The following is an 85243-nucleotide window of genomic DNA, read 5'->3' on the forward strand; positions in this document are numbered from 1 at the left end:
TCGCCGTCGCGGCGACCTGGCCCTGCTGCAGAAGATGGGCACCGAGCTGGGCTTCAGTGCTGGCGAAATCGAAGCAGTCGACCTGCATGGCGAGCGCATCTCCAGCACCCGCATCCGCCAGCTGCTGCAGGAGGGCGACTTCGCCCGCGCCGGTGACCTGCTCGGTCGTCCGTACGCGATCAGCGGCCGGGTGGTGCGCGGGCGCCAGCTCGGCCGCACGCTGGGCTTCCCCACCGCCAACCTGCGTTTCCCGAAGACCCCGGCGCTGTCGGGCATCTATGCGACCTGGGTGCACGGCGTGTTCGACCAGCCGTGGCCGTCGGTCTCCAGCTTCGGCACGCGGCCGACGGTGGAGGGCGTGGAGCCGCTGCTGGAAGCCCACCTGTTCGACTTCCAGGGCGATCTGTACGGCCGCCACATCGACGTGGAGTTCGTCGCCAAGCTGCGCGACGAAGAGAAATTCAACGATCTGGCGGCGCTGACCGACCAGATGCACCGCGACGCCGAACAGGCGCGCGCCATCCTTTCCGAACATAGATTGCGAGCCACTGCGTGAGCCAGGACTACAAGACCACCCTGAACCTGCCAGCCACCGAATTCCCGATGCGCGGCGACCTGCCCAAGCGCGAACCGGGCATTCTGGCGCAGTGGGAAGCGCAGGGGCTCTACCAGCAGCTGCGCGACAACGCCGCCGGCCGCCCGCTGTTCGTGCTGCATGACGGCCCGCCGTACGCCAACGGCCGCATCCACCTCGGCCACGCGGTCAACAAGATCCTGAAGGACATCATCGTCAAGTCGCGCTACCTGGCCGGCTTCGATGCGCCCTACGTGCCGGGCTGGGACTGCCATGGCCTGCCGATCGAGATCGCAGTCGAGAAGAAGTGGGGCAAGGTCGGCACCAAGCTCGATGCCGTTGAATTCCGGCAGAAGTGCCGCGAGTTCGCCGAAGAGCAGATCAACATCCAGCGCGTGGACTTCAAGCGCCTGGGCGTGACCGGCGACTGGGACAACCCGTACAAGACCCTCAGCTTCGATTTCGAGGCCAACGAGATCCGTGCGCTGGCCAAGGTTGTGGCGAACGGCCACCTGGTGCGTGGCGCCAAGCCGGTGTACTGGTGCTTCGACTGTGGCTCGGCGCTGGCCGAAGCCGAGATCGAGTACCAGGAAAAGGAATCGCCGGCGATCGACGTGGCCTACGCCGCGCGCGATGCGCAGGCCATCGGCCTGGCGTTCGGCGTGAGCGTGCCGGCCGACGTGGAAGTGGCGGTGCCGATCTGGACCACCACGCCGTGGACGCTGCCGGCCTCGCTGGCGGTGTCGCTGGGTGCGGAAATCAACTACGTGCTGGCCGAAGGCCCGGCGCACAACGGCAAGCGCCGTTGGCTGGTGCTGGCCGCCGCGCTGGCCGAGCGCGCACTGCAGCGCTATGGCGTTGAGAGCGTCGTGCTGCACGGTGAAACCACCGGCGCCGCGTTGGAAAACCAGCTGCTGGCGCACCCGTTCTACCCCGAGCGCGAGATCCTGGTGCTCAACGGCGACCACGTCTCCGACGAAGACGGTACTGGTGCGGTGCACACCGCCCCCGGCCACGGCCAGGAAGACTTCGTGGTCAGCCAGAAGTACGGCCTGCTGGACAAGTACAACGCCGGTCAGGTCACGCCGATCGACGGCCGCGGCGTGTACCTGGAATCGACCCCGCCGGCCGGTGACGTGGTGCTGGCAGGCCAGCACCTGTGGAAGGCGCAGGAGGCCATCGTCGGCGTGCTGCGCGACAACGGTGCGCTGCTGGCCTTCCATCCGATCCGCCACAGCTACCCGCATTGCTGGCGCCACAAGACGCCGGTGGTGTTCCGCGCCACCCCGCAGTGGTTCATCTCGATGGACAAGGCCCACCTGCGCCGCGATGCGCTGGCCGCCATCGACACCGTCGGCTGGTTCCCGAGCTGGGGCAAGGCGCGCATCCAGAGCATGGTCGACGGTCGCCCGGACTGGACCATCTCGCGCCAGCGCACCTGGGGCGTGCCGATCGCCCTGTTCACCCATCGCCAGACCGGCGAGATCCACCCGCGTTCGATGGAGCTGATGCAGCAGGTCGCCGACCGCGTCGAAGCCGAGGGCATCGACGTGTGGTACTCGCTGGATGCCGCCGAACTGCTGGGCGCCGAAGCGGCCGACTACGAGAAGGTCACCGACATCCTCGACGTCTGGTTCGATTCGGGCGTCACCCATGAAGGCGTGCTCGCTGCGCGTGGCTTCGGCAAGCCGGCCGACCTGTACCTGGAAGGCTCCGACCAGCATCGCGGCTGGTTCCAGTCCTCGCTGCTGACCGGCGTGGCGATCGACAAGCGCGCCCCGTACAAGCAGTGCCTCACCCACGGTTTCACCGTGGACGAGCACGGCCGCAAGATGTCCAAGTCGCTGGGCAACGGCATCGAGCCGCAGGACATCATGAACAAGCTGGGCGCGGACATCCTGCGCCTGTGGATCGCCTCGGCCGACTACAGCAACGAAATGTCGCTGTCGCAGGAAATCCTCAAGCGCAACGCCGATGCCTACCGCCGCCTGCGCAACACCGCACGCTTCCTGCTCGGCAACCTGGACGGCTTCGATCCGGCCCAGCACCTGCAGCCTCTCGACCAGATGGTCGCGCTGGACCGCTGGATCGTGCACCGCGCGTGGGAGCTGCAGGAGAAGATCAAGGCGGCCTACGACGGCTACAACATGGCCGAGATCGTGCAGCTGCTGCTGAACTTCTGCAGCGTGGACCTGGGCTCGCTGTACCTGGACGTGACCAAGGACCGCCTGTACACGATGCCGACCGATTCGCACGGTCGCCGTTCGGCACAGAGCGCGATGTACCACATCGCCGAAGCGTTCACCCGCTGGGTCGCGCCCATCCTCACTTTCACCGCCGACGAGCTGTGGGGCTACCTGCCGGGCGAACGCGCCGGGCACGTGCTGTTCACCACCTGGTACGACGGCCTGGCGCCGCTGCCGGCCGATGCCCAGCTCAACGCCACCGACTTCGACCAGCTGCTGGCCGTGCGCGAGCAGGTGGCCAAGGTGCTCGAGCCGATGCGTGCCAACGGCGCCATCGGTGCCGCACTGGAGGCGGAGATCACCATCGCCGCCAGCGAAGAGCAGGCCGCGCGCTGGCAGCCGCTGGCCGATGAACTGCGCTTCCTGTTCATCAGCGGTGACGTGCAGGTGCGCCCGGCGACCACCGACGAGGTGTTCGTCAGCGCCCAGCCGACCACCAAGGCCAAGTGCGTGCGCTGCTGGCACCACCGCGCCGACGTCGGCAGCAACGCCGACCATCCGGAACTGTGCGGCCGCTGCGTGAGCAACATCACCGGTGCCGGTGAAGTGCGGAGCTGGTTCTGATGGCCGCCCCCCGTCCGCATCCGAACGCCCTGGTCTGGCTGCTGCTGTCGGCGGCCATCATCGGCCTGGACCAGTGGTCCAAGGCCTGGGTGCTGTCGAGCCTGCCGGAGTTCCAGCCGGTGGTGGTCATCGACGGCTTCTGGAACTGGTACCGCACCTACAACACCGGTGCGGCGTTCAGTTTCCTGAGCGACGCTGGTGGCTGGCAGAAGCACTTCTTCACCGTGCTGGCGATCGTCATCAGCGGCCTGATGGCCTGGTGGCTGCGTGGCACCGCCCGCGGCAACTGGAAGGCCGCCGTGCCGTATGCGCTGATCATCGGCGGCGCGATCGGCAACGTGATCGACCGCCAGGTGCATGGTCATGTGGTCGATTTCATCCAGTGGTACGTGGGCAGCTATACCTGGCCCTCGTTCAACATCGCCGATTCGGCCATCGTGGTGGGTGCCATCGGCATCGCCCTGTTTGGCCTGTTCGACGGCAAGTCCGCCAAAAAGGCGGATAATGCCAATCCGAAACCGTAAGCCGGCCGCTGCCGGGAGATTGAACTGATGGATGTGCTGCTCGCCAACCCGCGTGGTTTCTGTGCCGGTGTCGATCGTGCGATCGAGATCGTCAAGCGCGCGATCGAAACGCTGGGCGCGCCCATCTACGTCCGCCATGAAGTGGTGCACAACCGCTTCGTGGTGGACGACCTGAAGCAGCGCGGTGCGATCTTCGTCGAGGAACTCGATGAAGTGCCGGACAACAACACGGTCATTTTCAGCGCTCACGGCGTGTCCCAGGCCGTGCGCCAGGAAGCCGAGCGCCGTGGCCTGAAGGTGTTCGACGCCACCTGCCCGCTGGTGACCAAGGTCCACTTCGAAGTTGCCCGCCACTGCCGTGCCGGCCGTGACGTGGTGCTGATCGGCCACGCCGGTCACCCGGAAGTGGAAGGCACCATGGGCCAGTGGAACCGCGAAGCGGGCACCGGCCAGATCTACCTGGTGGAGGATGTGGAGCAGGTTGCAACGCTGCACATCAATCAACCGGAAAACTTCGCCTACACCACCCAGACCACGCTGTCGGTGGACGACACGCGCGGCATCATCGATGCATTGCGCGAGCGCTTCCCCGCGATGCAGGGCCCGAAGAACGACGACATCTGCTACGCCACGCAGAACCGCCAGGACGCCGTACGCGACTTGGCAAAACGCTGCGACCTGGTGCTGGTGGTCGGCTCGCCGAACAGTTCCAACTCCAATCGCTTGAGCGAGCTGGCCCGTCGTGAGGGCGTTGAGTCGTACCTGATCGACGGCGCGCACGAGATCGACCCGCGCTGGGTGGAAGGCAAGCAGCACATCGGCGTCACCGCCGGCGCTTCCGCACCGCAGGTGCTGGTCGATGGCGTGCTGGCGCGCCTGGCCGAGCTGGGTGCGACTGGCGTTGGCGAGCTGGACGGGGAACCGGAATCGATGGTGTTCGCGCTGCCGAAGGAACTGCGCCTGCGCCTGGTCGACTGACCGGACCTGACTCTGGTGGGTGCGAACCTGCACAAGGTGGGTGCGAACCTTGGTTCGCACGCCTTTGGCGTGCGCGGATGAGCGCTCGCCCCATGACCTTTGGCCATGGGGCAGGGCACTCTACAGGCCTAGCATCGGAGGACTCTCCGTTGTTGGAACCTGCCCGATGAAGACCCGAGCCCTGGCGATGTCATTGCTGTTTGCGCTGGCGGCCACGCCTGCATTTGCGCAGACCTCGCCACAGGCCAACGCGGCGGCTCCCGGCCTGCTGCGTATCGACGTGGATGCACGCGACCTCGCGCGCCGCATCTTCAAGGTCACCGCCACGGTGCCGGCCAAGCCCGGCCCGATGACCCTGCTTTACCCGCAATGGATTCCCGGCAACCATTCGCCCACCGGCCCGATCGACAAACTGGCCGGCCTGCGCGTGACCGCCAACGGCAAGCCGCTGGCCTGGCAGCGCGACCAGTACAACGTCTATGCGTTCAAGGTGGACGTGCCCGAGGGCGTGAGCGAGATCGTCGCCCACTTCGATTTCCTGTCCTCGCAGGGCGGCAGCCAGGGTCGGGTCGTGATGACCCCGGAAATGCTCAACCTGCAGTGGAACGCCAATTCGCTGTATCCGGCCGGCGTCGATGCGCGCAACCTGCAGGCGCAGGCCAGCGTGACCCTGCCCAAGGGCTGGTCGTTCGCCACTGCGCTGGAGACCGCGCGCCGCGACGGTGACACTGTGGTGTTCAAGCCGATCTCGTATGACCATCTGGTCGATTCGCCGTTGTTCGCCGGCGAGCATTACCAGCGCATCGATCTCGATCCGGGCGCGAAGGTGCCGGTGCACCTCAACGTGTTCGCCGACGAAGCCAAATCGCTGAAGCCGAGCGAGGCGCAGATCACGATGCACCGCGCGCTGGTGCAGCAGGCCGACAAGCTCTACGGTGCGCGTCACTACAACCACTATGAATTCCTGCTGGCGTTGACCGACCGCCTCGGCGGCATCGGCCTGGAGCACCACCGTTCCAGTGAGAACAGTGCCGACCCGGGTTACTTCACCGAGTGGGACAGCAACGCGTGGATGCGCGATCTGCTGCCGCACGAATACACCCATTCCTGGAACGGCAAGTACCGTCGCGGCGCCGATCTGGCCACCGCCAATTTCAACGTGCCGATGGGCGACAGCCTGCTGTGGGTGTACGAGGGCCAGACCCAGTTCTGGGGCCAGGTGCTGGCGGCGCGTTCGGGGCTGTGGTCGGCCGCGCAGGCGCGTGACATGCTGGCCAATGTGGCCGCGACCTATGACCGTGGCCGGCCGGGCCTGGCCTGGCGCCCACTGCAGGACACCACCAACGACCCCACCATCGCCCAGCGCCGCACCTTGCCGTACCGCAACTACCAGATGAGCGAGGACTACTACTCCGGCGGCCAGATGCTGTGGCTGGAGGTGGAAGGCAAGCTGCGCGAATTGAGCGGCAACCGCCGCAGCCTGGATGACTTCGCGCGGGCGTTCTTCGGCGTCGGCAATGGCGACTGGGACGTCAACCCGTACACCTTCGACGATGTGGTGGCGACCTTGAACGGTATTGCGCCGTATGACTGGGCGGCGTTCCTGCGCGGCCGTCTCGACGGGCACGGATCGCTGACCGGCGGCCTGGAGCTGGCCGGCTGGAAGCTGGTCTACCGCGATACCCCGAACGATGCCTACAAGGCGCAGGAAAAGCGCGCCAAGGCGGCATTGCTGGCCTACTCGCTGGGTGCGACCGTGCTCGACAGCGGCGTGGTCGGTGATGTGATCTGGGACAGCCCGGCATTCAACGCAGGGCTGGCGCCGGGCATGAAGGTGATCGCCGTGGGTGGCCGCGAATACAGCAGCCAGCGGCTGAAGGATGCGGTAGCCGCTGCGGCCAAAGACAAAGCGCCCATCGTGCTGCTGGTGAAGCAGTTCGACCGCATCGAAACGATGAACATCGACTACCACGGTGGTCTGCAGTACCCGGTGCTGGAACGCATCGCCGGCAAGCCCGACCGTCTTGCCGACCTGTGGAAGGCACGATGACGCCGCGCATCCGCGATGCCGTGATCCTGGTGACGGCGATGCTCGCCATCGTCGGCGCGTACCTGCACGGCGACGGGCGCTGGCTGCACTGGCTGGCCAAGCCCGCCACCACGCTGCTGATCGCCGCCATCTCCTGGCACGTGCGTGATCCTGCGCAGCCGTTCTACCGGCGCGCGGTGCTGGCCGGCATGCTGCTGTCGAGCGTGGGTGATATCGCGCTGATGCTGCCGATCGACGCGTTCGTGCCGGGGCTGGTCGCGTTCCTGTTGGCGCACCTCTGCTACATCGTCGCCTTCCGCGATGGCCTGCGTGCCGGGCGTGGGCTGCTTGCCGCCAGCGTCCTGCTCGGCGCGTTCGCTGTACTCAATGTATTTGGCCTGTGGCCGCACCTGCCCGCACCAATGCGCATTCCGGTGCTGGCGTACGTGGTGGTACTGGCCTCGATGGCGGTGCTGGCCCTGGCACGTCAGTGGCGCCGGCCACAGCCTGATGCCGTGGAAGCCCGAAGCGCCCGCTGGGCCGCGGCAGGTGCATTGCTGTTCGTCGCCAGCGATTCACTGCTGGCCTGGGACCGCTTCGCCGGTGGCCTGCCGCTGGCCAGCCTGCTGGTGTTGTCCACCTACTACGGCGCGCAGTACGCCATCGCGCGCTCGGTTGTGCCTGGCCATCGGTAACCTGGCCTCGTTATGATTTTCTGATGGATAGGGAAATCAACGCGCTGGCTGCAGCTATCGATGCCATCCGGGCGGAGTGGTCAGGGCCCCGGGTCGCCATGCATCAGCATGGGGAGTGTCCTTTCCTGCTTCGATCTTCCTTTGTACAACGCAGTGCTGCGGTACCAGCAGACCGACGATTTCAGGGCTGTTCAGCGCAGTTGCTCGCATTCTGGGACAGGTACGCTTCGGCGGAATTGTTCAAGGACGAGCAATTCGGTCAATGGGGCATGGAGATGCTCAGCGTCGAGGATGCACACGTTCAGACGGCCATTCTGGCTGGTTCGCGTCCGTTGGATTTCCGGAGCGGCGATGTCGTATTTGGTCGCTTCTACGGCGACTCAGATCTACTGGTGCTGAACGCCTTTGGCACGGTGCTGGTCTGCCTGCCTTTGGACGAGCGAAAAGATTGGCCTGAAGCATCGGACTCGCTTGCAGGCTTCCTATCCCGGCTGCATGAAGCCCAAGGTTCCAAGTACTGGGAGTTGTGATCCATCGAGGGTATCCGCATTGGCTGCCCGCTGGTTCAAGTCTTCTCGTCACAGAACAAATGGCCTTGCTCTACCTGCTGGAGTAACGGCTGCCAGAGCTGGATGGGCCGCGTTGCCTACTGGCGACTTACGCCGCGGGCGTTGCCCTGTGCGTCGAACTGCAGGCGCACCGATTCGCGATCACCGGCCACTTCGTCCGGCAGCCATACCAGTTTGCCGGCTTTGCGCACGATCACGTAGACATGGCCGACTTCGGATGCGGGGTTCTGCAGCGCATTGCGCTGTTCCTGCAGCGCTCTGGCCACGCGTGGCACGGCATCGAAATCGATGCTGGCCAGAGGCGTGCTGCTGCGTTGCAGGCTGATGGTGGGAGCGAACTGTTGTGGGTTCACTGGATTGCCCTTGCGCCATTGGCCACGCTCGAAGTGGTAGCTGTCGACGTGGGTTGGCTGCTGTGGATCGACCAGATCCAGGTTGATGCGACCATCATCGTAGAAGTGAATGCTGTGGAAGACCGTCAACCGCTGTCCGGCCAGTCCCGGCAGCTGCTCCAGTGCCTGGCGCGCGGCCTGCAGATAGTCCGCATCGAACAGATGGTTGTTGCGTTCGGGAATGGGAGCCGGCCGCGGATCGGGAATCGGTGCAAGCGATGCGGGTTTCTCGCGCGACGGCTGCGTACCGATGGGTGCTGGCAACCGGTCGCGTTGCACCGAGTGGCCCAGCGTTTCGCCGATGGTCTGCATGGCGCCGCCAGCAACGGCCACGCCGGCCAGCACCAGCAGTACCAGCGAGAACAGCAGCCGCGTGGAGGGCGGCTGTTTCATCCTCCCTCCAGGCGCACGTTGCTGCGGTCATCCGGGTCGTACAGCAGCGTCACGTGCTCGCGCGGGATGTTGGCCAGTTCAATCAGCGGGATGAAACGGCGCACGCGGGCCTGCTGCACGTTGCCTTCGCGGTCGATGTATTCCAGCTGGAACTCCACCTGCGGTTGTTCGTTGAGGTAGGTGCCGGTCTGACGCACCTTCACCACCCTGGCCTCCACGCCGATGCCGCGATACTTCAGCGCATCGCCGCGGGCATCGGCGTGCAGCAGGCGGCCGAGCAGGCGCAGGCCCAGCGCATAGCCACACAGCACCAGCGGGCACACCAGCAGCGGGTGACCGAACGACAGGAAGGTCCAGCCCAGCCCCTCGCTCTGCAGCCGGTAGGCCCCCACATAGGCAGCTGCAACGGTGGCGATGCCGAGTGCTGCACCGATGCCCCGCCGCCACAGGCCGGCGACATCCAGTTCAGGCTGGGCACCGTCCAGCACGATATTGGGGAATGCCCCGGGCGTCCGGCCCAGGCGCGCATCGATGTGCCTGCCCACCTCGAAGCGATGCAGCTGGGGTTTGCTGTCGACCACCAGCATCTGTTCGCGGATCGGCGTGCCGGACAGGTTCTTGAAGGACAACTGCAGTTTCCATTGCGCGAAGCCGCGCACCTGCACGCCGGTCTGTTCGGCCTGCTCGATCAGCGCACTGCGCGGTTCACCGTCGACCAGGATCGACTGCACCCGGTGCAGTGCGCGCGGCGGCCCCAGCAACAGGTAGTGCAGGAAGGCGAGCAGCAGAGTCAGCCACAGCGCCAGCGACAACGCGAGCAGCAACAGTGCCTGCCACGGTGCACTGCGGTCGACCAGCGCCACCGGCCACGAGGTACCGAGATAGAGGATGCAGGGGAAGGGCAACGCGAAGAACAGCAGGAACGCGCCCCAGAACCAGAGATAGGCTTTCATGGGGGAAGGGGACCGCGGTGGAACAGGGCGCGTAGATTACTACGCTTCAGCGGAACTGCAGGGTAAGCAGGTAATAGCGACCGAGCGGATCGTCCAGCCCTGGCATCTGCCCGCCGTTGCCGACCAGGAAGTTCACCGGTTGTGCATCGAGCACATTGTGCACGTCCAGCGCCGCGACGATGCGTGGGCCGAGGCGGCGTGCCAGGTGCAGGTTCCAGCGCAGCTGGCGTGGATTCATGCAGTGGTTCTGTTCGACCTGATCCTGCGGGCACTCGGCCCCGGGCAACCAGGCACGGGTGCGACCGACCTGATTACCGCGCAGGGCGATGTCCCAGTTGCTGTTCTGCCATTGCACGTTCAACACCGCAGCCAGCTCGGGTGTCACGTGGCCGCGCAGGTCCACGGCGGCCTCGTGGTCACGGCGGCGACGCAGCTCCTGCTGTTTCAGTGCATCGAGCGACAACAACCACTGGCCGTTGCTGCCGCTGTCGATGCGGTACTCGCCACGCAGCACCCAGTTGCGGGACGTGGTGCGGCCGATGTTGTCGAATGACAGGTGCAGGCTGCTCAGGTGGCCGTCTTCATCCAGTTCCCAGGTGCTGCGATTCCACACCGCGTCGCTCGGCTGCAAGGCGAGGATCTCGTTGCGCAGTTCCACGATGTTGTGGGTCAGCGACAGCGAGAACGTGTCGTTGGGCGTCCACGTGGCCGCCAGCGAATGGCTGCGCGATCGTTCGGCCTTCAGTGCATCGTTCTCAACCACGTTGGCCGTGACGCTGCAGCCGCCACCGCGTGTAGCGATTGCACATTCCGGAAGCGCACTGGACACCGGAAGCGTGATCGAGCCGAAGTAGCCGGGAGGCCGCCGTTGCTCGAACAGGCTCGGCGCACGGTAGCCGCGCCCGCTGGCCAGCAGGAACGACCAGTGGGGTGTCGGGCTCCAGCGCAGCCCGGCACGTGGCGAGAATGCCATGAAGCCGCCATCGCGGTCCCAGCGTGCAGCCAGGTCCGCGCGCAGCGTGGGTGCCAGCGGCAGGCCCAGCTCGGTGTAGACGCCACTGCTTTGTCGTGACAGTTGGCGTTGCTGCTGCGGCAGGCCCAACGCAAGGTCGCCCTGGCTCAGCAGCGCGTCCGGACGCGAGACCCAGCGTTCATGGCGCAGGTCGATGCCGGTGGCCAGCTGCGCATTGCCCCCGGGCATCGCCATCAGCTCACGCTGCACGCCCCACCAGCCCTGCCATTGTGCGGTGCTGCCGCGGTTGCGGATGGATGGAAACAGCGCGTCCACATCTGCTGCCGGCGGCGCGTCGAAACCCGGAGTGAACCTGCGTGCCTGTGTTGCTTCAAGCAGGCGCGTCGTGCGCACGGTACCCGCAGTGGACAAGGTGACTTCGCTGCGCTGCGCGCTGATGCCCGCCTCCCAGCTGCGTCGGCCCTGGTCACGGCCGATGCCGAAGGTGATGTCCGCATCGGTGGCGCGGACGCTGGGGCGCACGTTGCCGGCCTCGCGCAGCACACTGTTGAAGGTGATTCCCCGCGAGACCACCGCAACGGCAGTCGGGCCCAGGTCGAAGCGCTGGCGGTTGTGACTGGCCCGTGCCTCGACATAGGCATAGCGCCCCTCACCACGTTCATGCCGGTAGCGCAGGTAGGCCGATGCAGTATCCGAGGCGGGCTGCAACGAGCGCGGCCGCGCGCTGTCAAACCAGCAGCCATCCTCGCGCCGCTTCAGGGGCGGCTCGCAGCGCCGCGCGGGCACGTACCAGTTGCCGAAGATCGCGCCGATCGGATACAGCGAGGTTTCCGCATGCCAGTCACGCTGGTCTCCGGCGACGTGCTCGACACGGTGCAGATCGAGGCCGGCGAACCAGCGGTCCCCGTTGCCGCGCGCGCCGCCGGTGGCGGCCTGCAGGCGGTACTGGCCGGCATCACCGCGGCTGCTCAGGCCGGTCTGCAGCATGGCTTCGGGCCCATCGGCCTGGTCGCGCAGGATGATGTTGACCACGCCGGACATGGCATCGGCCCCATAGATGGCCGAGGCACCGCCGCGCACCAGTTCGATGCGGTCGACGAAGCTCAGCGGAATGCCGCCGAGGTCGGTGAGCCCGCCTTGTTCCAGCGATACCATCGGATAGCGGGGCAGGCGCCGGCCGTTGACCAGGAACAGGGTGGCACGCGGTCCCATGCCGTCGAAGCTGGTGGTGGCTGCAGCACCGACCGGCAGGTACTGCGAATCACCGCTGCGTGCGCTGCTCATTGCGGGCAGGCCATTCATGCCGGGCAGATGCCGCAGCAGGTCGAACAGACTGCCGTAGCCACTGCGCAGGATGTCGGAGCGGTCGATCGTGGTGACCGGCAGCGTGGTCTGTACCGAGGTGCGTGGCAGGCGGCTGCCTGTGACGTGGATCGGCGCCAGTTCCACCTGGCGCGGCGATTCGGGGAGGCTGTGCAGAGGTGCCGGCGCCGCCACCGGGGCGGGTGCTGCAGCGATGGGCGCGGTGCGGACACGGCGAACCACGAAACCACCAGACGGCGTGCGCAGGATGGTCACCGGCATGCCGGCAACCAGCTGTTTCAGGGCGCTGGCCGGATCGGTCTGGCCATGCGCGCCGTCGGTGCGAAGCCCTGACAGCTCACGGCCATCAAACATCAGGGCGATACCGCTCTGCCGTGCCCATTGCTGCAATGCCGATGGCAAGGGGCCGGCGCCGATGCGGTAATCGTGGGCGGCAGCGGACTCACCGGCCATGGCCGCAGGCACTGCCGCCAGCAGCAGCGCCACGCACAGCAGCGGCCGGAGCAGCCTCCACTGCAGCGCGCCCGGTCCTGCCATCACCGCAGACCTCCTCAGTACGTGCGGCGCAGTTCCAGCGCGCCATCCGGGCGCGTCTGGCCAGCGACGGACCAGCCCAGTTCCAGCGCGGACAGCAACTCCTGTGCATCGCCTGCGCGGAACGTGCCACTGACCGCCAGATCGGTGATCTCCGGATCAGCGATCACCAGCGGTGTACGGCCATAGCGGTTCATGCGTTCGACCACGATCGACAGCGGCGTGGCATCGAATACCAGTTGCCCATGCAGCCAGCCCTCGGCCGACGCCGTAGACGACAGCGCCGGGCCGGGCTGGATGCGCCCGGACGGCAGTACCTGCAGTTGCTGGCCGGGTGCCAGCGTGTGCTGGGCCACACCGCTGCTGACCTCCACCGCACCTTCCAGCAGCGCGACTTCGACCAGACCATCCTGCAGGCGTTCGACCTGGAAGGTTGTGCCGATATCGCGGATCGTGCTGCTGCCGGCACGCAGCTGCAGCGCCTTGCGCGACGGCGCGACCTGCAGCTGCAGGCGGCCGCGTTCGAGGTCCAGCTCGCGATGGCGCCAGCCGAAGCGGGCACGCAGCGCGGTGCCGGCATCGAGCGTGACCACGCTGCCATCGGCCAGCGTCAGCTGTTGCGGCAGATGGCCGTCATTGGCATAGCGCTGGGGGGCGGGATTGCCATCCACGGCCACCATCCAGCCCACGCCGATGGCGAGGCAGACGCCGGCGGCGGTGGCGAGCGCAGGCAGCCAGCGGCGTCGGGGCGGTCGCGCCGCGCGTGCCGCTGCGGTGCGCAGCCAGGGATCAGCGGCCAGTCCCTTGCCCTGCTGGAACAGGTTCTCGGCCTGCACCCAGGCTTTGACATGGGCAGGATCTTCAGCCAACCAGTCTTCGAACGACTCGCGCTCGGCCGACGTGCAGTCCGGGGCTTCCAGCCGCGCCACCCAGGTGCTGGCACGCTCGAACAGCGAGGCGTCTTCCCTGTGCCGGTGGCTGTTCATTCCGCATCCCTGTCGTTGTGCAGTGGGTCCGGTCCCAACTCCTGGCGCAGGCCCTGCAGGGCACGGGCGATGTGTTTTTCCACGGTCTTGGCTGTAATTCCACAGTGCCGCGCGATCTGTGTATAGCTCATGCCGGTGATCCGGTTGAGCAGGTACACCTCGCGCGCGCGCTCGGGCAGTTTGAAAAGGGCCTGCCGCAGCAGGGAGAGCATCTGCCCGGACTCGGCCTGGCGCAATGGATCCGGTGACGAGCTGGTGGGCTCGTCACTGCCATCGTGCTCGGCCAGTGACAGATGCGGTCGCGATTGCGGCGAGCGGCCGCGATCCGCCAGGCGGTTGCGGGCGATACGATACAGCAGCAGGCGCAGTTCGTCGGGGCCGTGCGCACGATAACGGATCAGCCGTTCCATGCAGTCCTGGGCGATGTCCTCTGCATCCTCCGGCCCGACGCCCCGCGTGCGCAGGAACGCGCACAACGGTGCCCGTTCTTCGCGCACGAACGCGATGAAAGCGTCCGCAGGCACGGGCGGCTCCGGCACGTGATGGATCAGGGGGGACGGGGCGGACAGGGCTAGCCTCGACAGACATTGGCGGATGCGTCATCGAGTTTTACGCGACGATGACCGGATGGGGAAGAGTGTGTAGTACTGCGCGTTTCATTGTGAATGCGTTCATGTTTATTGGCCGGGCAGGCTGGGGGAGTTTGCGGTACTCCGACGTTTGACTCTTTACCCGCGTGTTGCGGGTGGAGAGAGAGAACGTATGAAGCATTCGAAGTTGAGCCTGGCCCTGGCCGGGCTGATCGGCGTTGGCGCCATCGCGGCAGCTGATGACGTCATGGCAATGAGTTATCACGTGCAGGACGATCGCGTTTTCCTCAGCGGCGGTGTCACCGTCGCCGATGTGGTGGCGCTGCCCGCACTGCTGGCCAAGGCGCAGGCTGAAGGCCGTCCGATCCGCGAAGTCGTGCTGCGAACGTCCAACGGTGGCGCGCTGATCGCCGGCGAGTGGCTGCAGGCGGTGATCCGTACCCAGGGCCTGGACACCATCGTGTCAGGCCACTGCATTTCGTCCTGCTCGATCATGCAGTCCGGTGGCGTCAACCGTTACCTCGGCGGCGATCTGCCGCTGGTCGACTCGGTGCAGATCCATGCCGCCAGCAGTGGCGGCAAGATCACCTATGCGCCGTCGGCACGCATGACCCAGATCTACACAGGCAACTACGGTGGCGGCATGGATGCGGGCCTGTTGCACAAGGCCATGTACGAAGTGGTGCAGCCCAATGGCCTGCTGGTATTCCGCGACCCGGCGCGCACCACGGGTACCTCGGTCACCTTCGATCCGGATGGCAGTGGCAGCAAGCTGGAGTCATTCCCGGGCCAGGACATCCGCAGCAACAAGATCATCACCGCGAACGGTTACCGCGATCCGGGTGACACCCTCAACGTCACGGCCAACGTGAGCGGCGACATCAACCCCGGTTACCTGCGCACCGGTCGCCAGCTGCAGACCTTCGTCGACGACGATTTCGCGCGCTGGAACACCGACTGGGCCAGCACCTACATCAACTATGCGGTGAGCCTGTACAACTTCTCCACGCGGGGGGCGAACGGTATCGGCGCACAGTCGTTGCAGCAGCTGCTCGCGGACCCCGACCTCCAGGATGAACTACGCGGCCAGCTGCGGCTGGCCGATCTGGATGCTTCGACCCTGGCCAACTCCGCCGGCGTGATCCGTGTCAGCAATGGCGCCACCTGGCGCACCGCCGAAACCACCGGTGCCGATTTCATTCTGGTGGACAACGGCACCATCGCACTGGAGGGGGGGGCGCTGCGCGCCCCCGAGCTGCGGGTGATGCCGGGCAGCATCGTGGTCGGCCACGGTGATATCGCATCGGTCGGCACCGACAGCGATGCGCTGCTGAATGGCACCGGCCCGTCCTACCGCGAAGATGGCTTCAACCGCCTGCGCGTGTTCGGCGCGCTGATGCCGCGCGGCGGTGATCTGGTCACCCACGGCTACGTCAACATCATGCCGGGCGGCCAAGTGCTGTTCGATGTTACCGAAGCCGGTGGTACCGGCAGTGGTCGCCTGCGCGTCGGCAGCTTCTACGATGGCGGCACCGAGGAGGGTGCGCTGGTGATCGCGCAGGGCGCACATCTTGCGTTGAATGTGGCCCAGGGCTTCTATGCCGGTGCCTACCGCCGCGATCTGGTGGAAGGGCCGATCTACCAGGAGGGCTTCCAGGATGTCGTGCGGCTGGGCGATGCCGGCTACAGTGCCAGCATCACTGCCGGTGAAGTGTTCCGTCCGCGCCACAATTCGCTGCTCAGCTTCAACGTCAACCAGACGGCCGACGGCCTGTGGCTGACCGCCAACCCGGGCTTCGACCAGCTGGGGCTGTTTGCCAACGGTACCTCCGGCGACGGGCTGGGGCGCGCGCTGGCAGCAGCTTCGGACCGCCAGGACAGCGGCCTGAAGTCGCTGCTCGGCGCGCTACAGTTCGCCGACCGTGATGTGATCGCGCAGCAGGCCGGTGTCCTGCGTGGTGACGCGCACGCCAGCCTGCGACTGGCCGACAATGCACTGATCGGCAGCATCGGCAACGTCGTGCAACAGCACCAGGCGGCGATGCGCAGTGGCGGTGATGCAGACGGGCTGGCTTCGCAGGCTGCGCAGTCGGTCTCGTCGCAGCCGGGCATGCGCCATGGCAGCCTGTTCAACCAGCTGGCCATGCATCTGGTCGAGCCGGCCGGCGGCAGTGCTGGCGGCAACGAGGCCGGGCACAGCCGTGGGCTGTGGGCGCGCGGTTTTGCCAGCCATGGCCGCATCGATGCTGACGGCGGCGTGGCCGGCCTGAGCCACAATGTCGGTGGCATCGTGATCGGTGCCGACACCCGCGTGGCCGATGACCGCGTCACCCTGGGTGTCAGCGTGGCGGCGGCCGATATGTCGACCAAGGCCAGCGACGGCTCCGGCTTCAGTGGTGACGTGCGCGCGCTGGACGTGGGCGGGTACCTGGATGCGACCTATTCGCGTGGCTACCTGTCGGCGGCCGTGCGCTATACCGATCTGCGCCATGACACCCGCCGCAGTGTCAGCGGCATCGATGGCCTGCAGCAGCCATTGCGTGCGAAGTACAGCAACGATGCGATCTCCGCGCGTGTGGAACACGCGTTTTCGTTCACCACCGGCAAGGGGCTGGTGATCCAGCCGTTGCTGCCGGTGGTGGACTACGCGCGTACCTCAGCCACCCGCTTCAACGAAGGGCAGGGCGCGGGTGCGCTGGTGGGCCGCAGCGGCAGCCTGGAGAGCATCCGCGTGGGTGCGGGTCTGCAGCTGTTCAAGACCTTCGAAGGCAACAACGGCGAGCGCATCACCCCGCGCGCGCGGGTGGTCTGGCAGAAGGAACTGGGCGATTCGCAGGCCCGCTACAGCACCGGCTTCGCCGCGGCACCGGATCTGGTGTTCGGCGCCAGCAGCCAGGCGGTGGGCGAGCAGGTGCTGGCCTGGAACCTGGGCGTGACCAGCCGTGCCAGCGAGCGCCTGTCGATCATGGCCGACTACGTGGGCGAGCGCCGCAGCGGACAGATCCAGAACGGCGTGATGCTGGGTCTGGGCTACAGGTTCTAAGCGGCACGTGGCACCGGCGATGCCTGCATCGCCGGTGCCATCCCCAGAGGGTGCGTTGCTGCGGTATGGTCGGCGTGGCATTCCACCCAGGCCCGTCCATGCAGATCGCCGTCTTCAGCGCCCGCCCCTATGATCGTCGTTTCCTTGAGGAGGCCAACCAGCGCGATGCCGCTGGAAAGGGCTTTGCGTTCGTCTATTTCGATGCCGCGCTGGATGTGCATACGGCCGCGCTGGCGCAGGATTGCGCCGCGGTCTGCGTGTTCGTCAACGACCGGCTTGATGCGCAGGTGCTGCGCGCGCTGCACGCGGTGGGTGTGCGGGCCGTGCTGCTGCGCTGTGCGGGCTTCAACAATGTGGATCTGGGGGAGGCGAAAGCGCTGGGCCTGTTCGTCGCGCGTGTGCCGGCCTATTCCCCCGAAGCGGTGGCCGAACATGCACTGGCGCTGGTGATGACGCTCAACCGGCAGACCCATCGTGCCTACAACCGCGTGCGCGAGGGCAACTTCATGCTGGATGGCCTGCTCGGGCGCACCTTGCATGGCCGCACGGTCGGCATTGTGGGTACCGGCAAGATCGGGCTGGCCACCGCGCGCATCTTCAACGGCATGGGCTGCACCGTGCTGGGGCACGATCCTTATCCGTCGGCTGCGTTCGGCGGTATCGGCGATAGGGCCGGACTGGATGAACTGCTGGCGCGTGCCGACATCGTGTCGCTGCATTGCCCGCTGACGCCTGAGACCCACCACGTGATCAATGATGCGTCGCTGGCGCGGATGAAGCCGGGCGCGATGCTGGTCAATACCTCGCGCGGCGCACTGGTCGATACCCATGCGGTGATCCGCGCGCTGAAGTCGCGCCGCCTCGGTCATCTGGCCATCGACGTGTATGAGCAGGAAAGCGCGCTGTTCTTCCAGGACCTGTCCGGTGAGATCATTGACGATGAGGCCTTCCAGCGCCTGATGACCTTCCCCAATGTGCTGGTAACCGGCCACCAGGGCTTCTTCACGGTGGAGGCGCTGCAGGAGATCTCGGCCATCACGCTGGGGAATCTGCGGGATTTCGTGGCCGGGCGCGCGTGCGGGAACCGGGTGGAGGCGGGCTGAGCCGGGTGGATTGACCGCCGGGGCGCCCAGCCCGTAAAATCGCGGGCTCCGCCGGAATAGCTCAGTTGGTAGAGCGGCGCATTCGTAATGACAAGACGCCCCGTTTTGTTCACCATCGATTCAGTAAAACGCGACCTAAGTCCTTGATTTGTCGTTCCGGTGACCATTCCTGGGACGGGGCAAAGCAGCAAAAAACGGCAAAGATTGTCCCAGCTTTGTCCCAGCCCTCCCGGCGCACGTTCTAGTGGACCGCTCTCTGTGATTCGCTTTTAATCTCCTCACCGCAATCAATTCCGGTTGCGCAAAACGAGGAGACTTATGAACAAAGCGAATTACGCAAATGCAATCGAAACCACCACCACCTGGTTGACCCCGAAACGCATCATTGAAGCCCTAGGGCCTTTCGATCTCGATCCCTGCACTCCCGTAGAAGGGATGCCTTGGGCGACGGCAGAAGAGATGTGGACGCCGTTAGAAGATGGGTTGGAAACGCCCTGGTCGAAGAAGAAGTTTGTTTGGCACAACCCGCCTTACGGAAGGGGTCAGGAAGCCTGGATGGAAAAGGCTTCCACCCATGGCAACAACATCACGCTGGTCTTTGCTCGCACCGACACCCAATGGATGCATCGATTTGTCTTCAATCATGAAGAAGCCCGCGCTGTTCTGTTTACCGAAGGCCGTTTGAAGTTCTGCAATTCCAAAGGCATTGAAGGACAAGCCTCTCCCGCTGGATCTATCTTTATTGCTTATGGCATGCAGGCGGAGAAGCGATTGAAAAAGGCCTGGCTCAATGGCGACATTGATGGGCATTTCTTGTCACTCAATCGAATGAGTCAGATGCGGCTTGATCTGGATCTCTAACGCTTCACTGAAAACAAGGAATTGGCGATGAGCCAGTTGAACTAAAAAGGCCCCAGCAACGGGGCCTTTTTCTTTTCCGATGTTACACGTTTATAGGGCAAAGCCGCGTTTGAACTCTTGCTTTCTTTGAGGGCTCCCCGATTCAAGAGTTGGCGCTTTGAGATATTCTTTGAAGTGATTTTTCAAGTCAAGATGCTCGATCATTTGTTTCGCATTGGAATATTCGTTCTGCCACTTGTTGATATCCGCACCGAATTGAATCATTTTTTCGGCAATTGCAATGTTTTTCACTGCTGCTATCGGATCATGATCATCTCGATTGCGCTCAACTCTCTTGAACACTTCCGTCAGCGGAGGGGCGCTGAATCTGTCGTCTGTTTGATCGAAGTCGAAACCTGAATTTCCAAGCAATTCGACCATTTCCACGCTATTGCACCAAAAAGCCATGCCCCGGTCGTGATATTTCGGACTCGGATCGATGCTCGCCCCTTTCTCGATCAAGTATTGAACTTTTGAGAGATCATTGTGAGCAACTGCATGCGTGAGCGGGGACTCTTCGTCTGTAAAGTCCAGGTCAGTCACGTGTTTTTCAATGAAATGCTCGAAAACATCCCGATCTCTGATGTCGTGAACAATTGGATATCTTCGTTCGCGCTCCAATCTCTCATAGTCTTTCTTATGGATGTTGTCGTAATCATCCTTCTTGCAATGATATTTGCCGTTGACATCCGCGCCTTTGCGAATCAATGAATCGATAAGCTCTACGTCGTAGTTAGCCGCTTTCCCGCTGTCGCTCAAATCATTGACTTCTTTGATATGAGTGTTGAGTCGATATGTCAGATGATCAAGATCTAAACGTTCGGCTTTATCCGCGTCAGCTCCCAAATCGATCAACAATCGTTTGGCTTCGGGATTGACTTGCTCATCGCGGAGATAGTCGTTGTTTCTATGCCCGTTCGGACTGCATCTATCCACGAAAACCATGTGAGAAATGAATTCTTCATCAATGTCTTCCGCTTTGATTTGTTGTTCAAATACTATTTCATGCAGCCTCTGTATTTCATACGGGGAATCGGAGTGGTGAAAGGAAAGAGGATCTCCGGATTTCTCGTGTTGTTGTCTGAGATGCCTCTCTAACACTCCTAAATTTTCAAGTTTGTCGTAAAGGCTTATCTCGCCACTTGTTGAATTCAATTTTAAGTTATCCAGGGCCACGGCGCGTTCTTTCGCTGACGCCGAATTCTCTTCATCGTTAAAGAAGCTTTCTATACTTTTACTCATCGTTTGTTCTCCGTTTCAAAAAAGGCGGATTGCCTCCTTTTCACATTGAACGCGAATCCGTTTTTGTCAATGGCTTTTCTGCCGCCCATAAAAAAGCCCCCGGAAAAAGGGGGCGGCTGTGGTTCAACTGGACGGGAAAAGGTTTAATTCGTCATAGACGAGCGAACAGCTTCACTGAAATTACGCAGATTTTCCTTGTCATGCCAGAAAGATTGGCGTTGACCGACTTTGGCTAAAACATCATCTAAACGTTTGCCGGAAGCGACTTGTTCGTCAACGTAACGACCGGTCAGCGCTAAACCCATTTCTATTTCTTTGATGTTCATATTCATTCTCCTTTTCCAAAAAGGCGGATTGCCTACTTTTAGGATGAATGCAATTCGGTTTTTGTCAACAGGTCTCCTGTTGCCCAAAAGAAAGCCCCCTTTCGGGGGCAGTTGTGGTTCCTCTTTAAAACCACATCCCCACTCGTGGGGCGAAGTGTCAACGGGAAAATAGGAGATAAAAAACCGCTGACTCTGTGAGACTAGATCGGATTCGTCGTTTGTCAACCTCTTCTATTCTTTGTCGGCGTGCGGATAAATGCATGTGAATAATTTATGCTCTGCCCCTCTAGCTTAGCTCGGAGTCGGGAGGGGCGTTGTTGGTAGGAAAATTCCTAATGAAATGCCTTTCTTGTTCAAAGTGATATTCGGCGCTCGGTGTTGAACTGGATTTCGTCAGCCTGGATGGACAATCCGTGTCCACATCTCTGATGTATGAGGTTACAATCGACTTCTGCCGCCGTTGCTGACGCAGTTCCTGGATTGGAGCGGATGAGCCCTGGTGGGTCGCAATGATGCAGCTAACTCGATTTTGTGCGTTTGACCGCAACGAACTGAAAGACTAAGAAGGGCATAAATAATGAATGCAGCCGCTAGCCTTGCGCTGTGCCAATTCGCCGAATCAATTAAGCAGAAATTTGCTACGCACATTTCCGGCGAACCAGAGGACCAAATTCGGGCTCCCTTCGAGCAGCTTCTGGGTGACATGGCTAGAGCACTAGGAATTGCCGGGATCATCCCTGTGGGTGAAACGCGGCTCAGCAACGGAATCGGTCGCCCTGATTACAGTGTCGCTAGAGACAAGCTGACTTGCGGTTACGTAGAACTTAAGGCCCCTGGGAAGGGGGCAGATGTAAGCCAATTCAGCGGGCACGATAAAAAGCAATGGGTGCGCTTCAGCAACCTTCCTAACATCATCTATAGCGACGGGCACCACTTCAGCCTCTATCGCACAGGGGAACTGATTCATCGATGCTCTCTGGCTCAAGATCCTCGCCAAGCCGGACAAATCGCTGTTGATGAGGATAGTTGTGAGCAACTGCTCAAGCTATTGCGCGATTTCTTCGAATGGGAACCGATAGTTCCTAGTAATGCGAAGCAGTTGGCAAACTATCTGGCACCACTATGCCGCACACTTCGTGACGACGCGCTGGACACGCTTAAGAACAACGTTCCTGCGGTCGTGTCTGCGGCGAGGGACTGGAGAAATTATCTATTTCCAGGTGCTAACGACGCTCAATTCGCGGACGCGTATGCGCAGACAGTGACGTTCTCCCTCTTGCTCGCTCGCTCGAATGGCAGTGACACGCTCTTTATTGATGATGCTGTCGCATCGCTTACGCACGCCAGTAGCTTGCTGTCACGCGCGCTGCAAGTGTTGACTGATCCTCTGGTTAAAGAGCACCTAGGAGCAACCCTCGACATGTTGATGCGTGTCATCAACAAGGTTCCAACCGGAACTATGAGTGGTGGTCGGCGTGATCCATGGCTCAATTTCTACGAAGATTTCCTTGCTGAGTATGATCCCAAGTTAAGGCGGGATGCTGGTGCGTATTACACCCCTGTCGAGGTGGTGAAAGCTCAAGTATGTATCGTCGATGACCTTTTGAAAAAACGGTTCGGAAAAAAATTTGGCTTCGCTACGGGCGGAGTCAATGTATTAGATCCAGCTGTGGGGACTGGGACATACCTCCTGGGTGTGATCGAGCACACTTTGGACGATGTGGAAAAGAATGAGGGTCCAGGAGCGGTAGCTGCTCGCGCTGACGTGCTTGGCGGCAGTCTGTACGGGTTTGAAATAATGGTTGGTCCGTATGCTGTGGCATCCCTTCGTCTGACCCGAATGTTGCAACAGTATGGCGGTCATCTGCCGGGTGATGGCACCCAAATCATGCTGAACAATACTTTGGAGTCGCCGCACGAAAAGATTCCGGAACTTCCGTCTTTCTATCTTCCTATTGGTCTTGAGCACAAGCGTGCTAAGCGAGTGAAAGAAGCCGTTCCAGTCTTGGTGTGTCTGGGTAATCCGCCCTACGACAGGCACGAGGCGTCTACCCTTGAAAACCAAGCAATGACCGGAGCATGGGTGCGCTGGGGGGAGAGTAAGAACGGGCAGGATGCAATTCTTAAAGACTTTATTAGTCCAGTAATAAGGGCAGGGAAGGGCGGTAGTCTCAAGAATATTTACAATCTCTATGTCTATTTCTGGCGCTGGGCGCTTTGGAAGACGTTTGAGCACGATCTGGCGACCGGGCCTGGCATTGTGAGCTTCATCACCGCGAACTCATTCATCGATGGAGATGCATTTCTTGGAATGCGTCGCCACATGAGGATGCTCTGTGACGAGATATGGATCATCGACTTGGGAGGGGAGGGTCGTGGCAGCAGGCAAGATGAGAATGTGTTTTCGATTAAGACCCCTGTTGCCATCACGGTTGCGGTCCGATACGGGAAGTCAGACCCCGGAGTTCCCGCAGTCGTCCGCTATTCACGAGTGGAGGGTGGCCGGGCTTCTAAGCTTCATAAGCTTGAGTCTATGAAATCGCTTGCAGAATTGGAGTCGAAAGAAGCGTCATCTGACTGGGATGCACCATTTAGACCTGCCGGTAGTGGTGAATACTTTAATTGGCCGCTGCTGACAGATCTCATGCCATGGCAGCAATCGGGAGTGAAATGTGGACGGACTTGGGTTGTCGCCGCTGACCGGGCGACACTGGAGAAGCGCGTAGCGTGCCTGCAGACTTCTGAAAAGGCCGAGCGCTCGCTGCTATTCAAAGACTCTCCGACAGGCAGGAAATCAGGTGACAATGTAGGAGCTATTTATCCGGCTCCATCTGAAAAGGTCCGGATTTGCGATCTTACCGCTACGTCAACTCTGCCGGTAATTGAGCGCTATTCGTTTAGGGCTTTTGACAGGCAATATGTAGTCGCCGATGGCCGATTTTTGGATAGAGCGAGCCCGATGCTGTGGACGACTGCCTCTGAAAAGCAAATCTATCTCGCAAGTCAGTTCACAAGCGTCCTGGGCTCAGGATCTGCTATGGTGGCGAGTGCAGAGATACCAGATTTGCATTTCTTTGCCGGGAGAGGCGCAAAAGACATTATCCCGCTATACCGAGATTCCAAAGCCACGCAGCCAAACATACATCCAGAGCTTCTGCCCACTCTGGAAGAAATGTATCAGGTCCCGGTTAGTCCTGAAGATTTTGCTTCCTACGCCTATGCACTGCTAGCTCATCCGAATTTTTCCGACAGATTTAAGACTGAGCTTGAAAATCGCGAGGTGCGACTGCCTTTAACTTTAGATGCAGATCTCTTCAAGAGAGTCGCTAGAGTGGGGCGTGAGCTGATATATCTTCATACTTATGGTGAGCGGTTCAGTAAAGAGTATTCATGGCCTGCCTCAAGCGCAAAGTATTTGACCGGAGTTGATTCAAGGGCGATGCCTGAGGATTGCATCTTCGATGCAAAGACAAAGACCATTAGGATTGGTGATGGTGAGTTTGGACCTGTGAGCAATGATGTTTGGGCGTATGAGGTGTCTGGACTAAAAGTCGTCCAGTCGTGGATTGCATATCGACTAGCCAATAGAAAAGGTAAGAAGTCCTCCGCCTTGGATGAGATAACTCCCGCCGGATGGTCCAGCGAGTTGTCAACCGAATTCATCGACTTGCTAACGATCTTGGAGCGCACTGTAGAGCTGCAGTTGCTGCAGGAAGAGTTGCTCGATGAGGTGGTTTCTGGATCACTCGCCACCAAGGATTTCAGCCTAGTGCCTGAGGTGTATCGCAATCCGCCCCGTGCCAGTGCCTCAGGTAATCACGATTTGGAGCTGTAGTAGGCATGTGTTCACCCCTCTGACTTGATAGCCCTAGATCAGCGCTGCCGTTAGCGGCGCTAGGCTTCACAGGGTCGAACTGCCCCTCCTTACCGTCCAACACAGCAGTCATTGTGGTCCGGAGGAGCGGCGACCCGATTGCGATCAAAGCGACAGGCGCTTGCAGGGACGCCCACCTTCCGTTACACTGCACCGCTCAGCCGGATTGCCCGAGTGGTTGAAGGGGCTACATTCGTAATGTAGATGCGCAAGCACGTCGCAGGTTCGAATCCTGTGTCCGGCACCAAATTTGAAGCCCCCGGCGAAAGCCAGGGGCTTTTTTTTGGCCGATGCCAGCCGATAAAGAGTGTTTGAAGCTAAGGAGCAGCGCTGTGACCCGTATCAAAGACTACATTCGTGAAGTGATGAAGCAGAACGAGGCAAGGAAGATTGCTCTTACTGCTCCCGATGAGGCGTTTACCAACGCAGATCACGAGGTGGACAACGATTGGTTGGCCTCTCTCCAAGCGACTGAGTTGCATATCAAGGACGCTATGCGGCGTTGGTTCTTAGCTCGGTTCTGTCATCCTGCACAAGCAGGATACGATTACAGCGATCAGACCGGTTATTTGTTTCTTGACGGTGGTCCGTTCAACGCCCAGGATGAGATTTTTAACCGTTTTCAAGGTTATGTAGATGACTCACTGATAGCCGAGGTCTGCGAAGAGCTTGTGCAAGAGTCAGGCGAATACTGGGCACCCACAGCTCTCATGCAGTATCGACAAGACGAGGACGTTGATGTTGATGAGCGCAGCGACGTTATGCAGCGCTTGGATTTCAGAATCAGTCGCTTGCATGACATTATGCAGCTCGAAGGCGATTTCGTGGCGGAGACGGCTGCAAGGAACCTCATCTATGCAGCTGTTTTCTCCGCACTCGAAACCTTCTTGTGGGAGACACTCGTTTACTGGATTGAAGTAGATGAACGGGTGATGCGGAATCTTCTTTCCAAGCATCCTGTTTTCAAAGCAAAAACGTTCAGCTATGACGATATCTTGGATTCCAAAGACCCGGTTGGTGACGCCAAACTGGCCATCCGCACGCACCTGCAAAATGTTGTTTGGCATCGGTGGGAGCGAGTTTCTAAACTTTATTCAGTTGCGTTCAGAATGGAGTTCCCCGACCCATTTGAATTAGAGGGACCTTTGGAAATTCGGCATGACATTGTTCACCGTAGCGGTGTATCTGCTGAGGCGGGTCAGGAACGAATCGTGTCATGGCAAGAGGTCCAAGACTTGTGCCGCGTCGTCATGAACTTTGCGAACCTGCTTGAAAAAAATATCGCAGAGGCCTTTGTTAATTTGGACAAGCCACAGCAAATGAATAAAGGTCAAAAGCGATGAACTTCCACATCCTCGCTCTCTCCACCGCTGAAATCGTCCAAACCACCTTTCCTGGTCGTGTCACCTTGACCCCCGCAGAAGTGGCCCTGGTGCTCTTCGGCATCGGTGACAAAAGTGGCGCACAGCGCGTCAGAGAGCGTTTGGATAAAGGCAGTCTGTTGCCGGGGTTGAAGAAGAGCGGAGGGCGCTGGCTTATCCCCGTGGCTTCTCTTGTCGCGAGCCTTGAAGCCCTGGAAAAGCCGGTGCCAGCAATGATGGAAGAGAGCAGGGGCAACCAAGGGCCGGTCTACATCCCCATGCGCTCGGGGACTCATTTGAAGCAAGGACGTTCGAAGAGCCGTATTGGACACCGCCCCGGCATTCTTGCGATGCAGTCCACGGAAGCCTGGACCAGCGTTTGGAAGAAGTATGATGCGTTGGAGATGATTCGCGATCAGGCCGAACGCCGGATACTTCAAGAGGATCTTCGGAAAAACGTCCGCGCTACTTCCGGTGCTAACAACGGAATTCAAGAAGAACGATTTTAGGCGAAATTAATTTTTTCAGTCTCAGCCAGTGAGACGCCGATTCGATATGCTTCTTTCTGCCCCGATTGGCGGGCGTTGAAAGGAATGTTATGAGTCTAAATGCAAATTCGCTGTTGAATCTTCATATCAACAAGGCAGTGGTAAGTGCGTTCTTTGAGAATGACTTCCAGCAGATGATCGAAAGACTGAAATCTCAGCCGCTAGACGGTAGACGTGAGTATGATGTGATGACGCACCATCTCGGATTGTTTTTTGGCATGCACAGCGAAAGATACAGTCTTGATGAGTTTATGGTTCACTGGGAGCAAGATGATATCTCCACCAAAGTTTGCACCGGAACGAATTTGGTCGCAGTGAGTTGCAAAGGCATCGTCTTTGATGAATTTAATTTGAGTGAAGAAGCCTTTGTTATTCTAGTTGAGTTCGAGAGGCTTCGGAAATACTTCCTCAATTCATGAGAGTCCTAATGAAAACCGTTCCCTAAAAGCCCCTTCACCGGGGCTTTTTTGTTGCCCTTTCATTGACAAAAGCCGGATGTGGCATAGGTTTAAAGAGTGGAATATCCCACTTGTTTAATAATTGGAGGTTGTGTGTCAATGAAATCAGTCAGCGCACTATTCTTAGCCCTTGCTTTAACCGCCCCAGGCCTCTCCCAGGCTTCGGAAACCTCAGCTCGCGTCTACGGAAAGCAACAAGCGCTTTCCCAGCAGAACGTGAAGCTGGGGGAAGTGCTCTATGTTCAAGAAGTCCGTATTCAAGACCAGAGCTACCGCCTCAACACGGGCTCAGCAGTCGGAGCATCAACCGGCTACTTGCTCAGCAAAAACCGCAGTGGCACCGAAAGGACGATTGCGGGGCTGGCTGGGGGAGCTATTGGCACTGCCGTGCAGCGACAGGTGACGAAGCGTAGAGCGGTCGAAATCTACATCCGTTTGGAGGGCAAGAGCGATATCTTCTCAGTCGTTCAAGACGATGACCAAGTGATTCGCCCTGGGGATCACGTCTTTGTCAGCGGAAGAGGTAATCAGATGCGTGTCACGCCATTGAGGTAATGACAAATGTGTTGCAGAAAGAACAAAGCCCCCAATCGGGGGCTTTTTTATTGGCTGACAGTCCTTGCGCACCAATTTCTCTAAGTTGTCTCTGCGTTGTCTACAAGCTCTATTTTTGAACGTGTAGAAGTCGAATCCATTGCGGCACTAGGCTTTAGAAGGTTTTTCTACATGTTCTACATGTTTCCAGGTAATTGTTTTAAACGTAAAGATCAGATCATGCTTTCAAGAGTGATCACCAATCAATCAATTTTCCGTATGGATAATTCTCAAGCCATCTTATAGAAACTTGTAGAAAGCGTTGAATCCTTTGTGCCCCAATGCTTTCCGTTTCTCTATGTTGAAAAAGCAAACCCAGAGGTAACCCGGAGACAACTTAGAGAATCTTTAACTGCCACATTAAAAAACGAGAAGTACTGACCAAATCTATCAATTGGGTTTCATTTTGTTAGTTTATTGTTTTGACAAATATTTTATTCGTCGTAACGTAGCTACAAGGATTTCATAAAAAGGTATGACTATGAAGAGAGAAACGGAAATGAAAAGCAAAGAGAAGGTCTTTCGATTTCGAGTGTCTGACGAAAACTTGCGTCGATTTAATCAGATGGCGGAGCAAGAAAAAGTGACGCTATCTGAGTTGACTCGGCGTTTGCTTGAAGAGCATGCCGCTCAGTTTCAGGCATAAAAAAACCCCTCCTGGCAGAGGGGTGTGAATAAACAACAATTACAAAGGGTGAAAAATATGCAATTACAAGAAAATAATAGCGCGCATGCGGGATTTGTCAATGGTTCTGAGCAAATTGATATCGACTCTTTTGATTTATCTGACGCTGAATTCAAAGAAAAATACGGAGAAAAAAATCACGGTCTAGGAGCTGGAATCATTGTTGATAAGACCAAGAAAGCGGTCACTAAAAAGAGTGGTTTAAGCGATGTTGCACTCAAAGCTAAGGGCGATGCACTTTTGGCCGAAGGTCAGGTCAAAACACTTCTTCCAAAGGCTCCGCGTCAAGGCGCCAAAGACGATCACGTTTCAACTCAGTTCGTTGAATCCGTCATGTTCACACGCCCGGATTTGAGCGCTTATCGTCTCGATGACGAAACAATGATCCATCGCTGGACCGGAAATCACTATCAGTCCCTAAGCACCAAAGATGGGGTGAGTGAAGCGTTGGCATGGCTGCGGAAATACCGTCGAAAAGATGCAACAGAATCGAAGGCGAGTGAAGCATGGCGCTCGCTTGAAAGCACACTTCGATCAGAGCGTTCGTTCACTGACTATGCGTTCGGTAATGAAAAGGTGATTCCTTGCCTGGACGGCTATCTGCATCTTGATAAACAGGGCGATATCTCTTTTCACAACCCTGATCGCAAATTCGGATTCCGGCACCTCATTCAAGTCCGATGCGGATTGGAAGAAGGGGGTCGGTTAGAGCCGAAGTCGCTTCGTCCTGAATCTCTGTTTGCTCAATTCCTCAATCATGCTTTCCCAGAAAAAGAAGTTCAAGCGTTCGTGCAAGAACAGTGTGCTATGACCTTCTTGCCCATCAACTACCAAATGTCAGCATGGTGGTATGGAAAAGCAAAAACGGGGAAATCAACGCTGAAAGACCTAATGGCGCTGTTCCATCCGCGCCGAAGCGTGGTTCAAATGAAACTTAACGAGATCGATGTTCCCTTCAATACTCAAAGACTTTTAGGTGCGAGCTTGATCACGACAGACGAAGTGAAAATGGAAGGAAAGTGGCATGAAGAGTCTTGGAAATCGATTGTTTCGCAAGCGCCAATGACTATCGCCAGAAAGCATAAAGAGTCTATCAATAACTATGAAATTAAGGCGAAATGGATCGTCTGTTCGAACCAATCCCCCAAGATTTCTGACGATAGTGAGGGAGTGTGGCGTCGGCTGAGTATTGTCGAATTCAAGAACGTTATTGAAGGTCCGAACGTTGACGATTACCACAAAGTCATGTTTGAAAAGGAAGGTTTTGAAATCTTGCAATGGATTTTGCAAGGGGCACAACGACTGATTCGGCGCGGCCATTTCCTTCCTGAGAATCAGTGGCCGGAAGCGTGCAGAAGAACAAAGGGCGCGGCGAGAACGGAAGCGAATACAGTGACGCATTGGTGTGAAGAAGACGCTGTATCGACTTGCGGAACGTTTACGGATAAAGCGCAAATCTACGAGCGTTACTGGAAGTTCTGCAACGCAGTTCAAGTTGATCCCATGGCTCCCAACATTTTTTGGCGATACGTCCGCGCTCGGTTCACTGACTACCAAGAAAAGAAACTGAAAATTAAGGATTCCAGCGGACGATACGTCCAGCCGTATGTTGCCAACATTGCTTGGTGCGGAGACGTGGACAGAGAGCTTGAAGTCTTGAATGAAAGCGTGGATATCCCCTTCGGACTGTGAGAAGTCAGCGATGAGCAGCCAATAAAAAAGCCCCTCTCAACCAGGGGCTTTTTTCATGCCTGCTTGCCAAATCCTGTTCTTCTGTTAGTTGTTAAGCACTGTCCGCATTTGTATTGAGGTGCTTTATGTTGAACGAAAAGAACGGCGCGTTCGAAGAGCGCGCAATGACGCTGGAAGGCGCGTTGGAATCATTGGAGGTTGGAACGTCCTACATCGCAAAGATGGAGAGCGACGGGGTTCACTTCCTTAATGGCGATTTCTCGCATTTTTGGAACGAAGAGCAGATGGTTGCCGAGCTGGAAGAGCAGGAGTTCATTAAACTTTTGCTGTCTCATCTCCGAAACGGCCAGCAAATCATCCTCCTCAGAGAAGGAGACATTCGATGAGCCAGATGACCGATCACACTGAAAGAGTCGCCCAGCTCTTCATCGAGCTGATGCAGAAAGACCTAGCGCCTTTCCAACGCCCCTGGTCGCCGGGGCAACCGCGTCACACCGCCAACCTCGCGCCCGTGAACGGGCTCTCTGGACGCAACTATCACGGCGTCAACGCGCTCTACTTGCACATGCAGCAGCTCTACCAGGCCTACGAGTCCAATGCATGGATGACGTTCAAGCAAGCCTCTGACCTTGGAGGAAAGGTCAATAAAGGGCAGAAAGCCACCCAGGTAGAGTTTTGGGACTGGCCGGACAAGAAAGACGCCCAGGAGGGGGATGCGGAGGAGGAAGCCGTCCAGGGCCGCAAAGGCCCACGAGTGTTCTACGCGAACGTGTTCAACGCTTCTCAGATCTCCGGTCTTCCAGAGCGCTTCTATGCGCCTCCTACCGTGATGCCCGAGGAGTGGAGGCACGAAGAAGCCGAGCGCGTGCTGCGCGAATCCGGGGCCTCGATAAAGCACGATGGAGGGAACCAGGCGTTCTATCGCCCGATGACCGACTCCATCCACCTCCCTCAAATTCAGCAGTTCAAGAGCGCAGATCTCTACTACGCCACCGCGCTACACGAATTGGGGCACTGGACCGGACACCCGTCCAGGCTCAATCGAACCTTCGGCACGTTCGGTGATGAGCGATACGCGCAAGAGGAATTGAGAGCGGAGATCTTTTCCTACATGTCCAGCCAGCGGCTTGACCTTCCGCACGAACCAGAGCGGCACGCCGGATACGTGAAGTCCTGGATCAAAGTGGTTCAAGACGACCCGCGAGCCATCTTTAAAGCCTGTGCGGATGCGGAGCGCATCTGCAAATTCTTGGGCGTTGAGCAAGCCTTAGCAAAACGGGAAGCGTTCCAGGTTGAGGAAAAGAGCAACGTGATTGAGTTCCCTGCGCCGAAAGCGGTGAAGCGGAAGAGTAGGGGGATGGCGATGTAGTTGAACAGAGACAGAGTTGCTTGTCTCTGTTCAACCCTCTACCTATTGAGACTTCAAGCCCAGCTGGAAGGCCTTGTGCTCCAACTCTTTGGCAGACTTCGCAGTGTTGACCGCGATATCCATGTCAAATCCAGCGCCGGACGGTGCGGCGGGCCCGAACCCCAGCGCGCTGGACTGCTTCTGAGCAGCATCGCGACGCTGCGCCGAAGCCAAGCTTGCTTCCAACTGTTTGGCATTCTTCGCTATGAATGCGCCCATTGCCCACGCGCAACGTTCTTGCGTCGTCATTCTTGAAAAGCCGGTGTTCACTGTCGCAGCGTATTGAGCAATGAGCGGTGCCGAAGATTTTTGAAGCTCGCTCTGCGATATCGATGCAGTCAGCTGTCTCTGATACGCGCGAATCAGCTTTTTCTGTGCTTCATCAACGTGCCCGCCTTGGCTATCCCTTAGCAGCTTTTCTTGTTGTTGAGTGGAACGTGCTGCCACGCCTTGCGCGTTCCTCTTCAAGCCCTCCAATCGCGCCATGTGTGCGGAGAACTCAGGAAGCGCTTCGAGATCATCCTCCTGGCCAAAAACGTAGACGCTAACCATGGCGACTGCCCCAGCCGGAGCCCCGCAAAGAACGTCGTCCGGACTAGCCGTGTAGACAGGAGTGCTGCCTATCGTTGTCTGTTTTGAAAGAAGCAGGGCGTAGTTTGCCGGAAGGGACTTCAATCCGTTTCGTTCTGCGTAATGATGAACCTGATTGCTGATATCGCTATCGGCCTTCATCATCGTCGTCCAGAACATCAACGCTGGCAGACGGACTGGGGCAGGTTGTGCAGTGGCATGAGTCGCTGCGGTGGTCAAGACGCACGTCAGAATCGACGCATGAATGGCGGCTCGGCTGATTTTTAGGCTCACGCTAGTTCCATAGCAGTAATAGGCCGGTTGTCGGCCATCCTGGTTGAATGGTAGCACGCCCCTAAATGGGAGTTGGCCTGCGTTATCGTCCCGAAAAAGTTTAATGAGCGCCTGGGTTGCGCGATTGCACTTCCGATCTATATTTAGAGTTCAACCTTTAAATATACGGAGGCATTTATGAGTAGTGCGACTACCCCAAAAGAACATCGAAAGACCGCTCCACCCCTGTTGGACAAATCCCGAATCTCGGAATTCAAAACGAAATCCGCTGCGATCAGAGCCTGGGACTTGATAGAGAAAGAGGACCGTCTGCCATCCATTCGTGCAGCCGTGTTGTTCGAAGCAAGACAAAAGCCCGACACCTACCTTGATGACCGCCCTAAGGGCGAGATCAACGAGGTAGGTGTCTGGATTCCAGACCCGGCAGAAATGAGTGAAGAAGAACGACTGTCGCTGACCGCTCCAACGGTCGATACACCACAGGCCTACTTCTATTCTTGTCTTTCTATCCATCACTGCGCACTGCGCTACCAAAGCTCAGTCATTGATGTGCGAGCGATTCAGCTCATTGCCTCACTGTTGAACGTTTCGTTGGAGCAAAGCGCTTCGCGAGTTCATCAAGAGATTTCCAAGCTCACCCGCGTTCTTTAAAGCGGAATAATTTCACACTTTTACAGAAAGACGGGTTGACGCCCGTCCTTTCTGTTTTAAGTTCAAAGAAGGAAGCTAGTTTTCCGCTTCCTTCCTCCATTACACAAACAAGGAGTCACTCATGTTCAGTTTAATTCGCGCAGCCGCGTGCTGTGCCACTCTTCTCTTCGTTCTCTATCATCCCAAGCTCGCGTTCAAAGATCGAGCCTTCCAGGCACTCGACACGATAGCGATCAGCATCGCTGAGATCACTGGTCAACAAGTCAGGTCGCCAACTTCCTACAAAAGAGTCACGGCTGCTGCCGATGCGGGCGAGGACTTCTACGAAGCCATGATTTCGGGCAGAGCTTACGAGAATCAATAAAAAAGGGGCCGAAGCCCCCTCTCGCGTCAGAACGATTCCGCTCCGCTCAGCTTCTTGTCACGCTCACGCATCTGAACGTTTGATGCATCAGACCGGAAGATGATCAGACCTTGTTCGTGATTGAGCATACCCACGTATTGGATCGAGATGCCTTCCAATGCCCAAAAAGCCTCTACGCTGTCGTAGCGAGCGCCGAACCCGTTTTGAAGCTTCTCGACGTTCGTAGACGTGGGTTGGCCCCACTTCGCAGCCAACAGTTCATAGATCTCTTGCTGACGGTCAACGCCCTGCGTTTCAAGCGTCACGTCTTCGATCTTGCCAGCTATCGTTGTGACTTTGCCAACGAAGTAGATGCCATCCGGAATGGCTTTCCGACCGAAATTGACCTCAACCGACGTGTTTTGCGGCATCTCGCCAAGTTCCAGCTTCAACTTGCCGCCCTGGTCGAAGATGCTGGCTTGCCAGCACGGGGTGTTTGCGGGCTCATACTTGTATCGAATCGAGCCGTAGGCGCGCTCTTTCTCGCACTCTTGGAGGTTCGCAGCTTGTCCAAGCTCGATGCCGCCAATTTGCTTGGACGGAAGCTCTTTGACCGGAGTAGGTTGGGACTGTGGAGAAGCGTCAGAGGTCTTTTCGCTCTGCTGATTGCACGCAGAAAGAGCGATGAGAAGGAAAAGTGGGGAGAGTCTTTTCACTGTGTAGTCCGTTACGATGCCGGTAGATAGAACGCATTTCACACCAGGGGCTTCGCGATAGCAAGCCACAAAAAAGGGAGCCGAAGCTCCCTTTGGATGATGCATTTTCATGTCGTTCTCTTAGTCAAGAATGATGCTCATGCCGACGCCACCCATGGGTTTCGTACCGTTGCCGCCGAAACTAAGACCCGCTGAGAAGCTCACCTTTTCGCTTGTGCGAACGCGGTAGCCCACAGCCATGGCTGACGCTCCACCGTTGAAGCCAACACCCGCCTGAATCGCGACTTTTCCAACTGGCAAGCCTGCACCAGAAGCAGCCATCATCGACATCGCTGCGGTTTGAGCCCCCAAGCCATTGAGACGCTTTTCAATGCCATCGAAGCGACGATTTGTGGCTTCCCACTTGTCGTTCAGTTCGTTTCGCAAGTCGTAGATTTGTCCGCCGTTGACCGCATCAGTTGAGCCTTGTTCGATGCGGGCATCAGCAACCTGCGACACTCGGCGTCCGCCAACTGCAACCTGGTTGTCTTCCGTCGTTCTGGTCTGATTTCCTAACGCTACTGAGTTCTCGTGCGTTGCTTCTGCCACATTGCCAACTGCTGTTGAACCCTTAGCACTGGCACTCGCACCCGTTCCGACCGCTGTTGCTCCCTCTTGCAATGCCCGAGAATTGCCTCCAACGGCTGTTGTCGCTTCACCGTTTGCTACTGAGCCACCCCCGTTCGCCGTGGCGAACTTTCCTGCGGCTGTCGCCTCTGCACCAGAAGCAGACGCATGAGCGCCGCTTGCGGTTGCGCCAGATCCAACTGCTGTCGCTCCGCTGGTGCCTGATGTCGCAACTGCACCATTTCCGACTGCAATCGCGTTGTCCCCAAATGTGACAGCGGGTGTGTTGTAGCCGTTGGTCGTGTCATCCGAGATCGCGATGTAGGGGTTCTCCTTTGCACCCTCGCCACCGCTCAGGCCGTCTTGACCGTCGCGCCCCGGTTGGCCGTTTTCACCAGCGGCACCAGCAACTCCAGGATCTCCCTTGTCACCCTTGTCACCCTTGTCTCCTTTGAGACTCGCAAGCCACTCGCGTTCTGTGCCTTCGTAGCCGTATTGCTGAGCCAATTCATACGCTGAGTAGCCGTCTTGTCCAGCACCACCGTTGCCTGCTCTCTCTATTCGTTCGTCCAGATTGTCCAGTGCACTGCTGATCGTTGTGTGTGTGCTGTTGTCTCTGAAATACCAAGCAGGGCTCACGAGGTTGCCGTTTTCAAAGCGAGTGCCGCCACCGATGATTCGCGCCACACCTGCAAGCTGCCCCATCGCCGCCGCATCCGTGTCTCTCACACCATTGGCGATGTTCGTCAAACGATTGTCGCCAAATGCGGTCGTTTTGGACTCAACACACATTGCTCCCGCGCCTACGGCTGTGCAGTCGTCAGCAAGCGCGCTTGCGCCTGCACCCAACGCAAGAGTGCGGCTTCCTTGAACACCCGCGTTCTTGCCGAACGCTGCGGCGTCCGTGATTTTTCCACTGGCGCTGTTCGCGTAGATATTGCTTCCGACGAACACAGAATCAGTCACAACCACACCGCTGGCATCCAAGAGATTGCTGTTTCCTACAATGGCGTTGTTGCTGCCCTTTATGCTGTTGTCATTGCCGAACACCGCGCTTGAAACGCTGCTCGCTGCTGCGTTGTCGTCAGTCCTGATGACGTTCCGGTTCCCGTGAATGTTCGGGTCGTCCATGACGCTGTTGAGCATGATGGTCTTGTTGTCGTTACCGACAATATTGCCTCGAACATCTCTGTTTCGATTGCCGAAAATATTCGCGGACGTTGCGTTGTTCTCATTTCCAAACAAGTTGACGTAATCGCCTGCACCCACGGATTGCGTTCCGATGATGTTTCCGTTGCTGCCGTAGCTTTGGCCCGAATCAGTGCCGATCACAACGCCGCTATTCGACTTGACGTTTTTGCCGATTCCTACGCCCCCGTTGTTCGCACAGATGATGTCGCTCTTCGCATTGACGCCAATAGCCACCCCGTCCGGACAGGCTCTCACTTCCTCTCCGATTTGCACCGGTTCTGCGGCGTTTGCGGCAGACATAGATAAAAGAATCGCCAGGGCGATAGTTGATAACGCAAATTTGTTTTTCATTGAATGCTCCAGTTTTTTTGTTGGACATTCTTTATTTCTAACACTGAATTCCAATTTGACAAGAGCACTCAAAGCCGGTTTTGCAGCAGATGACGCAAGAGAGGTTTGGCGTGCTGCGCACAAGTCAGCGAACCCGGTAAAGAAGGCGAATTCCGCCATTGATCACAGTGCCGTCTGAGGTTCCGAAGGTTCGGAAATCGATGTCCACCAGTTTTCCATTAAAGTTCAGCGTGCGGATCTCCGAGTAGTTGATAGAGTTACCAGGGCTGGGCGTATTCCCGTTTGCCGATTGATAGAAGCCTTGCGTAGAACCGTTAAAAGTAAAACTCACGTTTGCCCACGCCCGGACCGGCCCGTAGCTCTGCGGCCAGTCGCTCGATACGCTGGCAAGGGTGGTCCAGTCCGAACTTTGAGCAAGAACCAAGCCTTCTTGGATGGTTCGAGTCGTGTTTGTGTTCGAGATGAAGAGCTTGCCGCTCGCAACCGTCAGGCCCTCTGTTTTGCACGCGCTCTCATCTTTCGAGAACACCTCACCTGTCTCCGCCCAGGCCCACTCGGTGTAGGAGGGGGAGGGGAGAGTGGTCTGGCCCGCAGGGCACGAATAAGAGACGTTACGTGTTCCTTTAAGCCGCGTCTGATACGTCATTGAGCCCGTCATGCCAGAAGGGCAGGAGCCGCTTCTGTTCACCGTTTGATACGTCTCCTCTTGCGCGCTTCCGGGACAACTCTGACAGCTGCTTCTGTCCGTTTCCCAGTTCGTCCATACAGGTTGCCCCCACGCTTCGGGACACGTCTTTTGACGCGTAGAAGTTGCATTCCCATAGCTGCCAGCAAGGCAGACCGCTGGCTGAGACTCAAACGAAGCGCTGCAAAGCGCTGGGGCGGTGGGAGGAACAGCGGGAAGAGGGATGGGCTCGGGGAGTGCCGGCACAATCGGAGCCGGGGTTGGATCTGCAGGAAGAGCGCAAGAGCCAATCAGAGACCAGCACTGGGGAAAGGTCGTCGCTTCCCACACTTGGTTGCTGATGCCAGGGCAAGAAGGGAGTGCGGGCTTGGGACCACACTGCGGCACGTAGGGGTGAACGGGTGTGGCTTCCTTTCCACCCGCCGCCGCTTCTGGATTGGTTAGGCCTGGGCCCTGAGGCGGGTTCTTCTCCGTCTGATCTCGCTGAGGAAGGTTTAAAGGCGTGGCAATGAACTGCCCAATTTTCTCGTTGTAATAGACAAAGCTGACAACGCGAGCGCTTGCGCATGCTTTCGTCAACGCGGCAACGTCCAATCGATCGTTGTTGTTCTTGAAGATGCTTATTCCATCAATCACGACATCGTAAGTATTGGGCGCATTTGCAGAGACGAAATCTGAGCAACTTGCAGAGCTGACGTTCGTGTAATCCAGGGTAAATGCATCCCCAAAGTGCCGGATGCCAAAAGGCTGTGCATCAATGACGCCGCCCCATTCGTTTCGTATCTTTCCGTTTTGGAATTGCCCCGGCTTGATGAAGCGCTCTTCAATCAGGCGCTCACTGCTGACGCCTTCATAGCTGCCTACGATTCCAAAAGCTTGGTGGATCTCCGTCGCCAAGTCGTTGAGCCTTTCGCTCTCCGCGCGCGTCTGCGCGCGCGCTTTAACCGGCTGGTAGAGCACGAATGCGACAGCGCCGACCACGCTAACGATGCCAGCTGCAATGAGTAGTTCGGTCAATGAATACCCGGTTTGTCTTTTCATTCGCGTGCTCCTTTTCTCTCCTGTCTTTCCTTATTGAAAGCGATTGAGGCAAGAGCGCAAGGAGAATGTTTTGACTAAATAGAAAAATTGAGAAATATCTCTCGTTTTTCAACCTGGACAGTTTTCAGTCGTCTGTTTAACTGAATTTATGGGTAGTGCGACTACTCATAAACAAATATGAAAACAGGAGACGATTTATGAAATTAGAACATTTATATAGAAACGAAGCCGCATTCTCGCTCGAAGACAACGCTTTTGCGTTCTTCAAACAATCGCAGAAGTCGAAGCGCGATGAACGCAGAAGCTTGAAGCAGCGTTATGACCGAAAAGCGCCCAGGGAAAACCCGTTGGATGCAGTAGTGCAGGGGGTGTGGGAATGAACTACTCATACCTGCTACTGCCAGCTGTGCAGACCAAACGACTCGACGTAGTGAAAGCAGCCGTTGGAACAGCTGTCTTGCACCGGCCTCAGCACGACTTCATCAACGACGCCGATTCCAGGGGATTTGCCGCATTGGCACTTGCCAGCGTTTTGTGGACCCAAGAGCAAGACGCAAGAGCACGAGAAGAACTGGATGCGATTGTGGCGTTTCTGCTCGACTTCAAAGCCAACCCATTCCAAGAGGTTGGTGTAACCCTAGTGAAGCGTTATCACGCATGGAGCGGTCGAAAAGAGTTCGAGAGACGACCCGGTAAGACCATTGCAGAGATCTGCGGAGGCCGAATCCCGCCAGCATTAAAAGCCTATATCAAAGCCGATGCAGAGCGCGTCCCGGTGCCTGGAAAACGCATTGAAGAGCAAAAGGAGGCCGCGTAATGTTCACCATCCTCCTCATCCTAACTGTTGTCTTCGCTTTGATCATGGGTTCGATTCAACCGAATAGAGGTGACTCATGACCGTCCGCCTATGTCTGCTTTCCGCGAAAGGCGGGGTAGGGCGCACTACCCACAGTCTTGCTCTCGCTAGTTACTTCGCTGAGGTGGAAAAGAAACGCGTTCTCCTGATCGACCAAGATCCTCAGGGCAGCGCTCTCGCATGGTCAGCTTTGGCTGATGAAACGCCTTTCGTCGTGGCTCGCTCTCGAAGCAAAGGCTTCCATGTGGAAATCCTCGATACGCCTCCGCGCCTCAACGACAACGAAGTCCTTCCGGACGCTGATCTCTACATCGTCCCCACCGCCTTGGATGCCGTTTCATATGTTGTGTTCTTGCGCACGATTGACCTCTTAAAGCGGAAAAAGAAGCGCTTCATCGTCGTTGCGAATAGGGTCAACAAAGCGAGAGCAGAGCATAGGGAACGGCTGTCAAGCACCGAGTTGAAAGGCGCTGTTGTCATCCCGGACAGAGCCGGGTTTTCCCGCGCGTATGCGGAGGGGACAACCATCTACCAAATCAAGGGGAGAGGGGTTCGACACGTCCAGTTCGACACGCTCTCCATCGTCAAAAAAATCAAATCAGAGGTGAACGTATGAAAAAAATGAAAGACCTGTCTGCTGCACTCACTGTCGTGCATCAGAGCAGACACGACGCAGTGATGCATGAGCGCCTGGAAGACGTGTTGCCAGGGGATAAGGTGGCAGCAGGGGACGAGCCAGCGCGGAAGACCTATTTCCAGTTCGAAGAAGGCACTGTATCCCGCAGAAATGCGCACACCGGGAAGCGAATCCACTTGGTTCTAGGAACACCAGGAGATCTGGTTTCGAAGCCTTCTCTTCATGACTACCGGACGGACGAAGGCAAGCGGGCGAATCGAATGATGATGACCGTTCCGCCGAAGCTTCGGGAGCAGCTCCGAAAGCTGACCGGCGCTGAGTTCGACTACGAGGTCCCTATTGCGACTTCGATCATTGCTTTGGCGTCATATGTCGCCCAGAAGCTTGTTGATGAACGCAAGTGCTTGACAGTAAAGGCATGGGAGGATGAAAGGAAAACCCAGCGGCAGCTTTACAGGCGAGTCGTGAAGAAGCGAAATGGGCGCAATTAAAGAAAGACCGACTTCTTTTGAAAAAGGGCTTGCTAAAGTTTGGCGAGCCCTTTTATGATCCATTTCGTAGCTCGTTCCCACAACTTTGGAATTAGAAGAGATGGCAAACAAGAACCCGTCGCACACTCCGACTCCCTCGACCACGCCGAACAAAGAGAACGCGGGAAAGCCGGAACAGACTCCGGTGCCTACGCCTCATCCGACTGCGACTCCCACCCAGTCGAGCAAGGCAAACGAAGACAGTCGCACTTTGGAGCAGTTGGAACAAGAGGCGCAGGAATTGCGCGCGAAGATCGCCGCAATCGAAGAAGTGAAGAAGGGGAAGCTGGCTGCTGAGGCGGAAAAAGCTTTTAACGACGTTCTTGCATCGATTCGTCAGTTCGCTGAACACTTCAATGCAGACCAGGTTGATGAGATCGTTGAGGAGATCTACGAGCGCAGCGCATCTCAGAGTGCGAGTGTTACGAAGAAGACCACCAAAAAGACGGTGCGGAAGTCTGCTGCTAAGAAGATCGCTCGCAACGTGAAAAACTATCAGCTGCCGACCGGTGAGACCTACGGCGGCAAGGGGCCTACGCCGCAAGCATTCAAGGATTGGGCTGAAAGTGCCGCAGGCAAGAAGTGGCGTGACCAGAATCCGGGTCAGAAATGGCCGTCTGCCTGATTCAGCCAGAAATTCTTGCCTAGACTAAGCCCACCGAAAGGTGGGCTTTTTTGCCTTAAAAGAAGCGCTAAGAGCAAAAGCCTGGACCGCTGGTGCGGTTGCGCCTAGGGCGCGGCTCCGCCCTGAATTGTGGGTAGTCTGCCTACTCATGATGGAACTTTTTCACAAATTTTTGTTTTAGTCGAAAAGCGCGTCTTGCGTGTTTTTCTCCGTGTCTTAGGGTCTAAGTATGGAATGAATTTTCATCTCTACCCCTTAAAAACCGGAGAACAATATGAACACCACTACTTTCGCACTCAACGTTGCCGACAGCTTCTGGCCCCATTTTGGAGACGGGCTCATGTTCGCATTCATTGCGATCTCAGCTGTAATGCTCTTTGTCATCCTCTACAAAGACACGTCATCGAAGAAACTCGCACAAGGCTTCTTGAAGGCTCGCGAAGTGTCTTCCATGATTCGTCCAGGTCAGCGTTACGAAGGCACTGATCACAGCGTGCACTACATCGCTACCGACCGCCGCAGGCCGTTTTTGGTTGTGACTAAGCACGCTGAGTTCCTCTGCGACTTTGACCGTTTAGCGCGGTTTTACGCGGGCGAGAGGTTCTTCTTATGAAGCATTCCGGTTCGGCATCCCTAGTTACCAAACCTCTGATTGCGTTCCATCGCCTTGAATTACCGTGGTGGTCATAGACACTGAGAGGTGAGGTGCCCCTCCCAGGGACGGAGGCGACTGAGTATCGTGCATCGGGAAGAGGTTCGATATGTCCCGATATACAGCGTCGATCAACTTGTATAGAGCATCGAACCCCATCGTAAGACCTCGAAGCCTCATTCCGTCGCCATTGTCAGACAGCGCCACGAGGATTGGACCATCGCCGGTTTGTCCTGCGGCGATTTGAGAGTGCATATGTTCCTGCTGCCTGCGAAAAGCATTCAGGGACTGCTGCTCGCTATCTAGTGCCAGGACGAATGCGGATGTCATTTCCCCTTTTTTTGACAAAGCGCGGATACAGGCTATCGCCTTTTCAAGCGACGTGATGCAGTCTTCCATTGCGAACGCATAGTCGAAAATGGGCAAATATCGGCCCTTTGCCATCTCGGCAGAGGACCTTTGGCCCTCACTTACCTGGTCAAGTATCAACGACCTCGCTTCGTTGTAATGACGGGCCATTTTCACAAGGCAATGCACCAGCCAGGAACGCCACTTCCTTTTTTCGGTTGACACCTCTGGTTCTGGAATAAATATGTTCATCATCAGAGCATGTGCGCGAAGGCCTTCAATGTTTAGATGAAGCGGTGGCATGCCGCAATGTGTCGGTATGGTCACTCGGCGTCTCCAATATTGTGAAATATTACCGGTTTTGCGTTTTAGTCTAATCTGGTTCGCCAATCGCTATTGCCAAATCTCCGTTCCGGTTTACATTGATTTTAAGGAAGTCATTTTAACGCTTCCTCCTTCAATCTCATAGAAAAACACGGAGCAGAACTCATGAACGCGATTGCACAACAAGAATCATCAAAGCACTACATCAGCGAAAGAAAAATCATCAGCGATTTGCACGTCCTATTTAATGCGTCAGCGGCAGGAGGCGCACGCGTGTCAGACAAAGCGGTGGTATACAGCGCAGAAGCGTTCGCCGACTTCTTCGACTACCAAAGCTTTGGAGATATGCATCAAGCGATTTACAGCAAAGAGCTTGAAGAGGTGCAGATCTTTAAAGGCTTGCAAATGGGCAGATACCGCTTCTTCTACGTCTCCAAAGACAGCAGTGCGGTTTACGGCTTCTACTCAGCTCACGACAAGTTCTTTCAAGAATTGATGCGAGAAGAGAGAGCGCTGAACAACCACTACTTTTTAGAAGAGTGTGTCGTATGAGACCGCTCTTCGAAGAGATGCCGATTCAAAGGCTTTCTTGCTTGCTTCCTAGCGTTCGTCTGCATGCAAGCCTGGACGCCGATCTGAGAGCACTGGCGGCGCTTCAACAGAAGTCGCTGGTGCAAGTCATGCGCAACATTCTTTATCACTACTTGCAGATCGAAGAAGAACTGATGCGGCTGGAAATCGAAGATGCTCCCATTCGACGTTCTGCGAAACAGGAACAAGTGATGAGCCAGAAGGTGAGTGTCACCGAAGAAGTCAAAGACGCTTTTGTTCAACGTGCCCAGGTTCTCTATCTTCCGCAAACAACAATGCTACGAATGATCTATGAAGCCGGGGTTGAGCGGTGGAAGCGAACCCTGTGAAATCAACCGCGCACCTAGATTAAGGGCTCCACTAGATATGGGGCCTTTTTTATGTCCCAAATTTGTGAGATATGCCCAGTTTTTCAAATTGATTCTTTTATTTTGCATTAATGCTATTGCCAGATTCGATTTCTCGTTTACCTTTTAATTAAGAGGCTCATTTGACTCTGTCCCCACTAAAAACAAAAGGTGAACACTATGACGTTAGAAATTACAGATATCGCAGAAGCACGAATCTTTTTGAAGCAATACAATGCTTATGCAAAACTCACAGATTCCGAAAAAGAGGCTGCTTACAACGGGGCCATGAAATACAGAAGAAGACAAGAGCGCACTGAGCACCCGACCGGACATTTCGACAAAGCTAAACGGTTCTATCCTGATGCGGCTGAAAGCCCAGGAGGCATCATTCAACGGACCATTAGAGAACCTAGCCGCGCATGGCCGTTCAGCTACATGGTTGCTTGTCGCTCTCTTACGCACTGCTGCTATCTAGAAAGCGCTGACGTAAAGCACGCTCGATTGGTTATGAAACTTCATGATATTGCAGTAGACGAGACTGCTGAGTCGTATGCGGAATTCATCTCACAAATCGAAGAGGCATCCGTCGATGCCCTGGCGCTTACAAAGCCACCGAAAAAGGCCTAATCCAATGCTAGCGTCACCCTCTATAAAGCCTCCTTCACCGGAGGCTTTTTTTATGCCTAATCAAGCATCACCAAGTCTTCGATACGCGTCTTTCAGCAAAGTGAGTTCAACATCAGCCCGCCCCAACGTTGTCAGCTGGTCCGTGTCTCTGAGCATCATCATCTCTTGCCTTTGCCGCTTGCTAATTCCCCGGACTGGCGTCTTCTTCTTAGCGCGCTTCAACTCGCCCAAGGTGCCACTTGTGGGTAGTCCGACTACCCAGCAGTTGAGCGCAGCCAGCACGCTCTTTGCTCTTTCGAGATGTTGGGCTGGAACACGCACACTTACTTCGCTCGCTCGCTCTTCAACCACTGCCGCAAGCTGGCTTCGCAGGACTGCCAGCGCGGCTCCGCGTCCATGCTGCTCACGATCAAAGACCAGGATGTCCCCATCTAGGGCGACTCTCACTCGCGGACTCTTCCAGCGCTCTTCCAGTGCTTTCCTGAGCGTCTTTCGATTGACTGAGTAAGCGACAGGCAGTTCGTGGTTCTGCGCCTGCTCAGCCGCTTCTGCGCGCTTCACCAGCAAGCCTGGAACGTTCTTTGGCAACACGCGGTGGAAAGGCATAGCAAGCCACCCAGCAAGATCTGACTGGCTCTTGCTTCCCAGGCACTCATTGCACGCGAGAACAATGCCTGCGTCCTTCGAACCACCAACCTGCACAGGGATGAGTAGAGAGCTTTTCGCTCTTCCGGGAAGCGGCGCATCGCAATACGCGCACAAGCCTTTCTGTTGCTCTCTCAAACTTCGTCTGATCCACGTCTTTGCCATAGCGCTTCTCCAATTAAAAAATTCATAATTAATTGGTAGCACGTAAGTCGATTCTGACAAGAGCAAAAGCCAGAAAAAGCGGCTAAATGCAAAAGCCTGGGAGCTGTCGCTCTATTGCGCCCATGGCGCGGCTTCGCGCTTTTACGGGCTTATTAAACTTTTTCAGTCCAATCCCTTTCTATCTTCAACTCCATGTTCCTTACACCCCGTCACTTCCAAAAACGTGAACTTATACCGCTTTCAATATTTGACCTCACTTCGCTATTGCCAAATTCGATTTCCGTTCTAGTCTTGAATTAAGCGATTCATTTGAGTCTCTTCCATTCACAACGAAAAAAGGAAATGCACATGAGAAAAATTGTAGAGAATGAAATCAGTTACACATTTATTGAAGAAGTGCTGTTCTTGACGCTGCGTGGGGACCGCAAGAAATTGAAGCGAGAGTATCGAATCGCCAAAGAGTTGGCTTGCACCATCATTAAAGAAGTTGAGCCCGGAGGAAACTTGGCATGCGTGTCTTGGTTTGAAGACGAGGAACTTCGCGGTCTGCCTTTTGACACGTTCCTTGTCGGGAAGAAGCGTCAGGGAGACAAAAACAAGCTCTTTGTCCAAGCCGATGGGAAAAAAATATGGGCAGAAGGAGCGGAGGAAATCGTTCTCTTCATTCTCTTTCAAAAATGTAAGGGGTCACCCAGCTTTTCGCCATACGAAAGAACGATCCGAAATGTGATGTTCGCGAAAACCAACTCGAAAAACCCCGGTTTTTCAGTTATCGCAGAGTGGTTGAAATGAAAGCCTCAGTCGAACAAGCCCTCGCTAAGAGGGCTTGTTTATGGGCGTTGGGGTTGGAAAAGTTTAATAAGCGCCTGGAACCAAAAGCGTGAACTATTCCCGCTTTTGAATTTTCGTGCTGGTTCTGCTCTTGCCAACTCTCAAATCCGATCTACTCTCAAAAGACAGGACTCATTTGAGCCACAATCCAACAAACAAGGAGAGCTATGAAAAGAAATCTACAACCGAAAGACGAGCAATTAAACCGTGTTGCCCCCAACCCCCGCGTCAGCTTTCAACTCAATGAAGATCTTCGTGATTGGAGCGCAGAAGCCGAGTGCCGAAAAGCAAAGCTGCAGCGTCAAATCATTCAGCACTATTTGAACAACTTTGATGACGAAGAGCTGCGGCTTGAATTGCATCTAGCCGAGACCGAAGAGTCATATGAGGATAACCAGAATCAGGCTGGCACCTGGTTGCAAATGACGCGGATCTCGAAAGAAGACCAAGCTGCAATTCGCTTGCGCGCTGACGCACTCGACCTTTCGAGAACAAATATGGTTCGGCTGATGATGCAAGCTGCTGTGAGGCGTTGGAAAAAAGCAAAGCGAATACAACTCAATTCTTTAATCAAAGGAGATCGGCATGAGAGATATTAGTAAAAGACCCAAAGCCCCGATTCTGACAGAAGTGAAACGCCGCCTTTCGGTTTGTCTTCCGCTCGCCCTAGTTCGCATCTTGAACGAAGAACAGAACCGGGTCGAGATAGCCGTCAAGGACGCGCTCAAACAACTCGATTCAAACCGTAGGCTCGAATCGGTTCAGTTGGATAGCTCTGAACGCTTCGCAGTCAAGCAAGAGCCTATCGTCATCACCAAAGAAGGCGAAGACCGCTACCTCGTTCGCGATGCGTGCTCTGTCTATGCTGACAAGACGCGCGTGTCTTGCGTTGAAGACATTGTTCTTTACCTGATGTTTTCCAAGCTCAGGCTATACGCGCCAGACCTCGCAGCTGACATTCGGATGTTTGAGCGGAAAAGGCTGACGAAGCAAGAGTATACAGTGCTCGAAAAACGCCAAAGACAACTGGAAACCGAATTGCGCTATATCCGCCAACGCTTGGCGTAAATTCAGTTAAAAAACGAGAGATATTTCTCAAATTTTCATATTGACTGTAAGGGGTCGATTGACGAATTCGGAATTTGAATTACGCTTTAATTAAGAGGCAATTTTGTCTTGAACTCCAAAGGAAAACAATCATGAAAACATTAATCACATCAAAGCAAATCGCTGACAACCAATTCGTCTTCGTCGCTGAACTCGCTTCAAAAGGTGGTGGCAAGTTCAAACACCCAGGTGTGCTGCGACTGATGAAGACGGACAAGAAGGGGTTGGAAACGTTCAACCAGCATTCGCGCATCATGAACAACAAAGGCTACGAGCAAATCGACTACGAGAATGTGGATTTGAGATGCAAAGGGTCACGCTCTGGTTACGCTAAAAAGCTGTTGGCGTTGGTTGAGCAGATGAATGCAATCCACTGAGAAGGAGGAGGCATGAAATGCCTGGACTGAGAAGCCCCCGATGACGGGGGCTTTTTTATTGGGTGAAGAAAAAAAGACGCTTATTAAACTTTTTCTGGTTCTGGAATTGAAAATTGGGAAGTTCTTCTCGTTTTTAACAAATGGCCTGGATTCAATGATTGACAATTGGTGGGCGTGTAATATCTTTTAATTAAGAGACTCAATTGAATCTCTTCAATTAATTAAACTTGGAGAAATATATGAATATTGAAATTGAAAAGTATGATGAACTCATTTCGGTCATCGCCCCCTACAACGCTGCTTTCATCGCCCAGGCGAAGAGGATCGGAGGGAAGTGGGACGGTGGTGACAAGTCGTGGAACTTTGACATCAAGCTAGAAGAGAAGGTAAGAGCGCTCTGCTTGCAGTTTTATGGGACTGATGGCCTGAAAGTTGACCTTTGCCTCATCGAGGTCGATTTAGAAGCGAATAAAGAACAGTGGCAAGGCCCCTTAACCCTTGCGGGCCGGGTGCTCGCCTCAGCTAGGGGACGGGATACGGGAGCAGTTCTAGGCAATGGCGTCAGCGTTTTGAAGGGATGCTTTACCTCAGGAGGCTCTCGACAAAACTGGACGACTGCCGTTGGACCTAACGGGGTCACCGCTTTGATTCGAGACTTCCCTAGGGCCGCAGCAGAAGCGCTGATCGCCAGAGGGGAGATTCCGGTTCGCATCGTCGAAGACGCTCAGAACGACAGAAACAACCTGATAAGCGAGAAGGAGCGACTGCTGGCACGTCTTGCCGAAATCGAGGAGTTGCTGCAAGAGGAAGAGGTTGCATAACAGGGAGAAAGGCAATGCTTGCCTGGAACTAAAAAGCCCTCGTTACTGGGGGTTTTTTTATTGGATAGAGGAAACGAGGTGCTTATTAAACTTTTCCGCACCCGTTCTCTATTTGATTTGAGTGCAAATAAATGATACGTACTTCTCAGTTCCAACAATTAATGCGTAAAAACAATTGAAATTAATTCAATAAATATATTATATTTACTTCAAGCCGCAATAACGCCGCTTCATAAAAAAACAAACGGAGGAAACTATGAATAAATCAATTGGAGATGAGTCTGAGAAAATCACGTGTCGTGAAGCGACCTATGAAAGTGTCCGGAATACTGGTTGCCCTTATTTCCCATGCTTTGGTGAAAGCAAACACCAATTTACGGAAGCAGCCTCCTCGCTCTTACGAGAGCTGTGTGACGAGTATCGAGTCGGGAGCTGGTCATGCATGGAGCTGTCAAACGGAGCCTGGTATGTGTATCCGCTGGACTGCGAAACCATGTGCTTAAAAGACGGCGATGGCGGACTGCATCTGATGAGCGCAGACGGAGCAGGACTGGCTGTGACAGCGTATCTGGTCAATCAACTGAGCTGGATGTATCACGAAGACGGACAGGCTGAGGAAAGCATGGTGGCGTCCGATCACTTCCATAACTTGCGGGAGTTCTATTTCGAACATCCCGATGCAGCTGCAATTTTTAATGTCGTTGACTAAGAAGCAATACGCTGCATGCAGTTAGCGAACTGGGAGAACAAGCGATGCTCGCTTCAAACGGAAAAGCCTCCATAGCATGGGGGCTTTTTTTATGGGTAAAGCAAGGGGGGATTAAAAAAGTTTAATAAGCACCTGTTCAGTCAAATCTGTGAACTTTGCCCGGTTCTCGATTTTAGTCTTTCTTTCTTATCTTTGTGAGCTTGTCAAAAGTGCATCTCCGTATAACTTGAATCTATGGGTAGTTCGCCTACCCACAATTCTATAAAAACAGGAGAGTAACTTATGAAAAAACATTCACTCAGCATCATCAAGGAGCTAGTCATCGCTCACCCCGATTTTTCAGCTCAGACCTTTGTTCTCAGCTACCTTCCCCGCCAAGGCGTGGTCTTCAAAGAATATGAGAGCGTGACAGAAGCCATTCAAGAGCTGGTCTATGAAGAGACAAAGCGTGTCATTGCGAAGGGAGAGTCAAAAGTAGCAGTCTTGGTCGAGCGGAACACGGGTGACCACCTGGTAACCGACCACGAGCTTCTGGAAGCGTTTGAGGCTTTCTCTGATTACAGCCAAAAATTTGGTCGGAAAGAGATAGAGACGGTGGTCAATTTTGCTTTCCAAATTATGAACGGGGATTACAAAAGCGTATGGAACTACTGAAAGCTATCGCCCACAAAAAAGCCTCCTTAGTTGGAGGCTTTTTTCGAGAGGAAGGAGCTGTTAACTACGTCCTACTCTTCCAGGAGGCTTTTAAGCATGGCTATCGCAGCGTCGGCTTGACCAACGCCGTTCTTTAAAGCTCTTTCATGCCACATCAATGCTGCTTTCATGTTCGCAACGTCTTGTCGAGACCACTGTTCAGCATCTGTGTTGATTCGCCGCATATAGATGAGCCCTAGATTGTATTGGGCTTGGGGATTGTCAGATTCAGCGGACAATTTGGTGAAAGTGTATTGCTCTTCCAGCAGCTGTTCGCTCGCGTTCCCATCGTCAATCAACATTGACGTGACCTGAGACATCGTTTCCTGACAGAACGCGTTTCCGTTTAGAGCTTGATTTCTCATCTCAAGCGTTGCCTGCGTTTTCCCGATCTTACCCGCTAGGCGCTCAAAATCCTCAGGGCTTTCAATCGGAGCAGACAAAGAGGGAGTGGTGACTTCCATCTGCTCAATCAAATTGGTAACGATCTGCAGTCGGAAGCGAACCATGAGATCTTCGTTGTCGAAGAGCTGCATGCAGATTTTCAAAAGGAGCTGCTGAGGGCCGTCAGGCCCGTCAACAGCAGGGTTGGAGCGGTTCAACGCTCCCTTGTAGTCTGCTTCCGAGACGCGGCTTTCCTCAACGAAAGAGCGTGCCAAAGCGTTCCCTTGGGAGGCCGCATCCAGCTCTTCCATGTAGAACTGATGCAGGACGCTAACGGTTGGGATCTTGGAGGCAACCATGGCCGCGTAGTGATGGCTCGCTTCATCGAACCCCATGCTTTCAATTGCTTGCAGAACTTCCGTTTTTTGATTGGCCGAACCGAACATGTCTACCCCCTGTGGATGATGGGACATCGTAGCAGGCAGACCGGGTAGGGTTTTTCTGACATGTGACTGGGTTCACACTGCGCTTACAATGTGAGCAGTCTTCAGTGGAACAGGGGAAGTTCGTGCGCTCTACCATTTTTCTGAGCCTGAGGCTCGGCCTAGCCCTTGCAGGCTTTTCAGGGGGAGAGGCGTCTCCCGCCTTCGGCCCAGATGCTCAAGGGTTGACCCGATGATCCTGGGTATCTTGGTTCTTCTCGTGCTCGGCTTCTTCTTCCCTCCGCTCTGGCTGGTTCTGATCGGCTACCTCATCTACATCTATGCCTCCCGGCACACTAGGAAGGAGCGAGCTGTGGAGAGCCGCATCCGTGCAATGATTTCTGCCAGGAGGGACATGGCGACGTTCTCTGAACTCTACTACGAAGCTGCCAGGTCATATGCCGTCTCGAAAGGCTGCACTGTCTCAGACCACGAGGCGGCATCGGCTTCTGTGATGATTGACGGGAAAGCTTATTACGCCGTCTTTTTAAGAGAGCGCGATGGTGGCACGACGATTACGCTTCAAGATCATGCAGCAGTGGAGAAGTGGATTCAGGACGATATAGATAGCGTCATCGCTGCTGGGAAGGCCGTTGAGCAAGCCCCCGATTTCGGTTTGATGGACACAAGCACGCTCGCTCGGCAGAGAACTGACGAAGCCTTCCAAATACTCTTGGGTCGAGCTGATGATGGGGAAGCAGAAGCGCAGAACGAAATTGGATTCTGTTACGGGAAGGGTGTGCACGTCGCCAAAAATTACAAATTAGCCCATCACTGGTATGGGAAGTCCGCAGAGCAAGGGTTCGCGAACGCGCAGTTCAACTTGGGCGTTCTCCACTACCAAGGACTAGGTTGCAAACGGGATATTGGGCAGGCTGAGGAGTGGTTCAAGCGTGCAGCGGCCCAAGGTCACCAAAATGCGCAGCAGAATTTGCGACGTATCGAATTGGAGAAGCCTCTCGTGTTGGAGCTCTATGCTGTGAACCAGCAGCTTGGAAAGCAGAAAGCTCCCGGCTTGGTCGATTTCAAGCTCGCCCACCTCTATCTTGACGAACTCAAATCGCTGGTGGAGGACGAAGAGGTGCGTCAGGGCTTCGTTCTGGCCGCGACCAGCGGACAGATTTCGTTGGCGAAGGCGGCAAAGATTCAGGACGCCGTAACTTGGGCGTGGAACTTGTCGTCAGCCACTCCGCTGACGTATCACCAGATCATCAATGCGGTCTCGAACGACGATTGGTCTGTTTTCAACGGAATGCCGGAAACCGGCTCAGGGACCTGAGGGCGACACATGGGATTGTTCAGCGGCATCAAAGACAACTTTAAGAAGAGCGAAGCAGCGGTCTGTGTCCAGAACCTGTTGGAACAACAGCAGCGCATCGGCTACTTCACTGGCAATCCGGCCAATTTTGCGAACGTCATCGTCCAAGCAGCCTGGGACGACCGCCCCGATATTTTTAGCGGGAAGTTTGGTCAACGACCGCACAAAATTGCAGTCACCGCCGTGGCGCTGTCCAGGGCACTCTCTGTGAGCAGAGAGGGAGATGTCAACCGAGTTGCACTGCTCGCGTGCCTTGGAGCCGCATTGTCAGAGGCTCATAAGAATGCAGGCTTCTACCCCTTTAACAACCTCGATATGACTCTTATTGAAGCGGCTGGCGAAGTGTTCATTGAGAAGGGCAATGAAATGGGCGTTCCGATGTGACACGCATGCCAATCGGCTCTTAGTTCTACCGAAGTGTCAGAAAAATTCAACAGGGGGTTTGCAATGAAAAAGAAGACAATGGGAAGCGTGCTCGCAGCGCTGATGGCTCCTGCACTCGCACACGGGGCAGATTTCATGGGCATCGAGCTGGGGGCAAAGTTCGACTTGCCTGAGTGCCAGTTCACCGGGGAGGGATATCTCGCCCGCTACACCTTCGTCTTCGATCAGCCGGTTCGGCCATGCTGGAAACGCAGCATCCTTAAAGGCAAGCCGGGCGAGACGCTGGACAAGGAGAGCAGCTTCAAGATCGACTTCGTGACCAGCGATGGCAAGACGCCTCTCGGTGTTGGCACGGACTCCACGCTCATCGTTGTTGATGGCGTAGTGGAAGGTGTGCAAGCCACCACAAACGGATATGAGCACCAGGACAGCATTCTTCGTGCGCTTCAAACGAAGTTCGGTAAGCCCACGTCTCTCAAAGAAGAGGCCATGGAAAACCGCATGGGTGCGTCCTTCCGATCTCATGAAGCGGTCTGGAAGACACCGGCGCTTGAAGTCAAGTTCTCTGGCATGGTTTCCAGGATTGATTTCGGCTACATCTCCGTGTTTACGCCGAAGGCCACCGTCTTTGTCGAAGAGGAATACGAGCGTAAGCAGAAAGCTGCACCGTCGTTCTAAACCACTAAGGAGAGGGCTATGCCGCAGGGCAAGGTGTCAAGACGCAGCCGACTGTTGAACGCACTGGCGCTTCTGTTCGTCGGGCCGCTGGCCTCTTGGCTGGCCTACGGCCTCTTCGTAAAGTTTCAAGAGTCGCTAGGCTCCCTGTCGTCTTTACCGATGACCTGGGCCTACTGGCTCGGCATCACGGCGATACCTATGATTTTGAGTCTGGTGCTCGTTAGCTTTGTGCGGCCAATCTATGCGTGGGTGGTGTATGCCGCTGGCAGCGCGTTCATGCTATATGGACAAGCAACTCTTAATAGCTTGAACGCGACCAATGGCTGACCGCACCTTCCGCTTCCCAGTTGGGCCGGGTCATGGTCGATGCAATATATGTGGGCAGCAACGAGACTTGACGGAGAACCATGTTCCGCCCAAGTCTTGGAGTCCAGGTAGAGCGGTTCGGATTTGGAGTATTTTGGATTCGGTTGCACAAGACGGGCCTGGGGAGTTCGAAAAGCGTTCCTATGGGGTTCCTTTTCGAACGCTGTGTGCCGATTGCAACGGAAATATTCTTCAACCTTACGACAGAGAGCTTGCTTCTCTGACCAATCAGCTTGCTAAGGCAATTGGTCAGAAAAGAGAGGGGATTCCGTTTTATGGTTCGGCACTCGTAAGGCCTAGGCGTGTTGCGCTTGGAGTTCTCGCTCATCTGTGTTCGGTGGGTCTTGATAGATATAGTGAGCACCTATCCAGCTATGTTCTAGGTATCAATCAGTCATTGTTGGATGACGTAAAGATATACTACTGGCCTTATCTCCATTCTCCAATGACCATCGTCCGTGACTATCGGGTGTTCGATTTCTTCTCAAAGAATCTCTCCAACATTTTCATCCTGAAAGCCTATCCTGTTGCATTCGCAATAGCTATTGGTGGTGGAAAATCATTTTTGGACGATGCGGATGTTCGCAATTTTGATGAGTATTCAAGCCTGGGCGTCGATGACGAAGCGCTGATGCATTTTCAGTTGTTCAGAATGCCATCGCAACGATGGCCTGAGTGCGGCGACGAAAACAGCATGCTAGCCCTTGACTCTGCATCAGCCTTCAACGTCACAGGTAAACGCACAAACAGCAATGACATAGTGACCATCTGGCACCAGCCCCAGTAAAGACATTGGCCGACAGTAAGCCTCCTTCAATGGAGTTTTGTTTGTGCTCGGAATCCATCAAGTTCTTGTTACACTTTTTCAATCCCCACGCAGCATCCTCTTCATGATTTGACTCAACACCATATTGCTATCGGAAAAATCCACCGCTCCGGCTACCCATTTGCCCAGTTACACTCTTCAATGTCGCCTCACTAATCATTTAACTAGAAGCGGAAAAGGGGGGCGTTTGACTCAGCTGATGGTGGATGCAAGGAGAAAGGGGCGTCGTAGTAGGCAGGATAAGTAGGGTTTTTCTGACGTGTGACTGGCTTCACACAACGCTTACAATGTGAGCAGTCATCAGTGAACAGGGGAAGTTCGTGCGCTCTACCATTTTTCTGGCCATCGGGCTGGCACTAGCGCTCGCTGGGTGTCAGAGCCAAGAAGCGTCTCCGGCTTCCGGCCCAGATGCAGCAGCTCCTGCTGAGCAAGCTCCGGCCCGTCTGCCCTGGGTTTGGCGTCCCTGGCCGTTCGACGCTCACAGCGCTCACGTCCAACTTGATCCGGCCTCTGGCAAGGTCCAACTGACCTCTCCGCGCATGTTTGCGGAGTGGTTCGACAAGAAGCTCCCCGAGCTTCGAAAGGGCGAGTTCGAGACGACCGCTGACTACAAGAAGCGGGTCCAGGACGTGGACACAGCCTTAGCGCCTATGGCGAGCGGTGATGTCTACCTGTTCCCGCCAAGCTCCCCGTATGCAACTTATGACGCCGACAAGCAGGTCTTCCGTCTTGGCACGATGCGCTGCTACGACTGGGGCGATACCGGTAGCCAAGTGTGCCAGCTGGCCCAGTTGCCAGCTCCGCCTGGGGAACGATTCGGCACTCAGCTCCACGCGGTGATCCCGACCAAATCGGTTCGGCGCTGGGTAAAGGACAACGGATTAGAGATCGACTTCGCTTGCCCTGTTCCGGCTGCTGATGCTCCGGGTCTGAAAAATCGGGTCCAGTTTGCTTACGGTTTCCGCTTCACTTCTGGCGAACCTCTCAGTCCAGATGCGCCGATGACGTTGGATGATAGAACCTACTTCCATCATTACGGCCTACGAGCAGATCTTGTTCTAGCGCTGTGCTACGACACACGGGATGGAAGAGTCATTAGCAGAACGATGTTCTAAATGCGCAGTGGCGGGATATGTTAACGGAGATGTCTTGATGCCAGAGTTATCACTCACATTCATTGCAGATGTTCTAACGGTCGCTGGTTTCATCGCCACACTCTGGGTGTTGTGTTTGACCTTGACACTTTCGAGCAAGTTCCTCCGACGTGCTCGATTACCTCAGATTAAGAAAGAGCTAGAAGGCATGAGTAGCGAACTGCTCATATCCATGACCAACGATGACTCTATCGGAATCGGAGGAGTGTTGGCTCGATTGGATGCATCTCTTGAAGGTGTTAGCGGAAAGCTTCCATATCGGAAAAGAAAATCAATCCGGAGTCTGCGAAAACGGATTCAATTCCTGACGGAGAAGAATATGCTCGATATCGATTCGACGAAAAGCGTCTACACTGAACTGCTCGGCGTGATTCAGTTTCTCAAAGGGCTGGCAGACGACAACGTAATTGGAGTGGATTAATGAACCTGCACGACATGGCAATGCGTTTGGTTGAGAAGGTCACTTGGGAAACGGTCCAAGGAAAACTCAAATGGCGGTTCGGTAGTGCGCCGAAACAACTGACAGACGGCAAGGACGATAAGATTGAGATTTATGTCCAGGCCAAGTTCAAAGGGCAGACGCTAGCACTGTTCGAACGGCGGTATAAATACTATGCGGACGTTGATGACTGGTCATGGACATTCCAAAAAGTTTTCGCAATCATCGATGGTTTTGGGCGAGTTATCTACGAATCGAGCGATTCTAGTTTGGAGATCAACAACCTTTACGACTTGGCGTTCAATAACGCTGGCGATGTTGAGAACGTCATGAACATGCTCCTGTCCGACGACTAAGGATGTGTGATGATGTTCTGTAAGCACATTGTTCTGATTATCCTTTCCTGCGGTTCCTTTCCCGCTTGGGCCGACTCGTTCGAACCGCTGTCATGCGGAGCAGTAGCAGCGGGTGCCAGTGAGAGTGATGAGGGGAACATCGAGAGATTTGCGACTGAGGTTCCGAAGACTGCTGCTAAGTTCCTCGCTGACAACATTCGAAAAGAGTTGAAGGCGCAAGGTGCGGATGATTTCAATGCACTGAGCGTGTCTCTTGATTACTACGCTGAGACCGCTCTACCTATCGCTCAGGAAGTGACTGCTCAATTCGCTCTGATTGCCCGCCAAGAAGGTTCCTATGTCAACGGCATCAAGCGGTATTGCAAAGAAAAAACCAGCTCCGTCGGTAATTTCTTTCATCTGGCATTCGATGCAGCTTTGGACGATAAGTTAAAGGAAGCTGCGAAGTCAGTGAATTAAAAATATACGTCCTCTCGCTTCGTCATTGAAAAAGCCTCCTTCACCGGGGGCTTTTTTATGTCCTCAATTTGCTAAGTGCTTATTAAACTTTTTCAATCCCGTGCCAACATGCCTCATTCTAATTAGACTAAAACCCTCATCGCTTTTGAAAAATCCACCGCCCCAGCCATCCATTTCCGTCAAACACTACCGTCATTATTGAATCGCCAATCAGTTGACTAAAAGCCACATCTGGTTCGTTCCTCTTCCAAGTTGCGTTTGACTAAAAGCGGAAAAGAGGAGGGCGGGTGAGTCAGGTGATGGTGGGCGAAAGGGTGGAAGAGGGAAGGTGTCCTGGTGAAGTTGAGTCGGTTGAAGGCGGTAAGAGAGGGAAGGGGAGACGAAGGGTTCGGGGATGAAAAACCAGATGGTGGGAAGTGAGAGCGGGATTGAAAAAGTTTAATGAGCGAGTGGTGACTTGGAAGGTGGGTGGGGAGAAAAGCGAGAGGGGGGGGGGTAAGGGAAGGAGGACGGTGCGACGAAGAGCGGAGAGCAACAACGAAAAGCGGAAAGGCAATAGCGGTAGAGCGAAGAGCAAAAAAACGAAAAGCGTCGAAGCGAAAATCAAAATCCAAACTTCCTCACTCCGACTGAAAAACATAGCTCGGAGGTTAGCGGCTGGCGATGGCTAGCGGCGACTTTTTTCAAAAGTCTTGCGCCATCGCTTGCAGCCTTCATGGGAAAAACCTGATTGGCGTCCCCTTGATGGATCTAAGGGGTTCAACATATACACAAGACGCACCATGGTGTTTTCGTCTTGCGTCCAACTTTGCGTGAGTATTACCGCAAAACTCTTAGAGCCGTAAGCGTTATCCGCTGAATCCAAAGCATTGCACTCAATCTGACGCTGAAAAGCAGCCAGAGCCTTGTCGTGCTTGAAAGAAAAGCTGAGTGCAATGGTATTGACGAATTTGAAATCCGATCTATATCTAAATCATGACGTTTGGAAAAGAAAAAGGAGAGAGCGTTGAAGAAGAGAAAAACATACAACATCGAAGCTACAACGCTCAGTCGAATGAGCGAAAGAGCAAAGCAATTGCGAATTCCGGAAAACGCATTGGCGCGCCTCTTTTTTGAACGAGGCCTTTCCTCAACTGACGATCAGACAAAAAAAGAATTGACGGATCTCTCAAAGAAGATTGAGCGCGATTCGATTGAGAGCCAAATCAAAATCTACGACGCGGTTCAACTGATGCGACGTTCGCATGACGAATCGATTGCGTCGATGAAAGAACAGATGAGTCATTTCATCGACGCGATGAGCGAGATCCTCCTGGCATCTCCTCAAATCCAAAAACAGCCGACTCAAAGAACTCAGGCGGGTAAGAGTTTGGCTGATCAATAACCCGTCAAATCACATCGTTCACAACACAGGAGAATCATCCATGAAATCAAAATTATTAGTCACATCTATCATTACTGCCTTGGCTTTAAGTGCGTGCGCAACGGTTCCAGGCGGCTTCCAAGCCGACAAGGGCCGCGTCGCAAAAGCTTCAATAGCCGGCTGCGCAGGAGGTGCTCTGTTAGCCAAATTCACAGGCAACAGTGACAACGCTCTCAGAGCTTGCGCAGGGGGCGCAGTCGTTGCGGGTGTCGCGTCCTATTCGGCCCAGGTCAAGGAAGCAAAAGCTGTTGAAGAAGCAGCAAAACGCGCGGGCTTGCAAGCGCAAGTCAAGACAGAAGAAGTGGGGCAGGGCGCTGAACGCAAGAGCGAGCTGAAAGAGCTGCGCTTGCAATACGACCCTAATGATCTTCGCAACCCATCGGCTGAGACCAATGCAGTCTTCGACAAGCTTGCGAGCTTGATTAAGAACAAGAAACCCAACTCGAAATTGGAAGTTGAGTTGAGAGGATCGGACAAAGCGATGTGCTTGAAGCCCGCTGAGCTTTTGAGAATCAGAGGTGTCGCATTGTTAGACGTTGGCGCTTACTCAACGCCGCCAAAAGCGACAGTCCCACAGGCGGTTGTTGGTGACGCACAGATGCCTCATGCCACGGTCTCAGCCAACTGCACAGGAGTGCACGAGATTGTCATCAGTCCCATCACCAGCTTGTAAGAAAACCAAAGGAGCGGTTAGCCATGCGCTGATCGCTCCTCCTATAAAAGGAGAAATGAAATGAAGAAATCATCAATAGCCACTGTCCTCCTGCTTTTTTCATCGGCGGTTGTGCATGCCGAGCAAATCAAGAACGAGGCTGTTGCGGTGTCATCAACTGCGAAGTGCCAAGCTGTTGTAGGACCGAAGAATGCAACAACCACTTCTGAGTCTGACTATCGATATAGCAGMCTGCCGTTWTGCGATACGAACGCTACTCACGATCAAGAACCAGGCAGCGATGGTGTAGTGATTGCAATATCGTCAACTGCGAAGTGTCAAWTTGTTGTTGGACCGAAGAATGCAACAACCACTCCTGAGTCTGACTATCGATATGGCAGTCTGCCGTTCTGCGATATTGAACGACCAAAGGAAGAGATTAACGACGGGTTTTTTATCAAGAAAATTGCGAATGATGGTTCGGTGATCTTATGAACAAAGAAACGAGAGAAGAACGCATCAAGCGACTAATGGAAGAGCGAGAAGAAGGAACGCTGACTGAGAAGCCCGCATCAGCTCGTATGGAAGAAAAGCCGGTTGAGCCGGAACCGGAACAGGATTGGGAAGAAGAGTCTCGCATCATCTCCGCAAGGAATAGGGAGCGCATCAAGAAAAATGCCGACTTGGCTGCTGCGCAAGCAAAAGCAGCAACTCAATTCGCGGAAAAAGGTGCGAGGAGTGCATTCAAATCCTTACAGGTGTTCAAGGAAAAGACGGAAGCCAAAATTCAAGCAGAGAAAGAGAAGCGCCGACTGAAACGCGAAGAGCAAGACACGATTAAGAGCGTTGACATGGAAGTCCTGGAAAGCAAAAGCGGTCGAGAGCCATCAGCGGGAAGCAGCAGTGCGCAGCGACAGACACGAATGAAGTTTTGGATGCTGTGCAGTATTCCAGTGGCACTCAGCGTTGCATTGACCGCAGCCTGGTTGTTCAAAATCAGTGGCACCGATAAAGAAGGCGTCGAGCCCGCAACGGTGAAGCAGGTAAAGACTGACCAGCCCGCAACAATGCAAGTGCTCAAACCTGTTGAGGCGGTCGTTCCGACGATAGAAGCCCCACCGAAGGCATTGCCGCCACTTCCCCAGGGAAGGCAGGAACCACGTGCAGAACAGTCGGTATTGGAAGCGCCAACCACCGTTGCTCCAAAGGGACCAGTGCCCGCACATCCAACCCTAAAAAAAGAACGAGTTGCGAAAGCGACCGAGAAGAAAGAAGAGCCTTCCAAAGAATCTGCGAAGAGTCAGTGGCAAAAAGACGCGGCTCAAAAGCTGGAAGAATATCAATTTTAGTCTTGAATTTTCGTGGGTAGGGGTTGCCACCCACGAAAATCGTTGTATATCTAAATAATGATTCAATTGAAAAGGAGAAATCGATGTTTGAGAAATCACAAAAGAAAATTCATTTTGGCTCGAAGTTCCTAACCCTCCACGGTCGTTTGCTTATTGCAAGCTCAACCGAGTTCTTAGGGAAACGAAAAGACATGGAAGGGACAGTAGCACAGTCGTTCTACTACCTGGAACAAGACAGATACCTTCCTGCCGACAAAAAGAAATCCGAAGTATGGGAACAGGATCAGCTTCTAGCGACACAAGTCGTTGAAGAGTTCAGAAAGCCTCTCGCGCTCCGTGCAGTGCTTCTAGTGTTTTTCGCTGCCCTGGCTCTTGGAGCCATCGGCGGAACACTGAGCAAATTCAAAGAGCATCAACCAGGCGCTTTTGGCAACGTCAAGAACACGGTTATCAATGCGATTAATTCCGCAAACCAGCCGGAGCCGCAGCGCTACCAAGATCCATCAACTCAGATTTATCAATAAAAATAGGAGGTAAGCATGTTAGTTGGAAAAATTACAAGAGACAGAGACATAAGGATTTTACAAAGAGCAGTGGATCGATATGAAGAAGTGACTATCGACCCTAATACAATTTCTGTCGTTGAGTCGCGCTTTTTAGATGTGCCTCTCGATCAAGAAGAGGACGCTATCCGTGCTGGCGCGAATTACGATTCTGATATCCGATGTTTCGTTGTGCCAGAAACGGTTGATCTGCAACCGTTTAAGCAATGGTTCCCTAGGGTAGAAGCTGATCTGCTTCAACCCAAGGACACAAAAAACTATCTCACAAAAAGCGGAAGGCCGCTGGAATCGTATCGACTAAAAAAGGATTCGGTGATCGGTGTGGCATCTTTGGCTATGCCTTTGATGTATGCAGCACTTCCGCTTGTCGCGGCCCTGGCGTTTTTCGTATTCCAAATCACCGGATCAATTTTCCTGAGTCTTCCAGCATTGCTTCTGAGTGCTCCGTATTTAATCACCATCTATCAAAAAGCCTGGGCTTCGCAAAGTGAAGTCATGAAAGCCGCTGTTCTTCTGCTCATCTTCCCGTATGCGATTGCGACGTGTGCGTCAATTGGAGGCATTGCATCATTGTTAATGCTTGGGACACTAACCATTATCCTTCCAGCTTGGGTTCTGTTTTTCGGAATTCTTCCCTTCGCCTTTGGAAAAGGTTTGCATTTCGAAAAGTCGCGAAAACTTTGGATGACAATCAACGTTAGTGCAATCTTGATCAGCGTGACTCTGTTTGCAGCAGTCTGCTTCACCGTTAACCACGGGTTCGGCTCGCTTGCGTCATCCCTGATTTTCGCTAGTGCAGCCCTCTACGCGCTGCACTACTCTTCGAAAGAGTCTCGAATTAGAGCCGCAGAACTCGCGGATTTCAGTAGCGTCAACTCTATGAGTCGGCACGGGTCTGAGCGAGAAGCATTGCAGATTCAAAAAGCACGACAAGCCAAAGCGTCTGTCGAAGATCAGTCACTGCGTTTCCAAGTTGGTCAAAGCAAAGGAATTTTGTCGAGAAAGGGCTACGCGCTTTCGCCAGCGTCCGGAGCCAATATGAATTTCAGCGCTAACGACGCTGGACGAGGAACGGTCGTTCTGGGTTCGACCGGCTCCGGGAAAACGATCTTCTTAAACAATATCGTGGCGGGAGTGCTCACAAACAACATCGTCTTCGATCTAACGCATCAAGAAAAAAATTCAACTAAAAACGGAGGTGACAAATGAGTTTATTGGCAAATACAAGTTACAAGGAAATGGGTTCTATTGATGTCGATGATGATACGTTAAGGCGGTTCAATCATGCGCTCAAATTCGGACTCACAAATAAAAAGAACGAGAGTCTAAGAAAGACTGTGGTAAGCCAACTTTTACAGACGAAATCGGGAAGGCAGAAGCTCGGCATTCTTGTGTTATGCGGGAAGGGTGCGTTGGGAGCGGAGTATGCCAAGGCTTTCGATCAGGTCTTAAAGACCGGCATCCGGTTCGGCATGTTCGAAGGGTTAGATATCGAGCAGATCGAAGCCGGACTGTTTGACGTGGGTGATTCAGAGGTCGATTCCAGGTCTCGGATTTGGGATGACGGTTCGAGAACCCTTTGCCGCTATGCGATACACATTTGGTCCGCAGCCGCGCGGGACATGGAATCAAAAATGCGAAACTATTACTGCGACAAGCTGATTGAACACGACGAAGAGATGGCGTTCCTGCAGCTTAAATCTCATCAAGATTACTTGAATGGAAGAGAGAGCATATACGACAAGCGCATTGTTGATCTTCAGGGGAAAGTGCAGCTGATCACCGAACTTTTGCTGAGTGAGCCTTATCGCGATTCAGCGCAAGGTCTAATCTCCATCTATCAGGTTCTGAGATCCGGAGTTCATCTCACCAAAGGGGATGAGGGCACGAAAACTCACTACTCGAAGGACCTCATTAAGCTCTTCGATTTCATTGGCTATCAAGACGAGAACTTCTCGATTTCCGATTACGAAGAACGGGAAGCGGGTGGCCTCATCCACCCCGAATTGGCACGTCCTGGCTCTCTTTTGACTCGTGCAATTGGGCACTACACGAACGAGTTCCAGAAGTTAGGCCCAGAACAGCAGTCGAGCTTCACTATTTCACTGCAAAACAAGTTCGACCAATTAGCGCAGGGCACCAAATTGGTTTGCTCAGAAGGTGTCCCATGGATGCTTCACGAAAAAGGAGATTTCCACCCCGAGGAAGTCATCAGAGGGGAGAGCGTCACCATCGACCTTAACGAAGCGGTTCATGGAGCTGCATCGACCATCGTTAATTCGCTTGTGAAGCAGCGTGTTTTCCGTCTCATCAAGTCCAGAGGAGAAAGACCTCAATGGTCGAAGACAGAGACCAAAGTGGTCTGCATCATCGATGAGGTCCATTTGATTTGCGGCCTTAAAGACGCTGAATTCTTCTCGATTTGCAGAAGTTTAGGAATGATGGTGTTCACAGGAACTCAGGGCATTGAGTCGCTCAGAAAAGCCCTGGGCAGCAACAACGCTGCTGATCTGTTCTTGCTGCAAATGACAAGCGACGTCGTGTTCACCGTCTCTGCTGAGACTTTGGAATACATCCAGAAAAAATACGGAAAAGCGAAGCTCACGTCTTCTGTTCACCGAGTTCAAGGTGTTGACTACTCTTCGAGCTACGATGACGTGTCGAACTCAATCATGAACGACGTGAACCATCCGAACTATGCCAATCTGCGCGAACTGCGCAAATACGAAGTGTTGATGAGTCAGAGTTCATCCGCTGATCCGCTCGATAAAAACCCTGAAAAGATCAACTTTGAGCGAGTTGCTTTGATGAAAAAGGAATCGGCTCGCGTTGAACACAAAGAGCAAGAAATCGTCAAACAAGATCAATTCGCGGCGCATGTCGGCGTTGGCGAACCATTTGTTGGCCTCTATCGCTCTGGTGTCAAATCCATCGACTACATCACTACTGATCTCGTGCAATCGAAAGACATTGACGACTTGTCAAAACCGGAAACTGTGCAATATTTAAAAGACTGTTTAAATGAATTTGGAGGTATTTAATGAACGACATTGAAAGACAACAAGACGGTTTAGACAGAGCAAACGCTCTTGCAGAGGCCGCAGGTAGGCGCAGACAACTTCTCGAACAAGAAGTGAATCTGTTACGCGAGAAGCCGTCAGTGATTCCAAGCGAGCGGTCGAAACAAGAGGAGGCTTTGAAGTCAGTGCATGCGAAGCAAGTCGAAAGCCAACGGAGGTATGAAAAAGAGGTGTCTTCATTTCAGAACCCGCAGGACGTTGAGCACGCGATCAAATCTCAATTCGGTCGCACTGAACCTCGCAAAATCGATCTCGTAGAGACCGATGTTCTGCAAAAGTTGAAAGAACGTCGCATTCGCAAAGGGATTGCAATCGATGAAAGAGCACCCAAGCAAGTCACCACTAATCGTTGGTCGGCTTTCCAGGAAGCTGAGATTGAGCGTTATGAAGAGCGTCAGAAAGAACAGAAGGCACTGGACAAGAAATACGACGGCCCAGAGAGCGGCGATAAAGGTCCATCGTTCTCCTAAAATTGAAAAGCGGTTTGACTAAAAGGGTCGATTGAAAAATCGGCCCTTTTTCACATTTCTGCGTTTTAGTCGTTCGCTAGCGCTTGCCCGATTTCGGTTCTCTGTTTCAATTAATTTATGAGTAGTCTGACTACCCATAAACACTATTGAAATAAGGAGAACACGACAATGAAAAAGACGGTATTACTAACTTCCCTCGCTCTTCTGCCGATTCCCGGCAACGCTTCTGTGCTCACAACGAACCTGGATGCGCCAGCCCGCAGGGCTCTCGAAGCAATTCAGTGTGCAGGCTTAACTCCCAGGCTGCTGCTCATTGCAGATATGACAAAACCCAAAGACTCGCCGCGTCTCCGCGTCCTAGATTTGGATACAGGAAAGACCATCTTGACGGACTACGTGGCTCACGGCGTCGGCAGCGGCACAGACGTGCCCCGGCGCTTCTCGAACGTTGAAGGCAGCCTTGCAACCTCCCTTGGGCTCTACCGCATTTCTGAGCGCTATCAAGGTGTCTCGGGCTGGTCCAGGCGTTTGGACGGCCTGACGCCGGGATGGAACACGAACGCACGGCAGAGAGCGGTAGTGATGCACCCAGCCACCTATGTTCGCCCTGGGCGGGTGGGGCGCTCCGAGGGCTGTCCGGCTGTCCGGAACGAGGTGTTAGTCAGCTTGGAGAAGCAAGGCCTCACGGATGCCGTCCTTTGGATTGACGGCGGCAAGGCGGTCGAGACGTGCTCCACAGGGAACCGACTACCTTTAATTTGGAATCGACGCGTCAAAGAAAACAGGTGCTTGGTCAATAACCTGAAATGGCCTTCGTCTTCTGAGCAGCAGAAGTGGTTTGCAAACAATTGACGAATGTCGAATCTGAAATACCCTTTTTCTAGTGCATTAGAAAAGGGGTATTTTTATGGCAAGAAATAAAAGAAGAGTCTACCAGCATTTTTTCGGTTCGGTTCCAGGCACAGTTGAACCCTCGACGCCGGTTCGCTACTGGAATGAAGGCCTCTTGGTCTTCCTCCTCATCCTTTGCGCTGCCTACCCTTTATCGCTGTTCGCGACTCAGTTCATCCCAAACCCTAGTCCGCTTCCTTTTGGAATGCTTCTTCCTGGAAGTCTCCTGACCGCATTCGACGTGTTTGCTTTGGGCGGCTACCAAAACCCTACATTGTTTGAATTTTTGCGAGTAGTCAGAACCGAGACGGTCTATCCCGCCCTCATCTACTTCCAAATCGGTTTGGCATGGGTAGTAGCGCTTTCTTTAAGCTGGTTTGCGTCTCGCTCTGCGTTCAAGCCTCGCAATAATGAGCGCGACATTTCAGGTCCCAGGCTGCTGAAAGACAAAGAGGCGGTCAGCGAGATGCACTATCGCTCGCTGTCAGTCAAAGAGCAGCAGACAGACCCGCACTCTGTGCTGATTCACCCTGAGCTGGTCATCTCAAAGAAGCAAGCCAGCAGGCACGTGCTGGTGGTTGGAAGCCCTGGCTCAGGGAAGTCAGTCATCATGAGTCAGACGATTCGACACGCGATCAAGAAGAACCAGAAGTGCTTTATTTACGATGTAAAAGGCACTTACACGTCTATCTTTCGGCAACCCATCATCGTCTGTCCGTTCGATGCAAGGTCATACGTATGGGACGTGGCGAAAGACGTGGATACCCCGATCAAAGCCGAGGTCTTTGCAGCGTCGATCATCAACGACCCTGGCAATGACAAAGGGAATTTCTGGATTCTCGCCGCGCGCTCGTTGCTCGTTGGAGCCATTAAAGAACTGCAAGCCACCAAGCCTTTGCAGTGGGGCTTTGCAGACCTTGCTGGGTCCATCAATCGGAGCCAAGAAGAGTGGGTGGTGACGATGATGACGTGGCACAAGCAAGCCACGAATCTGGTTGCCGGAGGCGGGGAGACCGTCCAATCGATCCAAGCCACCCTAGCGGGGCTCAGCCGCATGATCAACGACCTAGCCACCGCTTGGCCAACCGTGGGCAAGCGCCGTTTTGCGATGTCCGAATGGGTCAAAGACGGCTATGAGGGCCGCAAGCAAGTCATTGTGCAAGCAGGCCCCGACACGGGGCTTACGGCAGCGTATATCGGCGCGCTCATCAACTGCGCAGTCCCCGAAATCCTCTCTCCAAGCCTCCCTGACAATGAAGAGGGCCGCTTCCTAGGCTTCTTCTTCGATGAGCTGACTTCCATTGCGCGTCTCAACATCGACGGGCTTTTCGAAATGGGACGGTCAAAAGGGGTGGTCGCATACATCGGCTTCCAAGACTTCATGCAGGTTCAAAGAGTCTACGGCGACAAAGAAGCAGCGACCTTGCAGTCAATGATCGGAACGCACATCGCTTGCCAAATCCAACCTTCGGAAACGCGCGACTTGATCTCGCAACGCTTTGGGAAGAAGAAGGTCTCCTGGTTCAGTCACCAAGACAAAGCCGTCGTGCACGAAGAGAGCCGTAACGTCGTGTCTCCGCATGAATTGACCGCAGAACTCGGGCCGGTCAGGAACAAGAAGATTAAGCCGGATGGCTTTGGGGTCAAAGCCATCGTCTCAATCTCCGGTTGGGACCCGATGCTGCTTCTGTTTCCAGGTCGAAAATACCCGAAACGTAGAGAAGGGCAAGTCGAAGCAAAATGGATGCGAGAAGTCGCCAAGCCCAACGTTCCAGCGCCCAAGATCGAAGTGATAGCCGGTGACAACGGCGAAGGGTATAGCGTCGAGACCATCAAAGAAGCAGACACCCCGCCGCAAGAAGGGGCTTCGTTCTCAGTGGCTTCTATTCTTGAAAAGCACTTGAAGCGCAATGGTGCCAGAGACGTTGTGCGAGTCAAAATCGATAAACCGCCCGTAGGGGATGAGAATCCATTCGGGTTCGATTGATTGCGTTTTTTCCAACTCGTGCTACTTCTATTTGATGTGCAAATAAAAAAATAGGAGTGACAAATGCAAAACATCAATGTCTTAAAAATGACGGCAAACGGCGCTCAGGATCTCATCAACTATTTGATGCAAGAGAACAGCCAGGTTTCCGCTGCGGTCAACTATTACCACGACGGACAGATGCAAATCCTGGATGGCTTGAAACTCTCTCGTTGGGGCGGAAATCTGATGAAAGACGAGATGATGCAGCTCAAAGACAAAGAGGTTACCGCCGAAGCGCTGACGGCACTCGCGGAGGGGTACTCTCCGGCCACAGGTGATGCGTTGTGCATGAATGCCGGAAAAAAGCCCAGGCAGGAGATCAAAAAGGATTCGGCAGGAAACCCAATTCTCGACAAAAACGGAAAGCAAATTGACATCGCGGTTGGCGGTCACGTGATGGGAACCGAGATCACGATGTCTATTCCAAAAGATGTGACGTTAGCAATGGTCATGGCTCGAACCCTGGAAGAGCGGCGGCGAATCATTGAAATTATGAACGAAGCATGCGACGAGACGATGCAACACTGCTACGAGCCTTTTATCGAGACTCGACGCGGAGATGCAGGCATCGATGTCATTGAAACCCAAGGATGTGTCTACGCTTCATTTACTCACTTCACTTCCCGTCCTGTTGAGAAAATTCTGCCGTCCGGCGAAAAAATCATGTGGATCGATCCTAACGGCCACAACCACATCTTTATCCCTAGCGTCACCAAGGGATCTGATGGCAAGTGGAGCACCTGGGACAACAACAATCTGTTCGCAATGGCGCGAACCGCAGACGAATTCTACAAAGCAACGATCTACGAAAAGATGCAGGCTGAGGGTTATGCGCTCGAACGCATAGAAGAGGTCAATGGTCTTGGGAAGACCGGAAAGGTCATCACGCGCATTGCGGGGATTGAACAAGATCTCATTGATGAAAGCAGCGAGAGGCGTAAGCAAATACTGGCGTATCAGAAAGAAAACGGAGTAACCGCACAAGAGGCCAATTTCGCGACTCGAAATAAGAAAGAAGAACCCAGCATTGGAGAGCTGTTTGATCGCTGGGAAAAGTGGATCGACAACAGAGAAGGGTCAATGTTGCGAACGGCGACTGAACTCAAAGCAATGCCGCAACAGGAAATGGTTCAAGCGAAAAGCTTTGAAGAAATTGTAGAGCGGCTGCACCAAAGCACATCGGTCTTTACTCGAAAGGACGTGGAACGGGAAGTCTTTATGGAGTATTGCGGGTTGAAATCTGTCGCTGAAATGAAAAGCGAGGTTTCTCGTTTCCTGTCGAACCCAGAAATCTTGGACGTAGGGGCAAAGCGATTAGCGAAAGCGGATAGAGGAAATTTGTTGTCAATTCGTTACAAAGAGACTCGTTATACGTCCAAATCAATGGCCGCCGATGAAGTGAAAGTTCTGGAAGGGGCTCAACGTCGCGCGAAAGAAACGCATCACGCCGCATCGCTCACCAATATTCGGCTGGCAGAAGAGGAATTTGAAGAAAAACGCGGTTTTAAACCGTCAGAGGAGCAACGCGCAGCTGTTCGTCACATGCTCAACGAAAAGGGTATGGCGCTGCTAGAAGGTCTAGCAGGGACCGGAAAGACCACGACAACTCAAATCATCCGAGACGTGCTAGATCGTGAGGGTAAGCAGTTGTTCGGTGTCGCATTCTCTAATAAAGCAGCAAAAAAGCTCGGTGACGAGTGCGGCATCAAGTGCACGTCAATCACCAAACTGATCTATGACTATGAAAAAGGAACCGTCGAGTTCACTGACAAAGACGTGATCCTGGTCGATGAAGCGGGCATGGTGGGCACACGAGATATGCTCAAACTGATGCAGATTGCTGAGACAAGCGGTGCCAAGCTGCTTGCACAAGGAGATTCAGAGCAAATCCAACCCATTGCATCTGGTTCCGGTATGCAACTCATGAGAGAGGTGATCGGGTCTCGCAAGTTGACTGAAATTCGGCGGCAGAAACATAAGAAGGACCGCGAAATCGCTTACTCGTTCTACGAAGATGGCGGAAAGCAACGATTGGAAATCGGCATGCGGTCCAATGCTGAAACACGAAGAAAAGGAGCTGAAATCTTCGACAGTCTGTTGTCGAGAAATTGTTTCGAGATCTACGAGACGGCTGAACAATGCATCGATGCGATGACCAAAGACTACGCAAAAAGCAAGACCGCTGCGGATGAGAAATTGATGCTTGCCAGCAAGCGAGATGTTATCCAGTCGCTCAACGAAGGAGCCAGGGAGCATCTGACGGAAGAAGGCGTAATCAAGAGCAAAGGACGAACCGTTGAAATCGTGAGCAACGGACGAGTCGAAGAGCGCATCTTTGCAATCGGTGACCGCATCATGTTCAAGAAGAACAACAAGAAGATGGGGGTCAGCAATGGAACCGAGGGCGTGATTGAGAAGATGTCCGAGTCCAGGACTGATGGAAGCATTCAGTTTAAAGTGAGAACAGAAGACGGCGAAGTGCTCAACTTCAACCAGAAGTTCTACCGAGATATTGACCACTCTTACGCAGTCACTGTGCATAAGAGCCAGGGCATGGGAAAGCAGGAAATCTATCAGCGAGCCGACGTTGGGATGTTCGACAATCACAGCACGCTTGTCTCTTTCACGCGAATGACTTCCGGAACCTACAAGATCTACGTGACTGCAAACGAATTGTCATCGCTGTCTCAGCGATTCGCGAACGAACGCTTGAAGGAAAACGTATTTGAGACAGGGTTGCTTCGACCGGAAAGTGAGCAAGCAAAGGCCATGTCGCCTTTCTTCGAGCTGAAAGAAAAGGCTCGATTGATGCGTGAAAAAGCGAGAGAGGAAGCGAAAGCCGGATTGGAGGACGAGAGAGATCAACCTCAGCTAGCCCGCAGGGGTCAAACCCAAGCGCGGTCATTCAGCCGCTAAGGATGAGCGCCATGGTCCACGGAAGGACCGTCGTGAAGAACAGCAGCACCCCAATACCCATTCCCAATCCCTTCCAAGGAAACTTAGACGGAGCAGCTGGCGTCATCCCCGTCTTCCATTGAAGCTTCCTGGCTTCCCAGCGCTTCCACAGGCCCGCTCTTCTGTATGGGTTGATGACGATGCCGGGAGGCAGGCCATAGACCCGCCAGCCCTGGCTGTGCGCTTTACAGCGCCACAATTCTTCCATGCGTTCGGCTTCGTGCTGAGTCATCTCATATGAAGCCAGTTCAACCGGTCGAAAGGGCCGGTTCCATTTCCCTGCGGCTGAACGGTGCTGTTGCCAGCGCTTCTTTAAATCGACGGATTGGCCGATGTAAACCGCTCTTTCGGTGTCGAAGAAGAGCGCGTATAGGTGACGGGTTCTCTTGTGATATTTCTGGCTGCGGCCCCATTTCTTCTGCATTGATGTTCTCCTTAAAAAGTTTAATAAGCCTCTTTTAAGAAGTAACCCAGAATGCGAATTGCGCAAGATCGTCAGGCATAAAAAAAGCCCCGCCGGAGAAGCGGGGCAATGAATGACATCGAGGTGATGATGCAAAGCTAGAAGGATTTACCAATCATGCAACAAGAGCATTTGAGGGATGCCCAGCAGGAAGATGTAAAAGACCACGAACAGAATCGCAGACCAAATGCCCACGGTCTTCCACTGCTGCTTTCGGAAAAACTTGGCATGCGGCGGAACTTCACGCATGTGGCGCGGGTTCGAGAAGAAGAAGTAGACGAACAGGATTGAGAGCGAAATCATCGCTCCCACAATCGGGAGGATGGAGAAGCAAACAAGAGCCGTCAGCATCGTCATTGCGAACGACTTCGGCTTTGCGATGTAATACATGTCGCACCCCCCTTTTCGTGTGGATATTTTTGGATCGTTGATCGACTTTCAGTCGTTGTCAAGATCGTCAGAGAGCATTTGCAGAGCCAATTTCTTCCGCTCTTTGGGTGAAAGCGATTTCAGCTGCACTTCCAGGGAATCAGGAGCCTCAGCCTTGGGGCCACCGAGCTTCTGGCGTTGTCTGTCGGCGGCGGAAATCTGCTTCGCGACTTCGCTCGACACGTGCGTGTAGCGCATAAAGGTTCGCGGGTCAGAATGACCGGTCACCGCCATCGCCTGGGCGGGCTGAATGGACTTGGAGAGTTCAGTGGTGCGGGTGTGACGCAAGTCGTGCAGACGAGCATGAGGCACTCCGGCGCGGTTCACCGCTCTGACAAATGCTTGGTAGACCGAATCGCGAGAGATGCTTTTTATGGGATCAGAAGGCGATTGGAAGACCAATCCCTTTTCCGGCTTCGCTCCCGTGAAAAGGCTCCGCAGCGCATCTTCCGCACCCTCGGGGAGTGGGATACGACGTTCGCGATATGCCCCGCGCCTGGGCGTCTTGGTTCCGACAAAAAGGACTTCCCCCAGTTCGCCTGGGCGGGATGGCAAGAACACGTGCTGCCATTCCAGCTTTTTCATTTCACCGGCACGCGCCGCCGTCCAGCGCAAGAAGTGGATAGCAGCAAGGGTAGTCGGGTGAAGCGCTTTCATTGCCTCTTCAACGCGGTGAAACTCTTGAACAGACAGAGCGCGAGTGTTGTTCGCATGATGACTCGACACGATTTCAAAGCCCGCCCACGGCTTGGGGTAATCAGGAGCATCGTCCGCTTTCCAGAAATCATTCGCATGCTTCCAGACCATACCTAAAAGCGCCAGCGCTCGGCGCTTTGTGGCAGCGGAAGCTTCTGGCTTCTTTTCTGGAACTTTTGGATTAGCCCTTTTCGGCGCTCGACCCGTCAGCATGCTGAGGAGCCCTTCTTTACCAACAAAATCCGACTTCTTCAAAGAGCGTATCGACTTCTCCATGATTGAGGCAGTCCCATGTTCTTCCGCATAAGCGTCTGCAATGAAAACCAAGCGCCGGATTTGTTTAGAGTCCTCTTTTGCCCCTTTGCGCTCAATCATTCCTGTAAGCGGTTGTCCATCCAGGCCGACTCGATCACACGATTCCCGAATCCAAGCTTCAATCCAATCCCGCAAACGGTGTTCGCTGTATATTTCACCCACGGGCTTATCATAGAAATGAGACAGCGACTCGAAACGGGCCTTGCAAGCCTTGGCGTCTTTCAGTGCTTTCAGACGGCTCTTCTCATGAATTGCCGGGAGACCGGGAACGTAAGGGAAGCGGAAGGTTTCGCTTTGACCCTTGGAGCGCAGCTTGACTTGGAAATAAGGACTGCTGCTTCCGATGCCTCTCTCATAAACACCAGGAGACTTCGTTTGCGTCTTCTCTCGCTTTGTTTTGCCAGCGTTCATTTTCAGAAAGCCCGTCTGCCGGGTCGTGTCCCAAGAATGTCCCAATCCTATCTAAGTGATTGATGGCAAACAAGTGTTCTCGCATTCGTAATGCGTAGGTCGCAGGTTCGACTCCTGTTTCCGGCACCAGTTGTCCAGTTGTAATGAAAAGCCCCGGCCCTTGGTTGGGGCTTTTTGTTTGTGCCCGCCGGTGATCATTGGATGACCACCTCACCGAAGGCTGCAAGCCTTCATCAACGCCTCGTCATCCCTGCGCCCCGTGCCAGCCACCACGCGAGCTGCCGGAGATAGCCACCTGCTGCTCCCGCCGATGCGCCGATCAGCAGGCGTGCGAGCACCCTGGTCCCGCGCGCGGCCCGCTCCCGCACCCAAGGCAGTACCGCCACCATCTGCGCACCCAGCAACAGCACCAGCACGTCCAGCCCGAGCGCGTCCACCACCGGCAGCAACGGCGACAGCGCCGGATTGCAGGCCAGCACGATCACCAGCGCAGCACCCAGCACGGCCATCAGGCGGCGCCCGGCGGGCAGGGTGGTCCAGTTCAGCAGCCGGTTGATCAGGCGCATGGCGTTCCTTGTGTCACGTGCGTAAACCTCAATCAGGTCCAATCGGCCGCACCGGCTGCCGAAGCACGGTCTTCAACCGCGCAGCGTCGGTCCTGCGTGGGTCGCTCAGGTAGATCTCATGATGGGGGCCGGCGAAGGCGTAGCCCAGCGAAGGCATCAGTTCGTTGTGCAGATGGGCGAGGGCCGGACCCTCGTCATCGTAGGCGCCTACATGCAGGGTCTGCAGGCAGAGGCCTTCTTCAAGAATTTCATGGCGAAGGCTGGCCGGAAGGTTGCCCAGTTTCTTCGCCGCCTTGGCGATGGCAGCCTCCAACTGCGCTGGACTGATCCCGTCCGGCGTCCGGATCATCACCGTCCAGGCCCACTCATTCTTGCGGCGTGCCACAAAGCTCGACGGATCCTCGGCGGTCCAAAGCGCTTCCAGCGGTGGCACCACGTAGTCCTGGCCCCCGGTCTTCAGCGCGAACTTCAGTGCATAGCTCACCGAGTACAGCCACTGCACCGCCTGCACATACGCGGGGGCGGTATTCGGATCACCGTGGCCGTCGACCATCAGGTAGGGCAGGGGCGGTACGTCCACCGTCACGAACCGGCCCACCGGGGGCTGGTACAACGCGCGATCGCGCTTCTTGAAGTCGATCTTGTCCATGGGGCTTCCTCCGGCGCCGAGCATCCCATGCATTGCCCGCGCAGGCATGCCTGAACAAGTTCAGGGGACTTTGCCGAACACGGGCGGAGCAGCCGCCATCGCCCGATGCTAGGATGCCGCCCCCGGGTGTTCTGCCCGCCGCGCTTGCGCGGTGCGACAACGTGTCGCAGCCAGAAACGGGCCTTTCCTGCGCTCGATCATTGTCAATGCCTTTCTTAAATGGTGGGTGACGGCCTAAAATTGAAAGGCTGACTCGACCCCACCTCCCTGCCTGTCCCCGGACCGGTGGGACCGGCTTTGGCCGGAACAGGCAGGACGGGGAACGGCATTCCCTCGCAATTGGATCGACCGATGATTCCGTTGAAAACCCTTGGGCGCTGGTTGCGCCCGGGCCTGCTGCTGTCGTTGCTGGTGATGCTCACCGGCTGCGATGCCGTGGCCATCCTCAGTCCGAAGGGCCAGATCGGCCAGGATGAGAAGACCCTGCTGATCACGGCCACCGTGCTCATGCTGCTGGTCGTCATCCCGGTCATCATCATGACCCTGACCTTCGCGTGGAAGTATCGCGCCTCCAACACCAAGGCCCGCTACGAGCCGAAGTGGTCCCACTCGACGGCGATCGAGGTGGTGGTGTGGTCCATTCCCTGCATGATCGTGCTGGTGCTGGCGGTCCTGACCTGGCGCTCGTCGCACGCACTGGACCCGTACAAGCCGCTGGATTCGGACGTCAAGCCGGTCACCATCGAGGCGATCTCGCTGGACTGGAAGTGGCTGTTCATCTATCCGGAAGAGAAGGTGGCGGTCGTCAACGAAATCAAGTTCCCGGTCAACACGCCGCTGAACTTCAAGATCACGTCCGATTCGGTGATGAATGCGTTCTTCATCCCGCACCTGGGCAGCATGATCTACTCGATGGCCGCGATGGAGACCAAGCTCCACCTGATTGCCAACGAGACCGGTGAATTCCCGGGCATGTCCTCGCACTACAGCGGCGCGGGCTTCGCAAAGATGCACTTCACCGCCTATTCGGTCACCGATGCCGAATACCGCCAGTGGCTGGACCAGGTCCGTGCCGGCGAGCAGACCCTGGACAAGGCTTCGTTCAAGGCCCTGGGTGAGGCGCGCAACTCCGAGTGGTACCCGGTGACCTACTTCGGCAAGACCGAAGAAGGCCTGTTCGACTGGGTCATCGCCAAGCACATGGGCGACAACAAGCACTACGGCATGAAGCATGAACATGCCGGTGCCGCCGCTGCCGATGCCGCCAGCCATGAAGCGCACGAGGGCCATGCCCCCAGTGACGCACATGATTCCAAGGAATCGGGTGAAAACCTGGATGCCACCGAACACGAACACGCGGGTCACGCCGGCCACGCGGGTTCGGGAGAATGAACATGTTGGGAAAACTCTCTCTTGAGTCGATCCCCCACGATCCGATCGTACTGACCACTCTGGTCGGCGCGGTGCTGGGTGGCCTGGGCGTCATGGCCCTGATCACCAAGTTCAAGCTGTGGGGCTATCTGTGGAAGGAGTGGTTCACCTCGGTGGACCACAAGAAGATCGGCGTGATGTACCTCATCGTCGCCTTCGTCATGCTGCTGCGCGGTTTCTCCGACGCCATCATGATGCGTACCCAGCAGGCACTCGCCGTCGGCGGGTCCGAGGGTTACCTGCCGCCGCACCACTACGACCAGATCTTCACCGCCCACGGCGTGATCATGATCTTCTTCGTGGCGATGCCGCTGATCACGGGCCTGATGAACCTGGCCGTGCCGCTGCAGATCGGTGCGCGCGACGTCGCGTTCCCGTTCGTCAACTCGCTCAGCTTCTGGCTGTTCGTGGCGGGTGCGGTGCTGATCATGCTGTCGCTGTGGATCGGTGAATTCGCCGCCACCGGCTGGCTGGCGTTCCCGCCGTTGTCGGGCATCGAATACAGTCCAAGCGTCGGCATGGACTACTACATCTGGGGTCTACAGGTCGCAGGCCTGGGTACCACGCTGAGCGGTATCAACTTCTTCATCACCATCCTGAAGATGCGTACCCCCAGCATGAAGCTGATGCAGATGCCGGTGTTCACCTGGACCGCCCTGGTGACCAACGTGCTGATCGTCGCTGCCTTCCCGGTGCTGACCATCACCCTGGTGCTGCTGACCCTGGACCGTTACCTGGGTACGCACTTCTTCACCAATGACGGTGGCGGCAACGCCATGCTGTACATCAACCTGATCTGGATCTGGGGCCACCCGGAGGTGTACATCCTGGTCCTGCCGGCGTTCGGTGTGTTCTCCGAAGTCATCGCGACCTTCTCGCGCAAGGCGCTGTTCGGTTACAAGGGCATGGTCTACGCCACCGCCTGCATCGGCGTGCTGTCGTTCATCGTGTGGCTGCACCACTTCTTCACCATGGGCTCGGGTGCCAACGTCAATGCCTTCTTCGGCATCACGACGATGATCATCTCCATCCCCACTGGCGTGAAGATCTTCAACTGGCTGTTCACCATGTTCCGCGGTCGCGTGCAGTTCACCACGCCCGTGCTGTGGACCATCGGCTTCATGGTCACCTTCACCATCGGCGGCATGACCGGCGTGATGCTGGCGATCCCGGCCATCGACTTCGTGCTGCACAACAGCCTGTTCCTGATCGCCCACTTCCACAACGTCATCATCGGCGGCGTGGTGTTCGGCATGTTCGCCGGCATCACCTACTGGTGGCCGAAGATGTTCGGCTTCCGCCTGAACGAGTTCTGGGGCAAGTGCGCGTTCTGGTGCTGGTTCATCGGCTTCTACGTGACCTTCATGCCGATGTACGTGCTGGGCTTCATGGGCATGACCCGTCGCCTGCAGAGCACCGTGAACCCGGCCTACGAGCCGCTGCTGCTGGTGGCTGCCGCAGGTGCCTTCATCGTCGGTGCCGGCATCCTGTGCCAGATCATCCAGGTGGCCGTGTCGATCCGCGACCGCAAGAAGACCGCCGACCTGACCGGCGACCCGTGGGATGCCCGTACGCTGGAGTGGGAAACCTCTTCGCCGCCGGCCTTCTACAACTTCGGCACGCTGCCGGAAGTCACCGAGCTGGACGATTTCTGGGAGCGCAAGCAGCGTGGTGAAGCCTGGCCGAAGCCGGCCAAGTACACCGACATCCACATGCCGCGCAACACCGGCACGGGCGTTGTCATCGGTGCCTTCAGCCTGGTGTTCGGCTTCGCGATGATCTGGCACATCTGGTGGCTGGCCATCGTCGGCTTCGTCGGCATGATCGCCACGTTCATCTACCGCACCTTCGACCAGGACGTGGACTACTGGGTCCCGGCCGCCGAGGTGGAACGCATCGAGAACGAACACCGCAAGCACCTGGAAAACCAGGGCCTGGTGAAGTCGGAGCTGAAGGCATGAGCACCAATACCTCGACCCTGAGCCACGGGCACGCCGCGCATGCGGCGGCCCATGGCCATGACGACCACGAGCACCACGACACCGGCGGCAACACCGTCTTCGGTTTCTGGGTGTACCTGATGAGCGACTGCCTCATCTTCGCCTCGCTGTTCGCCACCTATGTGGTGCTGGCCGGCGGTACCGATGGTGGCCCGACCGCGAAGGACCTGTTCGAACTGCCGTTCGTGGCTTGGGAAACCGCGCTGCTGCTGACCTCCTCGCTGACCTTCGGCCTGGGCATGATCGCCATGCACCGCAAGCAGATGGGCCAGATGTACCTGTGGCTGGGCATCACCTGGCTGCTGGGCTTCGGCTTCATGTGCATGGAAGTGTGGGAGTTCCAGCACCTGATCCACCAGGGCTACGGTCCGGACCGCAGTGCCTTCCTGTCGGCGTTCTTCGCCCTGGTCGGCACCCACGGCCTGCACGTCAGCGCCGGCCTGCTGTGGCTGCTGGTGATGTTCGTGCAGCTGAAGAAGTACGGCCTGACCCCGACCAACAAGACCCGCATGGCGTGCCTGAGCCTGTTCTGGCACTTCCTGGATCTGATCTGGATCGGTGTGTTCTCCGTCGTCTACCTCAATGGAGCCCTGTAATGGCACATGACAACCATGCACACGACCACGGCACCGGCGGCGAAAGCCATGGCACCGTGAAGTCGTACCTGATCGGCTTCGTGCTGGCGGTGGTGCTGACCGTCATCCCGTTCTGGATGGTGATGTCGGGCGATTTCTCGCGCACCGTCAACGGTGTGGTCATCGCCATCACCGCAGTGCTGCAGATGCTGGTGCACCTGGTGTTCTTCCTGCACCTGGACCGCTCCTCGGAAAGCCGCTGGAACGTCAACGCTGCGGCCTTCACCGTGGTGGTGATCGGCATCATCGTGGTCGGTACCCTGTGGGTCATGCACAACATGAACGTGCACATGATGCACTGACGTCTTCGCGACGTTGCCACGCAGAAAGGCCGCCCTCGGGCGGCCTTTTTGTTTGCCGTGGGGCGGCGGCAAGGAACATCCACGCATGGCGCGCATCTGCTGGCGTGGTGGGTGCGGAGCTTGCTCCGCACATCGGCTCACTCGACCCGGCGCAGGAATTCCTCGGCCTCCATCGGCCGGCCCAGGTGATAGCCCTGCAGCTGGTCGCAGCCCAGCGCGCTGAGGTATTCGCGCTGTGCCTGCGTCTCCACGCCTTCGGCCACTACCTGCAGCTGCAGGGTCCGCCCCAGCGCGATGATCGACGACACGATGGCGGCGTCTTCATCATTGCGTTCGAGGTCGTGCACGAACGCGCGGTCGATCTTCAGTTCGGTGGCCGGCATGCGCTTGAGATAGAGCAGGCTGGAATAACCGGTGCCGAAATCGTCGATGGCAATGTGCACCCCCATCGCGGTCAGGTCGTTGAGGATCGCCAGGCTGGCGTCGACGTCCTTCATCGCGGTGGTCTCGGTGATCTCCAGGGTCAGGCACGCCGGTTCGATGCGGTGCCGCTCCAGGGCCTCGCGCACGCTGTCCAGCAGCGCCGGCGAGGAGAACTGCAGTGGCGACAGGTTCACCGCCATCGACCATTCGGCATGTCCGGCATCGTGCCACGCACGCAGCTGCGCGCAGGCGCGATCCAGCACCCAGTCGCCGATCGGCAGGATCAGGCCGCTGCGTTCGGCGATGGGAATGAACACATCCGGTGCCAGCAGGCCCAGCTCCGGGTGCTGCCAGCGCAGGAGGGCCTCGGCACCGGTGGCCGGTGCACCGGCTGCGGGGAACTTGGGCTGGTAATGCAGCACCAGTTCGTTGCGCGTGATCGCCTTGCGCAGGTCCTGCAGCAGGCGCAGCTGGCGGTTGGCGCTCAACTGCATCGACGGCGTGAAGAAGGTATAGCCGTTCCGGCCGGTTTCCTTGGTGTGGTACATCGCCGCATCGGCGTGCGCCATCAGCTCGCGTTCGTTGCCGGCATCGTCCGGATACAGGGCGATGCCCAGGCTGGCGCTGACCTGTAGTTCGGCGGCATCCAGGGTGAACGGCTCGCCCGCAGCAGCGATGATGCGCTCGGCCACCACCACGGCATCGTCGGGAATATCGATGGCCAGCACGATCACGAACTCGTCGCCGCCGAGGCGGGCGAACGTGTCCTGCGGGCGCAGCAGGCTGCCGATGCGCTGCGCCACTGCCACCAGCAGGCGGTCGCCGAGCTGGTGGCCATAGGCATCATTGACCGCCTTGAAGCCGTCCAGGTCGCAGAACATCACCGCCACCGCGTGGTTGCGGCGACGCGCCTTCTCGATGGCCTGCTCGATGCGGTCCTGCAGCAGCATGCGGTTGGGCAGCTGGGTCAACGGGTCGTGCAGCGCAGCCTGGATCAGCTTGTCGTTGGCGTGCGCCAGCGAGTCGGCCAGCAGCCCGGTGCGCACGCGCATCTGCCGGTCGAACAGCGAGGCCACCAGGGCGATGCCCAGGGTCGCCACCGTGGTGACGATCACCAGCACCGCCAGCCAGCGCGTATCGATGCCGCCACTGCCGACCGCGCCGCAGATGCTGCCCGCGGGAAAGCGCGCGGCCGCCATGCCGGTGTAGTGCATGCCGACGATGGCCAGGCCCATCACCAGCGACGCCAGCACGCGCAGGGGGATGGTGTTGCGCTGTTCGGTGCGCAGGCGGAAAGCGATCCACAGCGCCGCACCGGCGGCACCGATGGCCACCGCGATCGAGGCGGCGAACCAACCGGGGTGGTAGTCGATCCCTGGCTGCATGCGCATCGCGGCCATGCCCAGGTAGTGCATGGCCGCGATGCCCAGCCCCATCAGTACGGCGCCGGCCAGCAGCCGGCGCCAGGGCAGGCTGGGGCGCGACACCAGCCACAGTGCGTAGGCCGAAGCGCCGATCGAGACCGCAAGCGAATACAGGGTGATGCCAAGGTCGTAGCCGACCGGGATCGGCAGGTCGAAGGCGAGCATGCCGATGAAGTGCATCGACCAGATGCCCAGGCCCATCGCCGCCGCGCCGCCGGCCAGCCACCAGCGGGCCACGCGGCCCTCGGCCGTGGCCAGGCGGCCGGCCATGTCCAGCGCCGTGTATGAAGCAAGAATGGCCACCAGCAGGGAGATGATGACCAGGCTCTGACTGTAACTGCCAGTCATGTTGAATCCAGTGGGGGAGGGAGGGGCGCCCGCAAGGCGCACGCCCGCGACCCCTATCGGCGCGGGTGGGCGGGACTTGAGCGGTCGCAGCACCTGCGACCCGGCTCGGCTATCCTGCCACGCCTGTTCCCGTTGCTGGAAATCATCCGATGGCAAAAGCCCGCACCGCCTACGTCTGCAATGAATGCGGCGCCGAATTCAGCAAGTGGCAGGGCCAGTGCACCGAGTGCAATGCCTGGAATTCGCTGTCGGAGATCGTGCTGGAAAGTGCTGCGGCGGCCAAGGCGCCCGCGTCGCGCCGGGCCGGCTGGGCGGGCAAGATCGACCCGCCGAAGATCACCGCGCTGAAGGACGTGGAGCAGACCGAGCATCGCCGTGTCTCGACCGGCATCGGCGAGTTCGATCGCGTGCTCGGCGGCGGTCTGGTCGAAGGCGCTGTGGTGCTGGTCGGTGGCGACCCCGGTATCGGCAAGTCGACCCTGCTGCTGCAGGCGGTGGCGAAGATGGCGGCCGAGCTGCCGGTGCTGTACGTCACCGGCGAGGAATCGCTGGCCCAGGTGGCCGGCCGCGCGCACCGGCTGGAACTGCCGCTGGATGGGGTCAACGCGCTGGCCGAGACCGGCGTCGAGTCGATCCTGCAGCACGCCTCCAGGGCGGGCCCGCGGCTGATCGTGGCCGATTCGGTGCAGACCCTGTGGACGGAGAGCCTGACCGCCGCGCCGGGCTCGGTCAGCCAGGTGCGCGAGAGCGCCGCACGACTGGTTCGCTTCGCCAAGGAGACCGGGACAGCGGTGTTCCTGGTCGGCCACGTGACCAAGGAGGGCGGCATCGCCGGCCCGCGCGTGCTTGAACACATGGTCGATGCGGTGCTGTATTTCGAAGGCGAGAGCGGCAGCCGCTTCCGCCTGTTACGTGCGTTCAAGAACCGCTTCGGTGCGGTCAACGAACTGGGCGTGTTCGCGATGGGCGACAAGGGCCTGAAGGAAGTCTCCAATCCGTCGGCGATCTTCCTGTCCGGTGGCAGCACGCACCAACCCGGCAGCTGCGTGATGGTCACCCGTGAGGGCACCCGGCCGCTGCTGGTGGAGGTGCAGGCGCTGGTGGATGCCTCGCCGCTGTCGAACCCTCGCCGTGTCGCGGTCGGCCTGGAGCAGAACCGTCTGGCCATGCTGCTGGCGGTGCTGCACCGTCATGGTGGCGTGCTGGTCGGCGATCAGGACGTGTTCGTCAACGTGGTCGGTGGCATCCGCGTACAGGAGACTGCGGCCGACCTGCCGGTGCTGCTGGCGGTGCTGTCTTCGCTGCAGGACCGGCCGCTGGCGGAAAAGACCATCGCGTTTGGCGAGGTTGGCCTGTCCGGCGAGATCCGCCCGGTGCCCAATGGCGAAGACCGCCTGCGCGAGGCAGCCACCCACGGCTTCAAGCGCGCGATCGTGCCCAAGGCCAACGCGCCCAAGGGTGGTTCGGTGAAGGGCATGGAAGTGATTGCGGTGGAACGCCTGTCCGAGGCCATCGACGCGGCGTGACACCCGTCCTGTAGAGCCGAGCCCGCGCTTGGCTGCTTTTTGTAGAGTCGAGCCATGCTCGACGAGTGGTCGAACAGCTGTCGAGCATGGCTCGACTCTACAAAGGGCGAACAGCAGCCGAGCATCGGCTCGGCTCTACACGTGTCCAATGCAGTAACGGTCAGCTTCACTGTGCTAGTTTTTCCCGCTCGACGAAGGCGCCCTGTGGTGTCTTTCCGTGCCCAGGAGTAAACGATTACATGCAGGACACCGCGCTCACCGCCCCCAACGCCGAAATCCGTCGTGCCGGGGTCGATCTCAATGGACTGATGACGGTGCTGGGCAAGCACCTGTATTCCACCCCGGTGGTGGCGCTGCGTGAGCTGGTGCAGAACGCGCACGATTCGATCATCCGTCGCCGCATTGAACAGCCCGACATCGAAGTGCCTTCGCGCATTTCGGTGCAGGTCGATGCCGCCGCCGGGGTGCTGCGCATCACCGATACCGGTGCCGGCCTGACCCGCCAGGAAATCCATGACTACCTGGCCACCGTCGGCGTCGGCTACACCCGTGGCCTGCGCCAGGGCGGCGAGGACGACGAAGGCCTGATCGGCATGTTCGGCCTCGGGTTCCTGTCCGCCTTCGTGCTGGCGCGCAGGGTCAGCGTGCGTACCACCTCGTACCAGGCGCCGGAACTGGGTCATCTGTACGTGTCCAGCAATGCAGAGCAGTACACCGTCAGTGAAGTGCCGGCACGCGCGGTCGGTACCGAGGTGGAACTGGAACTGCATCCGGACTTCCTGCCGCTGGCCAACGAGGCGCGCCTGCACGAGGTGCTGGGCCGTTACTGCGCGCTGTTGTCCGAGCCGATCTTCATCGGTGCTGCGGCCGAGGCGCTCAACCCTGAGCCGCCGCCGTGGCGCGGCCAGGGCGACGTCGCTGTGCATCCGGTGCAGGCGCGGCGCAAGGCACTGCAGTTCGCGGCGCGCTTCGAGCACGATTTCGAGCCGATTGTGACCGTGCCGCTGCGTGCCGATGGCAACAGCGATGCCACCGGCCTGCTGTGGGTGCAGGACGGCGCCACCTACGGCACCAGCGATAACCGCAACCTGTCGGTGTTCGTGCGCGGCATGCTGCTGGATGACGACGCGCGCGACCTGCTGCCGCCGTGGGCGGGCTTCATCGGTGGCGTGATTGAATCCTCGCGGCTGACGCCCACTGCCAGCCGCGAGGACCTGCAGCGCGACGACCAGTACCGCGCCGTACAGCATGCATTGCTGGAAGCGCTGATTGATGGCCTGGCCGATGTCGCGCGGCAACAGCCTGAGGCCTGGCGACGCGTTCTCACGCGCCACAATGAGGCCTTGCTGGGCGCAGCGCTGTGCGATGACCGCCTGTTCGACCTGCTGCTGGAACACGTGCGCGTGCCGACTTCGCAGGGCGACCTGCCAGCCAGTGCGCTGCCGGCGCGCGGTGCCGTGCATGTGATCCTCGACAATGGCGGCGGCTTCGAGGAAATGCTGTTCCGTGCGATGGGCGTGCCGGTGGCGCACGGCCATCGCTATGCGGTGGTGCCGTTCCTGCGGCGCTGGGCCCAGGCCAAGGGCCTGCGCTTGGTGGAACTCGGCACCGAACAGGGCAACCGCGCGCTGTTCCGCAACGACGACAGCCTCGATGAGGCGCAGCTGGCATGGCTGCGCGAGCAGCTCGGTGACGGCGAACAGTTGCTGCCGGCACGCTTCAGCCCCGAGGCGCTGCCGGTGGTAGTGGTGCCCGACCGCGAGGCCGAACTGAAGCAGCGCCTGGAGGACGACGAGAACGACAAGCGCGTCTCGATGGCGGCGCTGCGCCTGGCCCGCCAGTTCACGGCGCGCATCGAATCGCGGGCGCCGTCGCGGCTGTACCTCAACCTGGACAATCCGGCCGTGCAGGCACTGCTGCGTGCCCAGCGCGAGGGCCACCCGCAGGCCGACGCCGCAGCACGCCTGCTGCGTTCACTGAAGATCATCGTCGCCGCGCAGGGCCGTCCGCCGGCACGTGCGACCGCCACGCCCGGCCCGGATCTGAACGGCGCTTTCACCGATATCGCCGGTGCCCTTCAGCAGATGCTGCGCTGAGCACCGCCCCTTCTCATCCAGCCTTCGCTAGACAGGAGTACTTACCCCATGGACATCTGGAACTGGGTCGAAAAACTGCAGGGTGACCTGCGCCAGGCGGGCCAGGCGCAGAACGCGCACCTGCTGAACCGCCTCGCCGACGAGGTGAGCGAACTGCACGTCGACCGCGTCGATGCACTGCTGCCCGAGGCGCGTGCGCTGGGTAAGGCGCTGGACAACCCGTGGGTTGACGTCTACGTCGGCCACTGGGCGCTGCGCAACCGTGTCGGCAACCGCGTTGAAGGCGAGAGCGCGCTGGGCGAGGCGGTGGCGCTGTTCGAGCGTGCGCACCGCGAAGACACTCTGGAATGCCCGCAGTCGATCTGCGTGACCCAGGACCTGGCGGCCTGCTACGGCAACATCGATGGCCCGGGCTGGGTGCCCGAGCGCATCGAGGTGTGCGATGAAACGCTGGGTCGCATCGATCCAAGCTGGGCCTGCTTCCAGTGCCTGAGCTGCGAGAAGGCCGATGCACTGCTCGACGATGGCTGCGGCCAGGACGCGCTGGATTACCTGCAGGTGCAGTCCGATGCGATCGAAGCCTGTGGCAAGGAAGTGTTCGACAGCTTCCCTGAGATGCAGATCAAGATCCTGCTGGGCATGGGGCGTGCCGAAGAAGCGCTGGCGCTGATCGAGAAGCGTGAGGCCGAAGTGGCCGCATCCGGCGAGTACGAGCCGGCCAACTGCACGGTGCCGCGCCGCCTGTCCAAGGCCTGGGCACTGGCGCAGCTCGGCCGCGACGAAGAAGCGCTGCAGCAGCTGGTGCCGTGGAGCGAACTGACCCCGACCTACTGGCGGCTGTGGGCCAACACGGCCGCCGCGCTGTGCCAGCGCGATCCAGCACGCAATACCTGGGACCTGGGCACGCGCTTCAACACCATCATCGAGCACTTTGCCGAGGTCGGCTCGCACCGCTTGCTGATTGAAGTGGCTGCGCTGAGCCTGGAGCTGGCCCTGCAGCGTGGCGCACGCTGGGTGGCGCAGCGCCAGCTGGAACTGGCCCGCACCCACCTGGCGCAGCTGCGCCAGGACCGCGGTGCGGCAGCGCTGGTTGCCAGTCTGGCCGCACGCATTGACGCCTTGCCGGATGTCGCACCGCTGCCGGTACCCGCACCGGAACTGCTGGCCTGGCTGGAAGCGCAGGGTGAGCAGAATCAGTCGCGTGATCCGGAGCGTGAGGCGCAGTGGTTGCTGCAGGCACAGGCGCAGCTGCCCGACGACGAGGCGCTGGCCGAGATGGCTGCCTCGGCGCTGGGCGCCTGTGGTGCGCAGGCGGAAGCGCGCGCATTGCTGTGGCGATTCGTACGCGCGCACACGCAGGATGATGGTCCGGCCGCCTATACGCTGATGCGCTGGCTGACCGAGCAGGGCGACGACGACGGGCTGCGCCAGCTGGCGGATATCTATCGCGGCAGTGTGCCGGTGTTCGCGCACTGGTGCGAGGTGCAGCGCGCCCGCCGGGTGTCGGACTGGCCGGCGCTGGAGCAGGCCGCGCAGGCGCTGCTGGCCGCCTCGCCGGGTTCGCACGGTGCGCGTGGCACGCTGGCGCGCATGTACATGGAAACCGGCCGCTTCAGCGAAGCACAGGCCTGCTATGCGCAGCTGGTGGAGCTGCTGGAAGAGCCCAACACCGCGCACTGGGATCACATGAGTGCGGCCAGCGCGGCGCGCGATTGGGATGCCGTGCGCCGCTCGGCGGCGGCGATCGGCATGGAGCTGTCCAGCCAGGACGGCGTGGTCGAAGAGCCGTGGGGCTGGGTGATCATCCGCAGCGAAGAGAACGGCGAGCCGATGGAGTATTACGCCCGCCGCAGTGGCCCGGTGACTGCTCGCATCGTCGAGAACGCACCGGCCAACCACGCCCAGCAGGTCGGCGACTGGGTGGTGTTCGACGCCGCGCTGGTGCACCCGGCGCCGGAGGAAGAAGAGGCCCGCGAGCACTTCATTCCGACCTATGCGCAGGTGCATGTGCTGGAACGTGGTGGATTCGCGCGCAGCTGGCTGGTCGATGGCGCGCACCCGGGCGAAGAGGCCTGGAATGCCTTTGTCGAAGCCGCCGAGGCGCAGGGCTGGCAGGTGTGGTCGCACAGCCGCGCGGACTACACCGTGACCGATCCGGCTGTGGAGGAGGGCACCCTGCCGGGCGTGCTGTTCACCGTTGCGCAGCCGCAGGATCATGCGCCGCTGGCACTGCACCGCTTCCTGCAGCAGGAAACCGCAGCGTGGCCACATCCACATTGCTGGCTGCGCCTGGCCGAGGCCTGCGACCAGGATCGGCAGCCGCACCTGGACGTGATCGAGCGTTACGGGCTGTAAGCCTGGTACCGGGTAGTGCCGGC

At 56.5% G+C, this 85243-nt stretch carries 84 protein-coding genes and 1 tRNA gene (1 of these 85 cut by a window edge); 65 read left to right on the forward strand and 20 right to left on the reverse strand.

Annotated elements, in window-relative coordinates; genetic code table 11:
• The 7 genes from D7Y61_RS01975 to D7Y61_RS02005 form a co-directional block, all read left to right on the forward strand.
• Positions 1–556 carry the 3' portion of a bifunctional riboflavin kinase/FAD synthetase gene (locus D7Y61_RS01975; protein WP_180864774.1) on the forward strand. The gene continues 392 nt to the left of window position 1, outside the view, so the window shows 556 of its 948 coding nt (coding positions 393–948); its start codon lies off the left edge, out of view; its stop codon occupies positions 554–556.
• Complete coding sequence (gene ileS, locus D7Y61_RS01980; protein ID WP_180864775.1) at positions 553–3384, forward strand: isoleucine--tRNA ligase; 2832 nt, start codon at positions 553–555, stop codon at positions 3382–3384. Before D7Y61_RS01975 ends, ileS begins: the two co-directional genes overlap by 4 nt.
• Positions 3384–3908 (forward strand): signal peptidase II, encoded by a 525-nt coding sequence (lspA, locus tag D7Y61_RS01985; protein ID WP_010483311.1) that lies wholly within the window; start codon positions 3384–3386, stop codon positions 3906–3908. The genes ileS and lspA overlap by 1 nt, the downstream gene beginning before the upstream one ends.
• Before the next feature lie 27 nt (positions 3909–3935).
• Positions 3936–4886, forward strand: a complete 951-nt coding sequence (gene ispH / locus D7Y61_RS01990; RefSeq protein ID WP_014036381.1) for a 4-hydroxy-3-methylbut-2-enyl diphosphate reductase — start codon at positions 3936–3938, stop codon at positions 4884–4886.
• Between the two features lie 166 nt (positions 4887–5052).
• Positions 5053–6936 carry a M61 family metallopeptidase gene (locus D7Y61_RS01995; RefSeq protein WP_180864776.1) on the forward strand — a complete coding sequence of 628 codons (1884 nt, stop codon included), beginning with the start codon at positions 5053–5055 and terminating at the stop codon, positions 6934–6936.
• Positions 6933–7610, forward strand: a complete 678-nt coding sequence (locus D7Y61_RS02000) for a lysoplasmalogenase (protein ID WP_180864777.1) — start codon at positions 6933–6935, stop codon at positions 7608–7610. Before D7Y61_RS01995 ends, D7Y61_RS02000 begins: the two co-directional genes overlap by 4 nt.
• 23 nt (positions 7611–7633) lie before the next feature.
• Positions 7634–8140 (forward strand): hypothetical protein, encoded by a 507-nt coding sequence (locus D7Y61_RS02005; RefSeq protein ID WP_180864778.1) that lies wholly within the window; start codon positions 7634–7636, stop codon positions 8138–8140.
• A 116-nt stretch (positions 8141–8256) separates the two neighbouring features.
• On the opposite strand, the gene D7Y61_RS02010 is transcribed toward D7Y61_RS02005, so the two are convergent.
• From D7Y61_RS02010 to D7Y61_RS02030, 5 genes are read right to left on the reverse strand one after another with little or no spacing between them, the layout of a single operon-like run.
• Positions 8257–8964 carry a hypothetical protein gene (locus D7Y61_RS02010; RefSeq protein ID WP_180864779.1) on the reverse strand — a complete coding sequence of 236 codons (708 nt, stop codon included), beginning with the start codon at positions 8962–8964 and terminating at the stop codon, positions 8257–8259.
• Complete coding sequence (locus tag D7Y61_RS02015; RefSeq protein WP_180864780.1) at positions 8961–9917, reverse strand: hypothetical protein; 957 nt, start codon at positions 9915–9917, stop codon at positions 8961–8963. The genes D7Y61_RS02010 and D7Y61_RS02015 overlap by 4 nt, the downstream gene beginning before the upstream one ends.
• A gap of 46 nt (positions 9918–9963) precedes the next feature.
• Positions 9964–12750: a TonB-dependent receptor plug domain-containing protein gene (locus D7Y61_RS02020; RefSeq protein ID WP_180864781.1), complete on the reverse strand. Its 2787-nt coding sequence runs from the start codon at positions 12748–12750 to the stop codon at positions 9964–9966.
• Between the two features lie 14 nt (positions 12751–12764).
• Positions 12765–13733 (reverse strand): FecR family protein, encoded by a 969-nt coding sequence (locus D7Y61_RS02025; RefSeq protein ID WP_180864782.1) that lies wholly within the window; start codon positions 13731–13733, stop codon positions 12765–12767.
• Positions 13730–14257, reverse strand: a complete 528-nt coding sequence (locus tag D7Y61_RS02030; protein WP_180864783.1) for a sigma-70 family RNA polymerase sigma factor — start codon at positions 14255–14257, stop codon at positions 13730–13732. Before D7Y61_RS02030 ends, D7Y61_RS02025 begins: the two co-directional genes overlap by 4 nt.
• A gap of 238 nt (positions 14258–14495) precedes the next feature.
• Here D7Y61_RS02030 and D7Y61_RS02035 point away from each other — a divergent pair, with 238 nt between their 5' ends.
• From D7Y61_RS02035 to D7Y61_RS02045, 3 genes are all read left to right on the forward strand, one after another.
• Positions 14496–17366 carry an autotransporter outer membrane beta-barrel domain-containing protein gene (locus tag D7Y61_RS02035; RefSeq protein WP_180864784.1) on the forward strand — a complete coding sequence of 957 codons (2871 nt, stop codon included), beginning with the start codon at positions 14496–14498 and terminating at the stop codon, positions 17364–17366.
• 98 nt (positions 17367–17464) lie between these two features.
• Positions 17465–18469, forward strand: a complete 1005-nt coding sequence (locus D7Y61_RS02040) for a 2-hydroxyacid dehydrogenase (RefSeq protein ID WP_180864785.1) — start codon at positions 17465–17467, stop codon at positions 18467–18469.
• A 318-nt stretch (positions 18470–18787) separates the two neighbouring features.
• Positions 18788–19330, forward strand: a complete 543-nt coding sequence (locus D7Y61_RS02045; RefSeq protein ID WP_180864786.1) for a DNA N-6-adenine-methyltransferase — start codon at positions 18788–18790, stop codon at positions 19328–19330.
• Between the two features lie 90 nt (positions 19331–19420).
• Here the strand turns inward: D7Y61_RS02045 and D7Y61_RS02050 are convergent, their stop codons facing one another.
• Positions 19421–20611 carry an ankyrin repeat domain-containing protein gene (locus D7Y61_RS02050; RefSeq protein WP_180864787.1) on the reverse strand — a complete coding sequence of 397 codons (1191 nt, stop codon included), beginning with the start codon at positions 20609–20611 and terminating at the stop codon, positions 19421–19423.
• Between the two features lie 143 nt (positions 20612–20754).
• A complete protein-coding gene (locus D7Y61_RS02055) occupies positions 20755–20937 on the reverse strand; it encodes a hypothetical protein (RefSeq protein ID WP_180864788.1) in 183 nt (60 codons plus the stop codon).
• 577 nt (positions 20938–21514) lie between these two features.
• On the opposite strand from D7Y61_RS02055, the gene D7Y61_RS02060 reads away from it, so the two are divergent.
• The 10 genes from D7Y61_RS02060 to D7Y61_RS02105 all read left to right on the forward strand — a co-directional run bounded on the left by D7Y61_RS02060 (position 21515) and on the right by D7Y61_RS02105 (position 31518).
• Positions 21515–24772: a type ISP restriction/modification enzyme gene (locus D7Y61_RS02060; RefSeq protein WP_180864789.1), complete on the forward strand. Its 3258-nt coding sequence runs from the start codon at positions 21515–21517 to the stop codon at positions 24770–24772.
• A gap of 199 nt (positions 24773–24971) precedes the next feature.
• Positions 24972–25058, forward strand: a tRNA-Thr gene (locus D7Y61_RS02065).
• 85 nt (positions 25059–25143) lie between these two features.
• Complete coding sequence (locus tag D7Y61_RS02070) at positions 25144–26154, forward strand: hypothetical protein (protein WP_180864790.1); 1011 nt, start codon at positions 25144–25146, stop codon at positions 26152–26154.
• Positions 26151–26681 (forward strand): hypothetical protein, encoded by a 531-nt coding sequence (locus tag D7Y61_RS02075; protein ID WP_180864791.1) that lies wholly within the window; start codon positions 26151–26153, stop codon positions 26679–26681. Before D7Y61_RS02070 ends, D7Y61_RS02075 begins: the two co-directional genes overlap by 4 nt.
• Positions 26682–26794: 113 nt before the next feature.
• Positions 26795–27139, forward strand: a complete 345-nt coding sequence (locus D7Y61_RS02080) for a hypothetical protein (RefSeq protein ID WP_180864792.1) — start codon at positions 26795–26797, stop codon at positions 27137–27139.
• A 138-nt stretch (positions 27140–27277) separates the two neighbouring features.
• Positions 27278–27733, forward strand: a complete 456-nt coding sequence (locus tag D7Y61_RS02085; RefSeq protein WP_180864793.1) for a hypothetical protein — start codon at positions 27278–27280, stop codon at positions 27731–27733.
• A 520-nt stretch (positions 27734–28253) separates the two neighbouring features.
• Positions 28254–28418, forward strand: coding sequence for a hypothetical protein (locus tag D7Y61_RS02090; protein ID WP_180864794.1), 165 nt, complete (start codon positions 28254–28256; stop codon positions 28416–28418).
• Between the two features lie 24 nt (positions 28419–28442).
• Positions 28443–30149, forward strand: coding sequence for a phage/plasmid primase, P4 family (locus D7Y61_RS02095; protein ID WP_180864795.1), 1707 nt, complete (start codon positions 28443–28445; stop codon positions 30147–30149).
• Positions 30150–30274: 125 nt separating this feature from the next.
• Complete coding sequence (locus D7Y61_RS02100; protein ID WP_180864796.1) at positions 30275–30535, forward strand: hypothetical protein; 261 nt, start codon at positions 30275–30277, stop codon at positions 30533–30535.
• Positions 30532–31518: an ArdC family protein gene (locus tag D7Y61_RS02105; RefSeq protein ID WP_180864797.1), complete on the forward strand. Its 987-nt coding sequence runs from the start codon at positions 30532–30534 to the stop codon at positions 31516–31518. The genes D7Y61_RS02100 and D7Y61_RS02105 overlap by 4 nt, the downstream gene beginning before the upstream one ends.
• A 42-nt stretch (positions 31519–31560) precedes the next feature.
• Here D7Y61_RS02105 and D7Y61_RS02110 read toward each other — a convergent pair whose 3' ends face one another.
• On the reverse strand, positions 31561–32421 hold the full coding sequence (locus tag D7Y61_RS02110; RefSeq protein WP_180864798.1) for a hypothetical protein: 861 nt from the start codon (positions 32419–32421) through the stop codon (positions 31561–31563).
• 177 nt (positions 32422–32598) lie between these two features.
• Here D7Y61_RS02110 and D7Y61_RS02115 point away from each other — a divergent pair, with 177 nt between their 5' ends.
• Positions 32599–33072 carry a hypothetical protein gene (locus D7Y61_RS02115; protein ID WP_180864799.1) on the forward strand — a complete coding sequence of 158 codons (474 nt, stop codon included), beginning with the start codon at positions 32599–32601 and terminating at the stop codon, positions 33070–33072.
• A gap of 121 nt (positions 33073–33193) precedes the next feature.
• Entirely contained in the window at positions 33194–33436 is a 243-nt protein-coding gene (locus tag D7Y61_RS02120) for a hypothetical protein (protein ID WP_180864800.1), read from the forward strand.
• Between the two features lie 26 nt (positions 33437–33462).
• Here D7Y61_RS02120 and D7Y61_RS02125 read toward each other — a convergent pair whose 3' ends face one another.
• Genes D7Y61_RS02125 through D7Y61_RS02135 form a run of 3 tightly spaced genes read right to left on the reverse strand, consistent with a single transcriptional unit; the run spans position 33463 to position 38005 of the window.
• On the reverse strand, positions 33463–34242 hold the full coding sequence (locus tag D7Y61_RS02125; RefSeq protein ID WP_180864801.1) for a hypothetical protein: 780 nt from the start codon (positions 34240–34242) through the stop codon (positions 33463–33465).
• Positions 34243–34251: 9 nt separating this feature from the next.
• Positions 34252–36438, reverse strand: a complete 2187-nt coding sequence (locus D7Y61_RS02130) for a YadA-like family protein (RefSeq protein ID WP_180864802.1) — start codon at positions 36436–36438, stop codon at positions 34252–34254.
• Positions 36404–38005, reverse strand: coding sequence for a type 4 pilus major pilin (locus tag D7Y61_RS02135; protein ID WP_180864803.1), 1602 nt, complete (start codon positions 38003–38005; stop codon positions 36404–36406). Before D7Y61_RS02135 ends, D7Y61_RS02130 begins: the two co-directional genes overlap by 35 nt.
• Before the next feature lie 197 nt (positions 38006–38202).
• On the opposite strand from D7Y61_RS02135, the gene D7Y61_RS02140 reads away from it, so the two are divergent.
• From D7Y61_RS02140 to D7Y61_RS02165, 6 genes are all read left to right on the forward strand, one after another.
• A complete protein-coding gene (locus tag D7Y61_RS02140; protein ID WP_180864804.1) occupies positions 38203–38385 on the forward strand; it encodes a hypothetical protein in 183 nt (60 codons plus the stop codon).
• The gene (locus D7Y61_RS02145) at positions 38382–38822 is read left to right on the forward strand and encodes a hypothetical protein (protein WP_180864805.1); all 441 of its coding nucleotides are present in this window, start codon (positions 38382–38384) and stop codon (positions 38820–38822) included. Before D7Y61_RS02140 ends, D7Y61_RS02145 begins: the two co-directional genes overlap by 4 nt.
• Before the next feature lie 76 nt (positions 38823–38898).
• Positions 38899–39477 carry a ParA family protein gene (locus D7Y61_RS02150; RefSeq protein WP_180864806.1) on the forward strand — a complete coding sequence of 193 codons (579 nt, stop codon included), beginning with the start codon at positions 38899–38901 and terminating at the stop codon, positions 39475–39477.
• Positions 39478–39482: 5 nt separating this feature from the next.
• A complete protein-coding gene (locus D7Y61_RS02155) occupies positions 39483–39989 on the forward strand; it encodes a hypothetical protein (RefSeq protein ID WP_180864807.1) in 507 nt (168 codons plus the stop codon).
• Positions 39990–40089: 100 nt separating this feature from the next.
• The gene (locus D7Y61_RS02160) at positions 40090–40653 is read left to right on the forward strand and encodes an H-NS family nucleoid-associated regulatory protein (protein ID WP_180864808.1); all 564 of its coding nucleotides are present in this window, start codon (positions 40090–40092) and stop codon (positions 40651–40653) included.
• Between the two features lie 274 nt (positions 40654–40927).
• Entirely contained in the window at positions 40928–41266 is a 339-nt protein-coding gene (locus D7Y61_RS02165) for a hypothetical protein (protein ID WP_180864809.1), read from the forward strand.
• Positions 41267–41290: 24 nt separating this feature from the next.
• Here D7Y61_RS02165 and D7Y61_RS02170 read toward each other — a convergent pair whose 3' ends face one another.
• Positions 41291–41980 (reverse strand): hypothetical protein, encoded by a 690-nt coding sequence (locus tag D7Y61_RS02170; protein ID WP_180864810.1) that lies wholly within the window; start codon positions 41978–41980, stop codon positions 41291–41293.
• Between the two features lie 162 nt (positions 41981–42142).
• Between D7Y61_RS02170 and D7Y61_RS02175 the strand changes: the two genes are divergently transcribed.
• The 3 genes from D7Y61_RS02175 to D7Y61_RS02185 all read left to right on the forward strand — a co-directional run bounded on the left by D7Y61_RS02175 (position 42143) and on the right by D7Y61_RS02185 (position 43545).
• Complete coding sequence (locus tag D7Y61_RS02175; protein ID WP_180864811.1) at positions 42143–42529, forward strand: hypothetical protein; 387 nt, start codon at positions 42143–42145, stop codon at positions 42527–42529.
• Positions 42526–42897: a hypothetical protein gene (locus tag D7Y61_RS02180; RefSeq protein WP_180864812.1), complete on the forward strand. Its 372-nt coding sequence runs from the start codon at positions 42526–42528 to the stop codon at positions 42895–42897. Before D7Y61_RS02175 ends, D7Y61_RS02180 begins: the two co-directional genes overlap by 4 nt.
• 198 nt (positions 42898–43095) lie before the next feature.
• On the forward strand, positions 43096–43545 hold the full coding sequence (locus D7Y61_RS02185) for a hypothetical protein (protein ID WP_180864813.1): 450 nt from the start codon (positions 43096–43098) through the stop codon (positions 43543–43545).
• A 60-nt stretch (positions 43546–43605) separates the two neighbouring features.
• On the opposite strand, the gene D7Y61_RS02190 is transcribed toward D7Y61_RS02185, so the two are convergent.
• On the reverse strand, positions 43606–44355 hold the full coding sequence (locus D7Y61_RS02190) for an HNH endonuclease (RefSeq protein ID WP_180864814.1): 750 nt from the start codon (positions 44353–44355) through the stop codon (positions 43606–43608).
• Positions 44356–44703: 348 nt separating this feature from the next.
• Here D7Y61_RS02190 and D7Y61_RS02195 point away from each other — a divergent pair, with 348 nt between their 5' ends.
• From D7Y61_RS02195 to D7Y61_RS02225, 7 genes are all read left to right on the forward strand, one after another.
• Positions 44704–45147 (forward strand): hypothetical protein, encoded by a 444-nt coding sequence (locus D7Y61_RS02195; RefSeq protein ID WP_180864815.1) that lies wholly within the window; start codon positions 44704–44706, stop codon positions 45145–45147.
• 206 nt (positions 45148–45353) lie between these two features.
• Positions 45354–45785, forward strand: coding sequence for a hypothetical protein (locus D7Y61_RS02200; protein WP_180864816.1), 432 nt, complete (start codon positions 45354–45356; stop codon positions 45783–45785).
• Positions 45772–46254, forward strand: a complete 483-nt coding sequence (locus D7Y61_RS02205) for a hypothetical protein (protein ID WP_180864817.1) — start codon at positions 45772–45774, stop codon at positions 46252–46254. Before D7Y61_RS02200 ends, D7Y61_RS02205 begins: the two co-directional genes overlap by 14 nt.
• A gap of 131 nt (positions 46255–46385) precedes the next feature.
• Entirely contained in the window at positions 46386–46670 is a 285-nt protein-coding gene (locus tag D7Y61_RS02210; protein WP_180864818.1) for a hypothetical protein, read from the forward strand.
• A gap of 239 nt (positions 46671–46909) precedes the next feature.
• Entirely contained in the window at positions 46910–47491 is a 582-nt protein-coding gene (locus D7Y61_RS02215) for a hypothetical protein (RefSeq protein WP_180864819.1), read from the forward strand.
• A 256-nt stretch (positions 47492–47747) separates the two neighbouring features.
• On the forward strand, positions 47748–48200 hold the full coding sequence (locus D7Y61_RS02220; RefSeq protein WP_180864820.1) for an antirestriction protein: 453 nt from the start codon (positions 47748–47750) through the stop codon (positions 48198–48200).
• A gap of 282 nt (positions 48201–48482) precedes the next feature.
• Complete coding sequence (locus tag D7Y61_RS02225; protein ID WP_180864821.1) at positions 48483–48854, forward strand: hypothetical protein; 372 nt, start codon at positions 48483–48485, stop codon at positions 48852–48854.
• 71 nt (positions 48855–48925) lie between these two features.
• On the opposite strand, the gene D7Y61_RS02230 is transcribed toward D7Y61_RS02225, so the two are convergent.
• Positions 48926–49723, reverse strand: a complete 798-nt coding sequence (locus D7Y61_RS02230; protein WP_180864822.1) for a hypothetical protein — start codon at positions 49721–49723, stop codon at positions 48926–48928.
• Between the two features lie 229 nt (positions 49724–49952).
• On the opposite strand from D7Y61_RS02230, the gene D7Y61_RS02235 reads away from it, so the two are divergent.
• From D7Y61_RS02235 to mobF, 20 genes are all read left to right on the forward strand, one after another.
• The gene (locus D7Y61_RS02235; protein ID WP_180864823.1) at positions 49953–51038 is read left to right on the forward strand and encodes a tetratricopeptide repeat protein; all 1086 of its coding nucleotides are present in this window, start codon (positions 49953–49955) and stop codon (positions 51036–51038) included.
• A gap of 9 nt (positions 51039–51047) precedes the next feature.
• Complete coding sequence (locus D7Y61_RS02240; protein WP_180864824.1) at positions 51048–51461, forward strand: hypothetical protein; 414 nt, start codon at positions 51048–51050, stop codon at positions 51459–51461.
• Between the two features lie 63 nt (positions 51462–51524).
• Positions 51525–52139, forward strand: coding sequence for a hypothetical protein (locus D7Y61_RS02245; RefSeq protein ID WP_180864825.1), 615 nt, complete (start codon positions 51525–51527; stop codon positions 52137–52139).
• 18 nt (positions 52140–52157) lie between these two features.
• Positions 52158–52466, forward strand: coding sequence for a hypothetical protein (locus D7Y61_RS02250; RefSeq protein ID WP_180864826.1), 309 nt, complete (start codon positions 52158–52160; stop codon positions 52464–52466).
• Positions 52459–53292 (forward strand): hypothetical protein, encoded by an 834-nt coding sequence (locus D7Y61_RS02255; protein ID WP_180864827.1) that lies wholly within the window; start codon positions 52459–52461, stop codon positions 53290–53292. Before D7Y61_RS02250 ends, D7Y61_RS02255 begins: the two co-directional genes overlap by 8 nt.
• A 359-nt stretch (positions 53293–53651) precedes the next feature.
• Positions 53652–54446 carry a hypothetical protein gene (locus D7Y61_RS02260; RefSeq protein ID WP_180864828.1) on the forward strand — a complete coding sequence of 265 codons (795 nt, stop codon included), beginning with the start codon at positions 53652–53654 and terminating at the stop codon, positions 54444–54446.
• A 187-nt stretch (positions 54447–54633) separates the two neighbouring features.
• Positions 54634–54906 (forward strand): hypothetical protein, encoded by a 273-nt coding sequence (locus D7Y61_RS02265; RefSeq protein WP_180864829.1) that lies wholly within the window; start codon positions 54634–54636, stop codon positions 54904–54906.
• Positions 54906–55280, forward strand: coding sequence for a hypothetical protein (locus tag D7Y61_RS02270; protein ID WP_180864830.1), 375 nt, complete (start codon positions 54906–54908; stop codon positions 55278–55280). The genes D7Y61_RS02265 and D7Y61_RS02270 overlap by 1 nt, the downstream gene beginning before the upstream one ends.
• 9 nt (positions 55281–55289) lie before the next feature.
• Entirely contained in the window at positions 55290–55739 is a 450-nt protein-coding gene (locus D7Y61_RS02275; RefSeq protein WP_180864831.1) for a hypothetical protein, read from the forward strand.
• A gap of 1006 nt (positions 55740–56745) precedes the next feature.
• The gene (locus tag D7Y61_RS02280) at positions 56746–57123 is read left to right on the forward strand and encodes a hypothetical protein (protein WP_180864832.1); all 378 of its coding nucleotides are present in this window, start codon (positions 56746–56748) and stop codon (positions 57121–57123) included.
• 40 nt (positions 57124–57163) lie between these two features.
• A complete protein-coding gene (locus D7Y61_RS02285) occupies positions 57164–57835 on the forward strand; it encodes a hypothetical protein (RefSeq protein ID WP_180864833.1) in 672 nt (223 codons plus the stop codon).
• A gap of 60 nt (positions 57836–57895) precedes the next feature.
• Positions 57896–58309 carry a hypothetical protein gene (locus tag D7Y61_RS02290; RefSeq protein WP_180864834.1) on the forward strand — a complete coding sequence of 138 codons (414 nt, stop codon included), beginning with the start codon at positions 57896–57898 and terminating at the stop codon, positions 58307–58309.
• Positions 58306–59163, forward strand: a complete 858-nt coding sequence (locus D7Y61_RS02295) for a hypothetical protein (RefSeq protein ID WP_180864835.1) — start codon at positions 58306–58308, stop codon at positions 59161–59163. The genes D7Y61_RS02290 and D7Y61_RS02295 overlap by 4 nt, the downstream gene beginning before the upstream one ends.
• 83 nt (positions 59164–59246) lie before the next feature.
• Positions 59247–59687, forward strand: a complete 441-nt coding sequence (locus tag D7Y61_RS02300; RefSeq protein WP_180864836.1) for a hypothetical protein — start codon at positions 59247–59249, stop codon at positions 59685–59687.
• A 15-nt stretch (positions 59688–59702) separates the two neighbouring features.
• The gene (locus D7Y61_RS02305) at positions 59703–60935 is read left to right on the forward strand and encodes a DUF5710 domain-containing protein (RefSeq protein ID WP_180864837.1); all 1233 of its coding nucleotides are present in this window, start codon (positions 59703–59705) and stop codon (positions 60933–60935) included.
• The gene (locus tag D7Y61_RS02310) at positions 60932–62767 is read left to right on the forward strand and encodes a TraM recognition domain-containing protein (RefSeq protein WP_180864838.1); all 1836 of its coding nucleotides are present in this window, start codon (positions 60932–60934) and stop codon (positions 62765–62767) included. Before D7Y61_RS02305 ends, D7Y61_RS02310 begins: the two co-directional genes overlap by 4 nt.
• Positions 62767–63276 carry a hypothetical protein gene (locus D7Y61_RS02315; protein ID WP_180864839.1) on the forward strand — a complete coding sequence of 170 codons (510 nt, stop codon included), beginning with the start codon at positions 62767–62769 and terminating at the stop codon, positions 63274–63276. Before D7Y61_RS02310 ends, D7Y61_RS02315 begins: the two co-directional genes overlap by 1 nt.
• 168 nt (positions 63277–63444) lie before the next feature.
• A complete protein-coding gene (locus D7Y61_RS02320; RefSeq protein WP_180864840.1) occupies positions 63445–64128 on the forward strand; it encodes a murein L,D-transpeptidase catalytic domain family protein in 684 nt (227 codons plus the stop codon).
• A gap of 55 nt (positions 64129–64183) precedes the next feature.
• Positions 64184–66154, forward strand: coding sequence for a type IV secretion system DNA-binding domain-containing protein (locus D7Y61_RS02325; protein WP_180864841.1), 1971 nt, complete (start codon positions 64184–64186; stop codon positions 66152–66154).
• A 63-nt stretch (positions 66155–66217) separates the two neighbouring features.
• Entirely contained in the window at positions 66218–69112 is a 2895-nt protein-coding gene (mobF, locus tag D7Y61_RS02330) for a MobF family relaxase (protein WP_180864842.1), read from the forward strand.
• On the opposite strand, the gene D7Y61_RS02335 is transcribed toward mobF, so the two are convergent.
• From D7Y61_RS02335 to D7Y61_RS02355, 5 genes are all read right to left on the reverse strand, one after another.
• The gene (locus D7Y61_RS02335; protein WP_180864843.1) at positions 69102–69575 is read right to left on the reverse strand and encodes a GIY-YIG nuclease family protein; all 474 of its coding nucleotides are present in this window, start codon (positions 69573–69575) and stop codon (positions 69102–69104) included. The genes mobF and D7Y61_RS02335 overlap by 11 nt on opposite strands.
• A gap of 147 nt (positions 69576–69722) precedes the next feature.
• On the reverse strand, positions 69723–70004 hold the full coding sequence (locus D7Y61_RS02340) for a hypothetical protein (protein WP_180864844.1): 282 nt from the start codon (positions 70002–70004) through the stop codon (positions 69723–69725).
• A gap of 48 nt (positions 70005–70052) precedes the next feature.
• Complete coding sequence (locus tag D7Y61_RS02345) at positions 70053–71465, reverse strand: tyrosine-type recombinase/integrase (RefSeq protein WP_180864845.1); 1413 nt, start codon at positions 71463–71465, stop codon at positions 70053–70055.
• A 233-nt stretch (positions 71466–71698) separates the two neighbouring features.
• Positions 71699–72031, reverse strand: coding sequence for a hypothetical protein (locus D7Y61_RS02350; protein WP_180864846.1), 333 nt, complete (start codon positions 72029–72031; stop codon positions 71699–71701).
• Positions 72032–72059: 28 nt separating this feature from the next.
• Entirely contained in the window at positions 72060–72680 is a 621-nt protein-coding gene (locus D7Y61_RS02355) for a GyrI-like domain-containing protein (RefSeq protein ID WP_180864847.1), read from the reverse strand.
• 351 nt (positions 72681–73031) lie between these two features.
• On the opposite strand from D7Y61_RS02355, the gene cyoA reads away from it, so the two are divergent.
• Genes cyoA through cyoD form a run of 4 tightly spaced genes read left to right on the forward strand, consistent with a single transcriptional unit; the run spans position 73032 to position 77048 of the window.
• Entirely contained in the window at positions 73032–74072 is a 1041-nt protein-coding gene (gene cyoA, locus D7Y61_RS02360; RefSeq protein WP_180864848.1) for a ubiquinol oxidase subunit II, read from the forward strand.
• Positions 74073–74074: 2 nt separating this feature from the next.
• Positions 74075–76072, forward strand: coding sequence for a cytochrome o ubiquinol oxidase subunit I (gene cyoB / locus D7Y61_RS02365; RefSeq protein ID WP_180864849.1), 1998 nt, complete (start codon positions 74075–74077; stop codon positions 76070–76072).
• Positions 76069–76707 (forward strand): cytochrome o ubiquinol oxidase subunit III, encoded by a 639-nt coding sequence (gene cyoC, locus D7Y61_RS02370; RefSeq protein WP_005408583.1) that lies wholly within the window; start codon positions 76069–76071, stop codon positions 76705–76707. Before cyoB ends, cyoC begins: the two co-directional genes overlap by 4 nt.
• A complete protein-coding gene (gene cyoD / locus D7Y61_RS02375) occupies positions 76707–77048 on the forward strand; it encodes a cytochrome o ubiquinol oxidase subunit IV (protein ID WP_005408584.1) in 342 nt (113 codons plus the stop codon). The genes cyoC and cyoD overlap by 1 nt, the downstream gene beginning before the upstream one ends.
• Positions 77049–77185: 137 nt before the next feature.
• Here cyoD and D7Y61_RS02380 read toward each other — a convergent pair whose 3' ends face one another.
• A complete protein-coding gene (locus D7Y61_RS02380; RefSeq protein WP_180864850.1) occupies positions 77186–79243 on the reverse strand; it encodes a putative bifunctional diguanylate cyclase/phosphodiesterase in 2058 nt (685 codons plus the stop codon).
• 149 nt (positions 79244–79392) lie between these two features.
• Between D7Y61_RS02380 and radA the strand changes: the two genes are divergently transcribed.
• The 3 genes from radA to D7Y61_RS02395 all read left to right on the forward strand — a co-directional run bounded on the left by radA (position 79393) and on the right by D7Y61_RS02395 (position 85220).
• Positions 79393–80769 carry a DNA repair protein RadA gene (gene radA / locus D7Y61_RS02385; RefSeq protein WP_005408586.1) on the forward strand — a complete coding sequence of 459 codons (1377 nt, stop codon included), beginning with the start codon at positions 79393–79395 and terminating at the stop codon, positions 80767–80769.
• A gap of 239 nt (positions 80770–81008) precedes the next feature.
• Entirely contained in the window at positions 81009–82865 is a 1857-nt protein-coding gene (locus D7Y61_RS02390; protein ID WP_180864851.1) for an ATP-binding protein, read from the forward strand.
• Positions 82866–82913: 48 nt separating this feature from the next.
• Entirely contained in the window at positions 82914–85220 is a 2307-nt protein-coding gene (locus D7Y61_RS02395) for a tetratricopeptide repeat protein (protein ID WP_180864852.1), read from the forward strand.
• The last annotated feature ends 23 nt before the right edge of the window (positions 85221–85243 follow it).

Origin of the sequence: Stenotrophomonas maltophilia, assembly GCF_013464485.1 — a bacterium.
Classification (GTDB): Bacteria; Pseudomonadota; Gammaproteobacteria; order Xanthomonadales; family Xanthomonadaceae; genus Stenotrophomonas; species Stenotrophomonas maltophilia_AW.

Excerpts from the sequence above, each read along its gene's own strand:
- lspA (WP_010483311.1), top strand. The coding sequence starts at position 3,384 with ATGGCCGCCCCCCGTCCGCATCCGAACGCCCTGGTCTGGCTGCTGCTG.
- ispH (WP_014036381.1), top strand. The coding sequence starts at position 3,936 with ATGGATGTGCTGCTCGCCAACCCGCGTGGTTTCTGTGCCGGTGTCGAT.
- D7Y61_RS01995 (WP_180864776.1), top strand. The coding sequence starts at position 5,053 with ATGAAGACCCGAGCCCTGGCGATGTCATTGCTGTTTGCGCTGGCGGCC.
- D7Y61_RS02000 (WP_180864777.1), top strand. The coding sequence starts at position 6,933 with ATGACGCCGCGCATCCGCGATGCCGTGATCCTGGTGACGGCGATGCTC.
- D7Y61_RS02005 (WP_180864778.1), top strand. The coding sequence starts at position 7,634 with ATGGATAGGGAAATCAACGCGCTGGCTGCAGCTATCGATGCCATCCGG.
- D7Y61_RS02010 (WP_180864779.1), bottom strand. The coding sequence starts at position 8,964 with ATGAAACAGCCGCCCTCCACGCGGCTGCTGTTCTCGCTGGTACTGCTG.
- D7Y61_RS02015 (WP_180864780.1), bottom strand. The coding sequence starts at position 9,917 with ATGAAAGCCTATCTCTGGTTCTGGGGCGCGTTCCTGCTGTTCTTCGCG.
- D7Y61_RS02020 (WP_180864781.1), bottom strand. The coding sequence starts at position 12,750 with ATGGCAGGACCGGGCGCGCTGCAGTGGAGGCTGCTCCGGCCGCTGCTG.
- D7Y61_RS02025 (WP_180864782.1), bottom strand. The coding sequence starts at position 13,733 with ATGAACAGCCACCGGCACAGGGAAGACGCCTCGCTGTTCGAGCGTGCC.
- D7Y61_RS02035 (WP_180864784.1), top strand. The coding sequence starts at position 14,496 with ATGAAGCATTCGAAGTTGAGCCTGGCCCTGGCCGGGCTGATCGGCGTT.
- D7Y61_RS02040 (WP_180864785.1), top strand. The coding sequence starts at position 17,465 with ATGCAGATCGCCGTCTTCAGCGCCCGCCCCTATGATCGTCGTTTCCTT.
- D7Y61_RS02045 (WP_180864786.1), top strand. The coding sequence starts at position 18,788 with ATGAACAAAGCGAATTACGCAAATGCAATCGAAACCACCACCACCTGG.
- D7Y61_RS02050 (WP_180864787.1), bottom strand. The coding sequence starts at position 20,611 with ATGAGTAAAAGTATAGAAAGCTTCTTTAACGATGAAGAGAATTCGGCG.
- D7Y61_RS02055 (WP_180864788.1), bottom strand. The coding sequence starts at position 20,937 with ATGAACATCAAAGAAATAGAAATGGGTTTAGCGCTGACCGGTCGTTAC.
- D7Y61_RS02060 (WP_180864789.1), top strand. The coding sequence starts at position 21,515 with ATGAATGCAGCCGCTAGCCTTGCGCTGTGCCAATTCGCCGAATCAATT.
- D7Y61_RS02075 (WP_180864791.1), top strand. The coding sequence starts at position 26,151 with ATGAACTTCCACATCCTCGCTCTCTCCACCGCTGAAATCGTCCAAACC.
- D7Y61_RS02085 (WP_180864793.1), top strand. The coding sequence starts at position 27,278 with ATGAAATCAGTCAGCGCACTATTCTTAGCCCTTGCTTTAACCGCCCCA.
- D7Y61_RS02090 (WP_180864794.1), top strand. The coding sequence starts at position 28,254 with ATGAAGAGAGAAACGGAAATGAAAAGCAAAGAGAAGGTCTTTCGATTT.
- D7Y61_RS02100 (WP_180864796.1), top strand. The coding sequence starts at position 30,275 with ATGTTGAACGAAAAGAACGGCGCGTTCGAAGAGCGCGCAATGACGCTG.
- D7Y61_RS02105 (WP_180864797.1), top strand. The coding sequence starts at position 30,532 with ATGAGCCAGATGACCGATCACACTGAAAGAGTCGCCCAGCTCTTCATC.
- D7Y61_RS02115 (WP_180864799.1), top strand. The coding sequence starts at position 32,599 with ATGAGTAGTGCGACTACCCCAAAAGAACATCGAAAGACCGCTCCACCC.
- D7Y61_RS02120 (WP_180864800.1), top strand. The coding sequence starts at position 33,194 with ATGTTCAGTTTAATTCGCGCAGCCGCGTGCTGTGCCACTCTTCTCTTC.
- D7Y61_RS02125 (WP_180864801.1), bottom strand. The coding sequence starts at position 34,242 with ATGAAAATGCATCATCCAAAGGGAGCTTCGGCTCCCTTTTTTGTGGCT.
- D7Y61_RS02130 (WP_180864802.1), bottom strand. The coding sequence starts at position 36,438 with ATGGCGGAATTCGCCTTCTTTACCGGGTTCGCTGACTTGTGCGCAGCA.
- D7Y61_RS02135 (WP_180864803.1), bottom strand. The coding sequence starts at position 38,005 with ATGAAAAGACAAACCGGGTATTCATTGACCGAACTACTCATTGCAGCT.
- D7Y61_RS02140 (WP_180864804.1), top strand. The coding sequence starts at position 38,203 with ATGAAATTAGAACATTTATATAGAAACGAAGCCGCATTCTCGCTCGAA.
- D7Y61_RS02145 (WP_180864805.1), top strand. The coding sequence starts at position 38,382 with ATGAACTACTCATACCTGCTACTGCCAGCTGTGCAGACCAAACGACTC.
- D7Y61_RS02150 (WP_180864806.1), top strand. The coding sequence starts at position 38,899 with ATGACCGTCCGCCTATGTCTGCTTTCCGCGAAAGGCGGGGTAGGGCGC.
- D7Y61_RS02155 (WP_180864807.1), top strand. The coding sequence starts at position 39,483 with ATGAAAGACCTGTCTGCTGCACTCACTGTCGTGCATCAGAGCAGACAC.
- D7Y61_RS02160 (WP_180864808.1), top strand. The coding sequence starts at position 40,090 with ATGGCAAACAAGAACCCGTCGCACACTCCGACTCCCTCGACCACGCCG.
- D7Y61_RS02165 (WP_180864809.1), top strand. The coding sequence starts at position 40,928 with ATGAACACCACTACTTTCGCACTCAACGTTGCCGACAGCTTCTGGCCC.
- D7Y61_RS02175 (WP_180864811.1), top strand. The coding sequence starts at position 42,143 with ATGAACGCGATTGCACAACAAGAATCATCAAAGCACTACATCAGCGAA.
- D7Y61_RS02180 (WP_180864812.1), top strand. The coding sequence starts at position 42,526 with ATGAGACCGCTCTTCGAAGAGATGCCGATTCAAAGGCTTTCTTGCTTG.
- D7Y61_RS02185 (WP_180864813.1), top strand. The coding sequence starts at position 43,096 with ATGACGTTAGAAATTACAGATATCGCAGAAGCACGAATCTTTTTGAAG.
- D7Y61_RS02190 (WP_180864814.1), bottom strand. The coding sequence starts at position 44,355 with ATGGCAAAGACGTGGATCAGACGAAGTTTGAGAGAGCAACAGAAAGGC.
- D7Y61_RS02195 (WP_180864815.1), top strand. The coding sequence starts at position 44,704 with ATGAGAAAAATTGTAGAGAATGAAATCAGTTACACATTTATTGAAGAA.
- D7Y61_RS02200 (WP_180864816.1), top strand. The coding sequence starts at position 45,354 with ATGAAAAGAAATCTACAACCGAAAGACGAGCAATTAAACCGTGTTGCC.
- D7Y61_RS02205 (WP_180864817.1), top strand. The coding sequence starts at position 45,772 with ATGAGAGATATTAGTAAAAGACCCAAAGCCCCGATTCTGACAGAAGTG.
- D7Y61_RS02210 (WP_180864818.1), top strand. The coding sequence starts at position 46,386 with ATGAAAACATTAATCACATCAAAGCAAATCGCTGACAACCAATTCGTC.
- D7Y61_RS02215 (WP_180864819.1), top strand. The coding sequence starts at position 46,910 with ATGAATATTGAAATTGAAAAGTATGATGAACTCATTTCGGTCATCGCC.
- D7Y61_RS02220 (WP_180864820.1), top strand. The coding sequence starts at position 47,748 with ATGAATAAATCAATTGGAGATGAGTCTGAGAAAATCACGTGTCGTGAA.
- D7Y61_RS02225 (WP_180864821.1), top strand. The coding sequence starts at position 48,483 with ATGAAAAAACATTCACTCAGCATCATCAAGGAGCTAGTCATCGCTCAC.
- D7Y61_RS02230 (WP_180864822.1), bottom strand. The coding sequence starts at position 49,723 with ATGTTCGGTTCGGCCAATCAAAAAACGGAAGTTCTGCAAGCAATTGAA.
- D7Y61_RS02235 (WP_180864823.1), top strand. The coding sequence starts at position 49,953 with ATGATCCTGGGTATCTTGGTTCTTCTCGTGCTCGGCTTCTTCTTCCCT.
- D7Y61_RS02240 (WP_180864824.1), top strand. The coding sequence starts at position 51,048 with ATGGGATTGTTCAGCGGCATCAAAGACAACTTTAAGAAGAGCGAAGCA.
- D7Y61_RS02245 (WP_180864825.1), top strand. The coding sequence starts at position 51,525 with ATGAAAAAGAAGACAATGGGAAGCGTGCTCGCAGCGCTGATGGCTCCT.
- D7Y61_RS02250 (WP_180864826.1), top strand. The coding sequence starts at position 52,158 with ATGCCGCAGGGCAAGGTGTCAAGACGCAGCCGACTGTTGAACGCACTG.
- D7Y61_RS02255 (WP_180864827.1), top strand. The coding sequence starts at position 52,459 with ATGGCTGACCGCACCTTCCGCTTCCCAGTTGGGCCGGGTCATGGTCGA.
- D7Y61_RS02265 (WP_180864829.1), top strand. The coding sequence starts at position 54,634 with ATGAGTAGCGAACTGCTCATATCCATGACCAACGATGACTCTATCGGA.
- D7Y61_RS02270 (WP_180864830.1), top strand. The coding sequence starts at position 54,906 with ATGAACCTGCACGACATGGCAATGCGTTTGGTTGAGAAGGTCACTTGG.
- D7Y61_RS02275 (WP_180864831.1), top strand. The coding sequence starts at position 55,290 with ATGATGTTCTGTAAGCACATTGTTCTGATTATCCTTTCCTGCGGTTCC.
- D7Y61_RS02285 (WP_180864833.1), top strand. The coding sequence starts at position 57,164 with ATGAAATCAAAATTATTAGTCACATCTATCATTACTGCCTTGGCTTTA.
- D7Y61_RS02295 (WP_180864835.1), top strand. The coding sequence starts at position 58,306 with ATGAACAAAGAAACGAGAGAAGAACGCATCAAGCGACTAATGGAAGAG.
- D7Y61_RS02300 (WP_180864836.1), top strand. The coding sequence starts at position 59,247 with ATGTTTGAGAAATCACAAAAGAAAATTCATTTTGGCTCGAAGTTCCTA.
- D7Y61_RS02305 (WP_180864837.1), top strand. The coding sequence starts at position 59,703 with ATGTTAGTTGGAAAAATTACAAGAGACAGAGACATAAGGATTTTACAA.
- D7Y61_RS02310 (WP_180864838.1), top strand. The coding sequence starts at position 60,932 with ATGAGTTTATTGGCAAATACAAGTTACAAGGAAATGGGTTCTATTGAT.
- D7Y61_RS02315 (WP_180864839.1), top strand. The coding sequence starts at position 62,767 with ATGAACGACATTGAAAGACAACAAGACGGTTTAGACAGAGCAAACGCT.
- D7Y61_RS02320 (WP_180864840.1), top strand. The coding sequence starts at position 63,445 with ATGAAAAAGACGGTATTACTAACTTCCCTCGCTCTTCTGCCGATTCCC.
- D7Y61_RS02325 (WP_180864841.1), top strand. The coding sequence starts at position 64,184 with ATGGCAAGAAATAAAAGAAGAGTCTACCAGCATTTTTTCGGTTCGGTT.
- mobF (WP_180864842.1), top strand. The coding sequence starts at position 66,218 with ATGCAAAACATCAATGTCTTAAAAATGACGGCAAACGGCGCTCAGGAT.
- D7Y61_RS02335 (WP_180864843.1), bottom strand. The coding sequence starts at position 69,575 with ATGCAGAAGAAATGGGGCCGCAGCCAGAAATATCACAAGAGAACCCGT.
- D7Y61_RS02340 (WP_180864844.1), bottom strand. The coding sequence starts at position 70,004 with ATGTATTACATCGCAAAGCCGAAGTCGTTCGCAATGACGATGCTGACG.
- D7Y61_RS02345 (WP_180864845.1), bottom strand. The coding sequence starts at position 71,465 with ATGAACGCTGGCAAAACAAAGCGAGAGAAGACGCAAACGAAGTCTCCT.
- D7Y61_RS02350 (WP_180864846.1), bottom strand. The coding sequence starts at position 72,031 with ATGCGCCTGATCAACCGGCTGCTGAACTGGACCACCCTGCCCGCCGGG.
- D7Y61_RS02355 (WP_180864847.1), bottom strand. The coding sequence starts at position 72,680 with ATGGACAAGATCGACTTCAAGAAGCGCGATCGCGCGTTGTACCAGCCC.
- cyoA (WP_180864848.1), top strand. The coding sequence starts at position 73,032 with ATGATTCCGTTGAAAACCCTTGGGCGCTGGTTGCGCCCGGGCCTGCTG.
- cyoB (WP_180864849.1), top strand. The coding sequence starts at position 74,075 with ATGTTGGGAAAACTCTCTCTTGAGTCGATCCCCCACGATCCGATCGTA.
- cyoC (WP_005408583.1), top strand. The coding sequence starts at position 76,069 with ATGAGCACCAATACCTCGACCCTGAGCCACGGGCACGCCGCGCATGCG.
- cyoD (WP_005408584.1), top strand. The coding sequence starts at position 76,707 with ATGGCACATGACAACCATGCACACGACCACGGCACCGGCGGCGAAAGC.
- D7Y61_RS02380 (WP_180864850.1), bottom strand. The coding sequence starts at position 79,243 with ATGACTGGCAGTTACAGTCAGAGCCTGGTCATCATCTCCCTGCTGGTG.
- radA (WP_005408586.1), top strand. The coding sequence starts at position 79,393 with ATGGCAAAAGCCCGCACCGCCTACGTCTGCAATGAATGCGGCGCCGAA.
- D7Y61_RS02390 (WP_180864851.1), top strand. The coding sequence starts at position 81,009 with ATGCAGGACACCGCGCTCACCGCCCCCAACGCCGAAATCCGTCGTGCC.
- D7Y61_RS02395 (WP_180864852.1), top strand. The coding sequence starts at position 82,914 with ATGGACATCTGGAACTGGGTCGAAAAACTGCAGGGTGACCTGCGCCAG.